We start from the raw sequence: 112,499 nt of genomic DNA, 5'->3' as shown, positions 1-112,499 counted from the left end.
ACCCAGGCCGCACGGCAGGACAACATCGACGCCTTCACTCGCGCTGACGAGGCATTCCATACCGGCATCGCCGCCGCCGCCGGAAACACGTTCTTCGCCTCCACCGTCGACGCGGTGCGACGCCTGCAGCGCCAGGTCATGGCCATAGGGCTGGCCGGGGTCGCGGGCGGATCCCTCCACGTGGCCGCCGGACAGCACGAAGCCATCGCCGAAGCCATCGCCGCCGGGGAAACCACCCGCGCCCAAGCCCTGATGGCCGAACACATCGACCTGACCGCCCGGCAATTCCAACAGGAGATCTGGCGCCGCGTCACCCCCGACGACATCCACTCCTGAACCCCGGACCCGGAAGCACGGGGCGAAGAACCCGCCGCGACCCCGCATCGCAGCTCGGCGCGGTGGTGCGGGAGTTCGCCGGCCGTGTCGGCATGCGCGCGGACAGTCGGATCGGTTCGATGAGTTCTGCTCCGCCGTCGCTGGGTTCTCGGAGTTGGCACCCGCCCCGAGCGCCGTGTCGAACATGAGGATCCTCCGGCTCATGTACCGGAGGAGTGGACATACGACTCGGGCAGGATCCCCAGCCGCCGCGTATCGGCCGTGCCCGCTGGCCGGCTCACTGCCCCTGCGACGGTGAGGGCTGGCCCGTTACAGAGGCAACACCGAGGCAATGTTCCATATCTATCGCGATCTTCCTTTGTAATACGTCAGATCTATAGTCTTGACGTCATCAAGCCCCCGCAAGATACTGAGCCTCGCCCTGACGTGGGTGCTGAATCGCGAATTACCTCGCCCGTCAGGGGCGCAGCCCCGTCGTGTGACCTCCGAACTGAAGCCGGGCCATGAAGTTCCAGTCGCTGGAGAGTCGGATTCATCGACGGATGTCCGCAACAGAAAGGCACACTTGAATGCTAGCTAAGTTGGCCATGTGGTCTGACCGGACACGCGATGGGGCGAGGGGGAGCCGTCGGCTTCGGTGGAAGCCGTCAGTCACGGACAAGACGCCATTCAGGCGGCAGGCCGTGATCCGGAGTCTGACCGCGGCCGCCCTGGTACTGCCATTGGCCGCGTGCGGGGGGAGCGGTGACGACAAGTCCGCTGATGGCACTGTCCACCTGGAGTTCTGGGGCTGGGCGCCGGGATACGACAAATCAGTCGAGTTGTTCAATGCCACCCACAAGGGCATCCAGGTCACCTTCAAGAAGCTGCCGTCCGGCAGCCAGGGCGGATACGACAAGATGCTCTCGGCGGTGAAGGCAGGCAACGCCCCCTGCCTGGCACAGGTCGGCTTCGAGTCCGTGCCCACTCTCCTGCTCGAGGGTGCTCTGGAGGATGTCACCGAGGCGGCTGGCGGCGCAAAGGGCAAGTTCGTCCCGTGGACGTGGAACCAGGTCACCATCGCCGGTAAGACCTATGGCATCCCGGTCGACACTGGCCCGATGGCGATGTACTACCGCAAGGACGTCTTCGACAAGCATGGCATCGCGGTGCCGACGACCTGGGACGAGTACGCCAAGGCGGCCGAGAAGCTGCACAAGGCCGACCCGGATGCGTACATCGTGAACCTGCGGGCGATCACGCTGTCCGGCCTGGCCTGGCAGAAGGGCGCCAAGTGGTTCAGCACCGAGGGTGATACGTGGCATGTCGGCGTCGATGGTCCCGAGACCAAGCAACTCGCGGACTACTGGCAGCGCCTGGTGGACAAGAAGCTGGTCGCCACGGATCAGGGCTACAGCCCCCAGTGGTGGAGCAAGCTGCAGTCCGGCAAGGTGGCCAGTGTGATCGGAGCGGTGTGGCTGAACCCGCTGATCGCACAGAACGCTCCCAAGGCCAAGGGCAAGTTCGCCGTCGCCCCGATGCCGCAGTGGGCGAAGGGAGAGAAGAAGTTCGGCAACGACGGCGGCGGCAGCACGGCCGTGCTCAAGGGCTGCCAGCACAAGGACGAAGCGGTCGAATTCGCCACCTGGATGAGTACCAACCCCGACAGCCTGAAGAACCTGATCACGAAGACCGGCATCTACCCGGCCGCCACCGCCGGACTCAAACTGCCCGAGGTGAACAGAAGGGTGGACTACTACGGCGGCCAGGACATTTACCAGGTGTTCGCCGAGGCCGCCCAGAACACCGACGGGAACTGGCAGTGGGGTCCCACGCAATCTCAGTTCGGCGCCGATCTGGACGAGGCAACCGGCAAGGCATACGCCGGTGCGGGCACGCTGTCCGACGCATTCCACAGCATGCAGGAAAAGACGCTCGCGGCAATCAAGTCGAAGGGCGTGAAGGCAGGATGACCCGCGAGGTCGAATCCCCTCCGGGGCCGGTCGTGCACCCTCCAGCGCCATCAGGGGGTCACGGCTGGTCCCCGCCGCCCACCGCCCTGGGAAGGAAGCGGCGGCCGGCCGGCAGCCGGACCCGCAACAAGCTCGCCAGCCGACGCAACCGGTCCGCCGGTGTGCTGCTCGCGCCCTTTGCCGTTCTGTTCCTGGCTGTGTTCGTCGTCCCGATCGGATACGCCGTGTACCAGAGCCTGTTCCGGGTAAAGCGCTCGGGACTCGGGCTGGAACCACCGCAGACCGTGTTCGCCGGCCTGGACAACTACACACGGGTGCTCGCCGACGACGCGTTCCTCAAGGGCGTGGGCAGGGTTTTGGCGTTCGGCCTGGTCCAGGTGCCGATGATGCTGGGGCTGGCCCTGCTGCTGGCGCTGCTGCTGGACTCCAGAGTGGTACGTCTCAAGCGCTTCTTCCGTCTGGCGTACTTCCTGCCGTTCGCGATACCCGGTGTGATCGCGGCGGTTCTGTGGGCCTTCCTGTACGTGCCCGGCATCAGCCCGCTGGTGGACCTCGGCAAGGGCATGGGCGTCGACGTCGACTTCCTCTCCGCCGACATGATCCTCTTCTCGATCGGCAACATCGTCACCTGGTCCTGGACCGGCTACAACATGCTGATCCTCTACACGTCGCTGCAGTCCGTCCCTCAGGAGCTGTACGAGGCGGCCGAGCTGGACGGATGCTCCGGTGTTCAGATCGCCTGGCACATCAAGGTGCCCCTGGTCCGCCCGGCACTCACCCTGACCGGGGTCTTCTCCATCATCGGCACGCTTCAGTTGTTCGGCGAACCGATGGTGCTACGCCCCATGACATCCGCGATCAGCACCAACTACACCCCGGTGATGCTCTCCTACCAGGCAGCCTTTGGCCTCAACGACTACAACTTCGCCGCCGCTGTCGCGGTGGTCCTCGCCCTCGCGACGTTCACCCTGTCCTACGGTTTCCTGCGCCTGAGCACACGAGGATCACGATGAGCCCACAGTCCACAGCCCCTCATCGCCGGTCCGGCCCGGGGCGTCCGGCGCCGCCCGCCCGCCGCCGTGGTTCACCGGCCGCCCAGTTGAGCACCACCGTGCTGCTGCTCGCGGTCGCGGGCTACTTCCTGCTGCCGATCTGGTGGCTGTTGGTTTCGTCGACGAAATCCAACGGTGATCTGTTCGGCACCAACGGCTTCTGGTTCGGCTCGAGCATCCGCATCGCCGACAATCTTGCCAAGGTCTTCAACCACAGCGACGGCGCTTTCACCCGCTGGCTCCTCAACAGTCTGCTGTATTGCGGTGTCGGGGCCCTCGTGGCCACACTCATCGCCGGGATGGCCGGGTACGCCTTGGCCAAGTACCCCTTCAAAGGCCGAGAAGGCGTGTTCGCGCTGATCCTTGGTGCGGTGTTGATCCCACCGCCGCTGCTCGCCCTTCCGCTATACCTGCTCGCCTCGGCCACCGGCATCGTCAACACATACTGGTCGGTGCTGATCCCGAGTGCCGTCACGCCGTTCGGGGTCTACCTCGCCCGCGTGTACGCTGCGGCTTCCGTGCCGGACGAGCTGACCGACGCCGCCCGGGTGGACGGTGCGGGCGAACTACGGATCTTCTTCACCATCGGGCTGCGGTTGATGTCTCCCGCTCTGGTCACCATCTACCTCTTCCAGTTCGTCGGGATCTGGAACAACTTCTTCCTACCCCTGATGATGCTCGCCGACGACAAGCTCTGGCCGCTCACCCTGGGGCTCTACTTCTGGAACAGCCAGCTACGAGACCAACCCTGGTACGACCTCGTGGTCACGGGCTCGCTGATATCGGTAATTCCCCTCTGTATTGCCTTTCTCACCATGCAACGGTTCTGGCGCTCAGGACTATCCGCCGGAAGCCTCAAGACCTGACAGGGCCTGTAGAAGTGGCGCGCGCTGTCGCGAAGTTTATGGCGTTCCGGTCTGGCTGCGGGGAGTGTGAAGTGACGCTGACGATCAAGGCGGCGTGATTCCGCCGCGATGCCGGACCGCATCCTTTGATGCGGCGGTATGGGCAGGGGGAGGCATCGATGCCGAGACTTGACTACGGCAGGATATCGGCTATTTCGACAAGCACAAGGAGGGTGCATGAAGAGATTGCGCAAGATCCAGTGCAGCGTCGTCGCGACCGCGATAGCGCTTGCCTTTGCGGTCGGCTGTGTACTCATGGGGCCGCAAGCCCAAGCAGTTCAAACCGGAGGCACGGCGCCGTACCTGAACCAATGGGCCGTCTCCGGTCCCTATTCCAGTCCGGTGGTCGAGCGGTCTCCTGAGCCGATTGTCCCCTCAATCGGCAGGTCTCTCGCGGACCCGCGCAACAACGAGACGTCGGCCTGGCGGTACTTCGACGATCGCATCTTCAATCGGAACTACGACGACTACAACGATCTGATGGGCTACTTCGACGTCAAGCAGGGCCAATCCACGACCGACAAGTGGGTTTTGGCCGCAAGCTACGTCTACAGCCCGACCACGAAAGACGTTCAGTGGCAGGTCGGTGGCTCCGGTGTGTACCGACTGTTCGCAAACGACGCTCCGGTCGGTCAGCAGGACAGCGTCGTGGACAGAGTCAACAAGAGCGGAACGAAGTATCCCGTCCAGCTGAAGCAGGGCTGGAACAAGCTTCTGATCGAGATTCAGCACAAGAACCCCAGCAAGAACAAGAACTTCCTCGGCTTCTACGCCAGGCTGTGCGACGGCAACGGAGACCTCATCCCCAACCTCACGCACTCTGTGGTGGGGCCGAACACGTCCGACAATGAGCTCTCCGTTGTCACGACTGGCCTCCGCGTTGACCGGGATGCGTTCAAGAAACGCAACGCGAATACGCCGGCGAACGACTACCCGTCCAACACCTTGCCGTACGCCTACGACGAGAACCCGTACGTCGGGATGGTCGCAACGATCGACGGCAAGCGGAACACATCGAGTACCGCCCCGCAGGCCGCTCCGTTCACCTTCCAGGCCGCCGGCGGGGCTCCCGGGTACAAGTGGACCGTCGCCGATGGCCAACTGCCGCCCGGGCTCGCCCTGGCAGCCGACGGTCATATCGACGGCACGGTCTCGGACGGTGCGCAGGGCAAGACACAGAAGGACTACACCTTCACCCTGAAGGTCACCGACGCTCAGGGCGCCTCCGCGACGAAGCAGTACACCATCACGGTCAAGAGGAACCCGGTCGATTGGTTCATCAACGGGAAGATGTCAGCCCTGTCACACACCACAGGGACCACGCCGAACCTGTACGACCCTAACTATCACTACGACGAATGGGCCCAGAAGGCCAAAGAGATGGGCATGACCATGCTTTCGACAGAGAGCATCCAGAACACCATCTACTACTGGCCGTCGCCGAATGCGAACCTGACCCCGGACGACAGCAACAAGCTGTACAAGTACAACGCGCTGTACAAGGCCGATGATGGCACCTGGCACGTGAAGGACCGCGTCAAGCAGGCCAAGGAGGCTGCCGAGCGGTACGGCTTGAAGTTCGGCGTCTACCTCTCATCGCTGTACGAGGGGTCCGAGATTCTTGAGAGCGACATCCAGGGCCTGGTCGCTCGATACAACCCGTGGTACGTGTTCGCCGATGGCGGCCCCGAGTCGTATTCCAACACCGACGTCGCCTGGAGCTCGGCTCGCAACTACAACGACCGGGTACTCATCGACGCGAACCCGAGTGCGCAAACCGGCGATCAGGACATCACCCTGCACGAGCGGCCGTTCTGGAACAGCGAGCCGTACACGGACGGCGGCTGGAGTGACCACATCCTGCCGCAGGGCAGGAAGGTCGCCCATGAGGAATGGAACGACCCCTACACCACGGCCCTGGACGTCTGGACCCAATACGCCAAGGGCAATGAGCGGGACGACTGGGCCGAAGCAACAAAGGAGCTGATCAACCAGTACGGCCACGGCTACGTCATGAACTATGACTCCTCGATCACCGTGACCCGTGGCATGGACAACCTGAGCAGCAACCTGGACAACACCAACATCTTCTCGATGGTGCCCATCTCCTCGCAGCAACTGTCGGACATGCGCGGGTCGATCGTGAAGTGGATGAACAACGGTGCCGGGCCTGATCTGCGCGAGTCCATGTACGGCACCACGCCGTACACCATGGACTACACGCTCAAACCGGGCTGGTACACCGATCCGCGGAAGGCCATCGCTCACGGTCAGGGTCCCGAGTGGGGCTACGCCATGGCTCGCGACCAGTACACCTACATGCACATGGTCAAGAACCAGATCTCCGGCGTGGCCAAGTCGGGCTTCACCGGCCAGGATCGAATGAAGCGGATCGGCCCGTTCGACTACAAGGTCGACGCCGTGGAGTGGCTGAACAAGGGGATCCGGCTGCCGTTCACCATGGAGCGGGACGGCGGCAAGTACTACATCGACATCGACACGTCCAAGGTGACCGCGGACCCCATCGACACGATCATCAAGATCAGGACGGGGAGCCCTGCCAGGGACTACAAGATGACGAGCGTCAAGCTGTTCAGCAGCCAGCCCTCGACAAAGGCTCTGCGGCTCAGGGCAGAGAGCTACATGAACGGTTACACCAACGTCCTCGCGCCGGCGAAGCTCAAGTTCACGAGCGACAACGAACGGGTGGCAACGGTGGGCGGCTCCGGCCGGGTCACTGCCGTCGGTGACGGGACCGCAACCATCAAGGTGACCGCGACCTACGACGATGGTGTGAACGATCCCCAGGTCAAGACCGACACGTATCCGGTCAAGGTGAGCAATGGCGCGATCTCGGCGGCTCTTCCTCTTGTCGGCGTGAACATGTACACCAAGGGGGCGCCGTTCTGGAGCCAGGTCTCAACGGACAAGGACGTCCCTGTGACCTTCAAGGGCTTCACCCGCAAGGGCGGTGGGGTTGACATCCTCGATGCCTCCAAGGTCAAGTACCACTACGCGACCGTCGACGGCAGGCGCGAAAACGGCGCCGGCAAGATCGTCGTCAACGAGGTATCGGCCGACGAATCTCCGTTCGTCGTCGAGGGCAACACCATGAAGTTCACCGGCAAGGTCACCAAGCCGGCGATGTACAGTTTCTGGGCCGACATCACGGTGGACGGGAAGACCTTCACCTCAACCCGGAACTACGTCACACTCACGCCCGATTCCAACGTCGCGCAGGGGATCGCGCCGAAGGTGTCCACCGACAGCGAGCACGCGGGGATGTTGTCCGACGGCACCATCAATGATGCGTCGGGAGGCAATTTCGACAAGTGGGCCGCGTCGGCCGGCGATGAATCCCCGAGCATCACCTACGACCTGCGGAAGACACAGGAACTGACCCGCGTCAACGTGTTCTTCAACCATCACATGCCAAACGCCGACAATGTGACCTACTACAACGTGCCGAAGAAGGTGAAGATCGAGTACAGCGATGACGGCGTCAAATGGACCACGGGCAACGAAACGTCCGTCCTGTCCGGGTCGGGTTTGCCGACGTCGAAGGACACACGGGCCGTTCCGCAGAGCGACATGACACTGTATGCCTGGGAACAGGAAGGCAACTACTACAACTATCCGGTCGATCCTGATCAGTCCAGTGTGAAGGCTCGCTATGTGAGGGTCTCGTTCCCCGGCGGTGGCCAGAACGGCAGCCCGATCGACGTGCTCGAAGTCCAAGCCTTCTCCTCGGGGGATTGACCGGGGGCGGGATCCGTCGGCTGGGTTCTCATAGCCGAGGTCGGTGGCGTCAGGCTCGCGGGCCCGGCGAACCTGGGAGTGAGGCAACCGATTTCCATGTGTCGGTGGCTTCACTCCCAGGGCTGCTGCCCGGCTGTCCCCATCGTCACGTGTCCGGTCACCATGGGGTGATCGCGGCCGGGCGGCTCGACCGCGACACGGTCTGTATGTGGACCGGCGTGATCATGCGGAGCGCGTACGGAATCGGCGCGAGCGCGGTGGGCGGCTCAACCGAGCTGAGCGCGGATGAGGTCGCGGTACCACGCGAAGGACGCCTTCGGGGTGCGGACCTGGGTGTCGTGGTCGACGTGGACGAGACCGAAGCGCTGGTGGAAGCCCTCGGCCCATTCGAAGTTGTCCATCAGGGTCCAGGTGAAGTAGCCCCGTACGTCCACGCCCTGGGCCACGGAGGCGTCGACGGCCCGGAGGTGGGTGTCCAGGTAGTCGATGCGGTCGAGGTCGAGGACGGTGCCGTCCGCGTTGACGACGTCCTCGGCCGAGCAGCCGTTCTCCGTGATGTAGACCGGCGGGAGTGCCGGATATCGCTCCTTGAGGCCGACGAGCAGTTCCCGTAGGCCGTCGGGGACGACGGGCCAGTCGAAGGCGGTGCGGCGGTAGCCCTCGATGGGGGCCTCTTCGAACGGCAGCCCCTCGGACGCCGGCGCCTGGATCCGGGTCGGGTTGTAGTAGTTGATGCCGAGCGCGCTCAGGGGGGCCGAGATCAGTTCGAGATCGCCGTCCCGGACGGAGCCGCCGAGGGTCGTGTCCACGCCGAAATCCGACAGGTCGGGGTAGGTGCCCGTGAGGATCGGGTCGTTGAACAGGCGGTTGTGCAGGTTGTCATAGGCTCGCGCGGCGGCGCGGTCGGCGGGGGCGTCCGAGGCGGGCCAGACCGGGGTGCAGTTGTTGGCGATCATCACCTGGAGGCCGCGCGCCCGCAGCTCTCTCAGCGCCAGGCCATGGCCGAGCAGCTGGTGGTGGGCAACCGGCAGGCAGTCCAGGAACAGGGTGCGGCCCGGTGCGTGGGTGCCGAGACCGTAGCCCCAGACCATGTGGATGAACGGCTCGTTGAGTGTGATCCACTTCAGGACGCGGTCGCCCAGTCTGTCGGCCATGATGGCGGTGTACTCGGCGAAGCGGTGCGCGGTGTCGCGGTTCAGCCAGCCGCCGGTGTCCTCGAGGCCCTGTGGGAGGTCCCAGTGGAACAGGGTCGGGACAGGCTCGATGCCGCGTGCGAGCAGGCCGTCGACCAGCCGGTCATAGAAGTCCAGGCCCCGAAGGTTGGCCTCACCTGTGCCGGTCGGCTGGATCCGGGGCCAGGCGATGGAGAAGCGGTAGCCGGTGAGACCCGCCTCGGCCATCAGCGCGATGTCCTCCTCGTACCGGTGGTAGTGGTCGCAGGCCACGTCACCGGTGTGCCCGTCGCGGACTATGCCGGGCCGGGCGGTGAAGGTGTCCCATACCGACGGCCCGCGGCCGTCCTCCTTGGTGGCGCCCTCGATCTGGTACGACGCCGTCGAGGCGCCCCAGACGAAGTCCGCGGGGAGGTGGTCCAGTGTCACATCTAGCCTCCTGAAATGTGAGGATGACTCATGTTAGTCTGCTCGCTGCGATGATGGAAGCGTGAATCAAGATCGCATCGCGGGGACGCTGCGCCGACGGCCCGTCCAGAAGCGCAGCGCCGAACGCTTCGAACGGCTGCTGGATGCCTGCGCCGAACTCCTGGACGAGGTCGGCTATGCCGCGCTGACCACCAAGGAGGTGGCCCGCAGAGCCGAGGTGCCCATCGGCACCCTTTACCAGTTCTTCTCCGACAGGGAGGGGTTGATCGGTGCGCTTGCCGCCCGCAATCTGGAGTCCTTCTTGCAGCGGGTCGCGGACCGGCTGGAGCGCGAGGAGCCCGAAGGCATCCCGGGCATCGTGGACGTCACAGTCGATGAGTTCGTCACCATGCGCCGGACGATCACGGGGTTCGGCGTGGTCGACTTCGGTGCGGCGGGGCAGGACCATATCCTGGAGCCGACCCGGGACAACAACACCGCGGTCGCCGGGCGGTTGCGCTCGCTGATCGCCTCCCTGACCGGTGGCCAGGGCGACGCCGAACTTGAGATCGCCGTGCGGGTGGCCCTGGAGTGCGCGGACAGCGTGCTGAAACTCGCCTTCCGTGCCGATCCGCAGGGCGACTCCCAGCTGATCGCTGAGTGCAAACGAGTCCTCAACAGCTATCTGAACGATCGACTCCGGTGACCGGCAACGCCTTCGTGGCCGTCACGGTGGGGGTGGGTCGTTGGCGGCCCGGGGGCAGGCGCGGCAGATCCGGGAGGGCCGGCCGGATCAGGAGAGAACCGGCCGGCCCCGGCCATGGGCACTGCCTCACGGGTGCCTCAGTTGGCGTAGACGCCGACCTCGCGCAGTGAGTAGCCCCACTGGGTGCCGCGCTCCAGCCCCTTGATTCGTAGGTAGCGCGCCTGAGTTCCGGCGATACGTGCCGTGTCCAGGCCGCCGTCACCGGCGGTCGTGGACCACACCGTCTTCCAGTTCGTGCCGTCTTCGGACAGCTCGACGCGGTACGACTTCGCGTACGCCTCCTGCCAGTCGAGGGTGACGCGCTTGACCGGCTTCGCGGATCCGAGGTCGATCCGCAGCCACTGGTCGTCGTTCCACTCGCTGGCCCAGCGGGTGCCGATGTCGCCGTCCACGGACTTGCTGGGCGCGAAGCTGACGAACGGGTTCCACCACTCCGATGACGACGCCGAGGCGGCCGCGCCCGAGGCCAGGTTCTCCCCGGAATGGTGCTTCTCGGTGTTCCCCCAGGTGCGGAGGTAGGACTCGGCGCCCGAGAAGAGGTCGTCCACGACCCCTTGGCCGCCGACGATCCGGATGTCCTCGATCCAGTCCGGGACCATGCCGTAGTGCGCGGCGCCGTCGGTGTTGAAGTCCCATGTGCGCTCGCCGGTGGTCTGCTTGTCGATCACTGCGCCGCCGTCCGTGCTGCGGAAGGGGTACTTCACCGGGTTCGGGGTATCCCCGCCCCGCGGGCCCGGCCAGCCGCCGACACCGTTCATGTCGGTCCCGTAGCCGTAGCCGACCTTGTACTTCTCGCGCAGCGCGTCCGTGCGTTTGGCCTCCTCGCTGAACGCCTCGGAGCCGCTCATGTACTGGGCGATGAACCCGCCGAGCTTGTAGAGCCGTTCGGTCCAGCCCGCGTCCATCCAGCTGTGCGAGGAGATGACGCCCGGGTACGACTCGGACTCGAGGATGTCGAAGGCCTGATCCGCGGCCTTGACGCTCATGTGGTCGACTTCGAGCATCATCTTGCGTTTCATCATGCCGCGCACCGCGTACGCTCCCAGGTCGGTCAGCCCGCGGGTGTTGCACTGCGCGCCCGAGGCGTACGTGGGGACGGACACCCCCTTCGGAAGCCGCTTCTCCGCCTCCGGCGCTACCGCGTTGCCGATGGGGTTGTCGTGCTGCGGGCCGCGGCAGGTCTCCGTCTTCCAGAAGGTGCCGGTCGACAGGAACTGGCCGACGTTGATGGCCGTACCGAGGGCGCCGGAGTCGAAGCGCACCCCGCACAGGGCGTTGTCGAACTTGTGGCACAGGAACATGCTGCGCACGCCCACTTTGTACAGCTCGTCCAGGCCGCGGTCGATGTCCTCCTCGCTGCACTGCGCCTTGTCCAGGATCTGCTTGCAGCCGAACGGCTCGGAGGTCTCGACCCCCAGGACGACGGCCAGTTTGCCCTGCTCGATGACCTCGCGGGCCTGCGCGCTGTCGGTGACGATCCGGAACCAGCCCTTGCCCGGGCCGCCGTACATCTTGTCGATGTAGGACTGCAGGTCATACGACTTCTTCGCCTCGAGGCGGATGGCGGTCATCTCGTCGCAGCTGCGGTCCTTGAAGAAGTAGACCGAGCAGATCACTCCGTTGGTGACCAGGTTGTTGACCAGCACCCGCTGGCCGCCGCGCCAGGCCCGCTCGATTCCGGCGTAGTAGTTCTGCTGATGGGTCAGTGAGTCGTGGGCGGGCCAGTCCTTGAACGTGGGCCACCCGTTGGGGTCGTGCCTGCCGTCGCCGCCCTTGGTGATCATGTCGAAGATGGCGAGTGAGCCGTCGGGGTAGTGCTCGGGACAGTCCTTGAGCGCGTCGGCGACGCCCTGCTCCGAGAACGGCTTGCCGCAGATCAGTCGGCCGCCGAAGCCCTCGTTGGCCATGATGTGGTCGTGGGCGTCGACGAAGCCCCGTACGCGCCCCTGGGCGTCGGTGCCCTTGAAGGGCTCGCCCGTGACGTCGATCTGAGCGTCGGGTGTGGGCCGCGAGGTCGGATCCCACCAGTTGGACTCCGCCGCGGAGCTGGGCGTCGGGCCGAGTGCCAGGGCCATCGCGGAGAGGAACAGTAAGACCACCGTGAGGGACCTGAGCCCGCGGCGCGGAGGTTGAACCATGAACATCACATTGATCCTTAATGTGAGCTGAGCTCATGTTTGGCCTCTACGTTAGGTACGCGAGCCCGCAACGCCAACCCCCTGACGGGGGCTGTCGCAGGGACATGGGGAAGGGCGCCCCACTGGAAACGGGGTGCTCGCACGCCCGGGAGCGGGGACGCCGATACCCTCTGTGAACACCGCTTCTTCGCCGGCATCACCGACCTCGTGGGCGCGCCCGACGAACTCATCGGCGAGCACGGCGACATCGCCTGGCGCACCAGGGGCCCGGTCTACCGGTGCCTGGCAGCGGGCGGGCGCGGGGAGCCGATGCCGGCTCCCCGCGCCCCGCACCATTCACGACACGCTCGGCTACTTGACGATCACCTCGCTCACCACGGGCGCGGCCGAACCGTCGTCCCACACGAGCCGCACCGCGTCCGCACTCGCCCCGGCGGGTGCGGGCCGCGTCGTGACGGGGCCGTCGAGTGGGCCGAGAGTTTGCCACTTGCCGTCGATGCGCAGACGCACCTGGGCCTTCGAGGCGGTCGCGTCGTCCGGGCGCAGCACTGTCACCGAGGTCACGGCGTGCGGCGCCGGATAGGTCACCGTGAGCGCGTCGCCCGGAGCCGGCGCGGAGGCGGCACGGTAGGGGGTCTCGGGGACGCCGTCCGCGGCAGCGGACAGGCTGCTGCCGTCCGCCGCGGCCGGGCGGCCGCTCACCGTGGGGCGGTCCGGCCGCGCCACGGTGAACTCCCGGACGGCCAGCCAGTTCACCTGGTCGGCCGTCGCGCGGACGCGCACGTACCGAGCGGTCGTCCCGCTCGGAACGTCCGCCGTCCACGTCGCCTTCCCGTCGAACTCCGTGCCCAGCGCGTGCCAGGTCTTCCCGTCCGACGAGTACTCCAGTACGCCTTGGTGCAGGTAGTCATCGGTGCTGCCGGGCTTGCCCATGGCCACCGTCACCGAGCCGAGCGGCTGTTGACCCCCGAGGTCGAGGCTGACGCCCTCGCCCGTCTTCGGTGACCGGCTGCTCCAGAAGTACGTGGAATCGTCGCCGTCCGACATCCGGTCCGCCGTGTTGCCGTTGTACACCGGCAGGTCCGTAGCGGCGGTCGGCTGCGGCTCCAGGCCGAGCTGCGCGTTGGATGTGTCCCGCACCTTCGCGAAGAACGGGTCGAGGACACCGTCCCCGATGACCACCGGGACCTTGTTGCCGTCGAGCTCGGTGTACCGGTACGACTTCGCCTTTGCGATCAGGGTGGGCAGCTGCTGGCGGAGTGTCCAGGCCGCGGCCGTATGCCCGGCGTGCTGCTCCTCCAGCATCCGCATTGCCGCGATCCCGGCCACGCCCCACGCCTGCGCCGAGTCCAGCCATGGTCCGGCGTCCTCGGCGAAGCCCTTCTCGACGCCGCCGCGGATGGTCGCCGGCGCGTCCCGGAGCGCCACGAACGCCGCCTTCAGCCGGGACGCCGGAACCGAGCCCGTCCAGTAGCCCTTCATCAGCGTCGACAGCTCCGGCGCCGCCACCGAGTTGACCGGCGAGCTGTAGTTGACGTCCGTGAACGTCCGCAGCGCCCGCTCGACACGGGCGTTCCCGCCCGCGGCTTCCTGGACGGCGCTGGTGTACGACGCGCCGGGGTCGTACGCCGAGTCGTTCCACGTGTAGTCGGCGACGGTGTGCAGGGCGAGCTTCGAGGCGTACGGCTGGATCATCGGGTTGGCGGTGATTCCGGCCAGCTGTTCGGCCAGGCCCTTCTCACGACCGCTGAACGGGCCGAGGAACAGCCGGCCAGTCGCGTAGTCGTTGACGGGGTAGTTGTCCCAGGTCAGGATCGAGTGCCCGAAGACCTCCTTGGCCCTCTTCGCCTGATCCACCGTCATCGTCGGTGCCACCACGCCCTCGCCCGTCCACTCGACCAGCACGTCCTTGTCGAGCTGTCCGGCGAGAGCCGTCTTGTAGGGGGTGGAGGTGGTGTTGTAGTACTCCGTAGGCACCATCTGCAGCGGCCGAGCGCCCTCGTGTGTCTTGACGAACTGCTGGTTGACGCGGTTGAGCAGGTACGCCTGTGCCTGCCCGGCCGCGCCGCCGCCGGTGCCCCACTTCGCCTTGTCCGCGTCGCAGTTCCAGTCGGTGTAGCTGATGTCGTCCAGCGGTACGGCGAACTGCCGCACCCCGATGTCCCAAAGTGTCTGGAACTTGCCCGTCAGGGCCTTGAGGTCGTCATCGGAGCTGTAGCAGACGCTGAGGCCGGGGGAGAGTGCGTAGGTGAATTCGACGTGGCTCGCCCGCGCCCGGTCCACCAGTTCCTTGAGCTGGGCAAGCTGGTCGGCCGGGTAGGCGTCGCGCCATTTGGCGCGCAGATACGGGTCGTCCTTCGGCGAGTACACGTAGATGTTCATCTTGTGCTTGCCGTAGTCGTCGAGCTGGTCCAGGCGTGCCTTGTGCGACCAGGGGGTGCCGTAGAAGCCCTCGATGACGCCGCGCAGCGGTGTCGAAGGCCAATCGCGCACGGCGAGGCCGCGCACGGTGGCGCCGGCGGTCTTCCGATGCGGAAGTATCTGGCGCAGCGACTGCGCCGCGTAATACGTGCCGGTCGGGTCGGCGCCGGACAGGACGATGCGGCCGGCGCCCTTTCCGCCCAGGGCGAGGACGTAGCCCTCGGCGGCGAGCTCGGACGGTCCGTCGGTGTGCAGAGCGTCGAGCGCAGGCGCCGACGCCGGGTTCTCGGTCGGCCCGCCGACATAGACCGCCAGCGAGTCGGACCTCGTGGGCGTGTGCCGGGCAGTGGTGACGTCCTGGGCACCGGCCGCCTTCAGCGCGGCGGTGGTCAGTTTCACGGCGGCCGGGTCGGACTTCGAGCCGGTGACGACCGTGACGGCAGGGGTGATGGTGATCCGGTCGGTGCGTCGCTGCTCGGTGTGCGGGGTCGGGGTGATGGTGGGCGGGCCCTCCTCGGGCCGGGGCCCGGCCACGGCCGGGGCGGAGCCGAACGTGAGGGGAGCGGCGGACAGGGCGGCCGCGGCGAGAACGGCTATGAGCGGTGTCCTGCGGGATCTGTGCTTCGTGCGGAACATGGGTGAGCCTCCACGGTTGGCACATGTTCTAGTGGACTAGACCACTCTGGTGGGGTGTTGTCAATGTTGCGCGGCTGGAGGATGCTTCGAGCAGCTTCGAGCAAGCGCACGCGGCGTTTCGAAGAGGTCGAGCAGAAGACCGACCGCGAGTTCGGGATCATCAAGAGCGACCCCTTGACCACGACCTCGACACACTGACCGCGCTGGTCGAATCCGGAGCGACGCCCACGGTGCCGGTGGTGAACGTGGCGTGGGCGTCGGCGACTCCGGGACCGCCCTTACCGGTGATGGTGAAGGTGACGTTCTTCGAGGTCTTTGGGATGCCGGTGATGCCGCCGGTGTCGGGGTTGAGTGTCAGGCCCGCGGGCAGCGAGCCGGAGGTGACGGAGTAGCGGACCGTTCCCGGGCTGTTGGTGGCCACCCGCGCCTCGTACAGCTTTCCCGCGGCCAGTGCGGGAAGACCGGTCGTGGTGAACGCCGGGGTCGGGGCCGTGACGGTCTGCGCGGGGCCGACGGGGTTGCCGGAGCCGTCGAGCTGTTGCAGCGACCAGGACCGGCCGGGCGTGATGGCGCTCAGATGCCAGTGCGTCGACTGGTCCCGCAGCTGTGCGCGCTGTTCCGCGGTGAACGCGCCGAGGTTACGTGCCGTCTCCCATTGCTTGACGGCGTCCAGCAGTGCGGCGGTCTTCGATCCGGCGTTCAGGGCGGACACCGAGGTCTGGAATCCCGCTCCGGCGTTGAGGCCGGCGCCGCGGGCCAGGTCGTCTTCCACCGTCTGGAGGCTGCTGTTCAGGGAGATCCAGCCGAGCATGCCGGGAAGGTAGTTGTCCTGGTAGTAGGCGTTGTTGAGGAAGACCTGCTTCATGCTGGTCGAGCCGACCTCGCCCCAGCTGGCCCGGGACAGGCCGTCCCAGATGTTCGAGCCCATGCGGCTGGTCTCGGAGATGAAGCCGTCCTTGGTGTTCTGCCGGCGGAACGTGCCGTTGACCAAGCCGGCCATGCCGTAGGCCCCCCAGCCGGACTGCGAGGCCGACTCCAGGCCGTCGAACGACATGGCCCTGACGCCGGTGGTGTTCCAGATGGTCGAGAAGCGTGTGGCCATCGCGTTGATGATGTCCAGGTTGCCCAGGGCCCCGCCGTACTCGTTCTCCGGAAGCCGCCGGGCTGTCGTGCCGCTGGCGTGGGCCGTGGGGGTGGAGCCCCACCGCCCGCGGTTCAGGCCCCTGATCTGGCACCGCCCGTCGACGGTGCTGGATGAGCCGTAGGTGAGGAACTCGTCGCCGATCAGCAGTCGCTTGCCCAGGACGCCGTCCGTCAGCGGCGCGCAGCTGGTGAGGGAGGCGGTGGTGTCCCCGGCGGCCATGTTCTGTGCCAGTTCGGCACGCTGTCCGACAGCCAGATCGGGGCTGGGCGTCGGTGTGACGTAGGCGTCGTTCGTGTCGATGAAGTCCGACAGCGTGTGCGTCCCGACCTGGACGCCGTCGGCGTTTGCCCGGCTTACCAGGCCCGCGGCCGCTCTGTCGCCGCCGCCGAATGAGCTGTTGAACTGGTAGTGCCCGGCGGACTGCCAGGGTCCCTCGGCGTTGGGCAGCGAGTAGATCACCTTGATCCCGGCGGCCTTCGCGTGCGCGGCGGCCTGTTTCACGTTGCCGGTGTTCAGATCGGACAGCACCAGGAACGACTGGGACGTGGCCTGTGCGGTCTTCTGCCACTGTCGGTTGATCGTCGGGTACGGCAGGCGTTGGCCGGTCGCCATCGCCGACAGCACCGTGGGTGCCATGTCCGGGGTGGTGCCGAAGAGCGCGATGCTCGAGCCGACGACGGAGCCCTGGCTCCCCGGCAGCGGTTTCGTCGGGATCGGATAGGCGGGGCCGCCGTTGACTGTGGTCTGGCGGTTTCGCTGCTTGGTGTAGTCGAACGTGAAGGCGCGCAGCAGCGTCCCCCAGGGGGTGCGTGCGCCCACGCTCCACTCCTCCAGTCCGTTCGGCGACACCTGGAGCTGGGAGGGGTTGGTCTGCACCTCGTCCTGCCAGCCGACGGATGTGTTCACCTCCTCGCGCGGCCAGCCGCCCTCGGTGCGGTCGGTCAGCGGCTTCATCCCGACGGCGAAGCCGCTGTCGCGCACGATGCCGGCGGCTTCACCGAGCGTCTTGGTGATGTCGGTCGGCAGCGGGCCCCACAGCAGGGTCCGCAGGTCGCCGTCGCCGGGTGCGACGGCCTTGGTGACGGTGAAGGTGGAGTAGGTCGTCTTGTTCCGGACGGCGACGTCGATCTCGAAGCCGTCGGCGCCGGTGAACTTGAGCGTGTGGTCCGCGCCGAGGGTCAGCTTGGTCGGCCGCACCTGCCGATCGCCGACCATCAGGCTGACCAGCGGGGCGGTGCCGTGCCCGGTCGCGATGTGATTCTCGCCGGTCCGGCGGTCGGTCAGGGCGGTGACCTGGCCGGTGCCGCTCAGGTTCAGGTGGAGGTATCCGGCGTCGATCGCTACGCCGTCGGAGCCGGTCCGGCCGACAGCTGCCACGGCGGCCCGCGCGCTCATGACAACAGTGCCGGTCGCGGCAAGTGCGAGGGTCAACGCGGCTGCTGCGAGGGCCCTGGGCCTCGATCTCCGCGCTCTGGTTCGTGGGTTCACGGCTGTGCTTCCCTTCCGTGGTGAGGGTGCTCCGGGCTCGGGTCGCGGTGGTACGCCCGCCGCCCCGTTCGCGAATCCGGGATGGCGGAGATCCGGACTCAGAGCTCGATGACGGCTCCGGCGAGGCGGGCGCGTTCGGCGGCGAAGACCACGCGATGGCTGGCCAGGCTGGCGTCGATGCCGGAGACGATGAGCTCTGGGCGCCCGCCGTGCAGAGCGTCGAGATAGGCGTTGAACATCGCCTCGTCACCCCCGGCGTGCCCGCCGGCGGCTGACGCTTCGTCAAGTGAGGTGTCGTGGACAGTGCGGCTCTCGGTGCGGAAGTCGAAGACCTCGATGTGGCGGCCGTCTCCGGTGAGTTGGCCGCCGGTGCCGAAGATCTTCGTGTGGCGGTTCTCCAGTGGGGTGAAGGCGGTCAAGGTGAACGACGTGGTGACCCCGCCGTCGAACTCCAGGTTCACCACCTGGTGGTCGAGGACGTCGTTGTCGCCGTGGTAGACGCAGCGGCCGTAGGGGCCGTCGGTCAGCGCGTCGGTCACCGCCCGCTCGGTCAGTTCGCCGGCGCTCATGATCCGGGTGAAGTACTGCTTGATGCCGTCGTCGCGCAGGCCCCCGCGGTACAGCGTGGTGGCCGAGTAGGCGCAGGTGTCCTGGAGCGGGCAGGTCACGCAGCGGTCGGTGGCGCCGTCGGGGGCGGCTTCGGGCCGGAAGTGGGTCAGCGAGCCGAAGGAGCTGACCCGGGCCACCCGCCCTCCGACGACGTCCGTGATCCAGTCGATGTCGTGGCAGGACTTGGCCAGCAGCAGCGAGGAGGACTCGTCCTCGCGGTGCCAGTTGCCCCGCACGAAGGAGTGCGCGTAGTGGTAGTGGCCGATGGGTTCCAGGTGCTGGAGCGAGACGATGTCGCCGATCGCGCCTTCGGCCAGGAGCTGCTTCAGCTTGACGGTGTAGGGGGTGTAGCGCAAGACGTGGGTGATGGCCAGGGCGGTGCCGTTGCGCCGCACGGCCTCGGCGATGGCCTCGCAGTCGGCCTCGTTGGTGGCCATCGGCTTCTCCAGCAAGAGCTGGTAGCCGAGGTCGGCCAGGGCGACGGCCGCGGCGACGTGATCGGCGTCCAGCAGTGCGATCACCGCGACATCGGCCAGGCGCGGGCGGCCGAGCAGGTCGCGCCAGTGCTCGAACCGGTACTCCGGGGCGATGCGGTGTTCGGCGGCGAAGGTGTCGCGGACCTGATCGCGCGGCTCGGCGACGGCGACCACACGCGCCACATCAGGGCGTTTGGCAGCGAGGTCGGCATACGTGGCACCGCGTGCTCCGGCGCCGAGGATCGCCAGAGTGAGCGGACGGTCCATCGGGCCGTTGATGGTGCCGGTGATGAACGTGTCGGACACAGCAGTGATGGTGGGGTTCAAGAGGTACTCCCGTACGCATGGTTGGGTGGCTGTTGTCGCCGGGTCGTCAGCCCTTTGTCGCCCCGCCGGTCAGGCCCTTGACGAAGTGCCGCTGGAAGGCCAGGTAGAAGACGAGGATGGGCAGGGTCGCCAGGAACATCAGTGCGAAGACCTGTCCGAAGTCGCTCTGGTGCTCGCCGATCGCGCGGTAGATGCCGACGGTGACGGTCGTTCCGTTGGCCGGGCCCAGCAGGATCAGCGGGTTGAGGAAGTCATTCCAGATCCAGACTCCGAGGAAGATCAGCACGCTGGCCGAGGCGGGCCGCAGCAGTGGGAAGACGATCTGCCAGAAGATCCGGAAACGTCCGGCGCCGTCCAGCGCCGCGGCCTCCTCCAGTTCGACCGGGATGGTCTTCACGAATCCCGTGAAGACGAACACGCCGAACGGCACGTAGTAGCCCACGTTGACCAGGACCAGGCCGGGGATCGTGGTCATCAGTCCGAGCGAGCGCAGGACCTCGGTGATCGGTTCCAGGATCACCGCGGGCGGGATCATCAGCCCGCACAGCAGTACCGCGAGCGCCGCCTTGGCCCAGCGGCCGGCCGAGCGCGCCAGGTAGTGGCCGAGCATCGCCGAGACCACGGTCAGCACCGTGATGGAGATCGCGGTGATCTCGACGCTGTTGATCAGGCCGTACCAGAACAGATGGTCGGGGCGGGAGATGACCTGCTGGACCGAGGCGAGTGTCGGCGGGATCGGGAGGCTCACCGGGTGGGCGGTGATGTCCTGGCCGCGCTTGAAGACGTTGACGAGGACTTCGTACAGCGGCAGGAAGAAGACGGCGGTCACGAAGGTCGCGGCGATGGGCCGGACCCAGGAGGGGGTGCGGGGTCCGCTACCGGCGTTCACCGCGTGACCTCCCGTCGTTGCAGGACGCGGAGGGCGAGGACCGAGATCGCCGCGATGATGATGAGCATCAGCGTCGCCATCGCTGAGCCGTAGCCGATGTGGTTGCCGATGAACGTGGTCTGCACGACCTGGAAGGCGATGGTGGAGGTGGTGCCGTTGCCGGGCCCGCCGTTGGTGACCACCTGGACCTGGTCGTATACCTTGAAGCCGGTGATCAGCAGCATGACGGTGTTGATGGTCAGCGCCGGCGCCAGCATCGGCCAGGTGATGTGGCGGAACCGGGCCAGCCGGTTGGCGCCGTCGATCTCGGCGGCCTCCAGCAGCTCGGCCGGGACACCGGCCAGGCCCGCCAGGTAGACCACGACGCAGAACCCCAGGACCTGCCAGGTGAGGATGAAGGCCACCGAGTACAGCGCGAGGTCCGGATCTGACAGCCAACCGGGTGGGTGGGTCACGCCAAGGCCGCGAAGCGCCGAGTTCAGCAGGCCGTCGTCGGTGAGGATGGCCTGCCAGATGACGCTGACCACCACGGAGCTGAGCACCACCGGGGTGAAGAAGACCGAGCGCAGCGCGTTGTACAGCCAGCCGCTCCGGGCGAGGAGCTGCGCGATGGCCAGGCCCAGGACATTGGCCGCGACGGTCACGATGACCGTGACGACCAGCGTGTTCTTCAGCGCTCCGGTGAAGTCGGAGTCCTGGAGCAGGCGTGTGTAGTTCAGCAGGCCGACCCATCTCGTCCGCGGGTTGGCGGGGTTGCGGTTGGTGAAGCCGGTCCGGACTGTCATGGCGATCGGGATCAGGACGAAGATGAGGAAGGCGAGCAGGCCGGGCGCGGCGAAGGTCAGGAAGTGCAGGGCTTTCGGGAGCAACCGGGCGCCGGCCGGTGGGCGCGTGTTCCGTCTTGCGGTGGGGGAGCCGGTGCCCGTTGGGCGGGTGAGTGTCGCGGACATGGTGGACTCCTGGTCTCCTGGTCTCCTGGTCTCCTGGTCTCCTGCTCTTCGGGCCCGGCGCGCGATGCCGTGGTGCGGGTCGATGCCGCCCCCTCTCCTCCCTGCGATGTCGGCGAGGTCCGGGCGGATGGTTACTGGCTCGCCTTGGCCCATTCGTCGTCGAGGAACGAGCCGAACTGGTGGGCGCTCTTTTTGCCGTTGATGAGGTCGGCGACGCCGGCGGCTGTCTTGTCGGCGAGACCCGCGGGCATGGAGCCGTCACCGGTCTCGACGGAGAAGGCGTTGACAATCGCATTCTGCTTGACCGCGTCCTGGTACAGCCTCAACGTCTCGGTGTAGACAGGGCCTATGTCGGACGGCGTGGTGTAGTCCTTGAGCGCGATGATGGAGCCGTCGGTCTTCACCGAATTGTCCAGCGAGGTCTTGTCGAGCATGAACGCCAGCGCCCACTTCTTGGCCAGGTCGACGTTGGGCGCCTTGGACGAGACCGACATGCCGCCACCGGTGTAGGCCGGGACCGCCAGGGATCCGTCGTCGGACGGCCAGGCGAACACGCCGACATCGAAGCTGGGCTTCTTGGCGTCGGCCGAAGTCGCGAACCACGAGCCCATCGGGTACATCGCGCCCTTGTTGTCGCGGAATGCCTGCTCACTGGCGGCGTAGGAGCGGGACAGGCCGGCGGTGCCGATGTAGCCCTTCTTCGCCAGGGCGGCGACCTTGCCCACCGCCTTGGTGAACGCCGGGTCGGTGAACTTGGCCTTGCCCGCGGCCTTCTGCGACAGCCAGTCCGGGTCCTGCTGGTAGGTGTCGGTGGCCACGGCGCCGATCAGCGGGTACATATCGGCCCAGGTGTCCTTGCCACCGCCGCCGACCACGAACGGGTTGATGCCCTTGGCCTTGAGCTTGGCGCAGTCGTCGAGCAACGCGGCGTAGGTCTTCGGCGGGGCGGTGATCCCGGCCGCAGCGAAGTCGGACTTGTTGTAGTACACGAGCGGCGTGGGCTGCGTGTTGTACGGCAACTGGTAGACCTTGCCACCGATCGGGTTGGAGTGCGGCGAGACGAAGTCCGCCAGCTCCCCGTCCGTCCACGGCGCAAGCTGTCCGGCCTGGGCGAAGCCGTTCGGCGACACCGCGATCATGATGTCGGGCAGCTGGCCGGAGGCGGCGAGTTGCTTGGCGTAGCCGACCCGGTCCACTGACGGTGCGACCAGCTTCTTGATGGTCACGCCCGGGACCTTGGCCGACGCCCGGGCAATCGCGTCGTCCCAGTACTTGGCCGTCAGGTTCGGGGTCTCGAAGGTGAGGAAGGTCAAGGTGACCTTGCCGCTGGAACCGCCGCCCTGGGCGGAACCGCTGCCGGAGGCGCCGGCCACGCAGCCGGAGAGCGCGAGTGCGGCGGTGAGTGCGAGTGCGGAGAGCATCGCTCTGCTTCGCATGATGGATGTCCTTCCCGGCCCGACGGAGGAGCCTGGGTGCGTGGGGAGGATGAGAGCGGGGCCAGGTGGTGGGGGTGGCGTCGGTGCCGAGCGCGCCGTTCGTGGGGCGATGCGCAGGTATTTTTTGAGTCACTGACTAAAAAAACTTGGTAGAGTGTGTTGCGCGCGAGGTGGCGCTGTCAAGAGGGGGTTGGATGGGGAGAGCAGGCGGCGACGGATCGCTGCTGCAGCGGATCAACACCGTGGCGGTGCTGCGGGCACTGCACGGCGCGGAGCAGCTGACGCTGCGCGACCTCACCGAGGCCACCGGCGTGTCCCGAAACACCGCCGAGGACGCCGCGCTCGCGCTGGTCAGAACTGGCCTCGCCGAGGAGTTCGTGCCGCAAGCGGAGCAGCGCCGGGTGGGACGCCCCGCGAAGTGGTACAGGTTCCGGGCCGACTACGGCTATGTGCTCGGCGTCGATCTGGCGGTCCACGAAGTCAACGTGCTCGTCGCCAACCTGGCCGGGACCGAGCGCGCCCGGCACAGTCGGCCGCTCGATCCGCTCGCGCCTGCGGACGGCCGTGTCCTGGCGGCCCGCGAGGCGATCGATGCCGCGATCCGCGCGGCCGGCATCCGTTACCCCGAGGTCCTGGCCATCGGCGCCGCCACCACCGGGATCGTCGACCGCGAGGGACGCGTGGACCGCAGCAACCGGCTCCCGCAGACACTGGGCTACAACCTCGCCGAGGGCCTCACCGTGCTTCCGGGGGTGCCGGTGGTCGTCGGCAACGACGCCCGGCTCGCCACCCTCGCCGAACGCTGGCTGGGTACCGGCCGGGACACCGACAACTTCGTCAACATCAACGCCGGCCGGCACATCACCGCCGGCGTCGTCCTCAACGGCCGGCTGCTGCAGGGCGCCCACGGCGCCGCCGGCGAGATCGGCGTGCTGCCCGAATCGCGCTGGCAGGCCGCCCTCCAGGCCATGGCCGACTGGCCGGAGGACTATGAGAGCACCGTCCGCGCGGCCGAAGCCGGCGACGCCGATGCCCAAGCCCGCATCGAAGAGCTCGCCGAACACCTGGCCATCGGCGCCGCCGCCATCGTGCTCACCGTCGACCCCGAGTGCGTCATCCTCTCCGGCGGCCTCAGCCGCGCCGGACAGACCCTGCTCGGCCCGCTCCAAGGCCACCTCGATGCCAGGACCCTGTTCCCGATCCCTGTCCGCATTTCACCCCTCGACCACAGCGCCGTCGCACTCGGTGCCGTCCGCCTCGCCCTCGACCACGTGGAGGGCGACCTCTTCGACACCGACTCGCCCCGGCTCGCCGCAGCGCTCACCCCCTGACTCGAGTGCACGCGCACTCGACGCGACAGCCCGTCAGCGCAAGCGAATCAGGAGCGGCACGCGACGCGGGATCCATGGCCTGACGCCAGTCGACGCCAGGGCGCCGAGGGGTGGGGCCATCCCGCCACAGCCTCACCGACAGTTGGCGGGAAGATCCGTATCCACCAGGGACAGGCGTCCCAAGGTTTCAGGCCCCCTCGAGCACGTTGCCGACGGCGGCTACACGAGCCTGCTCGAAGACGATGCGTCACCGGCGCGGCCGGTTGAGTCCCAGTTCCTCGTTCCTCCCTGCCTGTCAGTCGAAGACGAACGGGCCCGGCGACTGCTTGGTGATCGCGGTGCACCGCACGCTGAACACGGAGAACGTAAAGCTCAGCGAATCCCCGCCCACGTAGGAGTCCAGGCTGTCGCCTGGGGCCACCGTGCCGGTGAGACCGCCGAACCTGACCGGGGAACCCGCCGGAATGGACGGGTTGGACCGTCCCCTGAAGACAGTCGTGCCCGGTCCGCCGTTCTTCTCCAGTCGCAGCGTGACATCCATGGTGTTCGCCGGGATTGCGACGGATGCGATCATGTCCGGTGCGCCCAGCGTGATCGTCGCCGTCGTCCCGTTCTGGGCTGCGGTGAGGGCCAGGGTTGTGCTGCCCCAGGTACCGCAACTGTAGGCGGCCGTGGCGGTGGTTGGTGATACGACGGTGGCCGCCGGTGCCGGTGCCGGTGCCGGTGCCGGTGCCGGAGCTGCGGCTCCGGCGAGCGGCGTCGCCATGGCGGCGGCCGTGGCGGCAGCGGTCGTGGCGGCGCGTAACTTCGCCCTCGTACGTCTCATGGGTCGTCCCGTCCGATGGAGGGTCGATGACTCTGACGCTACGTCAGATTGTCCCTGCCTGACTTATTGACGCGCAGGGATCTCGGGAAGGCAAGCGGCACACCGGCTCTGGACGCCGACGCGGCCATGGCGCGGTTCAGGTACGCGTTCATCGTGTGCTCATAAGAGGCCGGCTGCTCCCTTCCGGCTGCTGCTCCCGCAGTGGCGGCTGAGGGCAGCGGCGGGCAGGAGCGACGGCCGCGCAGGGCCAGTCGGAACCCCCGTTCGGCCAGACAGCCGGGGAGTTCGTCACCGCTGCGGATCCCGTGAGAGGGCGTCGCGGAGTTGGGCCCTGGCGCGGATGCCGAGCTTGGGGAAGATCTTGTGCAGGTGGTAGCCGACGGTCCGGGGCGAGAGGTAGAGCCGGGCCGCGATGTCGCGGTTGGTCAGGCCCTGAGCGGCCAGTTCGGCGATCTGCCGCTCCTGCGCGGTGAGCTCGCTCGCCGGGGTCGCGACTGTCGCCGCCGGGGCTCCCGCGGCCCGGAGTTCCGCGGCTGTGCGGTCGGTCCAGGGGCGGGCGTCGAGGCGCTGGAAGCACTCCAGTGCCGCGTTGAGGTGCGGGCGGGCCTCGGCGCTGCGGCGGCGCCGGCGCAGCCACTCGCCGAAGTCGAGCCGGGCGAGGGCCTTTTCGAAGGGCCAGCAGTCGGTGGCCGGGTTGTCGAGGGCGGCGCGGAAGTGGTGCTCGGCGTCGTCGGTGTCGGTCAGCAGGGCGGTGGCCCGGTGGAGTACGGCGGCCAGGCGCGGGGAGGGGGCGGGATTCAGATGCCGCCGCACGGCGTCGAGCACCGTGCGCGCGTCGTCCGCCCGCTCGGCACGGACCGCCGCGGCCGCCAGGTCGCCCAGGTAGTAGAGCGAGGCATGGTAGTGGACGGGGGCCGGGCGGAAGTCGTGGGTGAAGGTCGCGCGCAGTTGCTCGTAGGCATCGTTGTGGTCGCCGGCGACGAACGCGGCCATGCCCATGGCGTGCCGGTGGCGGACCTGAAGGTTCAGGGAGTTGCGCAGGTCCACGCCGTGTACGGCCTGCATCGCCTGCGTCCGGGCGGCCGCGTGGTCGCCCTCGAGCGCGCGCAGGGTGGCCCGCAGGATGCGGGCGCCCACGGTCACGTTGTCGGCTCCCGCTTCCGTCGCCATCCAGAACGCCTCGTGCGCCGCCTCCTCGGCCGCCGTCCAGGAGCCGTTCTCGAACAGGACGAGGGCGAGCGCCTGGGTCACGGTCGCGTTCGTGCCCGCGCTGCCGGCGCGCCGCAGGAGGTCCATGGTCCGCCCGAGGACGCGCGCGGCCTGCTCGGTCTCGTCCAGGATCCAGGTCGTGCTGCCCAGCGCGGTGAGATTCCCGAGGGACTCCTCCTGCGCCAGGGCGGCAAGCCTGTCCGTCAAGAGCTTTGTCAGACGTGGCTGTTCGCGCTGGGGATCGATGACCGCCCGGATCCAGGCACAGGCGGCGGGGTCGCCGTCCTCGTCGATCAGGCCGCTGATCCGGTGGAGTTCCGAGCGGTCGTACGGCGCGCCGGAATTGTAGACGGACGTGGCGGCGGTGCTCAGGGCGTCCAGAGCGAGGCCCGGAGCCGAAGCGGCGGTGGCTTCGGCCACGCCCAGCAGGAGTGCCAGCGCTTCCTCGTGACGGAGCGTCACCCCGAGGGCCCAGCCGCCCAGCAGCGAAGCCTCAGCACGTAGCCGGGGATCCTCGGTCATCCCGCCGACGCGGCCGCTCATCTCGCCGACCCACTGCGGATGGCCGGCGAACATCGCCGCCTGCGCGGCCGACAGCAGGCGCCGGGCGCGCAGCTCCGGTACCGGAGTCAACTCGGCGGCGCGTTCCAGCGCGGTCGCGGCCGCCGCGTAGCCGCCCCGGCCACGGGCTCGCTCGGCGCTCTCCGCGAGAGCGTCGGCGACCTCCGGGTCCTGCCCGGTCGACGCGGCGGCCAGATGCCAGGCCCGGCGGTCCGGCTCCTCGGCCAGCGCGGCGGCCAGGGCGAGATGGGCCTGCCGGCGCTCGTGGAAGGAGGCCGCGTGGTAGACGGCCGAGCGCACCAGCGGGTGACGTAGCAGCACCCGGCCGTCCGCCACCCGCACCAGGCCGCTGCGCTCGGCGGGGTCCAGCGCCTGTACGACGTCCAGCTCGGGGGCGGCCCGCATGAGGTCGGTCAGCCGGGCCGGACCGGCCGCGGCCACCAGGAGCAGGGCCGCCCGCGTGGGTGCCGGCAGACCGGGCAGGTCGGCCGCGAACAGGTTCTCCAGGCGCGCGGTGAGCGGCAACGTGGCACTCCCGGCCGCTCCGGCCCCGGTGTCCCCGGTCCGGCCCCGGGCCAGGGCGCGGGACAGCTCGATCAGGGCCAGCGGATTGCCGGCCGCCTGTTGGAGGATCTCGGCCCGTGCCTTGCCCCGGGGCCGATCCGGCTGCACGTCCAGCAGCTGCCCGGCCGCGGTACGGCTCAGCGGGCCCACGGTCACCTGCGGAAAGTCCCGGTCGAAGCGGCCCGGCACACCCTCCTCACGGGCGGCCAGCAGCAGCACCACCGGCCTGCCCTCCAGACGCCGGGCGAGGAAGGCCAGCACGTCCACCGAGCCGAGGTCCAGCCACTGGGCGTCGTCGACCAGCAGGAGCAGGGGGCGGCGTGTGGCGGCCTCGGTGATGAGCCCGAGCACGCCGACGCACAGGGACAGCTGGTCGAGTTTCAGTTCGTACTGTGCCGCCTCCGGTCCGAAGGCACGGTCCAGGGCCTCCCGATGCCCCGCGGGCAGATCGTCTCCGGGCAGCAGCGGATGCAGAAGCTGGTGCACGCCCGACAGGCCGAGGCCTCCCTCGACCTCGCTGCCGCGCACCCGCAGGATCCCGAGGCCCCGGGCCCGGCCCCGCTCGGCCGCCCAGTCGACGAGGGTGCTCTTGCCCGCCCCCGGCTCCCCGGTGAGCACCAGCACCTGCGGGCCGCTGCCGTCCACCGCCGCGAGCAGACGGTCGAGGCGGGCCAGTTCGGCGGCCCGGCCCAGGATGCCCGGATCGGAGGGGTGGTCGGTGCCGGTGTGCATGAACCGTCCTTGTCGTCGGGCCGCTGATACGGCAATCCTGCCAGTGGCGACCGGCAGGACGGGAACCGTGGGTGAAGGGACAGGGCGGGAACCGGGGGCGACTGGTCAGGTGACAGAAGCGTCCCGCCCCGGTCTCCGCCATGATGGCCCTGGCCAGGGAAAACGCGCACCGCCACAGGAGTACGTGAATGACCGTTCACCCACCCCAGCAGTCCATGATCGGCGACGAGGCCACCGTCCTGGGCCGGGACGGCGAGATCGAGCGGATCCTGCGGTGCGTGACGCGCGAGCCCGGCACTCCTCAGACCCTGCTGCTCCTCGGCGAGGAGGGGATCGGGCGTACGACCGTGCTCCGGCACGTCCGGGAGCGGGCCGCCGGCGACGGCGTGCTGGTGCTGTTCGCGCAGGGCTGGGCCGAGGACCCGGGGCATGCGCACGCCTGTCTGCGACAGTTGCTGACCCCGCCGGTGCGGGGCGAGCCGGCCGCCCTGCCCGCCGCGCACCACCGGGTGCTGACGGCCGTACCGCGAGGGAACGACGGACCGGACGAGGCGGAGTTTCACGCGGCGGTGACGGCGCTGCTGGACCGGCTCGCCGCGGCCCGGCCGGTGCTGGTGTGCGTGGACGACGCCGACCTGTGCGACCGCGCCTTCCTGGAGGCGCTGTTCGCCGCGGCCCGGCTCCTGGCCGGCCGCTCGCTGACGGTGCTGCTCGCCGCACGCCACGAGGCGGCCCTGCCCGGCCCGCCGCCCGGCACCGAGACCCTGCGGCTGGGCCCGCTGAGCGGCGCCGCGGCCGCCGCGCTCCTCGACCGGCAGCCGGCGGCGCCCACGGGCAGGCACCGGCTGGAGATCCTGGCGGACGCCGAGGGCAATCCGCTGGCCCTCGTGGAACTGGGCCGCGGTGCGCCGGGGCCCGCCGGAGTGGTGCGGCACCCGCCCGCGGAGCACGTCTTCGGCGTACGACTCGACGCGCTTCCCGCGGAGACGCGCCGGGCCCTGCTGTACGCGGCGGCCGCGGGGCCCGGCGAGACCGTCGCCGCGGTCATGGCGGCCCTGGGCACCGGCGACCTCGTGGTGTGGGCGCCGGCGGAAGCGGCCGGACTCGTCACGCTGGTCGAGGACCGGCTCGTCTTCCGGCATCCGCTGGCGCGGTCGGCCGCGTATCTGCGTCGCCCGGCCGGCGAGCGCCGGCAGGCGCACCGTGACCTCGCCAAGATCGCCGTGCTGCCCGAGGCCAGGGCCCGTCACCTGGCCGCCATCACCGTGGGGACCAACGCGTTCGTCGCCACCCTGCTGGAGGACTCCGCCTGGCGGCGCGGGGACGCGGTGGCGGCCGCGCACGCCCTGGAACAGGCGGCCCGGCTCAGCCCACGGCGGCCGGAGCGGGCGCGCCGGCTGGCCGAGGCCCTGACGGCGGCGCACGTGGCGGGCGATCCCGGCTGGGTACGGGAGCTGTACGGTCGGCTCGGCCAGGAATCCGCCGATCCGGAACTCGTCTGTGTCGCGGCCGGTGCCCTGGCCTCCGCCCTCTCCCAGGAGTCCGCCCAACGCGAGGCATTCGAGGTGCTGGCCGACGTCTCGGAGCACTTTCCGGTGGCCGACCGGACCCTCGCGCTCGCGCTCGCGGGCTTGGCGGCGGGCATCGCCTACCAGTCCGGTCTGCCGGAGCACACGGCGGCCCTGTCCACGCTGCTCGACCGCGCCCGGCAGGCCCACGAGTCCAAGCGGTGGCGTCCCGCCGCGGCCGGACCGCTGGTCCGCCTGGACACACCACACCTGCGGCGGGCACTGGACGCGCTGGTCACCGCGGTGGCCCGGCCACAGTCCGCCACCGGCTCGCGGCCCGGCCCCGGCCGGCCGCACGGCGCCCCGCCCATAGGAGCGGACGGGCCGGCCGCCCGGGCGGTCCTCGCCGCGGTGGCCCACCACGCGGACGAGGCGGACGTGGACCTGGGGCAGTCGCGTACGGCCGACGACCGGCTGCGGACCGCCCGCGCCTTCGGTCTGCGCGGCTGGTCGGTCCTCGTCCTCGTGGACGCCCTCGTGGCCATCGGGCGGTTCCCGGAGGCCGAGACCGTGATCCAGGACGCCATGACCGAGGCCGCGGTGCTGCGCCTGCCCCGTGTCCAGGCCGATCTGGAGGCTCAGGCCCTGACCGTGCGGGCGCTGCGCGGAACCCTTCCGGTGACACCCCGGCTCACCCCCGCCGTCTGGCGCGCCGTCTGCCTGGACGAGAACCGGGCCACCCACGCCCGTCTGCTGCGCGCCCGCGGACTCGCCGCCCTCGCGCATGGGGACATGGAAGGCGCCTGGCGGCAACTGCGCGAACTGTTCACCGCCGACGGAGCACCCCTGCACCCCTACCTGTCGGCGCGGAGCATCGCCGAACTCACGGTCACCGCCCAGCGGACCGGACGGTCCGCCGAGGCGCTGCCGATCCTGGAGCGGGTCCGTGCCGAACAGGGGGAGCGCCCGAGCACCAGGATGACGCTGCTCCTGCACCACGCCACCGCCCTGGTCGGCCCGGACGACGGGGCCGAGGAGCACTTCCAGCTCGCGCTCGTCAACCACGGGGCGAACCGGTGGCCGTGGGAACGCGGTCACGTCCGCCTCAACTACGCCATCTGGCTGCGCCGTTGCCGCCGGACCCTGGAGGCGCGCCAGCAGCTGACCACGGTCCTGGAGACCGCCGAACGCCTCGGTGCCGGCGCCCTCGCGTCGGCTGCCCACATCGAACTGCGCGCCAGTGGCGCCGCGCCCGCCCCCGAGGACGGGGGTCCGCTGGAGCGGCTGACGGCACAGCAGCGGCAGATCGTCCAGCTCGCCGCACGCGGTCTGTCGAACCGTGAGATCGGTGAGCGGCTCTTCCTCTCGCCGCGCACCGTGGGCTCGCATCTGTACAACGTGTATCCCAAGCTCGGCATCAGCAGCCGCCATCAGCTCCGTGACCTGGTACAGGGCCGGTGAGGGGGCGGCGGCCGAACGGCCGGCGGAGAGCCCATGAGGCCCGGACAACCGGGTAGGGCCGTGGTCCTCGACCGCGTGGTGCAGCGCCTGATCACCGCCTCGGCCGCGCCGCCCGCTCTCGACGACCTCGGCCCGGACGCGGCGCGGCAGGCGCTGCGGGAGACCCAGGCCGACCGGTTCGAGGACTTCGACGTGGACGCGGTATTCCGCGTGGCACCGGTCGGCCCGTCGCGGTTGCTCGGCTTCTGGACCGTCCGCCCGGCCGGGGCGCCCGGCACCCTCCCGACCCTCCTGTATCTGCACGGCGGCCGGTGGGCGCTCGGCGACGCGCAGACCCACGCCCGTCTGATCAGCGAACTCGTCACCGGCACGGGCGTGTGCGCCGTGGTCCCCGAGTACGGCCGCGCCCCCGAGGCCCGCTACCCGGTGGCCCTGGAGGAGTGCTACGCCCTGCTGACCTGGGCGGTCTCCCACGCCGACGAACTCGCGCTGGACCCGGGCCGGCTGGCGGTGGCGGGGGACTGCGCCGGGGCCACGCTGGCGGCCGCCGTGACCATGCTGGCGAAGAACCGGCACGGGCCGCGGATCGGCGCGCAGCTGCTCTACTACCCGCTCACCGACGCCCGCTGCGCCAGCCCCTCGCAACGGCAGTTCGCCACCGGCTACCTCCTCACGCGCCGGGCACTGCGCGCCTACTGGGCGCGGTACGTCGCCGACCCGGCCCGGCGGACCGAACCCACCGCGGCACCGCTGCGGGCGCGCACGGAAGAGCTGGCGGGGCTGCCGCCGGCCCTGGTCGTCACCGCCGAGGCCGACGTGGCCCGCGACGAGGGCGAGAGTTACGCGCGCCGCCTGTCCGAGGCCGGGGTCGAGGCGCTGTCCCTGCGGTTCCTCGGGACGATCCACGACTTCGTGGCGCTCCACGCCCTGGCCGACAGCGTGCCCACTCGGGCGGCGATTCCGACCGGATGCGCCTTTCTGCGTGCCCGTTTGAGGTGATGAGTACCGGAACGAGGACCAGTCGGCCGACTGATGCGCCGACCGGCGCCGCCACGACAGGCTGGCGGCATGCCAACCGTGACCGACTCCTACGAGGAGAGACGCCGGCGTTCGACCGCAGCGGCGAGTGAGCGAACCCTTGTGCTGACCACCCGCTCGGTTCCGCCGGGCGAGAGCCTGGACTACTGGCACGACGCCGTGCTCGACACCCTGGTGGGGATGGACATCGCCACCGAAGCCCGCACCTACGACGCGACCCTGCGCGCCGACCGTCTCGGGGACCTGCGGATCACCACGGTGGAAGCCGACCCCGGCCAGGTCCACCGGGCGCCGCGCTTCATCGCCCGCGGCGACGGGCGCGAGGTGTTCGTGGCGGTCCAGAGCACCGGCCGGGCCCGGGTCGAACAGGACGGCCGCACCACCGAGTTGCGGACCGGTGACATCGGGTTCTTCGAGACCATCCGCCCCTTCCACACCACCTTCCCGGAGCGCTTCAGGCTGAAGATCTTCGCGGTCCCGCGTCCGCTGCTGGAGCTCCCGGAGGCCGACCTGCGGCAGCTCACCGCGCGGTCGGTGCGCCCGAGCGGCGGGCTCCCCGCCCTGCTCGCGCCGCTGCTGGAGCGGCTGGCGGACACCTCCGGGTCGTACCCGACACCGACGGCCGAGCGACTGGCCGAGAGCGTCATCGACCTGGTGGCGGCGACGGCGGCGGACCAGCTGGGGGCGGATCCCGCCGAACTGCCGGGCGCCGACGGTGTCCTGCTGCTGCGCATCAGGACGTACATCCGCTGGCACCTGTCGGACCCCGGACTGACCCCCTCCGCCATCGCCGGGGTGCATGGAATCTCGGTCCGCTATCTGCACCGGCTGTTCGAGGCCGAGGGCAGCACCGTGTGCCAGTGGATCCGTGAGCAGCGCCTGCGGGAGTGCCGCAAGGAACTCGCCGCGCGGCCTCCGGGTTCCGTCAGCCTGGGCCAGGTCGCCCGGCGCTGGGGGTTCGCCGGCCCCGCCGGGTTCGGCAAGGCATTCCGCAACTCCTTCGGGCTGTCACCGTCGGACTGGCTGGGGCGCGTGCGGGCGGGAGGGGCGCCATGCTGACCGGCCACGCGCCAGGGGTGTCCTGCTCCACCCGGGAGCTGGTGCCCGGCGACCGCCTCGCCGCCTGGCAGCGCGCCCTCTCGCGGACCTACGTGGACGTCGACGTCACCGTGGAGCACGACCGCCCGTGGATCGGCGAGCTGGCCGCCGAACGGCTCGGTGCCCTCCAGATCGCCACCGAGGAGTTCGGTCCCGGAACGATTCTGCGCGGCGCCCGCTCGGTGGCCGCCGACCCACGGAGCCACATCCTGGTCCGTCGGCAGCTGGAGGGCACCGCACTGCTGCTCCAGGACGGCCGCACCGCCGAACTCCACCCCGGGGACCTGGCCTTCCACGACGCCCGGCGCCCGTTCCGGATCGTGCTCGCCGAGCGGCAGCGGGCGCGGATCCTCATGGTGCCCCGAGCCCCGCTGCGCCTGGAGGAACGGCAGCTGCGCGCCCTCACGGCCACCGTGGTGGACGACGCCGCCGGGGGAGCGGCGGACCTGCTGCTGCCGCTGCTCGACGGGCTCGTCGACGAGGTCACCCGGGCCACCCCGGCCCGGCGCGAACAACTCGCCCGTACCGTCGTGGAGATCCTGGCCACCGTGGCCCTGGAACGGGCCGGCGGACAGCCCGAATCGGCCCTGTGGGAACGGATCACCGCGTCCGTCCGGACCCGGCTCGGCGAATCCGGACTCACCCCGCAGGACATCGCCGACCAGCACGCCATCTCGCTGCGCTATCTGCACCGGCTCTTCCAGCGACAGGGCACCACCGTGGGTGCCTGGGTGCGCACGCGCCGGCTGGAGGCGGCCCGCGAGGAGCTCGCCCGGCCCGGCGCCGCCCACCGGTCGATCGCCGCGGTGGCCCACCGCTGGGGCTTCACCAGCCCCTCCCACTTCAGCCGAACCTTCCGCGAGAGTTACGGGATGTCGCCGGCGCAGTGGCGCAGGGCGGCGGGCGCGGTCCAGGCGGACTGACACCGCCGTCTGTTCCCAGTCGGACCGTGCGGCCGTCTGTTCCCTGTCGGACCGCATCCCGGGCGCTCTCGGAACGATTCTCACCGCCCTCCCCGCCTACCGTGCGGATCACCGGGTTTCGGCAGAAAGGGACGACATGAAGCGCAAGGCGATGGGCAGGTGCGAGGCGGCGGGCGCACAGGTGCTGTGGGGCCCGTACGACGGCAAGGGCCGAAGCAACGCGATGGTGCGGTTCCCCGGCGGTTACGTCGCCGAACCGCGCCAGAGCAGCGACCTCTGATCACCTCCTGGAGTCCTCCATGGCCTCGTCCTCCGTCGTGGAGCTGTCGCGCTGGCAGTTCGCGATCACGGCGATCTTCCACATGACCTTCCCAGCGCTCACCGTCGGCCTTTCCCTGCTGCTCGCGGTCGCCTACACCGTGTACGTCCGCACCGGCAACCCGCTCTACCTGCAGATCTTCCGCTTCTGGAAGAAGATCTTCGCCGTCGGCTTCGGCCTCGGCGTGGTCGCCGGCACCGTGATGACCTTCGAGTTCGGCCTCAACTGGGGCATCTACGCACACGCCGTCGGCCCGGTCATCGGCGTCACCATCGGCATGGAGGTGATCACCGCCTTCTTCCTGGAGGCCGGTTTCATCGGGATCATGCTGTACGGCGACGGCCGGGTGAAGCCCCGCACCATGGCCCTGGCCTCCTGGATGGTGGCCGCGGGCACCCTGCTCTCCACCACCTGGATCCTGTCCGCCAACAGCTGGATGCAGGACCCGGCCGGTTACACCGAGGCCGACGGCCAGTTCCACGTCACCGACTGGTGGCAGGTGCTCCTCAACCCGGCCTTCGGCTACCGCTTCCCGCATATGCTGCTCGCCGTACTGATCAGCGCGTCCTGGTTCGTCGGCGGCATCAGCGCCTGGTATCTGGTCAAACGCCGCGCGTCCGCCCTGCCGTTCGCCCGGCGCACCCTGTCCATGGCACTGGGCGTGCTCGCGATCCTGATGCCCGTCCAGCTGTACGTCGGAGACGCCACCGCCATCTTCATGGGCGGGCGCCAGCCCGCCAAGCTCCAGGCATTCGAGGGCAATTGGACGACGGACAACAACGACTACAACCTCGTCGTCATCCCCGACACGGACCAGGGGAAGAATGACCTCCGCGTCGGGATCCCCTACCTCGGTGCCGCCATCGGACACGATCTGACCGGCGAGGCCAAGGTCCCGGGCCTGCTGCGGACCCCGCCGGACGAACGCCCCAACATGTGGAGCGCCTTCTACGGCTTCCGGGCCATGTACTTCACCGCCCTGGCCATGTTCGCCGCCGCCTTCGCCGGGCTCGTCCTGCGCCTGCGCGGCCGCCTGTTCACCTCCCCGCGGTTCCTGCGCTGGCTGGTGTGGATGACCCCCGCCGGGGTCATCGCCATCACCGGCGGCTGGATCACCGCCGAGGCCGGACGCCAGCCCTGGGTGGTCTACGGCAAGCTGCGCACCGCCGACGCCGTCTCCCACCTCAACCTCACCGAGGCGGCTCTCAGCCTGACCGGGTTCGTGCTGCTGTACGCGACCCTGCTCACCCTCTGGATCCGCTACATCGTCCGTACCGTCAAGGCCGGTCCGGAACCGGTCGTGGACCTTCGACCCGGCCGGCCGGAGGTCTCCGGTGTCTGAGTACCTGACCTACGCGCTGGTCCTGCTCTCGCTCGGGGCCTATGTCGTCCTGGACGGCTACGACCTCGGCGTCGGCATACTGAGCCTCCTCGACCGCGGTGAGCGGCGGCGCCGCGAGTACACCGAACTCATCGCCACCGCCTGGGACGCCAACGAGAGCTGGATCATCCTGGGCGGCGTGGCCCTGTGGGCCGGACTCCCCGGGGCGTACGCGACCGTCCTGCCCGGGGTGTACCCACCGCTGATCGCCATGCTCTTCGCGGTCATCCTGCGTGGCATGGGCCTGGAGTTCCAGAGCGCGTCCGGCACCTACCGCCGCGGCTGGGGGCTGCTCTTCGGGCTGGCCTCGCTCGCCGTGACGCTCTGCCAGGGCCTGGTGATCGGCGCGGTCCTGTCCGGACTCCCGCAGCGGGGCGGCCACTTCACGGGCGACGCCCTCGCCTGGCTCACCCCCTACAGCGTGCTGTGCGCGCTCGGCCTCGTGTGCCTGTATCTGCTGGCCGGTGCCGCCTGGCTGCAGGACAAGACGGAGGGAACGGCCCATGAGTGGGCGGGCCGGCTCGGCCGTCCGCTGCTCGGCGCGACCGTCGTGGCCGCGCTGGTCCTCGGCTTCGGTCTGGAGGCCGCCGACCCGCAGTACTTCCACTTCGAACAGCCCCTGCGTGCCACGCTCTTCGGCCTCGCCGTGGCCGCCGCCGTGGTCTGCTCCGCGGTGGCCTGGTACGGCTTCGGGCGGCGGCCGGACTGGCGGCCGTTCGCGGCGGTGCTGGGCGCGGAGGCCGCGGGGCTGCTGGCGCTGGTGGCGGCGACGGCACCGGTTGTCGTACCGCCGTCCCTGACCCTGCACGAGGCGTCCAGCCCGCCGGGTTCGCAGGTGTTCCTGGTGGTCGGGGTCGGACTGTGCATGCCGTTCGTGCTGGCCTACAACATCTATGCCTGGTGGGTCTTCCGGGGGAAGTTCCGGGAGGCCGGGCGGCGGTCGCCGACCACGACGGCACCGGACGACGGATCGGCCGGCCCGTTCGTGCCACCAACGGAACCCCGCGTCGTCGTCATCGTGCGCCGGACGCTGCTGACCCTGCTCGGCATCCTGCTGGCGGCCGTCTCCCAGGACATCTTCGGCGGCGAGTCGGCCTGGGTGGACCCCCTCGGCGTCGCCCTGCTGTCCGGCACCGCGCTCATCGCCTGGATCCTCGGGGACCGCCGGGCCCAGCGGCTCGGCGAGTACGATCTGCCCGGCGGGGAGCGCCCGTGACCGACACCGCGGCCCTGGTGGCGGAGCTCGCCGACGGCGACGGCGCGGACGAGCGGGCCTCGACGCGCCGACTGCGGGCCTGGGCGCGGATCGGCGAACCGGAGCTGCGCCGGGCGGGCACCCTGCGCGGCCTCGCACAGCTCGGCACCGTCCTCTGGGCGGCCGGCCTCGGCTGGGCCGCCCAACGAGGTCTCGCCGCACAGCAGGTGCACACCGCGGCGGCCGCCGTCGCACCGGCCGCCGGGGTCATGGGCGTCGGCCTGGTGCTGCGCGCCGCGCTGCTGGCGGCGGCCGACCGGGCGGCGGCGACGGGCGCCGCCCGGGTACGGTCCGTGCTGCGCGCCCGCGTCCTGCGCGCGGCACTGCCGGGGCGGGCACCGCGCCGGGGACTCGCGGACGTCGCCTACGCCGAGGCCCTGGACGCCGAGGTCACCCGCCTCGACGACTGGCTCACCGACTACGTCCCCGCCCGACGCGCGATGCTGCTCGGCAGCGGTGTCGTCCTCGCCGCCATCGCTCTGCGCAGCTGGTTCGTGGCCCTCCTGCTGGTGCTGGCCACCCCGCTGCTGCCGGCCAACCTCAAGGTCATCGGGATGGGGACGAAGGCGGCCGTGCAGGCCCAGCTCGGTGCCGTCCGCGCCCTGCACGGCCGGCTCCTGGACCAACTGCGCGGACTGCCGACCCTGGTCGGGCTCGGTGCGCAGGAGACGGCGGCATGGGCCCTGCGCCGGGACGACGAGGAACTCGCCCGCCGCACCACCCTCGTCCTGCGGGTGGCCTTCCTGTCCACCGCCTGGGTGGAACTGCTCATCACGGGCACGCTCGCCGTCGTCGCCACCTACTGCGGCCTGGTGCTCCTGGACTACCTGCGCCTGCCCGGCGTACCGGACCACATGAGCCTCGCGACCGCCCTGTTCGTGCTGACGCTCACGCCCGCCTACTTCGCCCCGGCGCGGGAACTGGCCCGCGGCTACCACGCCCGCGCCCAGGCGGCGGCCGCGGCCGACCTGATCGCCGGGGCCATGCGGGGTACGGCCCCCGAGCACCGCCGCCCGGCCGCCCGCGGCGCCGCGCCCCTGTCCGTCCACCTCCGCGAGGTGTCCGTCGTCCACCCCGGACGGACGCGACCCGCCCTGGACAGGGTCGAACTGGACGTCCACGCGGGGGAGTTCGTCGCCGTGACCGGCACGAGCGGCGCCGGCAAGTCCACGCTCCTGTCCGTGGCGGCCGGACTGCTGGTGCCCGACCGGGGCAGCGCCCTGCACGGGCCCGAGGGGGCGACTCCCGCGAACGTGGCCTGGGCCGGCCAGCCGGGCTTCCTGCTCCCGGGGAGTGTGCGCGAGAACCTCCGGCTCGCCCGGCCCGACGCCACGGACCCCGAACTCCTCGCCGTCTTCGACGAACCGGGCTTCGCCGGGCTCCTGGCCGCGCTGCCCGACGGACTCGACACACCCGTGGGCGAACGCGGATTCGGCCTGTCCTCCGGCCAGTCGCAGCAACTGGTCTTCGTCCGCGCTCTGCTGCGGGACGCCCCGCTGCTCTGCCTGGACGAACCGACCGCACACCTCGACCCGGACGCCGAGACGGCCATGGTGGGGGCACTGCGCCGGCTGGCCCGGCACCGGACCGTCCTGCTGGCCACCCACAGCCCGGCCCTCCTGCCCCTCGCCGACCGGGTGATCACCCTGGAGCGGGGGAGGCTCGCATGACCCCGGCACGACCGCTGCGGCTGCTGAGGTCGGCGGCCCGACGGCGCGATCTGCTGTACGGCCTGCTCCTCGCCGGGGCGGCCGAACTGTCCGCCGCCACCCTGCTCGGGGTGTCCGGCTGGTTCCTCACGGCGTGCGCCCTGGTCACGGTACGGGCCGACACCACGTGGTCGTGGGTGTATCCGTCCGCCGCCGTACGTGCCCTCGCCCTCTCGCGCACCGGGCTGCGCTACGCGGAGCGCCTGGTCAGCCACCGTGTCCTGCTCAACGCCACGGTGGCGCTCCGGGCCCGGCTGGTGCGCGGTGGCGCGGCCCTGCCGACGCGGGAGCTGCGCGCGCTGCGGGACGGAGCCTTGCTGAGCCGGCTCACCGACGACGTCACGACCGTCGGCGCGCTCCCCGCCGACGTCCTGGCCCCGCTGGCGAGTACGGCGGTGACGGCGGCGGTCGTGACCGCGCTGCTGTGGCACGCCGGCACATGGCTGGGCGCGGCGGAACTACTGGTGTTCCTGCTCGCCGCCGCGACCGCCGCGGCGGCGCACCGGCGGGCGGAGGACGCGGTACGGCGGACGGCGCGGGAGCAGGCCGTCGTACGGACCGAACTCCTGGGCGCACGGGACGCGTTGCCCGAACTGATCTGCCTCGACGCGGTGGCGCCGGCCCGGGCCCGGATCGCGGAGGCGCTCGAGCGCGCCCATCGTGCCGACGAGGACACCCGACGGGCCCTGCGCGCAGGCCAGTCGGCCCTCCGGCTGCTGGGCGCGCTCGGCCAGTGTCTCGTCCTGCTCCTCGCCCTGGACCTCGCGGCGACGGCGCAGTCCGTGTCCGCCGCGATCGGTGAGGTCCTGCTGATCGCCGCCGGATACGAGCTCGTCGAGCGACTGCCGAGGGTGCTGTCGGCGTACGGCCGGGCGCGCGCCGCGGCGGAGCGGCTGGCCCCGCTGAACGCCGTCCCTGACCTGCCGGCGCTGCACGCCGTCCCTGACCTGCCGGCCGGGGAGACACCGGTGACCCTCGATGCCGAACCGGGCACCACTACCTTGGTGACCGGCCCCAACGGCAGTGGAAAGAGCACGCTGTTGGCCCGGCTGGCGGGCCGCGCGACCCCGCGGGCTCTGACCCTGGTCGAGGCCGAGGACTGGCTCGCCGACGCGACCGTCGCCGAGAACCTGCGGCTGGCCGCCCCGGACGCGGGCCCGGAACGACTCGCCGAGGTGCTGGGCCTGGTCGACCTGGACGACATCCCGCCGGACTTCGCGGTGGGTCCGAACGGCGGCAGGCTCTCCCAGGGGCAGCGCCGCCGGCTCGCCCTCGCCCGGGCCGTGCTGCGCGACCCACCGGTCCTGCTGCTGGACGAGCCGACCACCGGACTCGACCGGGCCACCGCCCGCCGCGTCCTGGGCGCCGTCCGCTCCGCCCTTCCCGCCACCGCTTTCGTGATCGCGCTGCCCGACCGCGACCACGACCTCCTTCCCTTTCCGGTTGACGGCCGGATCGAGCTGATGGCCCGAGCGACGTAGGCATCACCGAGTCGGCTCCAGAGCGTCCACCTTGGACCACAGCGGCCGGCTCGCAGCGTCGACGCCGCCTCGGCGGCATGGTCATCCGTCGAGGAAACGCGACAGCTCGGCGCTGACGAACCGGGGGTTCTCCTCGACGAGCCAGTGGCCGGCCTTCGGCACATCCACCGACCGCACGATGTTGGTCAGGCGCGGGGCCACTGTGCCCCGGATCGCGCTGAGCTGCCCTTGGGCGGTCATGACCAGGGCCGGAACACGTACCGGTGCCGCTGCCACGGTGTCGCGGACGTCTTTGTCGAGGGCGCGGTAGAGCCCGAAGCCGCCCGACAGAACCTTGGGCCGGCTGTAGGTTCGTGCGTACTCGTCGATCTCGGTTTTGGTGAACGGGGACCGGTTGGAGGTGCCACCGAACGCCGTGCCACCGAACGAGACCTGGGGATAGAACAGTGCCAGGTACTCGCGGACATCGTCGCCTACGACCGCCTCGGGGACCCGTCGCTGGGAGTGAAAGGCGATGTGCCAGCTCAGTGAGCGGTAGGTGGGTGCGTCGACCGCGGGCCCGGGCAGTGGCAGGTCGAGGTAGCCGAGGCGTGCGGTGTCGTCGGGGAATTGGCTCGCGTACTGGAATGCCACCGCGGCGCCCCAGTCGTGCCCGATGACACGGGCGTCACCCACCCCGAGCCGATCGGCGATCAGCTTGTGCACATACCGCGCCAGCGTGGCTTTGTCGTAGCCGGTCGGTGAGCCGGTGCTGTCGCCCAGTCCGGGAAGGTCGATGGCGTAGACGGTGTGGTGCTTGGCGAGGTCCGGCATGATCGGCCACCAGCCGTACCAGGTCTGTGGCCAACCGTGTATCAGCACGACCGGTGTGCCGCTGCCGCCGGTCACGTAGTGCATACGGACGCCGTCGACGTCGGCGAACTTGTGCCGGAAGGTCTTCTTGAACCGGGGATCGTCCTGGGTGGCGGCGGCGTAGGCGGGAACGTCGTCGCCGGCTGCCGGCGTGGACGTGGACGTGGAACAGGCCGCGGTGGCGATCGTGAGCAGGAGCGTGAGCATCACGGTTGCCACCGTGTGGGTGGATCGGCGGAAGCGGCGTGGCGACGGCTGTGGTGCTGTGGTCATGTGTTCCCGTTCTGGAGAGGGCGGGTCAGTGGAGAGGGTGGGGTCAGCGGCCGGTCGTGCCGTCGATGAGTTCGCGGAGGATGTCCGCGTGGCCCGCGTGCCGGCCGGTCTCCTCGATCATGTGGGTGAGTGCCCAGCGGACGCTGGGAGCGGGGCGGTCCGGCCGTGGCCGGGGGACCGGTGCGCCGAGATCGGTGCACCCGTCGAGAACGTCGTTCGCGCGCTTGACCGCGTCCCGGTAGCGGGCGACGACCTCGGCCACGCTGTCCGCCGGTGCGGCGTGGAACGTCGCCTGCCAGTCGGTGACATCGTCCCCGAGGAATATCGAGCGCTCGACGAAGGTCAGGTGGTTGAGCAGGCCGAGCAGGTTTGTGCCCGACGGCACCGCGGCTGTTCGCACCCGCGGCTCGGGGGCGCCGTCGACCTTCGCGGCGATCGAGGTCCGGAGGTAGTCGAGGAATCCGCGCAGGGTCTCGGTCTCGCTGCTTCCGGTCCGGGGCGGCGGGGTGTCGCGGCGGCGGTTGTGGTGCGTGGTGCTGGGCAACAGTGGTCGCCTTCCTTCGTTGGGGGCGTTGGGGCACCGGGTCAGGTGGTGCGGCGGATGAGGAGGACGTGATCGGTGACCTCGGCGGTCTGCCCGCCGGGGCCGGTCGCGATCCGGCGGGGTGTGTCGGCCCGCTCGAGCGTCCAGGTCTCCGGGGCCAGATCGATATCGGCGGCGACCTCCCGCGGGCTCGGGTACCGGGTATCGGGGTCCTGGTTCCACGACCATGGCGCGGTCGAGCCGTGGTCGACGACCAGCAGCCGCCCGTCCGGGCGCAGTGCGTGCGCGGCCGAGCGCAGGACGGTCGCCCGGTCCAGCTCGTACGGGGTGTGCAGGTAGTGGGCGCAGATCAGGTCGAATGCGCCGGGCGGGAAGGAGGTGTGCACGTCGTGCCGCACGGTGGTGACGTGGTCGCTCAGGCCGTGTGAGCGGGCGAGGGCGGCGAGTCGTTCGACCGCCACGGCCGAGATGTCGACGGCGGTGACCTGCCACCCCTGGCCGGCGAGCCACAGCGCGTCGCCGCCGTTGCCGCATCCGAGGTCCAGCGCGTCACCGGGCGGCAGGCCCGTCACCGTCTCGGTGAGGCGGGCATTGGGCCGCGGGTCGCCGGCCGTCGGCCGGGCCGCGTAGACGCCGTCCCAGAACGCGACCGCATCGGTGGTGCTCATCAGGGCTCCTTGTGTCGGTGTGCGCTCAGTCTTGCCAGGCACTCCAAGAACTGGCACGGAAAGTTGCGGTAATAGCAAGGTGGCCCGATGGATCCCAAGACGGGCAGCAGCGCGACCTGCGGCCGAGTTCGACACGTCCCTGCCCCACTGGCTGGGCAGCGCCGACGGCGGCGTGCGTGAACTTTGTGCCGCCGCTCGGCCGCCGGCGTTGAGGGCCGAGAAGACCTGGTCACCGTGGCCCGAGGAAGCGGACCGGCAGGGCACTGGAGGGTTCGTTCCGGTGCGCGCACGGTCATGGCGGCCGGGCGGGCGGCCACTAGGGTTCGGCGCATCCCGCGCATGCGCGACGCAACTCGCCGGAAGAAGAGAAAACCATGCAATTCGGCATTTTCACGGTCGGTGATGTGACGACCGACCCGACCACGGGACGTACTCCCTCGGAGCACGAACGCATCAAGGCGATGGTCGCCATCGCGCTCAAGGCGGAGGAGGCCGGCCTCGACGTCTTCGCGACCGGCGAGCACCACAACCCGCCGTTCGTGCCCTCCTCCCCGACCACGATGCTCGGTCATATCGCCGCCCGCACCGAGAAGCTGATCCTGTCCACCGCCACGACGCTGATCACCACCAACGACCCGGTGAAGATCGCCGAGGACTACGCGATGCTCCAACACCTGGCCGACGGCCGGGTGGACCTGATGCTGGGACGCGGCAACACCGGGCCCGTCTACCCGTGGTTCGGGCAGGACATCCGGCGGGGCCTCGACCTCGCCAAGGAGAACTACGCACTGCTGCGCCGTCTGTGGCGCGAGGACGTCGTCGACTGGGAGGGGACGTTCCGCACCCCGCTCCAGGGGTTCACCGCCGCACCCCGTCCGCTGGACGGCGTACCGCCGTTCGTCTGGCACGGCTCGATCCGGTCCCCGGAGATAGCCGAGCAGGCGGCCTTCTACGGTGACGGCTTCTTCCACAACAACATCTTCTGGCCGGCCGACCACACCCGGCGCATGGTCCAGCTGTACCGGCGGCGGTACGCCTTCCACGGCCATGGACGGCCCGAGGAGGCGATCGTCGGGCTCGGCGGCCAGGTGTTCATGCGGAAGAACTCCCAGGACGCGGTACGGGAGTTCCGGCCCTACTTCGACAACGCGCCCGTCTACGGGCACGGGCCGTCCCTGGAGGACTTCACCGAGCAGACCCCGCTGACCGTGGGCTCCCCCCAACAGGTCATCGAGCGGACGCTGACCTTCCGCGAGACGGTCGGCGACTACCAGCGGCAACTGTTCCTGATGGACCACGCCGGGCTGCCGCTGAAGACCGTGCTGGAGCAGATCGACATCCTGGGTGAAGAGGTCGTACCCGTCCTGCGCGAGGAGTTCGCGGCCAGGCGGCCGGCGGACGTGCCCGAGGCACCCACCCACGCCGCCCTGCTCGCCGCCGCACGGCAGGAGGCCGCCGCATGAGTCTCACCGCCACGGCCGGAGGCCGCCCGGTGAGGCTCGTCGCCGTGTCGGCCGGGCTGAGCACGCCGTCCGGCACCCGCCTGCTCGCGGACCGGCTCACCGAGGCGGTTCACGGCGAACTCGGGATGCGGGGGTATGAGGTGGAGAGCCGCGTCGTCGAGCTGCGCGAACTGGCTGTCGCCATCGCCAACAACCTTGTCACCGGATTCCCGCCGCTCCCACTGGCCGCCGCCATCGACGCGGTGACGGGCGCCGACGGCCTGATTGCCGTGACCCCCGTGTTCAGCGCCTCCTACAGCGGGTTGTTCAAGTCGTTCTTCGATCTGATCGACCCCGGCGCCCTCACCGGCAGGCCGGTCCTCGTCGCCGCGACGGGTGGTACGGCCCGGCACTCCCTGGTCCTGGAGCACGCGCTGCGCCCGCTCTTCGCCCACCTGCGCGCCGTCGTCGTACCGACCGGTGTGTTCGCGGCGTCCGAGGACTGGGGGACCGGCGGCGGCGAGTACGCCGGGGGACTGCCCACGCGCATCCGCCGGGCGGGCGGCGAACTGGCCGCGCTGATGGCCGCCCGTCCGGCCGACCCGGAGCCCGGGGACGAGATCAGCGCTCTCGAACGGCAGCTGTCCGACCTGCGGTTCGACTGAGAAGAACGCGTTCACGTCACCCGGTTCAACCGAGAAGAGCGCGCTTCGGGTGATGTGGCGCGACAGCGCCGCTACGGCCGCCGGGAGCTCTCCGGGCGGCCGTAGCGCCGTTCCTGCGCTCGGTGAGCCATACAGCAGCCCTGGCACCGGCAGGGCGGCACCGAAGGGGCTGACCGCGCTCCAGCTGTCGGTGGCCGCGGCCCGAACCGCGCCGACCGCTCGCCGGTGCGCTTTCCGGAAGCGATCTCGTGCGCTGGTGGTCAAGTCCGGTTCGCCCGGGCTCGTCGGCGTGGCCCGCCGACGTGGCGGCCCTCGGCGGTGCCGGCGGAGGCGAAGGAGTGGCTCTTCCCGTACACCGAATTCCTGCCCCGCCATGTGCGCACGGTCCAGGTCGACGTCCGGCCCGAGCGGCTCGCCCGGCGCGCCCGGCTCGACCTCGCCGTCTGGGGAGACGTGGGCGAGACCCTGCGATGTGCCTGACGCCCGCCGTGCGGGAGAAGCCGTCGTGCCGGTTCCTCGACCGCATGCTGGAGCGGCACGCGCATGCCCCAGACGGTCGGCGCACAGTTCCTCGACCGTGGCCGCCAGGCCCTTTCGCTCTCCGGCGACGCCCTTGAGGCTCAGGGCAGTACCGCCGGTCCGCCCGAGGTGTCGAAGGCATGCGTCACCTCGGGGGCGATGCCCGGGGTGAGCAGCGCTCGGGCCTCCTCCTCGAACCGGCGGTCGGTGGCCGTCAGCCGGACGTGGTGCTGGGCCCGGTGCTCCGCCCAGGAGGAGACGAGGTAGTTCTCGACGAAGCGCTCCGGGTCATGGCCGTCCTGGTAGAGGCCCCAGGACAGGGCTCCGGTACGGCGCCGGGAGCGGGCCACGCGGTGCATCCGGTCCGTGAACTCGGCCCGTCGCTCCACCGGGACCCGGTAGACGACGGAGACCAGGACCGGGCCGTCGGCCTCCCCCGGCTCGAACACCAGGGGAGGCACCGGCCAGTGGTCCGACGACGTGGGGTTGATGCCCTCGGCCTCGCGCAGCGGCCACCGGCGTACGCTGGCCGCACTGAGCAGCATGGCGCCGCCGGCGATCAGCAGAGCGGCGCTCAGCCCGAGCCAGTCGGCCACCGCACCCCACAGGGGCGCCGCCAGCGCCTGCCCGCCCTGGAAGACCAGGAGGTACACGGCGAGCCCGCGTGCCCTGACCCAGCCCGGGAGCCGGGTCTGCACGGCCGCGTTGAGCGTGGACAGGACGGCGATCCAGGCGAGGCCCGCGGGCAGCAGGGCGAGCGCGACCAGCCCCGGCACATGGACCGTGGCCAGCACCGTGAGCACCCCGGCGAACACCAGGGCGCCGACCGCGAGGATGCCGTTGGCGCCGAGCAGGCGGCGGGCGCGGGGCAGCAGGAAGGCCCCGCCCACCGCGCCGGCCCCGACCGCCGCGAGCAGCAGTCCGTAGCCACCCGAGCCGAGGCCCAGGGAGCGGCTCGCGGTCAGCGGCAGCAGGGCCCACAGCGCGGCACCGCCGGGGATGAACAGGAGCGTGCGGAGCAGGACGCGGCGGACGCCGGGCGCGTTCCAGACGTAGCGGCGGCCGGCGTACAGGGCGGCCATCAGCCCTTCGTGCCGGGCGGGCGGGGCCGCCGCCGTGGCGGGGCGCCGCCACAGCAGCAGGACCGCCGCGATGCCCAGATAGGACGCCGCATTGAAGGCGAAGACCCAGCCCGCGCCCGCCGCCGCGACCACCGCCCCGCCGAGCGCCGGGCCGACGGCACGCGCCAGGTTCATGTTCACCGCGCCCAGCGCCGCCGCCTGACCGAGCCGTTCCCGCTCCACCAGCTCGGGCTGGATGGCCTGCCAGGCCGGGCCCATCAGCGCGGTCCCGCAGCCCAGCAGGAAGGTCAGGAGCAGCAGTACCGTCGGCGACAGGGCATCCAGGAACGCCAGCACGGCGAGCACACCGGACACCGCGAGCATCGCGAACTGCGCGGTCACCAGCACCGAGCGCCGGTCGAAGCGGTCGGCGATCACCCCGGAGGGCAGGGCCAGCAGCACGACCGGCAGGCCGGCGGCCGTCTGCACCAGCGTCACCAGCGCGGCACTGTCCCCGACCAGCAGCCACTGGGCGCCCACCGTCTGCATCCAGCTGCCGATGTTGGAGACCAACTGGGCGATCCACAGCGCCCGGAAGACACGTGCCGCGAAGGGCGCCCACGGAGAGTCGGTGGCAGCGCCGCTCATGCTGCTCCCGACCGGGTCCAGGCGGGGTCGCCGCTGGACAGCCGGTGCGTCGTCAGGGAGGTCAGGGCCAGGAGCAGCAGGGCCAGGCCCAGGGTGAGCACCAGATGGCCGTGGAGCAGGAGTTGGGTTCCGGCGAACGCGCCGAGCAGCATGGCGAGCACGGACAGGATCCGGCGGCCGGGCCGGGGCGCGGCACCGCCCGCCGGGGTGGAGTCCGCGGCCAGGCCCGTCAGGGTCAGCGTCAGGACGGTCGTGGTCATGTCGGGTACACCGAGGCGTCGGGCCACCGCGTTCTGCAGGCCCATGCCGAGCCCCAGAAACACGATCAGCGTGTACTGCACGCCGGTGCCGACCCGGCCGTCGGTGACCGCGGTGACGGCCACCGTGACGGCGACCAGCACGCTCTGCGCGGCCGTCGCCGTCCTCAGCAGATTCCCGCGGTGTGCGGCGAACCGGGCGCCCAGCCGCCCCCCGGCCAGCGCCCCGACGAGGAACGCGGCCAGGGCGACGACGGAGGCGAGCGCGGACAGGTTCGGGGCGCCCGCCAGCGCGAAGCCGAGGAACACCACGTTGCCGGTCATGTTGGCGACGAAGACATGCCCGAGCGACAGATAACTCACCGCGTCGACCAGCCCGGTGACCACCGTCAGCGCCAGCATCAGGGGAGGCAACGGGCCGTGGCGGTCGTCCCGGGGCGGTACCAGCGTATGGAGCGCGTCAGTCAGCAGCCTGCGCACGGGGAGCTCCTTCCGGTGCGGCCGGGGTGCGGTGCAGCACCGCGCGGGTGAGCAGCCCGCTCGTGGGGCCGATGACGATCGTCGCGAGGACGAGCCACAGCGGCCACGGGGTGAGGCCCAGCGCGTGGTCGACGGACCACCGGCCGGGCCCGGTGAGGGCCAGGGACACCGAGATGACGACCAGGACCAGCGGATACTCGTACCCGTCGTTCTGCACCCACAGGCCCTTGGGCCACTTGACCGTGCCCGCGACCGTCATCACGCCCATCGCCGCCATCGCCGCCGGCGGTGTGAGCAGTCCGGCTGCCAGGAACAGACCGGCGCCGATCTGGCTGCCGCCCGCGACGATCGCGGTCAGCCGGCCGCCGCGGAAACCGTCATGCCGGAACTCCTCCGTTCCACCCACCAAGCCATTGCCCCCGAGGTGGAAGCTCACCTTCTGCACTCCGTGGCCGGCGATGAGGAGTCCCGCCAGCAGCCGGAGGACCAGCAGTCCAGCATCCATGTCTTCCTGCCTGTTCCTGACTCGTCCGTGACGTCCGCTCAGCCGGCGGTGCCGGCGCCGATCATGGTCTGGGCGTAGACCAGGCCGAGGCCGTAGGCGCCGCCGTGCTCCTTGACCACGTTCGTGGTCGCCTCGTACGTCTCCGTGCGGGCCCAGTCGCGCTGGAACTCCAGGAGCACCTGGAGCCAGGTGACCGGGACGGCACCGCCCTGGACCATGCGCTGGACGGCGTGCTCATGGGCCTGCGGGGTGACACCGCCGGACGCGTCGGCGACCACGTAGACCTCGTAGCCCTGGGCGATGGCGGACAGGGCCGGCAGAACCACGCACACCTCGGTCCACAGACCGGCGATGACGAGCTTCTCGCGACCGGTCGCCTTGACCGCCTCGACGAACGGCGCGTCCTCCCAGGCGTTCATCGAGGTGCGGTCGACGATCTTCTGGCCGGGGAAGACGCCCGCGAGCTGCGGCAGGATCGGGCCGGAGAAGGACTCGGCGGCCACGGTGCTCAGCACGACCGGCACGTCGAACGCCTTGGCGGCCTTGGCCAGACCCAGGGTGGAGTTGACGATCGCGGTGCGGTCGCCGCTGGCGGTGCCGAAGAACATCTGCGGCTGGTGGTCCACGAACAGCACGGCGCAGTTGTCGGGGGTCAGCAGATCGGGGCTGGGAGCAGCGGTTGCCCGGGCGATGTCGACCATGACGAAGAACCTTTCTCAGCGAACAAGGGTGGGATGGTGCCCCGGAGGGAGGAGGCGCACGTGCCGTCCTTCGTCCGGGAGTCTCAGAGGAAGCAGGGGTCGGGCGGCGTGGCGGCGCCGTCCGGGATCAGGCCGCGCCGGACCCGCCAAGCCCGGTGCAGCCCGGACTCGGCGACGGCCTCGCCCAGCGCCTCCGCCTGGCGTACGCCCGCCGGTCCGCGCGGGGCCGCCTGGTAGCCGCCGAAGTGCGCCACCGGGCTCCAGCCGGGGGTGATGGCCGGCAGCTCTTCGTCGAGGCCCTCGTACTCGCCGGCGGCGTAGACGATCCGGCCGCCGGTGACCGTGAGCAGCGACTCGATGTGGGCGATCTCCGGCTCGGGCACGGTGAAGTAGTCGTCCGAGAGGATCGCGAGGTCCGCGAAGAAGCCCGGGCGCAGGATGCCCTTGACCCCCTCCTCACCCGTCAGTTCGGCGCCGGCCCGGGTGAACATGCGCAGTGCTGTCTGCCGGTCGACACGGTTGGACCGGGGGCGGAGCACGAGGTCACCGGCGTTGCGCCCGCTGATCAGCCAGTGCAGGGCGACCCATGGGTTGTAGGTGGAGACCCGGGTGGCGTCGGTGCCGGCGGCCACGGTCAGCCCGCGCTCCAGCATCTCCCGGATGGGCGGGGCGTCGGCGGCGGCACCGGGACCGTAGCGGCGCAGGAATGCCTCGCCCTGGAAGGACAGCCGGTTCTGCACGGACATCGCACCGCCGAGCGCGGTCACGCGGTCGAGGCTCTCCGCCGACACGGTCTCCCCGTGGTCGAACAACCATCGGTTCCCGGCCGGGAAGAGGCCCTCGGCGGCCAGCTTCTCGAAGACCGCGAGATCCCGGCGGATGGTCTCGTCGTAGGTGGCGTGCAGCCGGAATCCCCAGCCGTTCTCCATGAGAAGACGCACCGCCTTCTCGAACTCCGGCTCGTAGTCGTCGGGTTCGGGACGCGGCTGGTTGAAGTTCTCGAAGTCGGCGGCCGCCCAGGTGAGGTTCTCGCCCGCGCCGTTCAGACGCAGCCATTCGTCGCCGTCCCCGTAGTCCGCCATCTCGATCCAGCGGCTGAGGTCGGCCACCTCCTGGCCCGCGGTCTGCGGGAAGAGGTGATAGGCGATGCGCAGCGACAGCTCACCGGCCTCGGCCAGTTCGATGACGGTGCCGTAGTTCTCGGGGAAGTTCTGGAAGCCGCCGGCCGCGTCGATCGCGGACGTCAGCCCGAACCGGTTCAGCTCGCGCAGGAAGTGCCGGGTCGAGGACTTCCGGTGCTCCTGGTCCAGTATCGGTGCCTTGGCCAGCGTCGAATAGAGGATGAGGGCGCTGGGCGCGGCCAGCAGCATGCCCGTCGGTTCCCCGTCCCGGCCACGCACGATCTGGCCGCCCCTCGGGTCGGGGGTGTTCTTGTCGAATCCGGCGGCCTTCAGCGCCGCCCGGTTGAGGACGGCCGACTGGTACAGGTGCAGGACGAATACCGGGGTGTCCGGGGCGGCCGCGTTCAGCTCGGCGACGGTCGGCAGCCGCCGTTCGGCGAACTGCTCGGCCGACCAGCCGCCCACCACCCGCACCCACTGACCCTTGGGGGTACGCGCGGCCTGCTCGCGCAGCATCGCCAGGCCCTGCCGCAGCGTGGGCACCCCGTCCCAGCGCAGCTCCAGTACGTAGTTGAGCCCGCCGCGGATCACGTGCAGATGGGCGTCGTTGAGGCCCGGGACCACCCGTCTGCCGAGCGCGTCGACCACCTTGGTGGCCGAACCGACGTGCGGGGCCACGTCCTTGTCGTCGCCGACGACCGTGATCACACCGTTGCGGATCGCCATCGCCCCCGCGTGCGGGCGGTTCGGGTCTCCGGTGTGGATTTTCGCGTTGCGGACGACGAGTTCCGCGGGATCGTCGACGGCCTGAGGAACCAGACCGCCGACCGGCATTGAGGACACGCTTGCGGGACCCCCTCCGGGATGGGAATTGCGGTTCCGGGGTCCGTGTTCGCCATCGAATCAGAGGTGAACCGCGACCGCCGAGCCCACATTAGGGCCGGTCCCAGCCGCGGTGTGTCCCGTGCGCGCACTCGCACCGGCCCCGCAGCGCACCGGCCCCGCAGCGCACCGGCCCCGCGCGCACCGGGTCCGCGGCGCACCGGGTCCGCGCGTGCGCCGCGGGGCCGCCGAGAGTGCGCTCGGGGGCTACTGCCCGGCGCGCCGGGCTCCTACGGTGGGCCGCGGCAGCGCCGGACCGACCGGTGTGCCCCCCGCAATCCCAGGAGACTCACATGTCCGAAGCCCGCACGCCCGTCAAGCCGGTACTCGAACCCGCCGCCCAGGACTTCGCCGAGGCCACCGCCAACCCGCCCTACCTCTTCGACCTCGCCCCGGCGGACGGCCGCAAGGCCGTCGACGAGGTGCAGTCCGGCGAGATCGCCAAGCCGGTGGTCGACGAAGAGTGGATCACGGTTTCCGGCGGCCCCACGGGCACCGTCCGGGCGCGCATCGTGAAGCCCGCCGGCGCCACGGGCACCCTGCCGGTGATCATCTACATCCACGGCGCCGGCTGGGTCTTCGGCAACGCCCACACGCACGACCGCCTGGTGCGCGAACTCGCCGTCGGCGCCGACGCCGCGGTCGTCTTTCCCGAGTACGACCTCTCGCCCGAGGTGCGCTACCCGGTCGCCATCGAGCAGAACTGGACCGTAGCGCAATGGGTCGTGGAGCAGGGCGCGACCAAGGACCTGGACGCCACCCGGATCGCGGTGGCCGGTGACTCGGTCGGCGGCAACATGGCCGCTGCCCTCACCCTGATGGCGAAGGAGCGAGGCGGGGTCCCGCTGCTCCAGCAGGTGCTGTTCTACCCGGTGACCGACGCGAGCTTCGACACCAACTCCTACCACCAGTTCGCCACCGGCTACTTTCTGCGCCGGGACGGCATGCAGTGGTTCTGGGACCAGTACACGACGGACGAGGCCGAGCGCGACCAGATCACCGCCTCCCCGCTGCGCGCCACCATCGAGCAGCTCAAGGACCTGCCTCCGGCCCTCGTCATCACCGCCGAGGCCGACGTCCTGCGCGACGAGGGCGAGGCATACGCCGGCAAGCTGCGCGAGGCCGGCGTGTCCGTCACCGCCGTCCGCGTCCAGGGCATCATCCACGACTTCGTGATGCTCAACGCCCTGCGTGAGACGCACGCCGCCGAGGCCGCCATCTCCCTGGCCGTACGCACACTGCACGCAGCCCTGTACACCGGCTGATCCGGGCGACGGCGTGACCACGAACGAGCCGTCCGCGCACGACGGCCACCCGCGCCTGAGGCACCTCGAGGAGGAGGGCCTTGCGCTCATAGTGGCGGTGGAGGCGGCGGCATCCTGCGAGCCAGGCCATGGTGCGCTCGATGGTCCAACGATGTCGTCCCGGCCGCTGCGAAGACTCGACACCTTTGCGGGCGATGGGATGCCGGAAGCCGGGCTGGCGTAACCATTGACGTCGGCCGGCTTCGCCGGGCACTGACCGCGATGCAGCTGCCGCGGGCTGCGGACGGCCGGCCCGTGCTGGCCGCGGACGTCTCGCCGTGGCTGCGGCCGGACGCCAATACCTGCGCTGACCGGTCGTTCTGCCACACCTTCGGCCGGGGCGAGGGCAAACACCGGATGGTGCCCGGCGGCCCTACTCGATCCCTGCTGAACGACCTGCCGGTCGAGATCCTCGGCCGGCTTCGCGCCGACTAAGCCCCGGCTTCGCAGCTCCGAGGCGGCCGACAGGTGGACATGGCTGGTGATCGCCGCCTAGGCCCAGCTCCGCCTCGCCCGCCCGCTGGCCACCGACCTTCGTCGGCCCTGAGCCTTGCCCCTGACCCACGGGTCAAGGCTTAGCGTCCGGCCATGAACACGACTCATCGTCTTGTGCGTCTGGTCCGCCGCCCCGCTGGATTGCCGACTCCAGATGACTTCACCCTGGCACAGGCCCCCATCCCTCGTCTTGAGGTCGGCCAGGTACTCGTCCGCAACACCCATTTCCTCGTCTTCCCGGGCTTGCGCACCCTTATCGGAGGCGAGACCCGCGATGTCCCCCTGCCGCCGCTCCACCCCGGCGACACCCTGTTCGGCCCCGCTATCGGCGAGGTGGTCGACGGGCCGCTGGAGAAGGGGCAGCTGGTGCTGCACCTTCAGGGCTGGCGGGACTATGCGACGCCCACCACCGCCGAGTGCAGGCAGCTGGACGGCACCCTGCCCGACCCGGTGGCCCACCTCGCCCAGGGCTCCGCGGCGTACGGCGCTCTGACTCGGCTGGCCGGGGTCCAACAGGGGGACACCGTGTTCGTGACCGGCGCCGCCGGCGCAGTGGGCACCATGGCGGGCCAGATCGCCCGGCTACTGGGTGCCGCCCGGGTGGTCGGCAGCACCGGCTCACCGGAGAAGGCGCAGCGACTGGAGCGGGAACTCGGTTACGACGCAACCGTGCTGCGCGGAGCAGCCCCGGTCGACAGACAACTCGCCAAGGCGGCGCCGGACGGGATCGACGTCGTCCTGGACACCGTGGGCGGCGAACAACTGACGGCCGCCGTCCACACAGCGAACCGGGGCGCCCGGTTCGCCCTGGTGGGCGCATTGGACGGTCAGCTGTCCCCAGACCGAGCGGGCGGGAGCGCGCCGACTGTGCTCGACACCTACCGTTTGCTGACCAGGGGCATCACGATCGCCGGCTACAGCGGCGTGGACCACACGGATGTCGAGGCGGAGTGGGAGGCCCGCTTCGGGGATTGGCTGCGGGCGGGCGACATCCAATTCCCGTACACCCCGGTCCGCGGAATGGACCGCGCCCCGGGGGCGTTGCCCCAACTGATCGCCGGCCGCTCCTTCGGGGCGGCAATCGTGGAGTTGTAGGACAGGGTGGAGCGGGTATGCGGATCGGCGAGGCAGCGGCAGGAGCCGGAACCACACCGCGCGCTCTGCGCCTGTACGAGGCCCGCGGCCTGCTTCGACCCCCGCCACGCACCTCGTCCGGTCAACGTGAGTACGGCTCCGCCGAGGTGGCCCGTGTCCGCGTCATTCGCAACCTTCTGGCTCTGGGCCTCACCCTGGAGGACATCCGCCGCCGCGCCCACCGCCTGGACCTCCTCGTCCAGGACCAGCCGTCCCCATCCTGTGGCAGCCGCCCCGGCGAGTTCAGTGACGTCGTGGCCAAGCGCCTGGCAATCCTGGACGCGGAGATCGCACGCCTTACACACCTACGGCAGGACCTCGCCGCAGCCGCAGGCATGCCGCAAAGTGCCCCGGGCTCGCCTCCTCACACACAGCGGCAGAGGGACCGCACCTGAGCTTGAGTGCTGATCTCCGAGGGGTTGTGACCTGCGATCCCTCGGTAGTTCATCGCGCTGAGGGCCGTCAGGGGCGGTGATGTTCTCCCCGGGCATCACCGGGTGACAGCGTTCTTACCGGCACCCCAACGACGCGTCGGGGGACGTCCTCGGTCGGCGTCAGTGTCGAGCGAACCGGCGCAGGGCGTCGAGTACGGGCGGCGCGAGCGTGTTCGGGTGGTCGGCGTCGTGCAGCAGATGGTCCACTCCCGGCAGCGTCACTCGGCCCGGTCCACCGGCATGCGCGTGACGCAGGGCGGTCGTCAGGGCGTTCGTTGTGACACAGGGGACCTGCGCGTCGTTCGTGCCGCACGTCAGCAGCACCTTGCTTCCCGGCCGGAGTGCGGCGGCGGTGTCTGGTGGGTAGACGGCGTCATCGCTCAGCACGAACCGGGCGTTGGGGCCTTGGAACGCCTCGAAGAGCTGGGCGATCGCGGGGGGCAGGTCGGTGGCGTCGACCGGTCGGTGTTCGCGCAGGGAGGTGACGGCAGCGTCGATGGCCGCGTTGACGGTGCGTTGCTGCTCCGGAGTGAACTGGCCCTGCCTGGTTGCTTCGGCGATCTGGGCCTTGAGTTGGAGCGCGACCAGGTCCAGCATGCGGATCGCCTGCGGTTGCAGAAGCGCCAGGCCGGCCGGGCGCGGGCGGACGGTGCCGCCCAGCAGCAGTCCCGTCATCGCGCCCTCGCTGTGCCCGACGATCAGCAGCGCGTGCGGGTTGGTCTCCGGCTGATCGCGCAACGACTCGTAGGCGGTCCGTGCCTGGCGGACGAATGCCGGGTAGTCGAGTTCTTCCGGGTGGTCCCGGTAGGCGCCGAGTCCGGTGCGGCCGGTGCCGTACTTGTCGAACCGCAGCGTGACGATTCCGTCCCCGTCGAGCGCGTCGGCCAACTGCGCCAGGGTGTCCGGTGCGGACCCGGGCGGTTGGTTGCCGTCGCGGTCGGTGGGTCCGCTGCCGGGCAGCAGCAGTGCCGCCCGCAGCCGTTGCCCGGCACGATGCTCGGGAACGTGCAGGGTGCCGTACACGGTCGTACCGTCGGCCGTGAAGACGACCTCGCGGTCGGCGGCAGGCACGAGACCGGGCGTCGCCGCGGCCGGGGTGGCGGTGACGACGGCCAGTGCCATCAGAGCAGCTGCCAAGTGTCGAAACATTGGCCTACCTCCTTTCAGGCAAGGGCGTTCTCGACCAGAGCAACAGTCGCGCGAGGGTCGTCGACCTGGAGAACCAGGCGTGCGTACCTCTCGTCGGCGAGTTCGATCACGACAGCCTTCGACGGATCCCTGACGTCCCAGAAGACCTTTTCACCATCCTGATGGAATGTGCCCGCGGTGATCACACCGGGTACGCGGGAGCCCGGCGCGCGGATTCCCTTGGGTTCGCTGGCGATACCGGGGTCGGCGGTCGCGCCACGGACGTTGGCCAGCGGGATGGTCAGACTGCCTTTGAAGGACCAGAGCTTGTCGAGACCCTCGATCACGACGACGAGGTCGTCGCCGTCGATACGTATCAGTGGCATGTCGGGTTCCCTTTTCAGGTGAGAGGGACGAGGCGTTGGGCCAGCGCGTTGACGGCGTTGTCGGGGTTGCCACGCAGGAGGATGCCCAGCGCGGCGGCGGTGAGCGCGGTGGCCATGTCGGCGGGAACGCCGAGCGCGTCGGCGATCGCCTGGTCGACGGCTGTCAGTGCGGCCGTCACCTCGGAGGCGACCTCCTCGTCGACCGGTGCGCGTTCGATCGCTGCGAGTAGAAGCAGGCCGAGGTCGGCCGAGGTGATGAGTCGCAGCGCGGCCGCGGCGTCCGATTCCCCGGCCAGGGCGTCGAGCAAAGGGCGGACGTCGTCGGCGAGGTGGCGGCGCAGGGCGATCAGGTAGAGGCCGCGCTTGCTGCCGAACGTCTTGTACAGGCTGTTGCGGTGCACGCCGAGGTGGGTGACGAGGTCGTCAACGGACACACCGTCATACGCCCGTCCGCCGAACAAGCCCACGGCGGCACGCACTGCTTCGTCCTCGTCGAATGCTCTTGGCCTGCCCATGACTACTACAGTAGACAGTTGAGGAACGATCAGTCAAGAACGATCGTTCCTCAATCGTTGATCCCCTTCGAGGCCCGGTCTTCCAGAAGTTGCGGGAAGTCTCGAGACTGCTGCGTCGTGTCAAGCCGCTTCAGGGAGTTACTCAGAACCGGGGATCAGAAACAGGTACTCAGCTTGTCTTTTAACGTGCGGTCCAGATCCAGCCCAGTGGGGTGAGGCCGAGTGCGCGGGCGACGGATTGGGAGGCGTGGTTGTCTGCGGTGGTGCTGTAGAAGAGCACGGTCTTGTTGCGGTGCTCACGCTGGGACCAGGCGGCTACGACGGTCGGTGCGAGGCGCTTGCCGCGGAAGTCGGGGCGGGTCCAGATGCCTGCCTCTGCGGCGGTGGCGCTCGACGCGGGCGTGAAGCAGATCGACACCGGCTCCCGGCCGTGGACGGCCATGGCCCACTCACCCATGCGCCCGCTGATCAGTTCGTTCCACTCGTCGGGCCGCCAGTTGTCCGGCCGGATCAGGTGTTGGGCGGTGCGGTGGCCGTCGGCGGTGGAGACGATGATCGGCAGCGGCGCTGGGTCTGGGACGGCGAGACGGTCCGGGAAGACGAAACACGGGCCGCCCTCGACGGACACCGTCCGGTCGTCAAGGGATGCGACCAGACAGTGAAGTGCGTCGGGTAGACGACCGGGGCTGTACTCCTGCTCCATGCCGTCGATGGAGCTGGGGAGCGCGAGTCCGGGCGAGAGTGCCAGGAGACGTGCGTGAGGGGACCATGCCCACACCGCGAACAGGGAAGGGTCTCTGAGGGCTGCTTGCGGGGCGTCCGGGTCTGGTGCGAGGCCGTAGTTCGCGTCGATCTCCAGGGCCAGCAGGCGTCCTTCGTCCCAACTCATGGCAAGAGGCTAGCTTCGCTGGACGGCCTGGGCAGAAGAGTTTTCTCCAAGGAGACAGTGGTGCGGCCCTGGTGTGATCATGTGCGCTGTCGAGACGCTGATGATCAACCAAGGGCGCGGGGATGCGCTGTTCGAGCTGACCGACGCGATCCTGTGTGCCGACGGGCCGGTGAGGTCCCTGGTAGGGCCGGCTCTGGCCCCAGAACACCGCCGTGGGCACGGTGCTCTCTACGCAGGCCTGAATCAGGTCCGGGTGGATGTGGGCCGACTGCGCCGGGCCCTGGTCTCGGTGCCGTTGCCGAGGGCGGCTGGCGGGCGCCTAGTCCTGGCGGTGGACATCTCACCGTGGCTGCGTCCGGACGCCGACACCGCCCCTGACCGGTGCTTTTGCCATACATACGGGTACGGCGAGAACAAGCACCTGATGATTCCGGGCTGGCCGTACTCGGTCGTTGCCGCGCTGGAGACCGGGAGGACGTCGTGGACAGCGATCCTGGACGCCGTTCGGCTGGCGCCCGGCGCCGACGTTGCGGCGGTGACCACCGCGCAGATCCGGGAGGTCATCGAGCGGCTGGTGGCCTCCGGCCAGTGGACGGACGGCGACCCAGACGTGCTGGTGGTGGTCGACGACCGCGCAAGCATGGGACCGGCTCCACCCCCGGCTGACTCGCCGGGCCGCGTGGATCGAGCACTCCGCTGAGTTGCCCATTATCGAGGGCACCGTGATCCGGCTGGAGGTGTCCTACCTGCCGTCCGGCGCCGAGCCGAAGCCGGTCTGGCTGTGGTGGTCCAAGACCGGTGCGACCGCGGCCGACATCGACCAATGGTGGCAGGCGTTCCTACGACGGTTCGACGTCGAGCACACCTTCCGGATGATGAAGCAGACCCTGGGCTGGACCGCCCCCAGGCTCCGCAGCCCCGAGGCCGCCGACCGGTGGACCTGGCTCGTCATCGCCGCCCACACCCAGCTCCGGCTCGCCCGCCCGCTGGTCCAGGACTTACGACACCCCTTGCCCCGCTTGCGTCTGCCTGCGTGACCCGTTGCCCCGCGATCCTGACACCGCGCTTCTCCCACGTCGTAGGCGGAGTGCGCTCACGAGATGGTGAGTTGGAGAGGCCGACGCATACGCTGATCGCGATGGTGACGAAACGGGTCCGGAACAAGGCGCTCGAGCTCGTGCGCTTCGATGCCACGGTGGCGGGCTGGTGCCAATTCCTGCGGGCATGCGGTCTGATCCTTTTCTCTCTGCTGCTGTACGCCTTCGTGGAGGGCCTGCCCGGCTCTCCCAAGGAGTACCGCGCGGCCAAGGCCCGCCGGGCCGACCGGCAGCGCCGTCGTGCGGTGGTGCCGGAGCAGGGGCTGGACCGGGTCCGTACGAGGGAGCTGGCGGATTTGAGCGGCTGAGCGGCTACAGCAGCCTTCGACGTGCCACGGCCAACCGTGCACGAGGTCGTCTGGCGGTGCGCTCGTTGAAGACCTGTCGCGGGAATCCATCGGTGCGCTCAGCGCCATTGGCGATGGCGGCGGCTTGCGGGGCGACGGCTGTCGGGATCAGGCCCTCACCCCGGCCCGGCAGCCGTCGGCAACACCGGTGTTGTTCAGTTGTACTTCTCTTCGAACATTTCCGCGCGCTCCATCTCCCGCACGGCGGGCCAGTAGTCGTAGACGGCGTAGTGCTGCGTGGAGCGGTTGTCCCAGATGGCGACGCTGTTCGGTTGCCAGCGCCACCGCACCTGGTACTCGGGGATCCTCGCCTGGCTGATCAGGTAGTGCAGCAGGTCGCTTGCGCCCGGCGCGTAGTCCTGTCCGAAGCGGACATGGTCAGGGGTGACAAAGTTGACGAGGTGGGTGGTGAAGCTGTTGACGTAGAGGAGCTTCTCGCCGGTCTCGGGGTGGATGCGCACCACCGGGTGCTCGGCGTCGGGAAACTGGGCCTTCAGCTTGTGCCGCTGCTCGATCGGCAGGACCGCGCCGAACGACGCCTCGATGCTGTGCCGGGCGCGGAGGTCCTCGATCTGGGTCCTGATGTGTTCTGGCAGCCGCTCGTACGCCTGGACCATGTTGACCCAGATCGTGTCACCGCCCACCGGCGGGCACTTGACGCAGCGCAGTACGGCGCCCATGGACGTATCCTCGCGCCAGGACCCGTCGGTGTGGAAGGCGTTCTCGTACTGCATGCGCTTGACGTCCGGACCGTGGTGGATGTGGACCAGGCCGGGGTGGTCGGGATCGCTGCCAGTGACCGGGTGGTTCCGCAGCGGGCCGAAGCGCTCGGCGAAGGCCACGTGCTCGGCGCGGGTGAAGGTCTGGTCACGCAGGAAAAGCACCTTGTGGCGGAGCAGCAGAGTCTTGATCTCGGCGAACAGGTCGTCGTCATGCACGGAGTCAGCGAGGTCGACGCCGTGGAGCTGCGCGCCGATGGAACAGGTCAGCTGCTCGACCTTGATCGAGCCGAGGACCTCGGAGCGTACCAGCGCGGGTGCACCCGTGCCGGTGCTGGCAACCTGGTTCATGCGGGTCCTTCCTGGGAGAGGTTGGCGGTCTGGCCGGTTCGAACGGACCTTGTGACGCCCGGAGTTGACCCAAGGGCGAGGGTGGATGATGACTCACCTCGCCCCAGGTCCTCCGGCACGGCGGCGCGTAGCGCTGGTTGATCTGGAGGGATCGGCCGACCACCGTGTCCGGTGCTGACAAGGTAGGTCCTTCGCCTGCGTCACTGCTTGATTCGCGGAGACAGAGGGCTTGCTGTCTGGGGACTCGCGGCGAACCCGGCAACCGGCGACGCTCAGCCGCGCTCAGACCGCGTCTGCTTCTGCGTCCGTGTTGCTGCTCGTGCCGCGTTGGTTGCGCCACTCGCTCGGGCTGCAGCCGAACTGCTCCTTGAACCAATGCGAGAACGCGCTCGGCATGGAGAATCCCAGCAGATGGGCGACCTCGGTGAGCGAACGCCGTGGGTACGCGACAAACCGCTTGGCGAGGTGCATGCGCGTGGCGTTGAGCAGGGAGGTGTAGGTGTCGCCGGAGTGGGCCAGGCGACGATGCATGGTGCGCCGGTCTACTCCGAGGCTTCGGGCGACTTGCTCGGCCGAGCACCGCCCGGTCGGCAGCAGCACCTCGATCAGCTCGCGCACCCGGTCCGGGAGTGTCGTGTCCTGCCGCGGCGCCGCGATGGACTCGAAGTACTGCCGGGCATAGGTGCGCAGCTGGGGATCGGACAGTGCGTTGGGGGCGTCGAGGGCGCTGGCGTAGAAGACGATCCCGTGGAACTCCCGGCCGAAGTCCAGAACCGGGCCGAAGACGCGCCGGTGTGTGGTGGCGTCCGCCGGTGCCGTGTGCTCGAAGCACACCGAGAGTGGCTGCCATTGGGGGGTGAGGCCGCGCAGCAAGAGGTGAAGTGCGGCTATCACGAGTTCGGCGGCCTGGCGCGTCCGCATCGCCTCGTCCAGTCGCAGCTCCACCTTGAGGGTGGCCAGGCCGTTGTGCTCGGACAGCCGGGAGTGCAGCACCTCGTTGAACATGTGCTCGTGCTGCAGTAGGAGGCCCACTGCGCTGCGGACATCGGGTTCCTCCCGCACGACGAGGCCGATCGGTCCGAGGGAGGACAGACGCCGGGACTCTGCCAGGCGGAGGCCGAAGTCCTCGTGGCCCGCGGCGGCGGCCGAGAGCTCGAGCAACTCGACGACGGCCGCGCCGGAGATCCACCGGTCCTGTGCGGCGAGCCCGGCGACGTCCAGGCCGACACGCTTGATCAGGGCTCGCGGGTCGATGCCGAGGGTGTGGCACAGCTCGACGTAGCCGTTCAGCGCTGCGGTACGGACGAGGGGTCCCATGAGGTGCTCCAGTCGCACTCTTTCCCGGCGCGGTAAGCGAGTATCCCAAATTAGTAAGTCACGCGCCCCGCAGAATCAAGCGGTGGCCGGGCGGACTGCCTACCGTTCAGCTACCGGGCGGGTGTCTCTCCCGGCGCGTTGTCCGGGAGGGTGCCTTCGCGGGAGCGCCCGAGCAGTACTGATCTCCCTACCCGCCCACGGCTACCGACCAGCGCGCTGTTGCCGTTCCACACCGATTCGAAGGAGACCGCGTATGCACTTCCTCGACGACTCACTGTTCCCGGAGAACCAGGAGAAGCTGGTCATCCAGGTCGCCCCGTACGGTCCGGAGTGGCTGCCCGGCGACTCCGACGACATTCCCGTGACGATGGACGAGCAGATCCAGAAGGCGGTGGACTGCTACAACGCCGGCGCGCAGCTGCTGCACATCCACGTGCGCGAACTGGACGGCCGCGGCTCGAAGCGGCTGTCGATGTTCAACGAGATGCTCGCCCGGCTGCGTGCCGCGGTGCCGGAGATGATCTTGCAGGTCGGCGGGTCCATTTCGTTCGCACCCGAGAACACCGGCGACGCCGCCAAGTGGCTCGACTACGACACCCGGCACCTGCTGGCCGAGCTCGAGCCCAAGCCGGACCAGGTGACCATCGCGATCAACACCTCGCAGATGAACGTCGTCGAGCTGCTGACCGACGAGGACATCGCGGGCACCTCCATGCGGAATCCATTGCTGTACACGGCGTACCGCGACATGGTCCTCGATGCCGGACCCGAGTTCTACCTGGAGCACCTCAAGCGGCTCACCGCGGGTGGCATCCAGCCGCACTTCATGCTCGGGCACGTTCCGCAGCTGGAGACCGTTGAGCGGCTGATCCGCGCCGGGATCTACACCGGCCCGCTCAACCTCAACTACGTCGCCATCGGCGGCGGCGCCTCCGGCTTCCACCCCACCGACCTGGTCGAGTTCGCGCGCCGCACCCCCGACGGCGCGGTGCTCACCATCGAGAGCATCATGCGCTCCACACTCCCCCTGAACACGATCGCGATCGCGCTGGGCCTGCATGTGCGTGTCGGCATCGAGGACAACCTGTGGGCCCCGTGCAAGGAACGCATCACCTCCGTGCAGCAGGTCGAACAGATCGTCCGCATCGCCGACGAACTAGGCCGCGACGTGGCCGGCGCCGAGGAGGCCAAGCGCATCTATCGCATCGGGGAGTACTGGCAGACGGCGGAAGAGACCCTGGAATACCTGGGTCTGCCCCCCAATCGCCGCCCCGGCGAGCGCGGTGTCCCGCTGCGTCACCGTGCTCCGGTCCGCACCGAGACGCTCGTCTGAGGGGGAGCCGCACACGCCGCGGTTCGCCGGCCCGCGACCGGAGGCCGGCGTGATCCGCCCACGGCCCGGACAGCCGGCCGCCCCCCACGCCGGGGGCGGCCGTCGCCACCCCCCCCGGAACGAATCACCGCACCGAAGACCGGGAGACCCGATGCTCAACCTCGCCGTGATGCTCGAGGACAGCGCCCGCGCCGTACCTGTCCGCCTGGCGGTCGTCTCGGGCAACCAGACCCTCACCTATGCTCAACTCGACGCCGAGGCCGACCAGGTGGCCAACCTCCTCGTCTCGCGCGGTATCGGACCGGGCGACAAGGTCGCGCTGTCGTGCCCCAACATCACGCAGTTCCCCGTCATCTACTACGGCATCCTCAAGGCCGGCGCGGTCGTCGTCCCGCTCAACGTGTTGCTCAAGCGGCGGGAGATCGCGTACCACCTCTCCGATTCCGATTCCGATTCCGATTCCGATGCCAGGGCCTACTTCTGTTTCGAGGGGAGTGCCGAACTGCCGCTCGGGCAGGAAGGGTGGGCCGGATTCAACGAGATCGAAGGCTGCCGGGACTTCTTCCTCGTCACCGCCGACCCCGCCACCGCCGACCCCGCCACCGTGTCCGCGTTCCCGGGTGCCGTGACCCTCGCCGCCGCGCTCGAGAGCCACAGCCGTGAGTTCACCGCGCGGGTCACCGAGCCGGGCGACACCGCCGTCATCCTCTACACCTCGGGTACCACCGGGCAGCCCAAGGGCGCTGAACTCACCCACGCCAACATGGCTCTCAACGCCCTGACCTGTCACAAGCTCTTCGGTGAGGTCGAGCACGACGTGCACCTGGTCGCGCTGCCGCTGTTCCACACCTTCGGCCAGACCGTGCAGTTGAACGCCGGCCTCGCGGCCCGGGCGACCCTGGTGCTGATGCCACGCTTCGACGCCCGCGGCGCGCTGTCCCTGATGCACCGGCATCGGGTCACCTTCTTCGCGGGCGTGCCCACCATGTACTGGGCGCTCCTCGGCGAAGGCGTCACCGACACCGACACCGACGCCGACGCGACGGTGGCCGCGCAGCACCTGCGCAGCGCGGTGTCAGGCGGAGCAGCGCTACCGGTGGAGATCCACCGCAGCTTCCGCCGCCGCTTCGGGACGGTGATCCGAGAAGGCTACGGCCTGTCGGAGACCAGCCCCGTGACGACCTTCACGCCCAGGGACGGCGAGGTACGACCGGGTTCCATCGGCAAGCCGGTCTGGGGCGTGGCGGTGGAACTGGTCGCGGACGATTGGACTCCGGTCGGCGCCGGCGAGCTCGGAGAGATCGCCGTCCGCGGCCACAACGTGATGCGAGGCTACTACCGGAGGCCCGAGGCCACCGCCGAAGTCATGCGCGACGGCTGGCTCCGTACCGGCGACCTGGCCAGCCGTGACGAGGACGGCTGGCTCTACATCGTCGACCGCGCCAAAGACATGATCATCCGTGGTGGCTTCAACGTCTACCCGCGCGAGATCGAAGAGGTCCTGCACTCCCACCCGGCCGTCAGCATGGCCGCCGTGGTCGGGGTACCCCACCACAGCCACGGCGAGGAGATCAAGGCATACGTCGTCTCGGCGCCGGGCGCGCAGATCACCGAGGACGCCCTCGTCGCCTGGTGCCGGGAGACGATGGCCGGCTACAAGTACCCCCGCCTGGTCGAGTTCCGCGACACCCTTCCCATGAACGCCACCGGGAAGATCCTCAAGCGAGAACTGCGCACCGAAACGGCGTCACCCAACCGGTCGTAGTCACTGCCCGCCGCACAACACTGCGGCGTTACGGGTGACGGGTTTCACCCGACTGACCTCCTCACCAGATATCACCAACCATCAAGTACCAGGCTGGAGCATGTTGATGGGCTCGTTGTCGTGGCGTAGTGAGCCGCCGCTGGTATTGGACGCTTCCGGTTCTGCTGCCCACCTGGTATCCCGGCGGTATGCCTGGGGCGTGGCGATGATGGCGGTGGCGCTGGGCGCCACCGACTACATCGACCGGCAGATCATCGTCTCGACCTTCCCGTATCTGAAGAAGGAGTGGGGACTGTCGGACACCGCCCTGGGGGCCCTGGTCTCGACTGTGTCGATCACGATGGCCGTCTGCGCACTTCCCATTGCCTGGCTGGCCGACCGATGGGGCCGGGTCAGGTCGATCGCGGCCATGGGTGGGGTGTGGAGCCTGGCGACGCTGTGGTCTGCCGTCTCGGGCAACTATGCCCAGCTGTTCGCGGCCCGGTCGCTGCTGGGAGTGGGGGAGGCCGGCTACGGGCCGGCGGGCGCGGCACTGCTGTCCGCCTACTTCCCGCAGCGGCTGCGGGCAACCGTGCTGAGCGTGTTCCAGGCGGCCGCCCCACTGGGATCGGTGCTGGGCGTGGTCCTCGGCGGCGTGATGATCGGGCGGTTTGGCTGGCGGGTGACCCTCGGCGCGTTCGGAGCCCCCGGGCTCCTGCTGGCCGTGCTGTTCTTGAAGGTGCGCGACTACCGCGTACCTGCCACGCCGGACACCGGCGCAGGCGCCTCGGCGGGCGGGTCCCCGACCGCCGAGGCCCGGCCGACGCTGGGCACGACCTTGCGGGAGTTGTACCAGGCGCGCACGGCCATGTGGTGCTATCTCGGCGGAGCCCTCAACCTCGTCGTACTGTCCACCCTCTACACATGGCTGCCCACCTATCTGAACCGCGCCTACGGCCTGTCCTCGGCCGCCTCCGGTGCGAAAGCCGCGCTGGTGATCCTTGCCGGTGCCGTCGGGGCTGTCGCCCTCGGTCACCTGGCCGACCGGCTCGGCGGGACCAGCCCGCGGCGCAAGCTTGTCGTCCCAGCCGTGATGGCCGCGGCGACCTGGATTCTGCTGACTGCCGCCTTCGGCGCGCTGCGGCCGGGGAGCGCCCAGTTCGCACTGGTCGTCGCCGCCGGATTCCCGCTCGCGGCCGCACTCGGCACGGCCCCGGCGGTGGTGGTCGACGTCGTCCACCCCCGGGTGCGCGCTACCGCCGTCGGCATGGTGGTGGTCGTTCAGAACCTGCTCGGACTGGCCGTTGGCCCCGTCCTGACCGGGCTGATCTCCGACGCCTTCGGCCTGCGGACCGCACTGGCGGTGATGCCGCTGTTCTGCGCCATCGCGGCTGTGGCCTTCTGGCGCGGCGCACGGACGTACGCGAACGACCTCGCCGCCGTGCGGCGATGGCAGCGGTCCGGTAACGCCCCGCACCAAAGAGCGCTGGGAATTCCTGATGGACAACCACCCCAAGCCGATGCGTGAGAGGGCGAGGAACCGGGCCGCCCGGCCGGCACGGAGCCTGGCGCCGAGCAACAGGAGCGTGCCGGAGGTGGCGAGAGCGATGCGGTAGGCCTGCCCTGCGTAGGGCCCTTCGCCGGCGAGCAGGAGTTCGCCGATGTGTCCGCCGAACTCGGTTCTGCCGGCAACGGCGATGAGCCAGGCCGCCGTCTTGCGCTCGCGCCCCCTCCACCGAGCGGAATGCCCCACGGGGGCCGATCCGGCCGGCGGCCTCGCCCAGCTTTCGCGTGAATTCGCCGCGTTCGCGCCGGCTCATGCCGAGGAGGCTGCCACCGAGTTTGAGGTACCGCCGACCGGGTGTGACGTAGCGGCGTACGCGGCGGTCGCGCGGATTTCGACGAGGAGTCCCGGGCTGGCGAGGCCGCTGACCCCGATGATCGTCCAGGTCGGGTAGGGCGCCTTGACGAGGCGCTGTTTGGCCTCGATGAAGCCGGGGAGGTGCTGGCGGATGTCGACGTGGTAGCTGGTGACGTCGACGAGGGCGGACAGGTCTAGGTGCTCCAATCGAAGGATCTCCTCGATCTTCCGGATAGCGATCTCGGTCTGCTCCTCGATGGTGTCCGGGATGGTTCCGTCGGCACGGCGACCGATCGTTCCCGCGATGAACAGGAGGCCGTGCGCGCGGACCGCGGCGGAATAGCCGAAGCCTGCGAAGGCGCTGGTGGTTTGCCCGAAGACGGCATTGTCCTCAGGGACGTCGACGGTGTGGACAGTCATTGCGGTACTTCCTTCTCTTTGTTGACGGGGGTCGTGAAGTCCGTGGAGTCAGTTGCCCCAGCGGGACGAACGGCAGGCGTGCTCCATCCGGGTCCGGCCGAAGGTCTCGCGTTCGCGGAGGAATTCGCCGGGGATCGCGTACCGGGGTGCGTTCTTCGGGTTCTTCGCGGCCTGCGCGACGATCGCGTCGGTGAGTGAGCGGATCATGTCCAGCCGTGGATAGGCGGCGTGGACGGCGTCGGCCTGCTCATCGGTGACGGCGTCGACGTGGTCGGCTCCGAGCGGGCCGCCGAAGTCGAGGGCGACCCCTTCGCGGACGAGTACGCACAGCGTGCCATGGCGTTCCGCGATACCGGGCGAGGTGTGCAGGGCGATGGCCTGCCAGACCTGGTCGGCGTCGGCCGCGGGCACTCCGCGGTCGATGAGGAATGCGGCGGCCCGGTCGGCGCCTTCGATCTCGAACCGCTGTTTGTGCGGGCCGTCCGATGCCACACCGAGGTCGTGCATCGCGCACGCGGCGAACAACAGATCGTCGTGGTAGTCGTGGCCGACGGTCAGGCCGAGGCGGCCGGCCGCCAGCCGGGCGAACAGGTAGCTGCGGATGCTGTGGTTGAGCACGGACGGCGTTTCCACCGGCCGGATGAGATCCATGATGGCGTCGGCAAGTGGTGTGCCGGGCAGCGTGATCAGGTCGGCGGTCGCCTCGCGGGTAGGTCCGGTCATGTCTTCAGCCTGGCCGTGACCGCCCTGACCTGGCGAGAGGCAAAATTTCCTCACTTCGATAGAATCTTGCCATGACAGTGCATCGAGTCGCGGTCCTGGTGCTGGACGGGGTCACCCCGCTCGACCTGGCGATCCCGACGCAGATCTTCACCACCCGGCCGGAAACCCCCTACGAGATGACCCTGTGCGCGCTCGATTCGCGGGTAGCCACCACGGCGGGCTTCGCTCTGGTCGCCGACGGGGACCTGGAGCAGGTGCGCGCGGCCGACACCGTGATCGTGCCGGGGTACGCACCGCTTCTACGGCCCCCGGAGGCCGTGCTCGGCGTGCTGGCCGAGGCCCGTGACCGAGACCGGCGGGTGGTGTCGATCTGCACGGGCGCCTTCGCACTTGCCGAGGCGGGTGTGCTGGACGGGCTGCATGCCACGACCCACTGGAAGCACATCGATGAGCTCGAGCGGGGCTTCCCGGCCGTCACGGTCGACCGCGACGTGCTCTACGTCGACGAGGGCGATGTGCTCACCTCGGCCGGGGTGTGCTGCGGTATCGACCTGTGTCTGCACCTCGTGCGCCGTGACCTGGGGGCGGTGGTGGCGAACGAGATCGCCCGCGGTCTGGTGGCCGCCCCCCACCGGGACGGTGGGCAGGCCCAGTACGTGCCGGCTCCCGTCGCGGTGGCCGGTGAGGCGTCGCTGTCCGGTACCCGGGAATGGGCCCTGGAACGGCTCGGCGAGCCACTCACACTCCGCGTGCTCGCCCGGCACGCGGGTCTCTCGCAGCGCACCTTCATGCGCCGGTTCACCGAGGAGACGGGCACGACCCCATTGCAGTGGTTGCTCAACGCCCGCCTCAGCAGGGCGCGGGAGTTGCTGGAAACCACGAACCACTCGGTGGAACGGGTGGCGCGGGACTGCGGACTGGGCACGCCGGCCAACCTGCGGCTGCACTTCCGGCGCGCACTGGGCACCACTCCCACCGCCTACCGCCGCGCCTTCACGCACTGACATGGCCCGAAACGTCTGGTCCACCCTCATGCCACTCGGCACTGGACTTGCCTGTCGTCCACCCGCTCTCCGTCGCCGAGGTCGGAAGCCTTTGGCCGCCGAGCTTGCGGGCGGCGACCGGGCGGCTGCCTTCGAGTCCGCCGAGCAGGCGCTGGCGCCGCACCACCCACATCACCCGGTGTGGTTTCCGGCCGCGGTCGGGGTGGACCCGCGGTCCCAGGATGGGGGCCGGGGCACCGCAGTCCTGCGGCCCGGCCCGGAAGTGGCCGAGCGTGCGGAAGGCCCTGCCGGGGCAGGCGTCACCCGGTACCGCTCGAAGGCGTTCGCCGCCGCTGCCACCGCATCGTCCACCTCCTCGGGGTCAGCCGCGCTGACCCTGACCGACCCGGCCGGCCGCACGCTGGTCCTCAGCAAGGTGTCCGGCCGCGGCTCCCGAGGAGCCGGTAGGCGACGCCGGGGCAGGGGCAGACGTCCGCGGTCGCTGTGGTGGTGACGCCGAGCTCGAAGCGCCAGGCGGACAGCACCGGCTCAATCAACACCCAGCGGGCATCGGACAGATCACTGGGATAGGGACGTCGCGTAGGCATGCTCCTGACGTATCGCTCCGGACCGAGTGTGCCCAGGCGCACGGCGACGACGACGGGAAGCACACAACGCAAGACCCGGCTTCCTGATCCCGCCCGGCCGCACGGTGTCCGCGACAGTCCATGGGCAGCACCGGGCCCCCTTCGACCGCGCCTGTCAGGGACACGGAGCCAGGGACACGGAGCCAGGGACACGGAGCCAGGGGTGCGGAGTCAGGGGTGCGGAGTCAGGGGCCCGGATGTGCCCGGATGCCGTGAACCTATTGGCCCGCACCGGCATCGCCAGCGCGGATATTTCGGCAGATTAATCGGCCACTGGAGTGACTTTTTGGTCGAGTTTCCGGCCAGTAAGGTAAAGCAGCCTCAGGCGCGGCTGAAATTCCTCCCACTGTCTTGTGGTGCCCTCTCCACCTGTGCATTTGCCATTCTCTGATTAATCGTGAGATCTCTCACATTGCCATCACTTTACTCATTCATTGCCTTCCGTGTTTCGATGGTGTGCATCGTTTCCTGATCGACACGGACACATCGGACGGCAGTCGTCGGCATATCGCCGACGGGACGGATGGGGACACTCGCTCATATGCCTGACAACCGTGCTGAACTGCCGCTCACCGACGCGCAACTGGGGGTATGGCTCGCCGAACGCGGGGGCTTCGGCGAGCCGGGCGCGTACCAGTGGGCGGAGTACCTCGAGCTGGACGGCCCGGTCGCCGTCGACCTCCTGGCGACCGCGGTCGCCAGGACGGCGGCCGACTGCGAGGCGGTGAACGCCCGTATCGGAGCGGCCGGTTCGGCGGCCCCCACGCAGTGGCCCGTCGCCGATGTCGAGCACGTCGTCGAGACGGTCGACCTGCGGGAGACGCCCGACCCCGATGCGGCGGCGCTGACGTGGATGCGGGCGGCCATGGCCGAGGCGGGAGGCTGCGACGCGGGGCCGTTGTTCTTCGGTGCGGTGCTGCGCGTGAGCGACGAACGCACTCTGCTGTTCCACCGGGTCCATCACATCGCCCTCGACGGGGCGGGCATGGCCCTGTTCGCCGAACGGGCCGCTGAGGTCTACAGCCGTCTGTACGAGGGCAGCCCGGTGCCGCAGAGCGGCTGGAGCGGGCTTCGGGCGCTGATCGACGCCGAGACGGCATACCGCGGTTCCACCGAGCACGACGCGGACGGCGACTGGTGGAGGGAGCGGTTGGCGGGCCGTTCGCACTTCCCGACGCTCGGAGCGGGTCCGGCGGCGGCGTCGGACCGGTCGCTGCGCACAAGCAGGGGTGTATCGGCGGCGGAGTTCATCGAGGTGAGGGACGGCGCGCGGCGGCTCGGGCACCGCTGGACCCGGCTGTTCACCGCGGCCACCGTGATCCAGTTGCACGCGATGACCGGTGACCGCGACGTCGTCCTGAGCCTGCCGGTCGCCGGCCGGTCCGCCGAACTCGCCCGCCGCGTCCCGGCGATGACGGCCAACGTCCTGCCGCTGCGGCTCCGCGTCGACCCGGCCGCGTCCGTCGGCCGCCTGCTCGACGAAGTGGCCGAAGAACTGCGGGCGGTACGCCGGCACCAGCGCTACCGGGGCGAGCGCCTGCGCCGGGAGGTGGACTGTCCCGACGACGGCCGCAGGTTCTTCGGGCCGGTCCTCAACATCCAGCGGTTCGACCGGCCGCTGCGCTTCGGTTCGGTCACCGCGACCGTCCGCAACCTCCAGGCGCCGCCGTCCGAGGACCTCTCATTCTTCGCACACGACCGCGGTGACGGCGAACTGCGCCTCGACTTCGACGCCAACCCCGCCAACCACGGCGAGGACCTCCTGCGAGGCGTCGCCGACCGCTTCCCGCACGTGCTGAGGCAGGTGGCGCGGGCCGAACGCGACACGCCCCTGGCGCGAGTGGCGACCACCACCACGGGGGAGCGCCGCCGTCTCGTCTCCCTGGGCACGGGCGCGCCCACCTCGGCCGCACCCGCCGACACCGCCGTCGACCGGTTCGCGGACCGGGTACGCCGTACCCCGGACGCCTTCGCGGTGCGCTGCGCCGGAACGGGCGAGCGGCTGACCTACCGCGAACTGGACGGGCGCGCCGCCGCGTTGGCGGGTGCGCTGGCCGCCGCCGGTGCGGGGCCGGAGCGCACTGTCGCCCTGCTTCTGGAACGCTCGGTGGATCTGGTCGTCGCCGCTCTCGCTGTGGTGCGGGCGGGCGCGGCGTACGTACCTCTGCACCGGGACGACGCGGCGCCCCGGCAGGAGACCGTCCTGTCCGACGCGGACGCGCGGCTGCTGGTCACCGACCGGCACACCGGGGGCGACGCCATCGTGACGTACGCCCGCGACCGCGGTCTGCGCCTGCTGGACGTGCGAGCCGACTCCGACGCGGCCGCCGATGACGCGCCCGCCGGGGCCGGAACGTCACCGGACGCTCTCGCCTGCGTGATGTTCACGTCCGGTTCCACGGGCCGGCCCAAAGGGGTCGGCATCACCCAGGGTGCCCTCGCCGGGCTCGCCGCCGACCGCTGGTGGTCCGAGGGCGGCGCGGACCGGGTCCTGCTGCACTCGCCGCACGCCTTCGACGCGTTCAACCTGGAGCTATGGGTGCCGCTCCTGACCGGCGGTGAGGTGGTGGTCGCCGCGCCGGGACATCTCGGCCCGGCCGAACTGGCCCGGACCGTGGCGGAGACCGGGGTGACCGGGCTGTGGCTGACCGCGGGGCTCTTCCACGCCATCGCCGACGAGGACCCGGCCTGCCTGGCCGGCGTTCGCCAGGTGTGGACCGGAGGGGACGTGGTGTCCCCGGACGCCGTCCGCGCGGTGCGCCGGGCGCTGCCGGGACTCACCGTCGTCAACGGCTACGGGCCCACCGAGACCACGGTCTTCGCGACCCGGTACGCGGTCCCGGAACTGCCCGCGGACGCCGCGTCCGTCCCCATCGGCGGCCCGCTGGACGGCAAGCGGGTGCTGCTTCTCGACGACGCGTTGCGGCCCGTGCCGCCGGGGTCGGTGGGGGAGCTGTATCTCGGGGGAGCGGGGGTGGCGCGCGGTTACGTCGGGCACGCGGGCGCGACCGCGGAGCGCTTCGTCCCCGACCCGTCGGGGCCGCCGGGGGCGCGCGTCTACCGCACGGGCGACCTGGCCCGGTGGAGTGCGGACGGTCGGCTGGACTTCGCCGGTCGTGCCGACGGACAGGTCAAGCTGCGCGGTCACCGGATCGAGACGGGCGAGATCGACGCCGTGCTACGTGCCGACCCGCGGGTCCGGCAGGCCGCGACCGTCGCACAGGAGCGCCCGGGAGGGCGGCGGCTCGTCTCCTACGTGACCGCGTCCGGCGGTGCGGCGGACGACCTCGACACGGTGGACGGTCTCGACCCGGCGGACGGCCTCGACCCGGCGGCGCTGCTCGACCGGGTGCGGGACCGGCTGCCCGCTTATATGCTGCCGACCGCGGTGGTGGTCGTGGACCGGCTGCCCCTGACCCGCAACGGCAAACTGGACCGGGCCGCGCTGCCCGCGCCGGAGTCCGCGGTCGCCACTCGTAGCGCCGGAAGGGGCCCGGCCCCGCGCACGCCCGCCGAGAAACTGCTCGCCGAGCTGGTGGGCGAGCTGCTCGGCCTGCCGGACGTCCCCCTCGACCAGGACTTCTTCCGGCTCGGCGGGGACAGCATCCAGGCGATCCAACTCGCGGCGGCGGCGCAGCGCGCAGGTCTGGCGATCACCACCCCGGACGTCTTCCGCACCCCCACCGTCGCCGGACTCGCCGCCGCACTCGCGGACCACAGGCTCCCCGAGCACCGGATCGCGCTGGACGACGCGGACGACTCCGCATTGCCGCTGACGCCCGTCATGCACTGGCTGCGCGAACGCGGCGGCACACTCCACGGGTTCGTCCAGTCCCTGACCGTACGCACCCCGGTGGGCATCACCGGGAAGCAGGTCCGCGCGGTGGTGCAGGCCCTCGTCGACCACCACCCCATGCTGCGGCTCTCCCTGACCGCCACGGGCCCGATCTGGTCGCTGGAGGTGTTGCCCACCGTGCCGGTCGAGCTGAACCGGCCGGGCCCGCCGACCGACCCGGAGCGCGGCCGGATGGTGCACGCGCGCTGGTCGGACCCCGGACCCGGGACGGCGGGCGCGCTGACCCTCACCGTGCACCACCTCGCGGTCGACGGCGTCTCCTGGCGCATCCTCCGGGACGACCTCGACACCGCCTGGGACGCGGTGCGCCGCGGCCGGACCCCGACGCTGCAACCGACCGGGACGTCCTTCGCACAGTGGGCGAAGGCGCTGGTGGGGTACGCCCATCACCCGGCCGTGCTCCACGCGTTCCCCCACGAGCGGCCGGAGCCCGTGGAACCACCGGTCGTCGCGCGCCCCCTGGATCCCGCGTCGGACACCGAGGACACCCGGCGCCGCCACACCGCCACCCTGCCCGGCGCGATCACCGCAGGCCTGCTGAGCGACGCGACAGCGGCCTTCGACTGCTCGGTGCAGGACCTGCTGCTCACCGCGTTCGCCCTGGCCGCCGCCGACTGGCGGGACGGCCCGGACGCGCTTGCCGTGGACCTGGAGGGGCACGGACGTGAGGAATTCGCGGACAACCTCGACCTGTCCCGTACGGTCGGCTGGTTCACCACCCTGTATCCCGTGGTACTCGACCCCGGCTGCTCCTGGGCCGAGGCGCGGACCGACCCGATCGCCCTGGACGGCGCGGTCGCCCGGGTGCGTTCCCGCACCCGTGACTCCGGCCGCGCGGGACTGACCCACGGTCTGCTGCGCTATCTCAACCCGCAGAGCGCTCCCGTCCTCGCCGCCCGCCCCACGCCGCAGTTCGCCTTCAACTACCTGGGCCGCTTCGGCGTCGGCGGCGAAGGCCCCTGGTCGGTGCTGGCCGACGTGACCGCCGCCGGATCCGCCTCGGATGACGGCCCGACCACCGCGGCCGGGCCGGCCATGCGCCACGCCGTCGAGCTGGACACGGTGATCATCGACCGTCCGGCCGGCTCCGAACTGGTCGCCCACTGGTCCTGGCCCGGCGGCCTGCTCGACGGGACGCGCGTCGCCGGCCTGGCCGAGCGGTGGTTCGACGTCCTGGGCGCGCTGGTCGACCGGGCCCGGTCCCGGGCCACCGGTGAACTGCCGCTGCCGCCGCTGGCCCAGGGCCTGCTCTTCCACTCGCTCTACGACCACGACGGGGTGGACCCCTACCTCGTCCAGTTCGTCTTCGACCTCGACGGGGCACTGGACGCCGACGCGTTGCGGGACGCGCTGCACCGCTTGCTGGGCCGTCACCCGCAGCTCTCCGCCGGTGTCCGGCCCGGTGTGTCGGGCCGGCCCGTCCAGGCGGTGGTACCCGGCTCCGCCGTGGAGTGGTGCGAGATGCCCGCACCGGAGGACCTGGAGGACTTCCTCGCCGCCGACCGCCGACGCCGCTTCGACCTCGCCGACCCCCCACTCATGCGCGCCGCGCTGCTGCGCAGGTCCGCCGACCGGCACACCTTCGTCCTGACCACGCACCATCTCCTGGTCGACGGCTGGTCCATGCCGATCCTTGTCAGGGAACTTTTCTCGCTCTACGCCGGTCACCCGCTGCCGCCCGCCACGCCGTACCGCGACTTCCTCGACTGGCTGGCCACAAGGGACGCCCGCGCGGACGAGTCGGCCTGGCGCGCGCTGCTGGCGTCCGTGGACGGCCCGACCCTGGTCGGCGGCCCCGGCCGACGCGGCGCGACGGGGGCACGTCGCCGCACGACCGCCGAGCTGGACCCTGGGTTCACCGCCCGCGTCGAGGCCCTGGCCCGGGAAGCCGGCCTGACGACCAGCGTCATCCTGCGACTGGCCTGGGCGGTCCTGCTCGGCGCCCTGACCGGCCGGGACGACGTGGTGTTCGGCGTCACGGTCTCCGGCCGGCCGGCCGAACTGCCCGGCGCGGCGCGGATCGTCGGCCTGCTGATCAACACCGTGCCGGTCCGGGTCCGCCTCGACCCACGCCGGCCGGTCGCCGACTGCCTGGCGGACCTGCGGGCCCAGCAACTGTCCATGCTCGAGCACCAGCACGCCGACCTGACGACCCTGCAGGCGGTCACCGGGCAAGCCGAACTCTTCGACACCGTCGTCGTCTTCGAGAACTATCCGGTCGACGACGAGGAACTGGCCACCCTGGTACCCGGCCTGGAGCTGCGGGAGATCCAGGGCCGCGACGGCACCCATTACCCGCTGACCCTGATCGCCGTGCCCGGCGACCGGCTGCGGCTCCAACTCGACCACAGCACCGACCTGTTCGACGGCGACGCGGCCGGCCGTCTGCTCGACCGCCTGTGCGCCGTCCTCGACCGGATGGCCGACGACCCGGCGGCACCACTGGGACGCGTCGACCTGCTGCTGCCCGACGAGCGCGCCGACCTCGAAGCCCCCGCCCCCGTCCCCGCCCCTGCCCCCGCCCCCGTTCCGGACCGGGACACCGGGCCGGCCACGCTGACCGCCCTGTTCGCCGCGCAGGTGCGCCGCCGGCCGGCGGCCCCGGCCCTCACCCACGGCGACACCACCCTGTCCTACGCGGAAATCGACGCGCGTGCCAACCGTCTCGCCCACCTCCTGATCGAGCGCGGCGCGGGACCGGAGCGCCTGGTCGGCCTGGTGCTGGAGCGTTCGGCGGACCTCGTTATCGCGATCCTGGCGGTGCTGAAGTCGGGCGCGGGCTACCTGCCCCTGGACCCGGCGTACCCCGAGGAGCGCATCCGGGGGGTACTCGCGGAAGCCCGCCCCGTGCTCGTCGTGACGGGCGTCCCGCTGCCGGTCCCGCACCCGCAGATCCTCCTCGACGGCCCCGACACGGCCGCCACCCATCCGGCGCACCCGCCCGCCGTGACCGTGGACCCCGAGGCGGTCGCCTACGTCATCCACACCTCCGGCTCCACCGGCCGGCCCAAGGGCGTCCTGGTCACCCACCGCAATGTCGTACGGCTGCTGGCCGCGACCGACGAGCGGTTCCGGTTCGACGCCGACGTACACGCCCTGTTCCACTCCTACGCCTTCGACGTCTCCGTCTGGGAGATGTGGACGGCTCTCGGCCGCGGCGGGCGGCTGGTGGTGGTGCCGGACGACGTGACCCGCTCGCCCAGGGACCTCCTGGCGCTGCTCCGCCGGGAGCGAGTCACCGCCCTGAACCAGACTCCCTCGGCCTTCTACCAGCTCCTCCGGGCCGAGCGGGAGGTCGGCCCGGACGCCCTGCCCGACCTGCGGTTGATCGTATGCGCGGGGGAGGCGCTGGAACCGTCCCGCGTCCGCTCCTGGCACGGCCCGGGCCGGCCCGCCCTGGTCAACATGTACGGGATCACCGAGACCACCGTCCATGCGACGTACACCGAGCTGACCGACCCCGAAGAGACCGCGAGCGTCGTCGGTACCGCGCTGCCCGACCTCCGCCTGCACCTGCTGGACCAGGCGCTACGACCGGTGCCGCCGGGCTGCCCCGGCGAGATCCACGTGTCCGGTCCCGGCGTGACCCGCGGCTATCTGGACCGGCCGGCGCTCACCGCGAGCCGGTTCGTCCCCGACCCGTTCGGCGCGCCCGGCACCCGGATGTACCGCTCCGGGGACCTCGCGCGGCAGCGGCCGGACGGCACGCTGGAGTACCTCGGACGGATCGACCAGCAGGTGAAGATCCGCGGTTACCGGATCGAGCCCGGCGAGATCGAGCGCGTCCTCGAACAGCACCCGGCCGTGGACCGGGCCGTGGTGCTCGCCGACACCGGCGCCGACGGCGGCCGCCTGCTCTGCTACGCCGTCCCGGCCAGGCGACCGGACGGGACCGGCTCGGCCGGGCGACCGGACGGGACCGCCCCGGCCGAGACGTCGTTGGCCGCGGAACTGCGCGCCCACGCCCGCACGGTGCTGCCCGCGCACATGGTGCCCGCCTTCGTCGTCCCTGTCGACGAGATCCCGCTGACCGGGAACGGCAAGCTGGACCGCGCCGCCCTGCCGCGCCCGGAGACCGCGCTGCTGGTGAGCCGCAGGCCGGAGAACCCGCGAGAACGGCTGCTGTGCGATCTGTTCGCCGAGACTCTGGGACTGGCCGAGGTCGGCGCCGAGGACAACTTCTTCGACCTCGGCGGACATTCGTTGCTCGCCACCCGCCTGATCAACCGGCTGCGCGCGGAGACCGGCCGCGAGCTGAGCATCCGCACCCTGTTCGACGCCCCGGTCGTCGCCGACCTGGCACGCCTCCTCCCGGAGGGCGCTGCCGTGGCCCCCGCCCGGGCGGGGGCCGCCCCGCGACCGGAGCGCGTACCGCTCTCGCCCGCGCAGCGGCGGCTGTGGTTCTTCGACCGGTTCGCCGGTCCCAACTCCGTGTACAACATGTCCTTCGCCGTCCGGTTCACCGGGCCGCTGCGGGTGGAACCCCTGCGGGCGGCCCTCGGCGACCTGCTGGACCGGCACGAGAGCCTGCGCACCACCATGGTGGAACACCACGGCGAGCCGTACCAGCGGATCCGCGACGCCGACGGCCCGCCGTTCGAGACGGTGGTCACCTCGGAGGCGGAACTGCCCGGACTGCTCGCCGCCGCGTCCGCGCACGTCTTCGACCTGGAGACGGAACTCCCGGTCCGCGCCGTGCTCCACGAGACCGCCCCCGAGCACCACGTACTCCTGCTCCTGCTGCACCACATCGCCGCCGACGGCTGGTCGCTCGGTCCGCTGGCCCGTGACCTGTCCACCGCCTACCGGGCCCGTGCCGCGGGCGACGCCCCGCGGTGGACGAGCACACCCGTGCAGTACGCCGACCACACGCTCCGCCTGCTCGACCGCGACCCGGACACCGGCGTCGACCACTGGACGCGGATCCTGCACAGCGCCCCGGAGGTGCTGCGGCTGCCGCTGGACCATCCCCGGCCGCCGGTCTCCGCACACCGCGGGGAGACCGTCCCCTTCACACTCGACGCCGCGCTGCACGCCCGCCTGAACCGGCTCGCCGCGACCACCCGGACCAGCCTGTTCATGGTGGTGCACACCGCGGTCGCCGCACTGCTGCACCGGCTCGGGGCGGGTGATGACATCCCCGTCGGTACACCCGTCGCAGGACGGCACGACGCCGCGCTGCACGACGCCGTGGGCTGCTTCGTCAACACCGTGGTGCTGCGCACCGACCTGAGCGGCGCGCCGACGTTCGCCGGACTTCTCCAGCGGGTACGCGCCACCGACCTCGACGCCTTCGCGCACCAGGAGGTCCCCTTCGAGCGGGTGGTCGAGGCCGTCAACCCGCCGCGCTCCCTCGCCGCCCACCCCCTCTTCCAGGTGATGCTGGCGTTCCAGGACACCCCGGCGGCCGAGTTCGACCTGCCGGGCCTGCGAACGGAACCGGTCGACGTGCACGGCGGCGCCTCCCGGATGGACCTGCTGTGGAGCATGCGGCAGCACTACACGGACCACGGCGGTGAGGCCGGGATCGAGGGTCTTCTGGAGTACGACACCGAACTGTTCACCCCCGCGTCCGCGCGCCTGCTGCTCGCCCGCCTGGAGAGGCTGCTCCGCGCGGCCGTGGCCGATCCCCAGCTCCCCGTCGCGGACCTGCCGGTGCTCGTCGACGGCGAGCTCGAGCGGCTGACCGGACAGGGGAGCGGCCCCGACCGTGAGACGCCCGACACCACCGTGGCGGCGCTCGTCGCGGCCCAGGCACACCGCACCCCGGAGGCACCCGCTGTCCTGTACGGCGACACCGTGCTCAGCCACCGGGACCTGTCCGAGCGGGCGGAACACCTCGCCGGGGAACTTCGCGCGCACGGCGCGGGCCCCGGCGCCCTGGTCGCCGTGGTGCTGCGCCGCGGCCCCGACCTGCCCGCCACCCTCCTCGCCGTCCAGGCGACCGGCGCCGCCTACCTGCCCGTCGACCCCACCCTGCCGGCCGAGCGCGTCACGGCGCTCCTGGCCGATGCCCGACCCCTCCTCGTGGTGCGCGACGCCACCGGACCCGCCACCGGACCCGCCGCCGAACCCGCCGCCGGACCCGTTGTCACGACCGGGGCGGCCGAGCCGCTGCCGGTGCCACCGGACACCGCGTACGTCACGTACACCTCGGGCTCCACCGGGCGGCCCAAGGGCGTCGTCGTGCCACGGGCCGCGCTGGTGAACCTGCTGCTCGCCCTGCGCGAGCAGCTCGCGGTGGGCCCCGACGACCGGATGATGGCCTCCGCACCCGTCGGCTTCGACATGTGCAAGCCCGAGCTGTACCTGCCGCTGATCACCGGCGGTGCCATGGTCCTCGCCGGCGAGGACGCGCTGCGCGACCCCGACCAGCTGTGCACGCTGCTCGACCGGCACCGCGTCACCGTGATGCAGGCGACCCCGTCGCTCTGGCGGACGCTCGTGGCACGACGGCCGCGACAACTGCGCCACGTACGCGCCGTCGTCGGCGGCGAGGCGGTCCCCGCGGAACTCGCCGGGGAGCTGGCCGCCGCCACCGCGTCGCTGCTCGCCTGCTACGGCCCGACCGAGACCACCGTCTGGGCCGCCACCCACCCGGCCGGCGCGCGGACCGACGGCACCGTGCCGCTCGGCCGGCCGCTGCGCAACACCCGCGCTTACGTCCTCGACGACCGGCTGCGCCCCGTCCCCCCGGGCACGAGAGGCGAGCTGTACCTGGCCGGCGCGGGCCTCGCGACCGGCTACCTCGGCCGCCCCGGACTGACGGCCGCCCGCTTCCTGCCGGACCCTTTCGGACCGGCCGGCCGGCGGATGTACCGCACCGGCGACCTCGCGTCGTGGAGCCGTGACGGGGTACTCCGCTTCCACGGCCGGACCGACGACCAGGTGAAGATCCGCGGTCACCGCGTCGAACTCGGCGAGGTCGAAGCCGTGCTGGGTGGGCACCCGGAGGTCACGGCCGCCGCGGTCGCCGTGCACGACCGCGGCGCCGACGACCGTCGGCTCGTCGGTTACGTCACCCCGAAAGGCGCGGATCTGGGTGCGGTCGGGGCGCACCTGACCCGGCACCTGCCGGACTACATGGTGCCCGCACGGCTGCTCGCCCTGGACCGACTGCCCCTCGGCGTCAACGGAAAGCTGCTGCGCGACCGGCTGCCCGAGCCCGACTGGGCGGCCGCCACCGGCGCCGAGCCGCCGCGCGACCTCCGTGAGGACCTGATGTGCCGCCAGTTCGCCGAGGTGCTCGGCGTACCGAGGGTCGGCCCCGAGGACAACTTCTTCGAACTGGGCGGCCACTCGCTGCTCGCCGCCCGGCTGACCGAGCGGGTGCGCGCCGCCCTCGGCCTCGCACCCGCCCTCCGGAACGTCTTCGAGGCCCCCACCCCGGCCGCCCTGAGCCGATTGCTCGACGGGCCGCCGACCGCGTCCGCCCCCGCACACCTCGTGCCCTTCCGGGCCACCGGAGCGGCCGCGCCGGTGTTCTGCGTCCACCCGCTGAGCGGTATGAGCTGGCTGTACACCGGCCTGCTGCGGCACATCGGCCGGCACCATCCGGTCCACGGCATCCAGGCCGAGGGCACCGGGGGAGTGGCGGACCTGCCCGGCACGGTCGAGGAGATGGCCGAGCGCTACCTGGGACTGCTGCGCACGGTCCGCCCGTCCGGCCCGTACCACCTGGTCGGCTGGTCCTTCGGTGGACTGGTGGCCCACGCCATGGCCGTCCGGCTGCGCGAACTCGGCGAGCCCGGAGGGACGCTGTTCCTGGTCGACGCCGTCGCCGCCACCGGGGCCGGGCCCGCCGAGCCCATCGACGAGCACCGTGTGCACCGGGTGCTGCTGACGGCCGCCGGGTTCGACGATGCCCGCCTCGCTACGGAGACCCTCGACTTCACCACCGTGTCGGCACTGCTGCGCCGCGAGGGCAGCCTCTTCGCCCGCCTCACCGAGGACGACATCGCCCGCGTCATCGCCGTCTCCCGGCACAACGACGCTCTGCTGCGCGCCTACCGCCCCCCACGCTACGCGGGCGACACCACCTACATCGAGGCCGCCGGCGAACCTCGGCGCGCGGCGCCCACACACGAACTGTGGCGGCCGTACACCGGCGGCGAGCTGACCGTCGGACACGTCGACGCACTCCACCACCAAGTGATGCAGCCCCAGCACGTGGACGCCGTCGGCGTCCAGCTCGCCGAAGCCCTCGGGAGGGCCCGTTGACCGCCACCGAGGACACGGCGTACGAGGCGGACAGCGCCGCACTCGACGAACTGCCCGCCGGAGCACGGGTGGTGATCAGGCTTCCAGGCGGCCACCGCCTCGCGGACATCCTGCTCGGCTGCTTCGACCGGGGACTCGTCGCCGTCCCGCTGCACCCGCGGGCCGGGGACGCGGACCTCGCCGCCGGCGCCGCCCGGGTCGCCGCCGCGGCCGTCGTGGACGTCCACGGAGTCCGGCGCACCGGACTGCCCGACGCGCACCCGACGCCCGAAGCCCCGGCGCTCATCATGTTCACCTCCGGCTCCACCGGTCCGCAGAAAGGGGTTGTGCTCAGTCGCCGGGCGGTTATCGGCAACGCACGCCGCACAGCGGTCCTGCACGGCATCACACCGGACCGCCCGCACGGCACCTGCCTGCCGCTGTACCACTGCAACGCACTGGTCATGTCACTGCTCGGCACCCACCTCACCGGCACGCCGCTCACCCTGCACCCCGCCTTCGACCCGGCCGGCTACTTCGCCGCGCTGGACGCCTCCGGCGCCAGGACGGCCTCCATCGTCCCGGCCCTCCTCGCGGACCTGGTCGAAGCCGCTCCCGCATGGCCCGACGGGCTGGATTACCTGATCACCGCCGCGGCCCCGCTCACCGCCGACCTGGCCCGCCGCTTCCACTCCCGCTACGGCCCGAGGCTGCGTCAGGGCTACGGCCTGACGGAGGCGGTCAACTTCAGCTTCACCATGCCGCTGCTCGACGACACCGACTTCCGCACCCACTACCTGGAGCGGACGCCCCCGGTGGGCGTCCCACTGCCCGGTACCGAACTCCACCTGGAATCCGGCGAGGTCTGGATCAGAACACCCGACCTGATGACCGGCTACTGGCAGGACCCGCGCACCACCGCCGCCACCGTCACCGACGATGGCTGGCTGCGCACCGGCGACCTGGGCGAGCTCCGGGACGGACTCCTCGTCCTGCGGGGCCGCGCGGGCGAGCGCATCAACCGAGGCGGGGAGAAGCACCACCCCCTCGACATCGAGCACGGCTGGCGCCGGGCGGGCCTCACCGGCCGGTTCGCGGCGGTCGCGGTGGACGAGCCCACCCTCGGCGACGACGTCGCCCTCGTCGCGACGGAACAGCCGGTACCCGAGGTCCGCACCCTGTACGGGCGATCGCCGCTGCGGCCCGCGGTCGTCCAGTTCGGCGGGTACCGGGCGACCGCCACCGGAAAGCCGCAACGCCGGGCGATGAGCCGGCCGCTGGCCGCCCGCCGCTTGGCGCCCGCACGGTACGACCGGCTGCTGCGCCACGCCGCGGCCACCGCGCGTCACCTCCTGGACTCCGGGACGGACGACCCGGCCCTGCGGTCCCTGGCCGAACACAACGCCGCCCGGCACACCGGGATCGGGGACGACACCGTCCTGGCCGCCTACGACTTCCTGCGCGAGCACTGGCACGCCCCCGTCGACGCGGAACTCACCCGCGCGAAGGCGGAGTGGCGCGCGAAGCTGCTCGCCGCGTGGCCGCTCTCGGCGCACCGGGAACTGGCCGTGGAGCTGGCGGCCCGGCACGGCGTCGAGGAGGGGCCGGTGCCGTGGGGCGTCGGGACCCGCCTCGATGGCGGCGCACTGGTTCTCCTCCCGCACGGGCCCGCGCCGGGTGGCTCCGCCTGGCCGCTGGGCCCGCTGCTGTGCTTCCTCGATGTCCCCGGCAGCGGGGGAACGGACCGCTGGGAGTGGCTGTCCCGGCAGCGGGACGGCGGAACATCCCTGACCGGCTGCTCGGTGCTCCGCGCCGGGCGACACGACGCGGGCGGTGTGCTCTGGGCGCGCCACCCCGGTACCGGACGACACGAGCACACGGGAGCGACAGGATGACGCAGCCCACCGAGACCATCGGCCGGATGAAGCGGTCGCCCGACCACGAGGACGAGATCCTCGACGTCCGAGGCCACCAGGACCCCGACCGCAACCGGCTCACCCCGGTGGTGCAACTGCCCCCGGAGGCCGCCCTGACCGTGGTCGAGGCTCTGTCCGGCCTGGTCCGGGCGGCCCACCGGGAAGAGGGGGAGCGACCCGCACCGACGGGCCGGCTGAAGCGGGCCCAGGTCTTTGAGGAGGGCGATGTCTTCATGCTGGAGCCGCCCTTCCCGGGCTTCTTCGCCGACCGCTACCTCATGGACTTCTACGACACCGCCGCACGCGACATCTGTTCGCGCATGCACCTGCACACCGGGCTGCGGTTCGTGCGGATGATGACCGGCCCGGACACCACGATCCGCGTGTCCAGCCTGTCACCGATCACCGTCCGCCCCCCGACGGGACCCTTCGCACCGCTGTCATGCTTCGCCGACGACCTGCCCGGCACCCCCGACGGGGTGCGCCGTGAGCGGCACAACGTGATCGTGCCGCCCAACTCCTGGGTGGACATGCAGATACCGCGCGGAGTCTCACACCAGTTCAACGCGGTCGGTCCGAACGCGGTCATCGACTCGGTTCACCCGGAGGAGTCCATCGAGACCCTGCGGGAGGGGATGTCCGGCTACCGGATGATGGCGCAGACCATCTTCCTCGCCAAGGACAGGAGCCCCGCCGTCACCTGCGCCGACACCGGCGCACCGGAGACGACCCCGCCACGCTGAGCCGTACCGGCCAAGCCCCACGGCCGCCGGACCGGCTTCTCCACCCCTGACCCCACAGAGATCGGCAGGAAGCCGTGAACCCCTTCGACGACCCGGACGGCACCTTCCTCGTCGTGGTCAACGACCAGAACCAGCAAGCCCTGTGGCCCACCTTCGCCCCGGTGCCCGACGGATGGCACGAGACGCACCCGGCCGCACCCCGGGACGTGTGCCTGGACCACATCGAGCGCACCTGGACCGACCTCGCCCCCGGCGGCCCGACCCGGCCCGCGGATCCGGCCACCGGCTGAGCCGCCCCGACCGGCCGCCGACCCGCACCGGCGCTGTCCGGGCGGCGGTGCGGGTCAGCCCGCCCCACCGTCGAGCAGCCACGTGGCGATCAGGTACATCGAGGCGCGGCCCATGACCTTCTCGAACTCCATGCGCTCCACGCGGACCTCGCTGTGCAGTTCGGCCTTTGGACAGTTGGAGGGCGCGCACGCTGAGGCCGACGCTGTCGGCGTCCGCGGCCGCCACCGGCAGGCCGGAAGGGCGCCATCGACCGTCACCGTGTTCCAGTGGCGCTTGTTCATGTGCCACCCCGGGACGATCAGCTCCGGATGCCCCTCACGGAGCCGACCCGCCTCCGCCGGGTCGCACTTCAGATTCACCGTGAGCGGACGGGCGTCCAGCGTCGTCAGGGCGAAGATCTTGCCGGCCACTTTGAAGGTCGACACCTCCGGGTGCCGGGAGGCACGAGCGTCAAGATCCACGGCAAGACCAGCCCTCCCTATGTGCGGATCTCAAGGGGAGGCAGCCGGTGCAGCTGCTGGTGCGGCGCCTGAACGGGGCGCGCACCCGGGATCCCGGGTCGAGAGATCCGAAGCAGTCGGTGATACCGCGCGCCGACCTGGATCGCCGCAGTCCACCATGGATGGTGACCTTGACCGTTCGGCCTCGTGGACCTGACCAGCGCCCCGCTGACTTACCGGTTCGATCCGTAGTACCCTTTCGATAGGTAGATCCGAGGGTGTCACGACGGGAGGGCCGTCGCATGCCGGCAGCAGGCGAGACAGAGCGCGCCCCGAACATCGCCAAGAACGTATGGCACGCCGCAGGCCGCCGTGCCAAGAACGAAGGCCTACCCCTCATCTGGGTGGCCTCCCGAGCGCTCACCGACTACGCTGCCGGGACTCTCGCGCTACCGCGCACCTCTCCGGACCCTGAGGCGCGCAACCGGCGAGGCCGCACCATCTTCACCACTGATGCCGTATGGCACGCAGCCAACGAGCGCCGCACAAAGGACACGGTCCGGTCCATGTCCGCCCTCGTCGAGATCCTGCTGGACGCCTACGCCCGAGGCGAGGTCCACACCCACGCCCGCATGGTCACCACCGGCCAGCGCGATGCCTTCGTCTCCGCCGGCACCCCCGACGGCCCCACGGGCGCTACGCGCTCCACACTGTCCGTAGCCTGACCGCCACCATCGAAGGAATGCCGCTCATGACTGCCGCGCCGCTCGGCCCAGGGGCCGTGCCCCCCATGCCGGACAGGACGCCCAAAGCGCTCCGCGCCGCCATCGCCCAGCACGCGCCGCAACTCCTCGTCGACTTCGACCGGCATTGGCGTCGCGACATCGCCGATGCCTACGACCTGGCGCCGGTCCCCGCCTTCATGGCCCGCTGGTGGGGTGAATTCGCCGTCTCCCGTGACCCGCGCCTGGAGGCGAAAGTGCACGCCCTGGAGGACGAGGCCGACCGGGAGCCCGACTACAGCCGCGCCAAAGCCCTCATCGAGGAAGCCGGGAACCTTCGCCGTCAGGCAGCGCAGGCGGAACCCGGCCAGTGACCGACAGTTTCATGGGGCCGCCCTGGCAAGCGGACTGGACCAAGAAGGCCGAGGAAGACCGCGACGCCCTCCCAGAAGCGGCCCGCACCCTGGTATACGCCGCCCGCGCCGAACTCGTCACCGCCGCCGACCCCTACTTTCGGGGCATCGACACCGACCGGGACCTTCCAGCCGGGATGAGCGTGGAACCGGCCCAGTCCACCCGCCCCGGCGGTCAGCACGTCCTCTACTTCGACCACGGACGTGGCTGGCTGCGGTACCAATTCACCAGGAGAACCACCGACCCTCAGCTCGTGATCGAAGAGTGCTTCTGGCAGTGAGCCGATCGCACCGCTCGCTCCCTGACGGCCGATCGACACTTGCCCGGTGTCGACAGGCGCCGTCCCGTCAGGCTCATCCCTTGAGCCCGAGCTGCACACAAGTTGCCGCGTGTGATCAGTTCTCTGCCGGACATCGGCCATGTCAGGGGCGCCGAGACCCGCTCGGAGTCACGACGGTGTCGGCGGTCGTCAACGCCACATACCCCCGGGGCCGCACGGCGGGCCGCACCGAGTGGATCGCCGCGAGTTGACGGGCCAGCAGAGGGACACGCGTCTCCAAACCCTCATCGTCGAGGACCGTCCGGCCCGCCAGATGTGTCATAAGGAGCGACGGATACTCGCAATGCGCGGCGGTCGGATCAACCGCGACCAGCCCAGGAGCCGAGACACCGGTCCCCGCCAGCAGGGTCAGGGCGTCGGCCTCCCTGCTCAGCCAGTCCTCGGCGCGCTCCATACAGAACGGGTCGACTCACAGCAGGACGACGCACCCGCGTTCCTCCAGCTCAGTGAGCAAACGGTGGGAAGGCTCGCAGGTGTTCCAACGAAGATCCAGCTTCTCCAGGGCAGGCATCCGTGCGACCCAGTCCGGAACCTGGACGATGTGGTTGCTGCGGAGGTCGAGTTGCCGAAGCCGGGGGAGACCGGCCAGCGACTCGGGCAGTTCGGTGAATGCGTTCTCACGCAGGTCCAGGTGCCGCAGTTCACGCAGACCGGTCACCGTCGATGGCAAGGCGCTGAGCGCGTTCCCTCGCAGCCAGAGTTCACGCAGCTTGCGGAGGCAGCCGATGGTCTCAGGCAATCCGGTCAGCCGATTGTGCTGGGCTCGGAGCTCGATCAGTTCCGTCATCCCGCTGACGGTCTCGGGCAAGGCGGCGAGAGGATTCTCGCCGACGTTGAGGTAGCGCAGCCGCGTCAGGTTTCCCAGCGTGTCCGGGAGCTGGGACAAGTTGTTGTCGTGCAGGTAGAGGCAGCCGGTGAGGCCGATCAGGGCGCCCAGAGAATCGGGAAGCGACGTGAGTTTGTTGTGGCCGAGATCCAAAGTGGTCAGGCTGTCCAGTTGTCCGATCCTCGGGGAGAGGGTCGTGAGGCCGTTGTCGGCCAGGATCAGCACCCGGAGCTCGGTGCGCTGCCAGACCGACTCGGGCACCTCTCCAAGCTGCTGGCGCCAAAGGTTGAGTGTGGGCTGCACGGCCCCATCCTTCCCTCATGTAGGTCGAGACCGGGCCTCGACATGATGGATGCATGCCGTGAATCGACGCTGACCGTCGCCTCCCCGTGATGGGCCCAGCCAGAATTTATATCGCGATATAGCGTTAGTCTTCTTCTCGCGCCGCTGCCTGCGTCGCGCGGAGACGTTCAACAGGACCAGGATGGAAGTATGTCGGGAGAGATTTCGCCCACCGGGAAGCGCTCCGACTCCGACTCGTCGCCCGAGCTGAGGGCCTCTCATGCGGACCGGGACCGGGTGGTGGACGTGCTGCGCATTGCGGCGGGGGATGGTCTGCTGACCGCGGACGAGTTGGACGAGCGTCTGGAAGCTGCCCTGTCGGCGCGTACCGTCAGCGAGCTGACCGAGCTGACTGCTGACCTGCCGGCCGTGTCCGCTTCGACCGGGACGGCCGTAGCGGAGGTCAAGGACGTACTCCGGATCGAGGGGATTCACAGCGGTGCGGTCAAACGCGTGGGGCGCTGGGTGGTGCCGCGGAGGCTGGAGCTGGCCACCGCGTGGTGTGAGGTGACGCTCGACTTCACTCAGGCGGTGATCACGCAGGACACCTTGCGGATCGACATGAACACGGCAGGCAAGAGGCTGACGCTGATCACCAAGCCGGGCATCGTGGTCGATGCCGGTGCCCTGAGCCTGGTACACAGCAAGATCAAGATTCGTGAGGCTCTGGACCACGGGACGCCGATAACGCTGCGCGTGGAGCTGGTCGGCACGGCTACCCACGGCCGCGTGGTGGTGCGGCCCGCACGGCGGACGTTCGGACAGTGGCTGCTGCGCAAACCCGCAGGCGATTGACTCCATCGTGGTGAGCGGCTGCGATCCGACGGTCGGTTTCATCGAGCACCTGTCGCATGATCTGCCCATGGGCCGATCCGCTGGCGTGTTTCCTGAGCAAGGGCCTGTGAAATGGCAGTGAATACCCGCACGGCGTCTACACCAGTCTCGTCACCGAACGACACCTTCGGGATCCGACACCTTCGAGATGAGGGAGAAGACGATGACTGATCACGGAGCCGACCTGCTGATCCGCGCCGGCGCGCTGCACACCCTGGTGCCCGGTCAGGCCCCGCGGCGGGCACTGGCCGTACGCGGCGACCGTATCGCCGCCGTGTCCGCCGACCCCAACGGCCTCGACCATCTGGTGAGCGCGGGCACGGAGGTGCACGACCTGCCCGGCGCCACCGTGCTGCCCGCCTTCGACGACACCCACACCCACCTGATCTTCGCGGCGCTGGGTGCCCACGACGTCCCCGTCCACCGGGCCCGGAACATCCCCGAGTTCCTCGACCTGATCCGGCAGCGGGCCGCCGTCACCCCCCAGGGCGAGTGGATCCGCACCACCACCAACTGGCAGGAACTCAACCTGGCCGAGCGCCGCATGCCCACCGCGGCCGAACTCGACCAGGCCACCGACCGGCACCCGGTCCTCGTCAAGCGCGGTGGCCACAACGACGTCGTCAACACCTACGCGCTGCGCGTGGCGGGCATCACCGAGCAGACCCCCGTACCGCCGGGCGGCACCATCGGCCGCGGCGCCGACGGCAAGCTGGACGGCCGGTTGATCGACAACGCCCTGCACCTGGTGGAGCACCTGGTCCCGGCCCCCGACCGGGCCGAGCGCATCGACGGACTGCGCCCGCCGGCACGCTGGTGATGGAGCACGGCGGCCTGGCCGGCCCCGAACAGCGCGCTCGCGCCGTCGCCCTGGGCGTCCCCGTCACCATCCAGCAGCCGCTGCTGCACGACACCGCCGAGGTGGAGGAGGGCTTCTGGGGCCCCGAACGCGTCGCCCGGCTCTTCCCCGCCCGAGGCTGGATCGACCTGGGAGCCCAGGTCAGCGCCGGATCCGACTTCCCTGTCGGCCAGTTCGGCGCCATGCGCTCCGTCTGGGGCATGACCACCCGGCAGACCGTCATCGGCGTCAAGGGCCCCGAACACGCCATCACCTACGACGAAGCCCTCACCCTGCACACCACCAACGCCGCCCGACTGCTCGGCGAGGAGCACCTGCGCGGCACCCTCACCCCCGGCCGCCTCGCCGACCTCACCATCTGGGACCAGGACCCCGCCCACTGCTCCGGTGACACCCTGCGCGACCTCGACCCCACCCACACCTTCGTCGGCGGCCTCCTGGTCGCACCCATCGGTAAGCGGTAAGCGGTAAGCGGGACGTGGCGGGTTTCGGGACCGACGGTCCGGCAGGGGCTGTTCGGCCTCGTCACGAACTGGCGTGGAAGCGGCGGATCGCGGGCCGGGAAGGCGTCTGTTCAGGAGCCGGCGGCGGCGCGTGTGACGAGGTCGGCGATGCGGGTCCACATCTGTGGCGGGTTGGAGTACATCGGGAAGTGGGCGCAGTGATCGATCTCGGCGAGTTCGACGCCGCCCTCGGCCAGGGCGGGGAGATAGGTCAGGGTGTTGTTCTGCTCCCCGTACATGAACATCTTCGGCGCGGGGAGTCCGAGGAACCGGTCGAGCAGCTTGCCATGGTCGGAGAGGTCGACCATGGACTCGAAGATCGCCCTGACAGCTCCGGCCCGGACCTTGTGGGAAAGGCTCGACGAGTACAGGGCGCCGCCGTAGAAGCGTGAGTCCCCGACGCGTTCGGCGAACCGGGCCAGGAAATCGTCGGGATCGTCGTGGGAGTGGGTGACGATCTGTCGGCTGAGGAAGCAGTCCTCGGGTGCGAGGTTGCCCTCGATGTTGGTGAAGCTCGCGGCCCTGCTGGGGTCGCCGTCGGCGAGCAGGAGTGCGGTCAGGCCGCCCATCGAGTGCCCGACGAGGTGGAACCGGCCGATCTGCCGCGCCTGGAGGACCTGCTCGGCGACGGAGACGAGAAAGGGGATGGAGACGGCGTCGAGGTCCGCACAGGTGCTGGCGCCGCAGCCGGGCGCGTCGTAGGCCAGGACAGGGCGGTCGGCGAGCGGTTCCTGCTGGACCACGTCCGCGTAGTCCTCCTTTGCCGAGCCGAAGCCGTGGAGGAACATCAGGGGCGTGCCGGTGCCGCCGCGGTGGAGGCCGGACACCTCGACGCGGGTACCGCCGACGGTGAGGGGGAGCGTGAAGCGTTCGAGTTTCCTGACGGGGCTCATCGGGCCTCCTCCAACTGTTGTACGGCCGGCTCGTGTTCCGTGGGTCCGAGGGCGGTCCGCAGTCGCTCGGCCGCGGTGATCAGCGTCGCGTCGTCGACGGCGAAGCACATACGGATGCGTTCGGGGGCGTTGAACGCCTCGCCGGGTACGACCGCGAGATGGGCGGTGTCGAGGAGCCACGCGGCGAGGTCGGCGCTGCTGGACCAGCCGCGGTCGCGGAGGAGCGTACCGGTGTCGGCCATGGCGGCGAGGGCGGCCCGATGGTTGACCGTGGGGACGTGGGTGATGGTGCGGGCCACATGGAGCCGTGCCGAGGCGATGATCTCCGGTGGTGCCGCGAGCCGGCCGACGCGCCAGCCGGTCATGGCGTGTTCCCTGGACACTCCGCCCACGACGAGGTACGGCCGCGCGCCTGTGGAGCCACGCGCAGGATCGACCGGTAGGCGCCGGTGGCCGCCTGGGGCTCTCCGGCGGCGAGGGAGATGACGTCGGCGCCCTGGTCTCGGAGTTCTTGGGCCTTGGCGGCCACGGCGAAGATCGGGTTGTCCGTCATCGGGTTGTCACCGCCCGGGTGGCTTCGAAGTTGTTGTACAGGTCGAGGGTGCTGTGGCCGTCCCGCACCTGCTTCATCAGCTCCTTCTCGTGGGCCACGCGCGCGTCGGCGCGGTCGAGGATCCGCTCGGTGTCGGACGCGGGCAGCGCCACGACTCCGTCGACGTCCCCGACGACGAGGTCTCCGGTGTGGACCGTGACGCCACCGACCTCGACGGGGCCCCCGAACACGCCGCGGAAGTCCTTGTGGGTGCCGAGGATCGCGTTGTTGCGCGAGAAGACCGGGAAGCCGAGCGCCTCGGTCTCCGCCGCGTCGCGTACGCCGCCGTCGATGAGCAGGCCCGCGATCGCCCGGTGCTGGGCGGCCACGGTGAGGATCTCGCCCCAGTGGCCGAAGCGGGCGCCGCCGAGGTCGGCGACCAGGACGGATCCGGGCGGGGCCTGCGGTATGGCGTGGTGCAGGGCGAGGTTGTCGCCGCCGGCGCCCTGCACGGTGAACGCCGGGCCGCACAGCCGGGCACCGGCCCACAGCGGGCGGATCTCCGGGGACAGCGCCACGGAGAGTCCGGAGGCCTCGGACAGGGTCGCGCTGGAGTGGCCGCGGGCGAGGTCATTCGTGCTCATGAGGCGTCCTTCCGGGTCTGCAGCGAGTGGTAGCCGTGCAGCGCCCGCGCCTCGGCGAGGGTGGCGCCGCCGCGGACGGCCTCGACGATGGCGTCTTCGACGCGGTCGATACGGCGGGCGAGGTCCGCGACCTCGTCCCAGCGGGCGGCCGGGACGACCACGGCGCCGTCGTCGTCGGCCACGAGGATGTCGCCGGGGCGGATGAGGACGCCGTTGATGGTGACGGCCGTCTGGATCGCGGCCACCCGGACGCGGTCCTTGCCGGTGCGCATGAAACGGGAGACCGACCAGATCGGGTATCCGGCGTCGGTCGCGACGGCGACATCGCGGCAGGTGCCGTTGATGACGGTGCCCGCGACGCCGCGGTCGTGGGCGACCTGGCTCATGATGCCGCCCCACACCGTGCAGTCGGTGCGGCCGGCGTTGTCGATCAGGATCACCGCGCCGGCGGGGACGTCGTCCAGGAAGTCGCCCACCGTGCCGCCGGCCTCGTCGACCGGTTCGTAGCTGACGGTGAAGACCGGGCCGACGGTCCGCCGGCCCTGGCGCAGGGCTCCGATGCCGTGCAGGGAGCCGGGGAGTCCGAGCGAGTCGAGGGCGTCGGAGACGGACGCGGTGGACAGGCCGGTGGCGAGGTTCGAGGTGGTGACGGGGGCATTCATCGGACCGGCTCCCTCTCTCCGGCGAGGCGGGTGTCCTCTCCGGCGAGGCGGGCGTCGTGCATGGCCCGGGAGAGGGGCGCGCCCGCGCGCACTTCGTCCGCGATGGCGCGCTCCCGGGCGACGATCGCTGTGGCGATCTCCACGACTTCCTCGGCCCGGTCCCGCGGGACGGCGACGAGACCGGTCTCGTCGGCGACGACGACGTCGCCCTGTTCCACGGTGAGCCCGGCGACGCTGATCGGCTCGCCGGTGGAGCGCTGCCGCAACCTGCCCCGGGCCGTGGCCGGGACCGAGCCCAGCGAGAACACCGGGAAGCCCAGCTCGCGAGCCTCCGCCACGTCGCGGCACACGCCGTCGGCCACGACACCGCGAACACCGCGACGGGCCGCGCCCAGGCTTAGGATGCCGCCCCAGCAGGACACATCGGTGCGGCCCTGGTTGTCAACGACGATCACGCTCTGGTCGTCCGAGCTCTCGACGGCAGTGGTGGCGATGTGGGCTCCGGAAGGGCCTTCGGTGCGAGGTTCGAGTCCCACGGTGACGGCGAATCCCACGACGGCCGCGGGACCCCACACCGGACGGATGCCGCCGACTCCGGGGGGCAGCCCGAGCCGGTCGAGCGCATCGCTGACCGCGGCGGAGTCGAGTGCCGCGAAGCGGTCCAGAAGTGATGAGTGGCTCATGGCCCCACTTCAACAGCCTCCAGATATATTCGGAAGGTCTGATTTCCTCTATCAGTAAGAGGCTGAGCGAATCATGGTCGAGATCCGGCAGGCCCGGTATTTCGTCGCGGTCGCCGAAGAACTCCACTTCGGCCGTGCGGCCAGGCGGCTGCAGATGTCCCAGCCACCGCTGTCCCAGGCCATCAAGCAGCTTGAACAGCAGCTCGGCTGCGAACTGCTGCACCGCACCCAGCGGTCGGTCGCCCTCAGCCCCGCCGGAACCGTGTTCCTGGACCACTGCCGTGCCCTCATCCGGCACGCCGAGGAAGCCGAAACCGCCGCCCGGCAGGCCGCCACCGGGCGCGGCGGACGACTCAGCCTGGGCGCCGTCGCCTCCGCCTTCTCCTGGCCCCTGCCGCTCGTGCTGGAGCGGTTCCACGAGGCCATGCCGGACGTCGAGATCCGCACCCAGGAGATCGACACCCACGAGGCCGCGGCGGGGCTCCTCGACCACTCGCTCGACTGGGCGATCGTGCGCCAGACCGCCCCGGTGCGCGGCACCACCGCGACCTCACTCTTCGCCGACCGGTTCGTCGCGGCCCTGCCCCTCCACCACCCCGCCGCCCATGCCACCGGCCCGCTGGACCTGGCGGACCTCGCGGACAGCCCGTGGGTGTGGCTGCACCGCCATATCTCGCCCGACTACCACGACGCCATGGCGGCCATGTGCCGAGCGGCCGGATTCAGCCCTCTCCCGGCCCACTGGGCACGGTCGGTGACCTCGCAGATCGCCATGGTCGAATGCGGGCTCGGCGTCACCATCGTCCCTGCCGCGGCATCGGCATCACGACCTGCCGTCCGTTTCAGACCGCTCTGTCACGCGACGGCGACCATCGAACTCACCGCCATGACGAGATCCACCCCTGGTGCGCTGGCCGAACGCGTCACAGCCATCGCGGCGCAGCTGACCACGGCGCAGGCACCGCCGTCGCACAACTAACTGCGGAAACGACCTCTGATTCGTGTTCGGTGTTTCTGCTGTGACAGCCGTGGTAGCACTCCCGCCTAATCCGGAGTTAAGAGCGGTCCGGAGGGGAGACGAGCCCAGCCGACTGTTCGAGTGGTGGTGGTCGTGCGGGCGCCGGGATGATGCCTACTCACACCCCGTTCCCGTTGAAGACTGCTGTGAGACCGAGCGCGTCACGGCGCCTCCCCGGCCACCACCACGCTGCCCTTACAGGTGGTGGCGCTCACGGGTGCCGGACGGATACCCAACAGCATCCTGGCCGCGATGCCTCGCTGGAGACTGGTGGCGTCCGGCGCCTTCGCGGCAGCCACCGCTGACCCACGCGAGGGCACGGTATTGGCGGCCCTGTGGGCACCGGACGGACGCCTGCTTCCCGCTGGGCGCTCGACGCCTTCCGTCAGACAGTGCGGCGTCCGGGGCCTTCACGGCCGTCACCACCAGCGGTAATGAGTTCGTGGCGTGCTGCGTGGACGCCGTACGGACGCCTTCGCGAGTCAGGGCCTTTGTGATGCCTCTCGGCAGACCGTGCGGCGGTCGGCGTTCCCGCAGCACACCGCGCCCGGACAGGTGTTGGCGCCCGTCGGCGCTGGACGGACGCTTGACGTCCCTCCGGGCACGTGATGCCTACCGAAAGATCGACGCCATCCAGCGTCGCCGAGCGTCAACACCCGTCGAAAGACCACTCGTTGGTGTTTGGTGGTGCGAGCCCGCTCCACGGTGACCTCTTGTGAAGCCCGAGCCGTTCGAGCTCCCGCATAGACCGAGGCCCGTGGGGCTAGCTGGTGCCACGAACGGCTACTGAGGTGGCGGACCGGCCATGAGGCCGAGTCCTGGGATTAGGTCGCCGCGTGGTTCCGCACGACCTCGTGACCAGCAAAAACAGTACGACGGAGGGGAAAGTATTGATCTACTCCGGCATCGACTGGGCCGAGCGAACACACGACGTCGCCCTGGTCGACGACAGCGGCCAGTTACTGGCCAAGCGGCACATCACCGACGACGCGGCTGGCTACAAGATCCTGCTGGATCTGCTCGCCGAGTACGGCGACACCGAGGAGAACCCGATCCCGGTCGCGATCGAGACCTCTCGGGGACTGCTGGTCGCGGTGCTGCGGACCGGCAAGCGGCAGGTGTTCGCGATCAACCCGATGGCCGCCGCCCGCTACCGGGACCGCCACAGCGTCTCCCGCAAGAAGTCCGACCCTGGCGACGCCCTGGTCCTGGCCAACATTCTGCGCACCGACATGCGCCCTCACCGGCCGTTGCCGCAGGACAGTGACCTGGCCCGCGCGGTCGCCGTGCTCGCACGCGCCCAGCAGGACGCCACCTGGAACCGGCAGCAGATCTCCAACCAGCTGCGCTCGCTGCTGCGGGAGTACTACCTCTCCGCGTTGGCCGCCTTCGAGTCCTGGCGCAACGGTCTGTGCCGACCGGAGGCCCACGAGCTCCTCAAGGCGGCTCCGACGCCCACCCGAGCCGCGCAGCTCTCGCGCACGCAGCTGCAGGCGGCTCTGAAGCGAGCGGGCCGCCAGCGCGGCATCGCTGTCGAGGCTGAACGGCTCCGGGAGGTCTTTCGCTCCGACTGGGCTCACCAGCCGGCACTGGTCGAGGACGCGCTCGGCAAGCAGATGCTCGCGCTCCTGGCCCAGCTCCAAGCCGCCTGCACCGCCGGGGTAGGCGGTGTGTTCGTCGAACAGCTTGTGGTGCTGGAGGCAGTGGTAGAGGTGTCCGAGCATGCGGTTGAAGAGGTTCCTCTGGGCTGCGGCATGCCAGTCGCCCTGGTCGTCGCGGCGCCTGCGGTAGTGGGCTTTGGCGCCTGGTGAGGCGGTGATGGCGGAGAAGGCCCATAAGTAGCCGGCGTGGTTGAGACGGTCGTTCTTGACCCACCGGCGGGTGATGCTCGACTTCTTGCCGGAGGCCCTGGTGATGGGTGAGGCGCCGGCGTATGCCTTCAGGCCGCGGGTGCCGGCGAACCTGGTGCGGTCGTCTCCGATCTCGGCGAGCACCCGGGCGCCGATCTGAGCGCCGAGGCCGGGGAAACTGGGGATGATCTCAGCGTCCGGGTGCTGAGGGAAAGCCTCTTCGACCGCCTTGGCCAGGTCGTCGGCGTCGAACTCGCCGCGGGCAGTGACCTCTGACAAGTGATCTCGACCGATTGCCAGGCGACTTTGACCGTTTCTAGTCGCCACCGCTGGTGGTCCGGTTCCCGCTCCGGCGCCGGCGCTTCTGGGAGCGACGCACGAGCTCGCTCGCGGCGAGCGTCACGGTCGCCACGCGGCGGACCCAGCGGGGTCCGCCGCGCTCCGCCCACACCACACATGCACACCCGCCGACGGCGAGCACTAAGACGCCGAGCAGCACCAGATTGATCATGTTCTTCACCTCTGCGTTCAGTTGTACGGTCCTGCTGATGGTCTCAGAGCAGGAAGGGCCCCAACGGGATGTCCGGCCGAAACGACATCTGGCCCACTGCCTCTCCCCTTCACGCTGGAGGACCATCGGTCAAGATCAAGTGACAGAGGACTGCTGGTCGTCAAAATCTCCTGGCCAACGGCCAAGATCTCATGTCAGAGGACAGGCAGCTTGACACGTTAGGCGCCTGAGGTGACTGACGGGCTGTCTCTGCCCAGGGCCGCTGGGGTGGGCCGTCGTGCGGTTCAGAGGACCTTGAGGAGGCGTTCGGCCAGGTGGGATGCTGATGCGGGGTTCTGTCCGGTGTACAGGTTGCGGTCGACTACTGTGTAGGGCTTCCACTTCTCGCCCTTGGTGAAGTCGACGCCGAGTGCGATGAGTTCGGTCTCCAGCGTCCAGCGGGCCCTCTTGGCGAGGCCGACTTCCTCCTCTTCCTCGTTGGTGAAGCCGGTGACCCGGTAGCCGGCGAAGGGCGATTTCCCGTGGATCCTGGTCGCCAGCATCGCTGCCGGGGCGTGGCAGACGATGGCCAGGGGTTTGCCGGAGGGCAGGGCCGCCGTCAGCAGGCGGCCGGCGTCGGCGTCGACGCTCAGGTCTTCCATGGGCCCGTGGCCGCCGGGGAAGTAGAGAGCGTCGTAGTCGTCCAGCCGGGCATCCGCGAGGTGGATCGGGCGCCGCATCACCTCCGCGGAGCGGATGATGGCCTCCAGATCGAGTGCGGTCTGCGCGCTGCCCGCCATATCGGGCCGCAGGCTCATCATGTCCACCGTCGGAACGGCTCCGCCGGGGGTGGCGACGGTGATCTCATGGCCCGCCTCGGTGAGGGCCTTGTACGGGGCGGCGAACTCCTCGGCCCAGTAGCCGGTCGCGTGCCTGGTGCCGTCCTTGAGAGTCCAGTACGGCGTGCCGGTCATCACGAATAGTATCTTGGCCATCACGCAACCGCCTTCCTGTCAGGATTCGGCATGGTTAGCGCATGTATCTCCTTTAAAGCATGGTATGGGCAGGCGGTGGTCCGCCACACCTGCGGTGGCCATGGGCACGTAAAGCCGGGTGCCACGAGCCCGAAGGATCGGACATGACCCAGCGCTACGACCCCTACAGCGCGCTTCCTGCGGTGCCGGAGTTCGCGCTTCGCAGCACCGACATCGCCGACGGTGCGACCCTGGCCGTCGCCCAGCGCAGCAGCCTGTTCGGCAGGCCGGGCCAGGACCGCTCCCCGCACCTGGCCTGGGACGGCCATCCGGCCGGGACCCAGAGCTTCGCGGTCACGTGCTATGACCCGGACGCACTGACGGTCAGCGGCTTCTGGCACTGGGCAGTCCTCGACATCCCCGCCTCGGTGACCGAGTCGCCCGCAGGAGCGGGCGATGCCGGAGGGCAGCACCTGCCCGCTGGCGCGAAAACGCTGGCCAACGACGCGGGCCGGCACGGCTACCTCGGCGCCGCACCCGAGCCCTGATGGCCAGTCCGTGGATCGCTGCCACGACTGGCGGCTCGGGTGCGGACTCGGTCTATTACCACCCTGGCTGTTGTTGGCTGGACGTGATCCGGGCCCTACGGGTCCAGCGCATCCAACGTCGGTGGGGCGTGAGCCGGGCGCCCGGGGAAGACACGGCGGTCGGACGGAGTTGACCATTGCCGTTGTCGCACTCTGAAAAGAAGGAGCGGTCATGGCGGGAGCGTTGATCATCGGGGCGGGGCAGGGGATCGGGCAGGCGGTGGCTCGGCGGTTCGCCCGGGAGGGACTGCCGGTCGCCCTGATCGCGCGGAGGAAGGAAACGGTGGTGGCGGCGGCCGAGTCCATCGGCTCCCTGGGCGTACGGGCTCTGCCGCTCACCGCCGACGCCGCCGACGAGACCGCCCTGCGCACCGCTCTGGACACCGCCGCTGGTGAACTCGGCGAACCTGACGCCGTGGTCTACAACGCGGCCGTCATCCGGCCGGACACCATCGGCGAGCTCCCGCTCCGCGATCACCTGGACACCTACGCGGTCAACGTTCTCGGCGCCCTCACCGCGGCCTCGCACACCCTGCCCGGGATGGCACGGCGCGGTCGGGGAACGTTCGTTGTCACCGGCGGGATGCCGGAGATGAAGCCGCAGTACGTGAGTCTGTCGCTGGGCAAGGCCGGGGTACGGGCGCTGGTCGAGCTGCTCGACGCGGAGTACGGGCCGTCCGGTGTGCACGTCGCCACCGTCACCGTCGGCGGAGTAGTCGCGCCCGGGACGGCGTACGACCCTGACGACATCGCCGAGCACTACTGGCGCCTGCACACCCAGCCGCGCGGCCAGTGGGAGCGCGACGTCTTCCACTGAGCGAGCCGCCGGCCGCCGGGCCAGATCACCGACTCGCTCAGGGCCGCCGCGTCGTGTACCTCGGTGGCGGTCATGGGCGGGGAGCGGAAGCCGTCGAGGGTGAGGGCGAGGTGGCGGCGCCAGGCGCGCGGCGCCGAGGCGTGGGTCGCCTCGATCACGCGCGTGTGGGACCAGAACACCAGGGCCAGGTCCTCGGCCGTGACGTCCCGCGAGCGCTTCGGGGCCGTGGACATGGTCTCGTTCGCCCCGGTGACCAAGACGCCCAACGTCGGCGTCGACATCGTCGGGCCGGAGGCCATGACGGTCGAGAACACCCAGGCGCAGCCGGACGTGCAGCTGCACGGCGCGATCAGGACGGTCCGCCGGATCCTGCCGGAGATGGTCGAGCGCGGCAGCGGGACCCCGCTGTTCACCACGGCGTACACGGCGGGGGAGCCCCTGCCGTTCGTGGCGAACTTCGGGATCGCCGGCCCCGCCGTGCGTTACGACGCGCGGACGCTGCACAGCGCCGAGGCCGGGAAGGGCGTGCACGTGGTCCACATTTCCGTCAACGCCTACATCAACACCGAGCCGGGCAAACCGAGGCCGACACCATCGCCCAGCTGTACTGGGAGGCGTACACCAAGCGCGAGCAGGCGGAGCTGATCGTTCCCACCAGGGAGAGGTCCGCACCCGCCCCCTCTCCCGCGGGATTCTCTCGCACTTCCGATGGCAACACCTCTTGACTATCTCATAGGCTATGACCATGGTGATGCCACAGGTTCCTGCTGGCGTCCGCCTGTCAGGGCGACTCGCGATGAGGAGGGCACTCTTGTTGCCGCTCAGTCACAGCTCCGTTGCCGCCGAACGATTCGCCCATCGACTCGGCCAGTTGGTGAACATTGAGACGCCGTCAGGCTGCGTCAAGGGGCTGAACAGCGCCTATGACCTATTGCAAGAGTGGGCGGGGGACAGGTTGGGCCGACCTGAAAGGGTCATCCGCAAGGGTGTGCCACATCTCCACTGGCCCAACACGGACCCGACAGTGCCTCGCAGCAGGCGAGTTCTGCTGCTTGGGCATGCGGACACGGTGTGGCCCATGGGCACGCTTGAGGAGAATCCGTTCGCTGTGCGCAACGGGCGCGCCACAGGCCCGGGCGTTTTCGACATGAAGGCCGGCCTGGTCCTGGCCTTCGAAGCTCTCCGGCAGCTCGGAGATGTCGCCCACGTCAGCATGCTCGTGTCGGGCGACGAGGAGCGAGGCTCCATCACGTCACGTGCTCTCATCGAGGAGGCCGCGTCCACATGCGGAGCGGTTCTCGTGCTCGAGCCCAGCCAGGATGGGGCGGTGAAGACCGCGCGCAAGGGTGTGGCCTCGTATCGCCTCGGTATCAGCGGTCGTGCCGCGCACGCCGGTCTCGAACCGGAAAACGGTGTGAACGCACTGACCGAGCTGGCCCATCAAGTGCTGTCGATCAGCGAGCTCGCCGACCTCGGCAGAGGTACCACGGTCACTCCCACGACCGGCGGCGCCGGCACCACCGTCAACACCGTCCCGGAACAGGCTTTCGTCAATGTCGACGTGCGGGCCTGGGAGCGTGCCGAGCTGGAGCGGGTGGAGCAGTCGCTGAGGGCGCTCCAGCCGCGGCAGCCCGGCGCGGGGCTCACCTTCGAGGGAGGCGTCAACCGCGGCCCGCTGGAACGGGAAATGTCTCTTGATCTGCTCCGCACCGCCCAGGACATCGCCGAGCGGCTGGGTCTTGAGCCGATCACCGAGGCCAGGGTCGGCGGTGGCTCGGACGGTAACATCACGGCGAGTCTGGGCCTGCCCACGCTGGACGGGCTGGGACCCGACGGCGGAGGCGCACACGCCCGCCACGAGTGGGTGGACATAGCGTCCGTCGAGGACCGAGCGGCGCTGGTCGCGGGCCTCATCGCCGTCCGGGCGGCGTGACGGTAACGCCCTCCGGCCGCATCTACTCCTGCCGTGTCCTGTTCCGCACCCGCGCCTCCACGGCGTCGAGCAACATGTCGATCGCATGGTCGAAGATCCGGGGGTCGCCGATCGGGCTGAGGGGCACGGTGAGAGCTGCGATTCTTGGATATTTGTCTGCCGGAAGGCGGCGATACTCCAGCTCCCAGGCCAGCGTGTCCCGGTCACGCGTTTCGGCGTCGAGGGCCCGGAGCCCGGCCTCCATGGCGGAGAGCGAGCGGATGGTGTTGCCGAGGATGCGTACGTGCACCACCGCCTCCTCGTCGCTCAAGCCGGCCCGCTTGAGACAGTCGAGAGCGAAGTCGACGTTGGCGAACTCCGTCGGTCGGCGGGTCGTACGCGCCGCCATCTGCAACGCGAACACCGGATAGCGCATGTAGTGGTCATGGATGTGCCGGGCCTGGGCGCGCAGATCGTCGCGCCAGGAGTCGGTGGCCTGCAGTTGGCCTCCGTAGGAACGAGCTCGCAGGTCGTCGATGAGTTCCAGGATCAGCTCGTCCTTGTCCCGGAAATGCCGGTACAGCGAGGTCGGATGGGCGCTGAGTTCCTTGGCGAGCGCCTGGAATGTGAACGCCTCCAGGCCGTCCCGCGTGGCGACCCGCTCCGCCGCGTCCAGTATGACCCGTCGGCTGAGCGTGTCCCGTGCCAGCCGCCGTCGATTGCCGGCCGCGGTCCCGTCGGCCGCATCGCCCTCGCCGCTGCCCCCGCGCGTGCCACCCATGCTCGTCCCTTCCCTAGGCACCTGACCCCCGTCGCGACCTTACCGGCCGCCCCAAAAAGTTATTCACACCTCTAGTCAATTCAAACACATAGTTACTAGCCTATGACCGTTGCTAGGCCGGATGGGGCTCTCCTGGATGAACCCACGGCTTCGCTCAAGGAAGGTATCCAGCCATGCCTCAGCAGTTCGCAGCGACCGTCCACGCCCGGAGACCAGCGAGACTGCCGATGATCGGCACACTCTTCACGGCGCTCGCGCTGACCGCCACCGCATGTACCTCGGGCGGGGCCGTGTCACCCTCGGAAACCGGGAAGAATAAACAGGTCAGAGGCGGTGGAAGCCTTGTCATCGGGGCCGAGCAGGAGCCCGACTGCGCCGACTGGATCGGCACCTGTGGCGCCTCCATCTGGGGCACGTACATGATGCAGACCCAGACCATCCCCCAGGTCTTCGACGTCCGGCTCAAGGGCAAGAACTGGACACCCGTCGCTTCGTCCCTTATGTCCGCCGAACCGACGGTGCGCCTCAAGGGCAAGCGGCAGCAGATTACGTACCGGCTCGACCCGAAGGCTGTCTGGTCCGACGGGAAGCCGATCACTTCGGGGGACCTCAAATACACAGCGCTCCAGGTCCGTGACGGCAAGGCCATCTTCGACAAGAGCGGCTATGACCGCATCGCATCTGTCGAGACACCCGACAGCACTACGGCCGTTGTCACTCTCAAGTCCGCCTACGGCAACTGGAAGCAGTTGTTCAGTGCCGGTTACGGGGTGTTGCCCTCGCACATCCTCAAGGGCAGGAACCGCAATGCCGTCATGAAGGATGGCTACACCTTCAGCGGCGGTCCGTGGAAGATCGCCTCCTGGAAGAAGGGTGTCTCTGTCACATTGGTCCCCAACGACCGTTACTGGGGGCCGAAGCCGCACCTGGACAAGGTCACCTTCCAATTCGTCTCGGACACTTCCGCGGCCACGCAGGCCTTCGCCAGTGGTCAGTTCGACGCTCTCTTCCCCACGCCCCAGCTGAACACGGTGGAACAGATCAGGGCGCTGGGCGGTGCCGCCCGGATGCAGGTCGAGTCCGAGAGCGGCAACCTCCAAGCACTGTGGCTGAACAACGGAAGATTCCCTTTCAGCTCGGCCGCGGTGCGCAGAGCCTTCGCCTACTCGATCGACCGTGCGGCCATCGTCAAACGCCTCTTCGGTTCGTACGGGCTCAAGGACCCCGCGCAGAGCTTCCTGTCGCCCCTGGTGTCCCGCTACGCCTCTACCGGCTTCTCCCGCTACCGCCCCGACGCCGCCAAGGCGGAGCAGCTCATGGAAGCGGACGGCTGGAAGAAGAACGCCAAGGGGATCTGGGCGAAGAACGGCAAGAAAGCCGAGTTCACCATCACGTCCCTCGCCGGCAACAAAAGCCGTGAATTGACCGAGCAGATCCTCCAGTCCCAGCTCGCCAAGGCCGGGTTCAAGATGACGATAAAGAACACCACCCCCGCGAACATCTTCGGAAAGCTTGCCCCCGCCGGTGACTTCCAAGTCGGCCTGTGGAACATCGTCGACTCATTCCCCAATCCCACCCTCTCCGCCAGCTTCAGCAGCACGGCCATACCGAGCAGCGCCAACAACCAGTCGGGAATCAACTTCATGCGCATACGCGTCCAGGGGCTGGATCCGGTGATGGAGCGCGTGGACAACGAACTGAACGAAACCGCCCGGATCAGGGAATCCCGCCGAGCGGAGAAACTCATCGCCGACAGCGTCCCCTCACTCCCGCTGGCCGCCGTCCCCAACGTCCTGGTCACCGGCCAGCGCGTCGGCGGACCGCTCTCCGTCAACCCGGTGGACGGCCCCTGGTGGAACCTCGAGGAATGGGGCGTGGCGAAGTGACACTCGTCCGCTCCTCTCATAGCGAGGGTCCGCCATGACGCGATACGCCCTGCGCCGCCTGCTGGCCTCCGCGCCCGTGCTCGCCGTCGCATCCTTCATCCTGTTCTGGACCGTCCGGGCGACGTTCGACCCGCTGGCGAAACTGCGCCAGTCGGTCGATCCCACAGCCCTGCGCCGCGAGACGGCCCGCCTCGGACTCGACCGCGGCATCGCCGAGCAGTACGTGCTCTGGGTCAGGGGCTTCGTCACGGGCGACTGGGGCCTCAGCACCCGCACCGGAGGACCCGTGCTGCCGATGGTCGGCGAGGCGTTGGGAACCACGCTCCAGCTCGTCCTGTGGGGGGTGACGCTCGCCGCCGCCTTCGCCCTGGCCATCGGGCTGTACTCGGCCGCCCGCCAGTACTCGGCCGGCGACCACGTGCTCACGGGCCTGTCGTACCTCGGTGTCGCCATGCCGGCTTTCTGGTTCGGCCTGGTCCTCATCCAGGTGCTCGCCGTATGGCCCAAGGAGCAGTTCGGCCTGTCGGATCCGCCGCTGTATTTCGTCGGGCTGCACTCAGTCGGGCACAGCGGATTCGATCTGGACTATCTGCGCCACCTGGTGCTGCCCGTGGCCACGCTCACCGTCGGACTCGTCGCCTCCTGGTCCCGCTTCAGCCGCGCCACCATACTCGGAGCCCTGTCCAGCGACTACGTCCGCACCGCACGCGCCAAAGGCGTCCCCCGCCGGCGCATCCTCGTGCGCCACGCCCTGCGCAACGCGCTCGCGCCCTTCGTCACCATCGTCGCGATGGACGCGGCCGCCCTTGTCGGCGGTCTCGTGGTGACCGAACAGATCTACTCGATTCCCGGGATGGGCAAGCTGTTCCTCGCCTCCCTGGAGACCGGAGACGTCTTCGTCCTGCTGCCGTGGATGTTCGTCGTCGCCATCGCCGTCATCCTCTTCAACCTGCTGGCCGATCTGTCCTACGCCCTCCTAGATCCCCGGGTGGCCCTGCGATGACCCAGCCGACCCCCCTTCCCACCCAACTGTCGCCCACGGCGACAGCGCCGACACCACCCAGCGACCGCGGGGACCGACGGACTTCCCTCGTTGTCCTGTCCCGTTTCCTGCGCCACCGCCTCGCCGTGGCCTCGTTGATCGTCCTGACGCTACTGGCGGTCTGCTGCTTCGGCGCGTCCTGGATCGCACCTCATCCGCGCAATGCCCAGAACCTCCTCGAGGCTTCCCAGCCGCCTTCCGCCGGCCACTGGCTGGGCACGGACGCTCTCGGCCGTGACTACCTCAGCGAGACTCTCTACGCCGGCCAGCTCTCGCTGGCGATCGGGCTCGGTGTCGCCCTTCTGGCAACCCTGGTGGGGACGACGGCCGGGGCCGTGGCCGGCTATCTCGGCGGGTGGGCCGACGAGGTCATCATGCGTGTGGCCGACCTCTTCATGATCGTGCCCCCCATCGCCGTCCTTGCCGTCTCCCTCCAGGGGCTCGGTCCGTCGCCGGTGACGATCGTGGTTGTGCTGAGCAGCCTGGGCTGGACCCTGATCGCACGTGTCGTGCGGTCCCAGGTGATTCAGCTGCGCCACCAGGAATTCGTGGAGGCGGCCCGGGTCGTCGGCGCCCGCGGCCCCAGGATCCTCGTACGGCATCTGCTGCCCAACCTGACAGGCCTGATCGTCGTCAATGTGTCCTTGTCCGTGGCCATGGCCATCATCCTCGAATCCACGATCAGCTTCCTCGGCTACGGCATACAACCGCCCGAGTCCAGCTGGGGCAACATGCTCACCCAGGCGGCCGGCGTAATCGGAACCGATCAGTCCTATCTCTTGTATGTCCCGGGCATGGCGATCCTCATCACCGTGCTCGCGGTGAACTTCGTCGGCGACGGGCTCCGTGACGCGCTCGACTTCCAAGGCAGGCAATGATGAAGACCGTGGGTCCTGGCCCAAGAGCCGAAGAGACTCCCGAGCCGCTGCTCTCGGTCCGGAACCTGTGCGTCACCTATCGCACCGACTCCGGTTCCGTCCCCGCCCTCGACCAGCTGTCCTTCGATCTGCACGCCGGCGAAACGCTGAGTATCGTCGGCGAGTCGGGCTCCGGGAAGAGCGCTGCCTCCCTGGCGATGATGGGGTTGCTGCCCCCCAACGCCGTGGTCGAGGGCTCGGTGCGGTTCAGGGGGCGGGAACTGCTCGACCTCTCCGACAAGAAGCTGCGCGAGGTGCGCGGCAAGCGCATCGCCATGGTCTTCCAGGACGCGCTGGCAGCACTCAATCCGATGATGACCGTGGGCGCCCAGCTCGCCGAGGCGGTGAGCGTGCACGACTCGAGCGCATCCCGCGCCGCCCTGCGCGAGCGTGCCGTCGAACTGCTCGACCTGGTCGGCATCCCCTCTCCCCGGTCCCGATCCGATCAGTATCCGCACGAACTCTCCGGAGGCATGCGCCAGCGTGTCATGATCGCCAGCGGCATCGCCAACGAACCGGACATCCTCATCGCCGACGAGCCGACCACCGCGCTCGATGTGACCGTCCAGGCTCAGATCCTCGATGTCCTGATGCGCATCCAGGACCGCACGAAGTCGGCCATCCTCCTGATCACCCACGACCTGGGCGTGGTGGCAGGCCTCGCGGACCGGGTCCTGGTCCTGTACTGCGGGCGCAAGATGGAGGAGGCGCCCGTGGAGCCCCTCTTCTACGAGCCGGCCCACCCCTACACACGAGGCCTGCTCGCCGCGCTGCCGAGAATCGACCGTGGCACCAGGCGTCTCGCGCAGATCGCCGGTCAGCCGCCCTCGCCCGGCGAGCGGCCCGGGGGCTGTCCCTTCCAGACTCGCTGCCCGCACGCCGACGAACGGTGCGATGTGATCCCTCGGCCGGTCAGGGTCGGCGAAAACCACACCGCCGCGTGCGTGCATGCCCATGAGATCGAGAGAGTGACGCCATGACAGCTCCGGCACTGACCGTAGAGGGGCTGGTGGCCGAGTACACCACCGGCCGGCGTGGCTGGGGGGCCCAAACCCTCCAGGCTGTCTCCGGAGTGGACCTCGTCATTCCGCAGGGCACCACCTTGGGCCTGGTGGGGGAGACCGGCTGCGGCAAAAGCACCCTGGGCCGCTGCCTCGTACGGTTGATCGACCCCGCCGAGGGCCGCGTCAAGCTGTTCGACACGGACATCACGTCGGCTCGCCGGCGGGATCTCGCAGCCGTTCGCCGCAGAGTCCAGTTCGTCTTCCAGGACCCCTACGCCTCGCTCAACCCGAAGCTCACTGTGCACGCGGCACTCGCCGAGCCGCTCAGGATCCATGGTCTGCACCGGGGCCGGGAGGGCGCGCGGGTGAAGGAACTCCTGGAACTGGTCGGGCTGGATCCCCGGCACGGCCACCGGCATCCGCATCAATTCTCCGGCGGTCAGAGGCAACGCATCGGCATCGCCAGAGCGCTCGCGGTCGAGCCGGAGGTGCTGATTCTGGACGAACCGGTCAGCGCCCTGGACGTCAGTGTCCAAGCCGGCGTCATCAATCTTCTGGCGGACCTCCAGGAGGAACTGCGGCTCACGTATCTGTTCATCGCCCACGATTTGGCCGTAGTACGCCAGATCAGCGACCAGGTCGCGGTCATGTATCTCGGCCGGATCGTCGAGCAGGGACCGGCGGACACGATCTTCACCCAGCCGCGCCACCCCTACACCCAAGCGTTGCTGTCAGCCGTGCCTGTTCCGGATCCCCGCATTCAGCGCGCCCGTCGCCGGATCGTCCTGGACGGCGACCTGCCCAGTCCGCTGTCCCCGCCGTCCGGCTGCCGCTTCCGCACCCGCTGCTGGAAGGCACAGGACGTGTGTGCGCACACCGCGCCCGAACTCTCCGAGCAAGGCGGCAGTCTCGTAACCGCCTGCCACTTTCCCGCTCCACCAGCACAGCCGACCGCACAGAACCAGCACAAGGAGGTCACCGCACCGTGACGGCGAAATGGCATAGATTCTTCACCACCGAACGACCCCTTGCCGTCCGTCGAGGACGCGGCCCGGGGGACAGGTCACTGGTCGTCGTCGAAGGTGACGACGGCCCGCGTCTGACTCTCTGGGATGCCGAACGGGACACGATCAGGCCCCTGGACGGCATAACCGAGGGCGACCTCGTACAGGCGATTCTCACCTGCGACGGTGAGCACATCCTGAGCCTGCACGATGACAACGGCTCGGAGGTGGGCCATGTCCACGCGACGAGCCTCGACGGCCACGCCGACTACGATCTGACACCGGAGCTTCCGCCCTACACCCTGCGCGGCATCGACGTGGCGGGCCGCGCCGACCGCGCAGTGATCACCTGCGTGACCGACGACGGTTTCAGCTTGTGGATGCTGAGCACGGACGGTTCCGCCGCCCCCGCCAAACTGTTTCAGTCGCCGCATGAGACGTGGAACGGACTCATCTCGACCGACGGAAGCCGCGCCTGCGTCGACACGACTGACCACAATCCGGGAATCCGCAGGTTCGCGGTCACCGTTGTCGACACCGCCACCGGCGCGGTGCTCGGGTGCCTGACCGACGGCCCCGAGGCCCCCGTACGAGGCGTACGGTTCTCCCCTGGATCGGGGGACGCCCGAGTGCTGCTGTCGACCGAACGCACCGGATACGCCCGTCCCTGCGTGTGGGACCCCGCTCAGAACACACGCATCGACATTGACGCACCGCACCTGCAAGGCGACCTGGTCCCACTCGACTGGTCCGACGACACGACCCGCGTTCTGGCCGTGCACGTGGCCGATGGAATCCACCGAGTGATGGAAGCCGACCTGCTGACCGGCACGCTGCGAGAACTCGAACTACCGGCGGGAGCGTACTTCGAACCGAACGTGGCGGACGCGCACTGCCACCAATGGGCCTCCCACTACGGCGCCGGAGGAAGCGTGCGCCTCCTGCACCAGCGATTCGACTCCCCGCTGAGTGTCCTGCACTTCAATGGCCCGGAAGCCGTACACCAATCCCACGTGACCCCCCGGCCCGACCTCGACGGCGTCCGACTCACCTCGAGCACGGTCCGCTCGGCGGACGGGACATCGGTGCAGCTCTGGTGGGCCCTGCCGCGCGACACCCAGGGCCCCGTGCCCCTGGTGCTGTCGCTGCACGGAGGCCCCAACCTGGTGACAGTCGACCGCTACGACCCCCCGGCCCAGGCCTGGCTGGACAACGGCGTGGCCTACGCCGCGCTGAACTACCGCGGCTCGGTGACCTTCGGGCGCCGCTTCCGTGAGGGGTTCAGGCCCGCGATCGGCGACCGGGAGCTGGAGGACATCGAGGCGGCGGTGCGGTGGCTGATCTCCGAGGGGATCGCCGACCCCGACCACCTCTTCATCACTGGTTCCTCCTACGGAGGATTCCTGTCGCTGCTTGCCGTAGGACGCCTGCCCCAAATGTTCGCCGGGGCACTGGCGCACGTACCGATGGCGGACTGGCTGGCAGGGTACGAGGACCAGAACCCCGCGCAGCAGGCGGCCTGGGAGATGTTCTTCGGCGCGAAGCCGGAGGACTGCCGTGAGCGCGCCATACGCGCGTCGCCCATCAGCTATGTATCCGATGTTGTCGCGCCGGTCTGGATCAGCCAGGCGACGCACGACACGCGCACAGCGCCCGGACAGGTACGCCGGTATGAGGAGGCACTACGCGCGGCTGGTGGGACCGTCGTGGTGGATTGGTACTCGGGCGGACACGAGACTTGCGGACTGACCAAGGCGCTGGGCGAGCAGTCCAGAATGCTCGAGCTGGTTGACGCCGCCCTCCACCAACGGCCATGGCGCTGACCTCCGTCGGCCGGGTTGGCGCCCGATCCAGCTGGGGATGCCGACGAGGTGCAGCGCGGCCTGCACGGCAGGGGCGAGTTGGTTGGTTCGTGTGGCCGGGCCCCGCCACGTGTTAGCGTTCGCTCGATCTGCTGACGCTCGCGATCGACTTGGCCTTCTTGATGTGTTCGGCGATGGCTTCGGCACAGAGCCCTACCCCTGGCTGGATACCCTGCGTGCCGAAGCGCCCGTGTACCACGATCCACTCACAGCCCGAAGGACTGCTGGTCTTGACTGAGATCGTCTTAATGTCCGATCCGCGGATTGCCGCCGTGCCCCTTCAGGAGCGCGGCGAACGGCTCGTCGATGTGCGACGGGACAGCTCTCTGGCGGTCGATGAGCGGAAGTGGCAGGATCTCGCGGGCGCCTTCGCCCACGTGCGGGAAGGAGTGCTCGCTCGACTCCTCAAGGCTCAAGCCCAGCTGCCCCGAGGGATACGGTTACTGTTCGTCGAGGGGTATCGCCCGCTGTCCCTGCAACGCCACTACTTCGACGAGTACGGAGATCAACTGCGGGCCGATCATCCGGACTGGTCCGTTGAACAGGTCCGCTCGGCAGCCAGCCGCTACGTGTCCCCGCCTGAGATCGCACCACACAGCGCCGGCGCAGCCGTTGACTTGACGCTCGCAGACGCTGACGGCCGTGAACTCGACATGGGCACCCGCATGAACGCGACGCCTGAGGAGAGTGCGGGCGCCTGTTACACGCAGGCCGATAACATCAGCGATCAGGCCCGCTCGCACCGAGACACCCTGGGCACAGCGCTTACCGCTGCTGGCTTGGTCAACTACCCCACAGAGTGGTGGCACTGGTCATACGGAGACCGTTACTGGGCCTTGATGACAGGAGCGGATGCCGCCCATTACGGGCCCAAGGAGTTGCCCAGCAAACGCAGCTGACCGTATCGCTCGACGGTTTCACCGGGGATCACAACTGGAGCTGACACAGCACCTCGTTGACCTCACGGGGAAGGCTGACATCCAGATGCTGCGAAGACTGCATGACCTCCGTGTCGCCGTCGGCGATGCGGAGGAAGAGGAGGGTAAGAGGAGTCAGCCGTCGGCCGGCGCCGACGGGCGTGCATCGTCCACGCAAGGCTGCGTTCGACGACCCACCTTCGGGGCAACACGACGAAGCCGGAGGCGTCCTTGAGGCGGCTGATCGGCTTGATCGTCAGGTTGAGATGTCGTTTGGCCCTGGTCACGAGCTTGTCGGCGTAGGCGTACAGATCGACATCCACCACCGGGCGGTGTCGCTGCCGATCGACAATCGGTGTCAGGACTCAGGCTCTGGCCCAAATTGTGTGGTGCAGTCACAATCGGTGACGCCGAGCTGATTCTGGGGACTGGCGAGGCTTACTCATAGCGGCCCAGCGTTTGGCCCACGGCGTGATAAAGCGATCAGACCGGCTGGCGTCTCCTGGAAGCCGCATGCATCGAAATAGAAAGAGCGCAGGTGCTCCTCGAAGTCGACGTGCAGCCATTCGCACTTCGCGGCGCGGGCTTCGTGGGCCGCGGTCGCGACCAGTGCGGAGCCGACCCCCCTCGACCGGTGATGCTGTGCGACCACCGTGTCCAGGATGAAGGCGTGGACTCCGCCGTCCCAGGCAACGTTGACGAAGCCGATCAATGAGCCGTCTTCACGCGCGCAGACCCAGCCGAGACTGTAGCGCTCAAGTTGCTCTCGCCAGTCAGTCTGAGCGACCGGGTAGCCGAAGCCTTCAGCGTGCAGCGCGTTGAGGGCGGCGTTGTCGAAGTCGCCCCGCCACTCGCAGTTGAATGTCATTCCTCGATCATAGTGATCCGGTTGACTTGGCCCTCCACGACACCGGAGTTCCACGGGTGTGAGAGAGCCGTGATGACGGCGTCGAGGTCGCGTTCGAGATGCTGGGCGAAGTGGCGGAGGCTGGGTAGTTCGGTGGTGGCGGTGGCCGCTTCGATCCATGCGGGTAGTTCTTCGCCTTGCAGGTGGGTGAGCATGTGGGCGAAGGAGCGCACGTGCTCGGCGGGTGCTGTCAGCTCGGGACAGTTGGCCAGGGGCAGTGACACTGGCTCAACGAGCCAACGGCCGCAAAGTCGGCGGCATTGCGCCTACGCGCCCGAACTCAACCCGGTGGAACTGCTGTGGGCGGCGATGAAAACACGCGAGTTGGCCAACCTCGCCGGTGACCACCTCGCCGAACGCGGCATCCACCGGGTCTCCTCCGATGAACAACTCCCGTGGTCCTTCCTCACCCACACCGGACTGACGATCTATACTCAACCGCCACAGAACTAACGAAAAACTCAGTACCGGTAGTTCGTTAAATCCGGCGGTAGAGGTCAATGCCGTGTCCGGTGGTGACCGCGTCGATCAGGGCCTGGAGCTCGGAGGGTGGGTCCGTGTCCGTCCATGCTCGCCACCATCGGTTGAGGGTGACGGCGGGGGTGAGCCAGGAACGGATGGCTCGTAAGGCCCTGGGCCAGCAAGGCTGTTGGGGCCGGTGGGGTTCGGCTGGACCCCCTCTCTGGCCCCTCCTCGGGACATGGATCCGGCGCGGTGGCATCCAGGTGTCCGGGTGGGGCGAACCATTGGTCCCAGCAGAAGGAGAAGGCGCAGTTGACCAGGGTCTGATGGCGGCGGATGGCGCGGTCGGAGCGGACTTGGAAGTCGGCCCAGCCGAGTTCGTCCTTGATCTGCTTGTAGCTCTGCTCGATCCAAGGCCGCAGGCCGTAGAGGCGGACGATCTCGGCGACGTCGGCGGGCGGGTGTGGGCTCGTGGCAGCGTGCGGTGCGTCAGGGTGGGGCAGGTTGGTGGCCAGATACCAGGTGGCCTTCTCCGGCAGGCTGGCCGGGTTGGTGGTGGCCACGACCAGTCGGCAGGGTGAGTCGGGTCCGTATCCGCCCAGGCGGGCATCAGCGGCCCACCAGGTCTCGGTGTGCCCGTCGCGGAAGTGACGCTGAACGGGCGTCCAGTCGCCGGGACGCTTGGCATCGCGCCAGGCCAGGGCGTGGGCCGCTTCGATGGGGGTGTGTGGCTGGTCGGCCGGAGCCCAGGTGCCGCGGTGCGGCTTGAGCGCGACCACGTAGGCCAGGCCGGCCTCGCGCAGTGAGAGGTACCAATCGTCGCTGACCGAGTAGGCGCAGTCGGCGACCACCGCCCGGCAGCCGAAGCCCGCCTCCTTTCCGCGGGCCGCGAGGGCGGCGGCCAGCTGCGGTTTCGTGCGGAAGGCCGGATCGGACCGGCCGCGGGCGAAATGATGGGCGGGCGTGTAGGGAGTCGCGTGCAGCGGGTAGTACACGCGGCCGTCGGTCCACACCGTGGTCACCGTGACGATGCCGTTGTCGGTCTTGCCCAGCCGGCCCAGCCACTGTCGGCCCACGTGCGCGGTCGCCGTGCCGTCCTTGCGGTCCCCGGAATCGTCGATCACGATGACCCCGCCATCGTGCGGAGCAGTCGCCGACTCCTCGCGCAGCAGCTCAAGCCGCCGGTCGTTGACCCGCTCGACCTCCCAGGGAGACTCGGACAGGAAGAACTGCAGCCGCTGCACTCCCGGCATCCCCGCACCCGCCACCGGCTCCGCCCCTGCCAGGCAGGTGATCGTCTTGTTCCGCTCCCGTGGCGCCAGCAGTCCGGTCAGATACTCACGAAACCCCCGTCGCTGTGCCAGGCTGAAGAAGAGGTCGTCGAACCGGGCCGCGTACTCTTCCAACGGCCCCGGCGCAGGCGGACACGGACGGCGAGCGGTCATCTTCAGCTCCCAGCAAGGCAGTTGACTCTAGCACCGGCCTACGACCAACCCGACCTGCCGTCAACCCACACCACCACCGAATTTAACGAACTACCGTTACTGAGCTTTTCGTTAGTTCTGTGGGTGCAGGGGCTTCAGCGGTGTGAGCATGTTGGTGTGTCTTCCGAGTCGCAGGCCGTTGTTTCCGACGTCTCCGTTCTGCCGCTGACGCGGCCGCAGC

General features: G+C 70.0%; 89 protein-coding genes and 12 pseudogenes. 55 read left to right on the top strand and 46 right to left on the bottom strand.

The features are described 5' to 3' along the window. The 5 genes from JK364_RS44975 to JK364_RS44955 all read left to right on the top strand — a co-directional run. The coding region (locus JK364_RS44975) for an FCD domain-containing protein (RefSeq protein ID WP_201857228.1) at positions 1-336 on the top strand (336 nt) is incomplete at its 5' end. Positions 337-1,019: 683 nt separating this feature from the next. Further along, the gene (locus tag JK364_RS44970) at positions 1,020-2,288 is read left to right on the top strand and encodes an ABC transporter substrate-binding protein (protein WP_307841587.1); all 1,269 of its coding nucleotides are present in this window, start codon (positions 1,020-1,022) and stop codon (positions 2,286-2,288) included. 197 nt (positions 2,289-2,485) lie between these two features. Further along, positions 2,486-3,301, top strand: coding sequence for a carbohydrate ABC transporter permease (locus JK364_RS44965; protein ID WP_307841586.1), 816 nt, complete (start codon positions 2,486-2,488; stop codon positions 3,299-3,301). Further along, positions 3,298-4,206 (top strand): carbohydrate ABC transporter permease, encoded by a 909-nt coding sequence (locus tag JK364_RS44960; RefSeq protein WP_201857226.1) that lies wholly within the window; start codon positions 3,298-3,300, stop codon positions 4,204-4,206. Before JK364_RS44965 ends, JK364_RS44960 begins: the two co-directional genes overlap by 4 nt. Before the next feature lie 216 nt (positions 4,207-4,422). Further along, positions 4,423-8,004, top strand: coding sequence for a putative Ig domain-containing protein (locus tag JK364_RS44955; protein ID WP_230993466.1), 3,582 nt, complete (start codon positions 4,423-4,425; stop codon positions 8,002-8,004). Between the two features lie 266 nt (positions 8,005-8,270). On the opposite strand, the gene JK364_RS44950 is transcribed toward JK364_RS44955, so the two are convergent. Then, a complete protein-coding gene (locus JK364_RS44950) occupies positions 8,271-9,605 on the bottom strand; it encodes a GH1 family beta-glucosidase (RefSeq protein ID WP_201857225.1) in 1,335 nt (444 codons plus the stop codon). A gap of 61 nt (positions 9,606-9,666) precedes the next feature. Between JK364_RS44950 and JK364_RS44945 the strand changes: the two genes are divergently transcribed. Further along, entirely contained in the window at positions 9,667-10,290 is a 624-nt protein-coding gene (locus JK364_RS44945; RefSeq protein WP_201857224.1) for a TetR/AcrR family transcriptional regulator, read from the top strand. 137 nt (positions 10,291-10,427) lie between these two features. Here the strand turns inward: JK364_RS44945 and JK364_RS44940 are convergent, their stop codons facing one another. From JK364_RS44940 to JK364_RS44910, 7 genes are all read right to left on the bottom strand, one after another. Next, on the bottom strand, positions 10,428-12,494 hold the full coding sequence (locus JK364_RS44940; RefSeq protein WP_201857223.1) for a discoidin domain-containing protein: 2,067 nt from the start codon (positions 12,492-12,494) through the stop codon (positions 10,428-10,430). 345 nt (positions 12,495-12,839) lie between these two features. Then, positions 12,840-15,545: a glycoside hydrolase family 84 protein gene (locus tag JK364_RS44935; protein ID WP_201857222.1), complete on the bottom strand. Its 2,706-nt coding sequence runs from the start codon at positions 15,543-15,545 to the stop codon at positions 12,840-12,842. 160 nt (positions 15,546-15,705) lie between these two features. Next, a complete protein-coding gene (locus JK364_RS44930; RefSeq protein WP_201857221.1) occupies positions 15,706-18,084 on the bottom strand; it encodes an Ig domain-containing protein in 2,379 nt (792 codons plus the stop codon). Between the two features lie 191 nt (positions 18,085-18,275). Next, positions 18,276-19,568 (bottom strand): Gfo/Idh/MocA family protein, encoded by a 1,293-nt coding sequence (locus JK364_RS44925; RefSeq protein WP_307841585.1) that lies wholly within the window; start codon positions 19,566-19,568, stop codon positions 18,276-18,278. Positions 19,569-19,635: 67 nt separating this feature from the next. Beyond that, positions 19,636-20,433 (bottom strand): carbohydrate ABC transporter permease, encoded by a 798-nt coding sequence (locus JK364_RS44920; protein WP_372462072.1) that lies wholly within the window; start codon positions 20,431-20,433, stop codon positions 19,636-19,638. Positions 20,434-20,474: 41 nt separating this feature from the next. Further along, a complete protein-coding gene (locus tag JK364_RS44915; RefSeq protein ID WP_201857219.1) occupies positions 20,475-21,428 on the bottom strand; it encodes a carbohydrate ABC transporter permease in 954 nt (317 codons plus the stop codon). 131 nt (positions 21,429-21,559) lie between these two features. Further along, the gene (locus tag JK364_RS44910) at positions 21,560-22,864 is read right to left on the bottom strand and encodes an ABC transporter substrate-binding protein (RefSeq protein ID WP_201857218.1); all 1,305 of its coding nucleotides are present in this window, start codon (positions 22,862-22,864) and stop codon (positions 21,560-21,562) included. 194 nt (positions 22,865-23,058) lie between these two features. On the opposite strand from JK364_RS44910, the gene JK364_RS44905 reads away from it, so the two are divergent. Beyond that, positions 23,059-24,195 (top strand): ROK family transcriptional regulator, encoded by a 1,137-nt coding sequence (locus JK364_RS44905; RefSeq protein WP_201857217.1) that lies wholly within the window; start codon positions 23,059-23,061, stop codon positions 24,193-24,195. A 295-nt stretch (positions 24,196-24,490) separates the two neighbouring features. On the opposite strand, the gene JK364_RS44900 is transcribed toward JK364_RS44905, so the two are convergent. Continuing rightward, entirely contained in the window at positions 24,491-25,021 is a 531-nt protein-coding gene (locus JK364_RS44900) for a hypothetical protein (RefSeq protein WP_230993465.1), read from the bottom strand. A gap of 288 nt (positions 25,022-25,309) precedes the next feature. Then, positions 25,310-28,087, bottom strand: a complete 2,778-nt coding sequence (locus JK364_RS44895; protein WP_201857216.1) for a helix-turn-helix transcriptional regulator — start codon at positions 28,085-28,087, stop codon at positions 25,310-25,312. Positions 28,088-28,275: 188 nt separating this feature from the next. Between JK364_RS44895 and JK364_RS44890 the strand changes: the two genes are divergently transcribed. From JK364_RS44890 to JK364_RS57280, 9 genes are all read left to right on the top strand, one after another. Next, positions 28,276-31,056, top strand: coding sequence for a helix-turn-helix transcriptional regulator (locus tag JK364_RS44890; protein WP_230993464.1), 2,781 nt, complete (start codon positions 28,276-28,278; stop codon positions 31,054-31,056). Positions 31,057-31,089: 33 nt separating this feature from the next. Next, the gene (locus JK364_RS44885; RefSeq protein ID WP_201857215.1) at positions 31,090-32,055 is read left to right on the top strand and encodes an alpha/beta hydrolase; all 966 of its coding nucleotides are present in this window, start codon (positions 31,090-31,092) and stop codon (positions 32,053-32,055) included. A 69-nt stretch (positions 32,056-32,124) separates the two neighbouring features. Then, on the top strand, positions 32,125-33,153 hold the full coding sequence (locus JK364_RS44880) for an AraC-like ligand-binding domain-containing protein (protein ID WP_201857214.1): 1,029 nt from the start codon (positions 32,125-32,127) through the stop codon (positions 33,151-33,153). Further along, positions 33,147-34,115, top strand: a complete 969-nt coding sequence (locus tag JK364_RS44875) for a helix-turn-helix domain-containing protein (RefSeq protein ID WP_201857213.1) — start codon at positions 33,147-33,149, stop codon at positions 34,113-34,115. Before JK364_RS44880 ends, JK364_RS44875 begins: the two co-directional genes overlap by 7 nt. A 136-nt stretch (positions 34,116-34,251) precedes the next feature. Next, positions 34,252-34,395 carry a hypothetical protein gene (locus JK364_RS44870; protein ID WP_201857212.1) on the top strand — a complete coding sequence of 48 codons (144 nt, stop codon included), beginning with the start codon at positions 34,252-34,254 and terminating at the stop codon, positions 34,393-34,395. A gap of 19 nt (positions 34,396-34,414) precedes the next feature. Continuing rightward, positions 34,415-35,776, top strand: a complete 1,362-nt coding sequence (locus JK364_RS44865; RefSeq protein WP_201857211.1) for a cytochrome ubiquinol oxidase subunit I — start codon at positions 34,415-34,417, stop codon at positions 35,774-35,776. Then, positions 35,769-37,031 carry a cytochrome d ubiquinol oxidase subunit II gene (locus tag JK364_RS44860; protein ID WP_201857210.1) on the top strand — a complete coding sequence of 421 codons (1,263 nt, stop codon included), beginning with the start codon at positions 35,769-35,771 and terminating at the stop codon, positions 37,029-37,031. The genes JK364_RS44865 and JK364_RS44860 overlap by 8 nt, the downstream gene beginning before the upstream one ends. Beyond that, positions 37,028-38,740, top strand: a complete 1,713-nt coding sequence (locus tag JK364_RS44855) for an ATP-binding cassette domain-containing protein (protein WP_201857209.1) — start codon at positions 37,028-37,030, stop codon at positions 38,738-38,740. Before JK364_RS44860 ends, JK364_RS44855 begins: the two co-directional genes overlap by 4 nt. Then, complete coding sequence (locus tag JK364_RS57280) at positions 38,737-40,260, top strand: ATP-binding cassette domain-containing protein (RefSeq protein ID WP_201857208.1); 1,524 nt, start codon at positions 38,737-38,739, stop codon at positions 40,258-40,260. The genes JK364_RS44855 and JK364_RS57280 overlap by 4 nt, the downstream gene beginning before the upstream one ends. Positions 40,261-40,341: 81 nt before the next feature. On the opposite strand, the gene JK364_RS44845 is transcribed toward JK364_RS57280, so the two are convergent. The 3 genes from JK364_RS44845 to JK364_RS44835 form a co-directional block, all read right to left on the bottom strand. Further along, positions 40,342-41,319 carry an alpha/beta fold hydrolase gene (locus JK364_RS44845; RefSeq protein WP_201857234.1) on the bottom strand — a complete coding sequence of 326 codons (978 nt, stop codon included), beginning with the start codon at positions 41,317-41,319 and terminating at the stop codon, positions 40,342-40,344. A 109-nt stretch (positions 41,320-41,428) separates the two neighbouring features. Beyond that, positions 41,429-41,929 carry a DinB family protein gene (locus JK364_RS44840; protein ID WP_201857207.1) on the bottom strand — a complete coding sequence of 167 codons (501 nt, stop codon included), beginning with the start codon at positions 41,927-41,929 and terminating at the stop codon, positions 41,429-41,431. 41 nt (positions 41,930-41,970) lie between these two features. Next, positions 41,971-42,597: a class I SAM-dependent methyltransferase gene (locus JK364_RS44835; RefSeq protein ID WP_201857206.1), complete on the bottom strand. Its 627-nt coding sequence runs from the start codon at positions 42,595-42,597 to the stop codon at positions 41,971-41,973. Positions 42,598-42,715: 118 nt separating this feature from the next. Here JK364_RS44835 and JK364_RS58230 point away from each other — a divergent pair. The 4 genes and pseudogenes from JK364_RS58230 to JK364_RS44820 form a co-directional block, all read left to right on the top strand. Continuing rightward, positions 42,716-43,000: pseudogene (locus JK364_RS58230) on the top strand (hypothetical protein); the annotation flags it as partial. Next, positions 42,972-44,060 carry an LLM class flavin-dependent oxidoreductase gene (locus JK364_RS44830; protein WP_201857205.1) on the top strand — a complete coding sequence of 363 codons (1,089 nt, stop codon included), beginning with the start codon at positions 42,972-42,974 and terminating at the stop codon, positions 44,058-44,060. The pseudogene JK364_RS58230 and the gene JK364_RS44830, both read left to right, overlap by 29 nt. After that, positions 44,057-44,704: an FMN reductase gene (locus tag JK364_RS44825; protein WP_201857204.1), complete on the top strand. Its 648-nt coding sequence runs from the start codon at positions 44,057-44,059 to the stop codon at positions 44,702-44,704. The genes JK364_RS44830 and JK364_RS44825 overlap by 4 nt, the downstream gene beginning before the upstream one ends. A gap of 345 nt (positions 44,705-45,049) precedes the next feature. Beyond that, a pseudogene (locus JK364_RS44820) lies at positions 45,050-45,261 on the top strand (ubiquinone-dependent pyruvate dehydrogenase); the annotation flags it as partial. Positions 45,262-45,324: 63 nt separating this feature from the next. Here JK364_RS44820 and JK364_RS44815 read toward each other — a convergent pair. The 5 genes from JK364_RS44815 to JK364_RS44795 all read right to left on the bottom strand — a co-directional run bounded on the left by JK364_RS44815 (position 45,325) and on the right by JK364_RS44795 (position 50,830). Beyond that, a complete protein-coding gene (locus tag JK364_RS44815) occupies positions 45,325-46,932 on the bottom strand; it encodes an MFS transporter (RefSeq protein ID WP_201857203.1) in 1,608 nt (535 codons plus the stop codon). Continuing rightward, positions 46,929-47,669, bottom strand: a complete 741-nt coding sequence (locus tag JK364_RS44810) for a YoaK family protein (protein WP_201857202.1) — start codon at positions 47,667-47,669, stop codon at positions 46,929-46,931. The genes JK364_RS44815 and JK364_RS44810 overlap by 4 nt, the downstream gene beginning before the upstream one ends. Further along, positions 47,650-48,174 carry a DoxX family protein gene (locus JK364_RS44805; protein ID WP_201857201.1) on the bottom strand — a complete coding sequence of 175 codons (525 nt, stop codon included), beginning with the start codon at positions 48,172-48,174 and terminating at the stop codon, positions 47,650-47,652. Before JK364_RS44805 ends, JK364_RS44810 begins: the two co-directional genes overlap by 20 nt. Positions 48,175-48,212: 38 nt before the next feature. Then, the gene (locus tag JK364_RS44800) at positions 48,213-48,875 is read right to left on the bottom strand and encodes a hydrolase (protein ID WP_201857200.1); all 663 of its coding nucleotides are present in this window, start codon (positions 48,873-48,875) and stop codon (positions 48,213-48,215) included. 83 nt (positions 48,876-48,958) lie between these two features. Then, positions 48,959-50,830: an amidohydrolase gene (locus JK364_RS44795; RefSeq protein WP_230993471.1), complete on the bottom strand. Its 1,872-nt coding sequence runs from the start codon at positions 50,828-50,830 to the stop codon at positions 48,959-48,961. A 341-nt stretch (positions 50,831-51,171) separates the two neighbouring features. Between JK364_RS44795 and JK364_RS44790 the strand changes: the two genes are divergently transcribed. Continuing rightward, positions 51,172-52,143 (top strand): alpha/beta hydrolase, encoded by a 972-nt coding sequence (locus JK364_RS44790; protein ID WP_201857198.1) that lies wholly within the window; start codon positions 51,172-51,174, stop codon positions 52,141-52,143. Positions 52,144-52,219: 76 nt separating this feature from the next. On the opposite strand, the pseudogene JK364_RS44785 reads toward JK364_RS44790, so the two are convergent. After that, positions 52,220-52,342, bottom strand: a pseudogene (locus tag JK364_RS44785) (IS5/IS1182 family transposase); the annotation flags it as partial. A 62-nt stretch (positions 52,343-52,404) separates the two neighbouring features. Between JK364_RS44785 and JK364_RS44780 the strand changes: the two are divergent. The 3 genes from JK364_RS44780 (at position 52,405) to JK364_RS44770 (ending at position 54,206) form a co-directional block, all read left to right on the top strand. Next, positions 52,405-52,617, top strand: a complete 213-nt coding sequence (locus tag JK364_RS44780) for a hypothetical protein (RefSeq protein WP_230993463.1) — start codon at positions 52,405-52,407, stop codon at positions 52,615-52,617. A 153-nt stretch (positions 52,618-52,770) separates the two neighbouring features. After that, positions 52,771-53,772 (top strand): MDR family NADP-dependent oxidoreductase, encoded by a 1,002-nt coding sequence (locus JK364_RS44775; RefSeq protein ID WP_201857197.1) that lies wholly within the window; start codon positions 52,771-52,773, stop codon positions 53,770-53,772. A gap of 17 nt (positions 53,773-53,789) precedes the next feature. Further along, positions 53,790-54,206 carry a MerR family transcriptional regulator gene (locus JK364_RS44770; RefSeq protein ID WP_201857196.1) on the top strand — a complete coding sequence of 139 codons (417 nt, stop codon included), beginning with the start codon at positions 53,790-53,792 and terminating at the stop codon, positions 54,204-54,206. Positions 54,207-54,365: 159 nt separating this feature from the next. Here the strand turns inward: JK364_RS44770 and JK364_RS44765 are convergent, their stop codons facing one another. The 4 genes from JK364_RS44765 to JK364_RS44750 form a co-directional block, all read right to left on the bottom strand. Further along, positions 54,366-55,394, bottom strand: a complete 1,029-nt coding sequence (locus tag JK364_RS44765) for an alpha/beta hydrolase (RefSeq protein WP_201857195.1) — start codon at positions 55,392-55,394, stop codon at positions 54,366-54,368. A gap of 14 nt (positions 55,395-55,408) precedes the next feature. After that, positions 55,409-55,759, bottom strand: coding sequence for a hypothetical protein (locus tag JK364_RS44760; RefSeq protein WP_201857194.1), 351 nt, complete (start codon positions 55,757-55,759; stop codon positions 55,409-55,411). A 14-nt stretch (positions 55,760-55,773) separates the two neighbouring features. Continuing rightward, on the bottom strand, positions 55,774-56,274 hold the full coding sequence (locus tag JK364_RS44755) for a TetR/AcrR family transcriptional regulator (protein ID WP_201857193.1): 501 nt from the start codon (positions 56,272-56,274) through the stop codon (positions 55,774-55,776). A gap of 181 nt (positions 56,275-56,455) precedes the next feature. After that, a complete protein-coding gene (locus tag JK364_RS44750) occupies positions 56,456-57,163 on the bottom strand; it encodes a GNAT family N-acetyltransferase (RefSeq protein ID WP_201857192.1) in 708 nt (235 codons plus the stop codon). Between the two features lie 100 nt (positions 57,164-57,263). Here JK364_RS44750 and JK364_RS44745 point away from each other — a divergent pair. Further along, a pseudogene (locus tag JK364_RS44745) lies at positions 57,264-58,173 on the top strand (transposase); the annotation flags it as partial. A 128-nt stretch (positions 58,174-58,301) separates the two neighbouring features. Continuing rightward, positions 58,302-58,568, top strand: coding sequence for a hypothetical protein (locus JK364_RS44740; protein WP_201857191.1), 267 nt, complete (start codon positions 58,302-58,304; stop codon positions 58,566-58,568). A gap of 194 nt (positions 58,569-58,762) precedes the next feature. Here JK364_RS44740 and JK364_RS44735 read toward each other — a convergent pair whose 3' ends face one another. Together JK364_RS44735 and JK364_RS44730 are read right to left on the bottom strand one after the other, a co-directional pair. Continuing rightward, on the bottom strand, positions 58,763-59,677 hold the full coding sequence (locus JK364_RS44735; protein ID WP_201857190.1) for a TauD/TfdA dioxygenase family protein: 915 nt from the start codon (positions 59,675-59,677) through the stop codon (positions 58,763-58,765). Positions 59,678-59,959: 282 nt separating this feature from the next. Continuing rightward, on the bottom strand, positions 59,960-60,994 hold the full coding sequence (locus JK364_RS44730) for an AraC family transcriptional regulator (RefSeq protein WP_201857189.1): 1,035 nt from the start codon (positions 60,992-60,994) through the stop codon (positions 59,960-59,962). A 253-nt stretch (positions 60,995-61,247) separates the two neighbouring features. Here JK364_RS44730 and JK364_RS44725 point away from each other — a divergent pair, with 253 nt between their 5' ends. From JK364_RS44725 to JK364_RS44715, 3 genes are all read left to right on the top strand, one after another. Next, positions 61,248-62,327, top strand: a complete 1,080-nt coding sequence (locus JK364_RS44725; RefSeq protein WP_201857188.1) for a beta-keto acid cleavage family enzyme — start codon at positions 61,248-61,250, stop codon at positions 62,325-62,327. A 151-nt stretch (positions 62,328-62,478) separates the two neighbouring features. Continuing rightward, positions 62,479-64,092: a long-chain-fatty-acid--CoA ligase gene (locus JK364_RS44720; RefSeq protein WP_201857187.1), complete on the top strand. Its 1,614-nt coding sequence runs from the start codon at positions 62,479-62,481 to the stop codon at positions 64,090-64,092. A gap of 205 nt (positions 64,093-64,297) precedes the next feature. After that, the gene (locus JK364_RS44715) at positions 64,298-65,599 is read left to right on the top strand and encodes an MFS transporter (protein WP_230993470.1); all 1,302 of its coding nucleotides are present in this window, start codon (positions 64,298-64,300) and stop codon (positions 65,597-65,599) included. Between the two features lie 117 nt (positions 65,600-65,716). On the opposite strand, the pseudogene JK364_RS57775 reads toward JK364_RS44715, so the two are convergent. From JK364_RS57775 to JK364_RS44705, 3 genes and pseudogenes are all read right to left on the bottom strand, one after another. Then, positions 65,717-65,824, bottom strand: a pseudogene (locus JK364_RS57775) (DUF6000 family protein); the annotation flags it as partial. 186 nt (positions 65,825-66,010) lie between these two features. Continuing rightward, positions 66,011-66,352, bottom strand: a pseudogene (locus JK364_RS44710) (Rid family hydrolase); the annotation flags it as partial. Between the two features lie 48 nt (positions 66,353-66,400). Next, entirely contained in the window at positions 66,401-67,075 is a 675-nt protein-coding gene (locus JK364_RS44705) for an HD domain-containing protein (protein ID WP_201857184.1), read from the bottom strand. Positions 67,076-67,146: 71 nt separating this feature from the next. Here JK364_RS44705 and JK364_RS44700 point away from each other — a divergent pair, with 71 nt between their 5' ends. Continuing rightward, positions 67,147-68,079 carry a GlxA family transcriptional regulator gene (locus JK364_RS44700; RefSeq protein WP_201857183.1) on the top strand — a complete coding sequence of 311 codons (933 nt, stop codon included), beginning with the start codon at positions 67,147-67,149 and terminating at the stop codon, positions 68,077-68,079. Positions 68,080-68,170: 91 nt separating this feature from the next. Beyond that, complete coding sequence (locus tag JK364_RS44695; RefSeq protein WP_201857240.1) at positions 68,171-68,572, top strand: hypothetical protein; 402 nt, start codon at positions 68,171-68,173, stop codon at positions 68,570-68,572. Between the two features lie 13 nt (positions 68,573-68,585). Here the strand turns inward: JK364_RS44695 and JK364_RS44690 are convergent. After that, positions 68,586-68,666, bottom strand: a pseudogene (locus tag JK364_RS44690) (IS5/IS1182 family transposase); the annotation flags it as partial. A gap of 580 nt (positions 68,667-69,246) precedes the next feature. Here JK364_RS44690 and JK364_RS44685 point away from each other — a divergent pair. The 4 genes from JK364_RS44685 to JK364_RS44670 all read left to right on the top strand — a co-directional run bounded on the left by JK364_RS44685 (position 69,247) and on the right by JK364_RS44670 (position 83,709). Beyond that, a complete protein-coding gene (locus tag JK364_RS44685) occupies positions 69,247-80,781 on the top strand; it encodes a non-ribosomal peptide synthetase (RefSeq protein ID WP_201857182.1) in 11,535 nt (3,844 codons plus the stop codon). Further along, positions 80,778-82,655 carry a class I adenylate-forming enzyme family protein gene (locus JK364_RS44680; RefSeq protein ID WP_201857181.1) on the top strand — a complete coding sequence of 626 codons (1,878 nt, stop codon included), beginning with the start codon at positions 80,778-80,780 and terminating at the stop codon, positions 82,653-82,655. The genes JK364_RS44685 and JK364_RS44680 overlap by 4 nt, the downstream gene beginning before the upstream one ends. After that, complete coding sequence (locus JK364_RS44675) at positions 82,652-83,419, top strand: hypothetical protein (protein WP_230993462.1); 768 nt, start codon at positions 82,652-82,654, stop codon at positions 83,417-83,419. Before JK364_RS44680 ends, JK364_RS44675 begins: the two co-directional genes overlap by 4 nt. A 74-nt stretch (positions 83,420-83,493) precedes the next feature. Beyond that, complete coding sequence (locus JK364_RS44670; RefSeq protein WP_201857180.1) at positions 83,494-83,709, top strand: MbtH family protein; 216 nt, start codon at positions 83,494-83,496, stop codon at positions 83,707-83,709. Positions 83,710-83,943: 234 nt separating this feature from the next. Here JK364_RS44670 and JK364_RS56090 read toward each other — a convergent pair. Continuing rightward, positions 83,944-84,141, bottom strand: a pseudogene (locus tag JK364_RS56090) (MmcQ/YjbR family DNA-binding protein); the annotation flags it as partial. Between the two features lie 311 nt (positions 84,142-84,452). Between JK364_RS56090 and JK364_RS44660 the strand changes: the two are divergent. Genes JK364_RS44660 through JK364_RS44650 form a run of 3 tightly spaced genes read left to right on the top strand, consistent with a single transcriptional unit; the run spans position 84,453 to position 85,566 of the window. After that, positions 84,453-84,875 carry a hypothetical protein gene (locus tag JK364_RS44660; protein ID WP_201857179.1) on the top strand — a complete coding sequence of 141 codons (423 nt, stop codon included), beginning with the start codon at positions 84,453-84,455 and terminating at the stop codon, positions 84,873-84,875. 26 nt (positions 84,876-84,901) lie between these two features. Next, positions 84,902-85,246: a DUF6247 family protein gene (locus JK364_RS44655; RefSeq protein ID WP_201857178.1), complete on the top strand. Its 345-nt coding sequence runs from the start codon at positions 84,902-84,904 to the stop codon at positions 85,244-85,246. After that, complete coding sequence (locus tag JK364_RS44650) at positions 85,243-85,566, top strand: hypothetical protein (RefSeq protein WP_037952015.1); 324 nt, start codon at positions 85,243-85,245, stop codon at positions 85,564-85,566. The genes JK364_RS44655 and JK364_RS44650 overlap by 4 nt, the downstream gene beginning before the upstream one ends. Positions 85,567-85,720: 154 nt before the next feature. Here JK364_RS44650 and JK364_RS44645 read toward each other — a convergent pair. Then, a pseudogene (locus tag JK364_RS44645) lies at positions 85,721-86,020 on the bottom strand (phosphotransferase); the annotation flags it as partial. 15 nt (positions 86,021-86,035) lie between these two features. Then, entirely contained in the window at positions 86,036-86,755 is a 720-nt protein-coding gene (locus tag JK364_RS44640) for a leucine-rich repeat domain-containing protein (RefSeq protein WP_201857177.1), read from the bottom strand. Between the two features lie 189 nt (positions 86,756-86,944). Between JK364_RS44640 and JK364_RS44635 the strand changes: the two genes are divergently transcribed. From JK364_RS44635 to JK364_RS56080, 3 genes are all read left to right on the top strand, one after another. Beyond that, positions 86,945-87,589 (top strand): DUF1707 SHOCT-like domain-containing protein, encoded by a 645-nt coding sequence (locus tag JK364_RS44635; RefSeq protein ID WP_201857176.1) that lies wholly within the window; start codon positions 86,945-86,947, stop codon positions 87,587-87,589. Positions 87,590-87,791: 202 nt separating this feature from the next. After that, positions 87,792-88,448: an amidohydrolase family protein gene (locus JK364_RS56085; protein WP_230993461.1), complete on the top strand. Its 657-nt coding sequence runs from the start codon at positions 87,792-87,794 to the stop codon at positions 88,446-88,448. Then, positions 88,448-88,951, top strand: a complete 504-nt coding sequence (locus JK364_RS56080) for an amidohydrolase family protein (RefSeq protein WP_230993460.1) — start codon at positions 88,448-88,450, stop codon at positions 88,949-88,951. Before JK364_RS56085 ends, JK364_RS56080 begins: the two co-directional genes overlap by 1 nt. A gap of 110 nt (positions 88,952-89,061) precedes the next feature. Here JK364_RS56080 and JK364_RS44625 read toward each other — a convergent pair whose 3' ends face one another. Genes JK364_RS44625 through JK364_RS44600 form a run of 6 tightly spaced genes read right to left on the bottom strand, consistent with a single transcriptional unit; the run spans position 89,062 to position 92,404 of the window. Then, positions 89,062-89,883, bottom strand: a complete 822-nt coding sequence (locus tag JK364_RS44625; protein ID WP_230993459.1) for an alpha/beta fold hydrolase — start codon at positions 89,881-89,883, stop codon at positions 89,062-89,064. After that, complete coding sequence (locus tag JK364_RS44620; RefSeq protein ID WP_230993458.1) at positions 89,880-90,248, bottom strand: aminotransferase class I/II-fold pyridoxal phosphate-dependent enzyme; 369 nt, start codon at positions 90,246-90,248, stop codon at positions 89,880-89,882. Before JK364_RS44620 ends, JK364_RS44625 begins: the two co-directional genes overlap by 4 nt. After that, complete coding sequence (locus JK364_RS44615) at positions 90,245-90,436, bottom strand: hypothetical protein (protein WP_201857174.1); 192 nt, start codon at positions 90,434-90,436, stop codon at positions 90,245-90,247. The genes JK364_RS44620 and JK364_RS44615 overlap by 4 nt, the downstream gene beginning before the upstream one ends. Next, entirely contained in the window at positions 90,433-91,059 is a 627-nt protein-coding gene (locus tag JK364_RS44610; protein ID WP_201857173.1) for an RraA family protein, read from the bottom strand. The genes JK364_RS44615 and JK364_RS44610 overlap by 4 nt, the downstream gene beginning before the upstream one ends. Then, positions 91,056-91,721 (bottom strand): RraA family protein, encoded by a 666-nt coding sequence (locus JK364_RS44605; RefSeq protein WP_201857172.1) that lies wholly within the window; start codon positions 91,719-91,721, stop codon positions 91,056-91,058. Before JK364_RS44605 ends, JK364_RS44610 begins: the two co-directional genes overlap by 4 nt. Beyond that, on the bottom strand, positions 91,718-92,404 hold the full coding sequence (locus JK364_RS44600; RefSeq protein WP_201857171.1) for an RraA family protein: 687 nt from the start codon (positions 92,402-92,404) through the stop codon (positions 91,718-91,720). Before JK364_RS44600 ends, JK364_RS44605 begins: the two co-directional genes overlap by 4 nt. A gap of 73 nt (positions 92,405-92,477) precedes the next feature. On the opposite strand from JK364_RS44600, the gene JK364_RS44595 reads away from it, so the two are divergent. Both JK364_RS44595 and JK364_RS44590 read left to right on the top strand, forming a co-directional pair. Next, complete coding sequence (locus JK364_RS44595; protein ID WP_201857170.1) at positions 92,478-93,383, top strand: LysR substrate-binding domain-containing protein; 906 nt, start codon at positions 92,478-92,480, stop codon at positions 93,381-93,383. Positions 93,384-94,312: 929 nt separating this feature from the next. Next, positions 94,313-95,080 (top strand): annotated as a pseudogene (locus JK364_RS44590) (IS110 family transposase); the annotation flags it as partial. A gap of 3 nt (positions 95,081-95,083) precedes the next feature. On the opposite strand, the pseudogene JK364_RS44585 reads toward JK364_RS44590, so the two are convergent. From JK364_RS44585 to JK364_RS44575, 3 genes and pseudogenes are all read right to left on the bottom strand, one after another. Continuing rightward, positions 95,084-95,605 (bottom strand): annotated as a pseudogene (locus JK364_RS44585) (transposase); the annotation flags it as partial. Next, the gene (locus JK364_RS44580; protein WP_201857169.1) at positions 95,589-95,783 is read right to left on the bottom strand and encodes a hypothetical protein; all 195 of its coding nucleotides are present in this window, start codon (positions 95,781-95,783) and stop codon (positions 95,589-95,591) included. The pseudogene JK364_RS44585 and the gene JK364_RS44580, both read right to left, overlap by 17 nt. A 284-nt stretch (positions 95,784-96,067) precedes the next feature. Beyond that, positions 96,068-96,757, bottom strand: coding sequence for a type 1 glutamine amidotransferase domain-containing protein (locus JK364_RS44575; RefSeq protein ID WP_201857168.1), 690 nt, complete (start codon positions 96,755-96,757; stop codon positions 96,068-96,070). Positions 96,758-96,900: 143 nt separating this feature from the next. On the opposite strand from JK364_RS44575, the gene JK364_RS44570 reads away from it, so the two are divergent. The 4 genes from JK364_RS44570 to JK364_RS44555 all read left to right on the top strand — a co-directional run bounded on the left by JK364_RS44570 (position 96,901) and on the right by JK364_RS44555 (position 100,073). After that, positions 96,901-97,284 carry a YbhB/YbcL family Raf kinase inhibitor-like protein gene (locus JK364_RS44570; protein WP_201857167.1) on the top strand — a complete coding sequence of 128 codons (384 nt, stop codon included), beginning with the start codon at positions 96,901-96,903 and terminating at the stop codon, positions 97,282-97,284. Between the two features lie 211 nt (positions 97,285-97,495). Beyond that, complete coding sequence (locus tag JK364_RS44565; protein ID WP_201857166.1) at positions 97,496-98,140, top strand: SDR family NAD(P)-dependent oxidoreductase; 645 nt, start codon at positions 97,496-97,498, stop codon at positions 98,138-98,140. 72 nt (positions 98,141-98,212) lie between these two features. Then, the gene (locus JK364_RS44560; RefSeq protein ID WP_230993457.1) at positions 98,213-98,785 is read left to right on the top strand and encodes an SDR family NAD(P)-dependent oxidoreductase; all 573 of its coding nucleotides are present in this window, start codon (positions 98,213-98,215) and stop codon (positions 98,783-98,785) included. A 94-nt stretch (positions 98,786-98,879) separates the two neighbouring features. Then, a complete protein-coding gene (locus JK364_RS44555; protein WP_307841584.1) occupies positions 98,880-100,073 on the top strand; it encodes a M20/M25/M40 family metallo-hydrolase in 1,194 nt (397 codons plus the stop codon). Positions 100,074-100,095: 22 nt separating this feature from the next. Here the strand turns inward: JK364_RS44555 and JK364_RS44550 are convergent, their stop codons facing one another. Then, the gene (locus JK364_RS44550; protein ID WP_201857164.1) at positions 100,096-100,833 is read right to left on the bottom strand and encodes a TetR/AcrR family transcriptional regulator; all 738 of its coding nucleotides are present in this window, start codon (positions 100,831-100,833) and stop codon (positions 100,096-100,098) included. Between the two features lie 173 nt (positions 100,834-101,006). On the opposite strand from JK364_RS44550, the gene JK364_RS44545 reads away from it, so the two are divergent. The 7 genes from JK364_RS44545 to JK364_RS44515 all read left to right on the top strand — a co-directional run bounded on the left by JK364_RS44545 (position 101,007) and on the right by JK364_RS44515 (position 109,447). Beyond that, positions 101,007-102,719: an ABC transporter substrate-binding protein gene (locus JK364_RS44545; protein ID WP_201857163.1), complete on the top strand. Its 1,713-nt coding sequence runs from the start codon at positions 101,007-101,009 to the stop codon at positions 102,717-102,719. Between the two features lie 34 nt (positions 102,720-102,753). Beyond that, positions 102,754-103,722, top strand: coding sequence for an ABC transporter permease (locus JK364_RS44540; protein ID WP_201857162.1), 969 nt, complete (start codon positions 102,754-102,756; stop codon positions 103,720-103,722). Next, the gene (locus JK364_RS44535; RefSeq protein WP_201857161.1) at positions 103,719-104,639 is read left to right on the top strand and encodes an ABC transporter permease; all 921 of its coding nucleotides are present in this window, start codon (positions 103,719-103,721) and stop codon (positions 104,637-104,639) included. Before JK364_RS44540 ends, JK364_RS44535 begins: the two co-directional genes overlap by 4 nt. Then, positions 104,639-105,658, top strand: a complete 1,020-nt coding sequence (locus tag JK364_RS44530) for an ABC transporter ATP-binding protein (RefSeq protein WP_201857229.1) — start codon at positions 104,639-104,641, stop codon at positions 105,656-105,658. Before JK364_RS44535 ends, JK364_RS44530 begins: the two co-directional genes overlap by 1 nt. Then, complete coding sequence (locus JK364_RS44525; protein WP_201857160.1) at positions 105,655-106,671, top strand: ABC transporter ATP-binding protein; 1,017 nt, start codon at positions 105,655-105,657, stop codon at positions 106,669-106,671. The genes JK364_RS44530 and JK364_RS44525 overlap by 4 nt, the downstream gene beginning before the upstream one ends. Then, entirely contained in the window at positions 106,668-108,509 is a 1,842-nt protein-coding gene (locus tag JK364_RS57770) for an alpha/beta hydrolase family protein (protein ID WP_201857159.1), read from the top strand. Before JK364_RS44525 ends, JK364_RS57770 begins: the two co-directional genes overlap by 4 nt. A 269-nt stretch (positions 108,510-108,778) precedes the next feature. Beyond that, on the top strand, positions 108,779-109,447 hold the full coding sequence (locus tag JK364_RS44515; RefSeq protein ID WP_201857158.1) for a M15 family metallopeptidase: 669 nt from the start codon (positions 108,779-108,781) through the stop codon (positions 109,445-109,447). Positions 109,448-109,617: 170 nt separating this feature from the next. Here JK364_RS44515 and JK364_RS44510 read toward each other — a convergent pair. The 3 genes and pseudogenes from JK364_RS44510 to JK364_RS44500 form a co-directional block, all read right to left on the bottom strand. Then, positions 109,618-109,770, bottom strand: a pseudogene (locus tag JK364_RS44510) (IS5-like element IS4811 family transposase); the annotation flags it as partial. Between the two features lie 137 nt (positions 109,771-109,907). Beyond that, the gene (locus tag JK364_RS44505) at positions 109,908-110,333 is read right to left on the bottom strand and encodes a GNAT family N-acetyltransferase (protein WP_201857157.1); all 426 of its coding nucleotides are present in this window, start codon (positions 110,331-110,333) and stop codon (positions 109,908-109,910) included. Further along, on the bottom strand, positions 110,330-110,596 hold the full coding sequence (locus JK364_RS44500) for a transposase (protein ID WP_201857239.1): 267 nt from the start codon (positions 110,594-110,596) through the stop codon (positions 110,330-110,332). The genes JK364_RS44505 and JK364_RS44500 overlap by 4 nt, the downstream gene beginning before the upstream one ends. Before the next feature lie 64 nt (positions 110,597-110,660). On the opposite strand from JK364_RS44500, the gene JK364_RS44495 reads away from it, so the two are divergent. Next, entirely contained in the window at positions 110,661-110,825 is a 165-nt protein-coding gene (locus JK364_RS44495) for a hypothetical protein (protein WP_230993455.1), read from the top strand. Between the two features lie 44 nt (positions 110,826-110,869). Here JK364_RS44495 and JK364_RS44490 read toward each other — a convergent pair whose 3' ends face one another. Continuing rightward, positions 110,870-112,279 carry an IS701 family transposase gene (locus JK364_RS44490; protein ID WP_201857156.1) on the bottom strand — a complete coding sequence of 470 codons (1,410 nt, stop codon included), beginning with the start codon at positions 112,277-112,279 and terminating at the stop codon, positions 110,870-110,872. Positions 112,280-112,499: the final 220 nt, after the last annotated feature.

Source organism: Streptomyces endocoffeicus, from assembly GCF_016741935.1.
Classification (GTDB): Bacteria; Actinomycetota; Actinomycetes; order Streptomycetales; family Streptomycetaceae; genus Streptomyces; species Streptomyces endocoffeicus.
The sequence above is the reverse complement of the archived record's forward strand: the minus strand, read 5'-3'. Positions and strand labels throughout refer to the sequence as shown.

What these genes read in the sequence shown, in the direction of transcription:
- JK364_RS44960 (WP_201857226.1), top strand. Translation starts at nt 3,298, where the DNA reads ATGAGCCCACAGTCCACAGCCCCTCATCGCCGGTCCGGCCCGGGGCGT.
- JK364_RS44955 (WP_230993466.1), top strand. Translation starts at nt 4,423, where the DNA reads ATGAAGAGATTGCGCAAGATCCAGTGCAGCGTCGTCGCGACCGCGATA.
- JK364_RS44940 (WP_201857223.1), bottom strand. Translation starts at nt 12,494, where the DNA reads ATGTTCATGGTTCAACCTCCGCGCCGCGGGCTCAGGTCCCTCACGGTG.
- JK364_RS44935 (WP_201857222.1), bottom strand. Translation starts at nt 15,545, where the DNA reads ATGTTCCGCACGAAGCACAGATCCCGCAGGACACCGCTCATAGCCGTT.
- JK364_RS44930 (WP_201857221.1), bottom strand. Translation starts at nt 18,084, where the DNA reads ATGAGCGCGCGGGCCGCCGTGGCAGCTGTCGGCCGGACCGGCTCCGAC.
- JK364_RS44915 (WP_201857219.1), bottom strand. Translation starts at nt 21,428, where the DNA reads ATGTCCGCGACACTCACCCGCCCAACGGGCACCGGCTCCCCCACCGCA.
- JK364_RS44910 (WP_201857218.1), bottom strand. Translation starts at nt 22,864, where the DNA reads ATGCGAAGCAGAGCGATGCTCTCCGCACTCGCACTCACCGCCGCACTC.
- JK364_RS44905 (WP_201857217.1), top strand. Translation starts at nt 23,059, where the DNA reads ATGGGGAGAGCAGGCGGCGACGGATCGCTGCTGCAGCGGATCAACACC.
- JK364_RS44900 (WP_230993465.1), bottom strand. Translation starts at nt 25,021, where the DNA reads ATGAGACGTACGAGGGCGAAGTTACGCGCCGCCACGACCGCTGCCGCC.
- JK364_RS44895 (WP_201857216.1), bottom strand. Translation starts at nt 28,087, where the DNA reads ATGCACACCGGCACCGACCACCCCTCCGATCCGGGCATCCTGGGCCGG.
- JK364_RS44890 (WP_230993464.1), top strand. Translation starts at nt 28,276, where the DNA reads ATGACCGTTCACCCACCCCAGCAGTCCATGATCGGCGACGAGGCCACC.
- JK364_RS44885 (WP_201857215.1), top strand. Translation starts at nt 31,090, where the DNA reads ATGAGGCCCGGACAACCGGGTAGGGCCGTGGTCCTCGACCGCGTGGTG.
- JK364_RS44880 (WP_201857214.1), top strand. Translation starts at nt 32,125, where the DNA reads ATGCCAACCGTGACCGACTCCTACGAGGAGAGACGCCGGCGTTCGACC.
- JK364_RS44875 (WP_201857213.1), top strand. Translation starts at nt 33,147, where the DNA reads ATGCTGACCGGCCACGCGCCAGGGGTGTCCTGCTCCACCCGGGAGCTG.
- JK364_RS44870 (WP_201857212.1), top strand. Translation starts at nt 34,252, where the DNA reads ATGAAGCGCAAGGCGATGGGCAGGTGCGAGGCGGCGGGCGCACAGGTG.
- JK364_RS44865 (WP_201857211.1), top strand. Translation starts at nt 34,415, where the DNA reads ATGGCCTCGTCCTCCGTCGTGGAGCTGTCGCGCTGGCAGTTCGCGATC.
- JK364_RS57280 (WP_201857208.1), top strand. Translation starts at nt 38,737, where the DNA reads ATGACCCCGGCACGACCGCTGCGGCTGCTGAGGTCGGCGGCCCGACGG.
- JK364_RS44845 (WP_201857234.1), bottom strand. Translation starts at nt 41,319, where the DNA reads ATGCTCACGCTCCTGCTCACGATCGCCACCGCGGCCTGTTCCACGTCC.
- JK364_RS44835 (WP_201857206.1), bottom strand. Translation starts at nt 42,597, where the DNA reads ATGAGCACCACCGATGCGGTCGCGTTCTGGGACGGCGTCTACGCGGCC.
- JK364_RS44830 (WP_201857205.1), top strand. Translation starts at nt 42,972, where the DNA reads ATGCAATTCGGCATTTTCACGGTCGGTGATGTGACGACCGACCCGACC.
- JK364_RS44825 (WP_201857204.1), top strand. Translation starts at nt 44,057, where the DNA reads ATGAGTCTCACCGCCACGGCCGGAGGCCGCCCGGTGAGGCTCGTCGCC.
- JK364_RS44815 (WP_201857203.1), bottom strand. Translation starts at nt 46,932, where the DNA reads ATGAGCGGCGCTGCCACCGACTCTCCGTGGGCGCCCTTCGCGGCACGT.
- JK364_RS44805 (WP_201857201.1), bottom strand. Translation starts at nt 48,174, where the DNA reads ATGGATGCTGGACTGCTGGTCCTCCGGCTGCTGGCGGGACTCCTCATC.
- JK364_RS44800 (WP_201857200.1), bottom strand. Translation starts at nt 48,875, where the DNA reads ATGGTCGACATCGCCCGGGCAACCGCTGCTCCCAGCCCCGATCTGCTG.
- JK364_RS44795 (WP_230993471.1), bottom strand. Translation starts at nt 50,830, where the DNA reads ATGCCGGTCGGCGGTCTGGTTCCTCAGGCCGTCGACGATCCCGCGGAA.
- JK364_RS44790 (WP_201857198.1), top strand. Translation starts at nt 51,172, where the DNA reads ATGTCCGAAGCCCGCACGCCCGTCAAGCCGGTACTCGAACCCGCCGCC.
- JK364_RS44780 (WP_230993463.1), top strand. Translation starts at nt 52,405, where the DNA reads ATGCAGCTGCCGCGGGCTGCGGACGGCCGGCCCGTGCTGGCCGCGGAC.
- JK364_RS44775 (WP_201857197.1), top strand. Translation starts at nt 52,771, where the DNA reads ATGAACACGACTCATCGTCTTGTGCGTCTGGTCCGCCGCCCCGCTGGA.
- JK364_RS44770 (WP_201857196.1), top strand. Translation starts at nt 53,790, where the DNA reads ATGCGGATCGGCGAGGCAGCGGCAGGAGCCGGAACCACACCGCGCGCT.
- JK364_RS44765 (WP_201857195.1), bottom strand. Translation starts at nt 55,394, where the DNA reads ATGTTTCGACACTTGGCAGCTGCTCTGATGGCACTGGCCGTCGTCACC.
- JK364_RS44760 (WP_201857194.1), bottom strand. Translation starts at nt 55,759, where the DNA reads ATGCCACTGATACGTATCGACGGCGACGACCTCGTCGTCGTGATCGAG.
- JK364_RS44755 (WP_201857193.1), bottom strand. Translation starts at nt 56,274, where the DNA reads ATGGGCAGGCCAAGAGCATTCGACGAGGACGAAGCAGTGCGTGCCGCC.
- JK364_RS44750 (WP_201857192.1), bottom strand. Translation starts at nt 57,163, where the DNA reads ATGAGTTGGGACGAAGGACGCCTGCTGGCCCTGGAGATCGACGCGAAC.
- JK364_RS44740 (WP_201857191.1), top strand. Translation starts at nt 58,302, where the DNA reads ATGGTGACGAAACGGGTCCGGAACAAGGCGCTCGAGCTCGTGCGCTTC.
- JK364_RS44735 (WP_201857190.1), bottom strand. Translation starts at nt 59,677, where the DNA reads ATGAACCAGGTTGCCAGCACCGGCACGGGTGCACCCGCGCTGGTACGC.
- JK364_RS44730 (WP_201857189.1), bottom strand. Translation starts at nt 60,994, where the DNA reads ATGGGACCCCTCGTCCGTACCGCAGCGCTGAACGGCTACGTCGAGCTG.
- JK364_RS44725 (WP_201857188.1), top strand. Translation starts at nt 61,248, where the DNA reads ATGCACTTCCTCGACGACTCACTGTTCCCGGAGAACCAGGAGAAGCTG.
- JK364_RS44720 (WP_201857187.1), top strand. Translation starts at nt 62,479, where the DNA reads ATGCTCAACCTCGCCGTGATGCTCGAGGACAGCGCCCGCGCCGTACCT.
- JK364_RS44715 (WP_230993470.1), top strand. Translation starts at nt 64,298, where the DNA reads ATGATGGCGGTGGCGCTGGGCGCCACCGACTACATCGACCGGCAGATC.
- JK364_RS44705 (WP_201857184.1), bottom strand. Translation starts at nt 67,075, where the DNA reads ATGACCGGACCTACCCGCGAGGCGACCGCCGACCTGATCACGCTGCCC.
- JK364_RS44700 (WP_201857183.1), top strand. Translation starts at nt 67,147, where the DNA reads ATGACAGTGCATCGAGTCGCGGTCCTGGTGCTGGACGGGGTCACCCCG.
- JK364_RS44685 (WP_201857182.1), top strand. Translation starts at nt 69,247, where the DNA reads ATGCCTGACAACCGTGCTGAACTGCCGCTCACCGACGCGCAACTGGGG.
- JK364_RS44675 (WP_230993462.1), top strand. Translation starts at nt 82,652, where the DNA reads ATGACGCAGCCCACCGAGACCATCGGCCGGATGAAGCGGTCGCCCGAC.
- JK364_RS44660 (WP_201857179.1), top strand. Translation starts at nt 84,453, where the DNA reads ATGCCGGCAGCAGGCGAGACAGAGCGCGCCCCGAACATCGCCAAGAAC.
- JK364_RS44655 (WP_201857178.1), top strand. Translation starts at nt 84,902, where the DNA reads ATGACTGCCGCGCCGCTCGGCCCAGGGGCCGTGCCCCCCATGCCGGAC.
- JK364_RS44635 (WP_201857176.1), top strand. Translation starts at nt 86,945, where the DNA reads ATGTCGGGAGAGATTTCGCCCACCGGGAAGCGCTCCGACTCCGACTCG.
- JK364_RS56085 (WP_230993461.1), top strand. Translation starts at nt 87,792, where the DNA reads ATGACTGATCACGGAGCCGACCTGCTGATCCGCGCCGGCGCGCTGCAC.
- JK364_RS56080 (WP_230993460.1), top strand. Translation starts at nt 88,448, where the DNA reads ATGGAGCACGGCGGCCTGGCCGGCCCCGAACAGCGCGCTCGCGCCGTC.
- JK364_RS44625 (WP_230993459.1), bottom strand. Translation starts at nt 89,883, where the DNA reads ATGAGCCCCGTCAGGAAACTCGAACGCTTCACGCTCCCCCTCACCGTC.
- JK364_RS44620 (WP_230993458.1), bottom strand. Translation starts at nt 90,248, where the DNA reads ATGACCGGCTGGCGCGTCGGCCGGCTCGCGGCACCACCGGAGATCATC.
- JK364_RS44615 (WP_201857174.1), bottom strand. Translation starts at nt 90,436, where the DNA reads ATGACGGACAACCCGATCTTCGCCGTGGCCGCCAAGGCCCAAGAACTC.
- JK364_RS44610 (WP_201857173.1), bottom strand. Translation starts at nt 91,059, where the DNA reads ATGAGCACGAATGACCTCGCCCGCGGCCACTCCAGCGCGACCCTGTCC.
- JK364_RS44605 (WP_201857172.1), bottom strand. Translation starts at nt 91,721, where the DNA reads ATGAATGCCCCCGTCACCACCTCGAACCTCGCCACCGGCCTGTCCACC.
- JK364_RS44600 (WP_201857171.1), bottom strand. Translation starts at nt 92,404, where the DNA reads ATGAGCCACTCATCACTTCTGGACCGCTTCGCGGCACTCGACTCCGCC.
- JK364_RS44595 (WP_201857170.1), top strand. Translation starts at nt 92,478, where the DNA reads ATGGTCGAGATCCGGCAGGCCCGGTATTTCGTCGCGGTCGCCGAAGAA.
- JK364_RS44580 (WP_201857169.1), bottom strand. Translation starts at nt 95,783, where the DNA reads ATGATCAATCTGGTGCTGCTCGGCGTCTTAGTGCTCGCCGTCGGCGGG.
- JK364_RS44575 (WP_201857168.1), bottom strand. Translation starts at nt 96,757, where the DNA reads ATGGCCAAGATACTATTCGTGATGACCGGCACGCCGTACTGGACTCTC.
- JK364_RS44570 (WP_201857167.1), top strand. Translation starts at nt 96,901, where the DNA reads ATGACCCAGCGCTACGACCCCTACAGCGCGCTTCCTGCGGTGCCGGAG.
- JK364_RS44565 (WP_201857166.1), top strand. Translation starts at nt 97,496, where the DNA reads ATGGCGGGAGCGTTGATCATCGGGGCGGGGCAGGGGATCGGGCAGGCG.
- JK364_RS44560 (WP_230993457.1), top strand. Translation starts at nt 98,213, where the DNA reads ATGGGCGGGGAGCGGAAGCCGTCGAGGGTGAGGGCGAGGTGGCGGCGC.
- JK364_RS44555 (WP_307841584.1), top strand. Translation starts at nt 98,880, where the DNA reads ATGACCATGGTGATGCCACAGGTTCCTGCTGGCGTCCGCCTGTCAGGG.
- JK364_RS44550 (WP_201857164.1), bottom strand. Translation starts at nt 100,833, where the DNA reads ATGGGTGGCACGCGCGGGGGCAGCGGCGAGGGCGATGCGGCCGACGGG.
- JK364_RS44545 (WP_201857163.1), top strand. Translation starts at nt 101,007, where the DNA reads ATGCCTCAGCAGTTCGCAGCGACCGTCCACGCCCGGAGACCAGCGAGA.
- JK364_RS44540 (WP_201857162.1), top strand. Translation starts at nt 102,754, where the DNA reads ATGACGCGATACGCCCTGCGCCGCCTGCTGGCCTCCGCGCCCGTGCTC.
- JK364_RS44535 (WP_201857161.1), top strand. Translation starts at nt 103,719, where the DNA reads ATGACCCAGCCGACCCCCCTTCCCACCCAACTGTCGCCCACGGCGACA.
- JK364_RS44530 (WP_201857229.1), top strand. Translation starts at nt 104,639, where the DNA reads ATGAAGACCGTGGGTCCTGGCCCAAGAGCCGAAGAGACTCCCGAGCCG.
- JK364_RS44525 (WP_201857160.1), top strand. Translation starts at nt 105,655, where the DNA reads ATGACAGCTCCGGCACTGACCGTAGAGGGGCTGGTGGCCGAGTACACC.
- JK364_RS44505 (WP_201857157.1), bottom strand. Translation starts at nt 110,333, where the DNA reads ATGACATTCAACTGCGAGTGGCGGGGCGACTTCGACAACGCCGCCCTC.
- JK364_RS44490 (WP_201857156.1), bottom strand. Translation starts at nt 112,279, where the DNA reads ATGACCGCTCGCCGTCCGTGTCCGCCTGCGCCGGGGCCGTTGGAAGAG.